The 115,343-nt window shown below is 56.9% G+C and carries 113 protein-coding genes and 1 riboswitch (2 of these 114 only partly in view); of the genes, 67 read left to right on the forward strand and 46 right to left on the reverse strand.

The genetic code is table 11. The annotated features are described in order from the left end of the window. On the reverse strand, positions 1-85 hold the 5' end (the start) of the coding sequence (locus Q1B46_RS00605; RefSeq protein WP_299943468.1) for a haloacid dehalogenase type II. Its footprint begins 602 nt before the window's first position; only the first 85 of its 687 coding nucleotides appear in the window; its start codon is at positions 83-85; its stop codon lies off the left edge, out of view. Positions 86-209: 124 nt separating this feature from the next. On the opposite strand from Q1B46_RS00605, the gene Q1B46_RS00610 reads away from it, so the two are divergent. Then, the gene (locus Q1B46_RS00610; protein ID WP_299943470.1) at positions 210-638 is read left to right on the forward strand and encodes a peptidylprolyl isomerase; all 429 of its coding nucleotides are present in this window, start codon (positions 210-212) and stop codon (positions 636-638) included. A gap of 259 nt (positions 639-897) precedes the next feature. Here the strand turns inward: Q1B46_RS00610 and Q1B46_RS00615 are convergent, their stop codons facing one another. The 3 genes from Q1B46_RS00615 to fabA are packed head-to-tail and all read right to left on the reverse strand — an operon-like array spanning position 898 to position 3,464. Further along, complete coding sequence (locus Q1B46_RS00615) at positions 898-1,689, reverse strand: enoyl-ACP reductase (RefSeq protein WP_299943473.1); 792 nt, start codon at positions 1,687-1,689, stop codon at positions 898-900. Positions 1,690-1,694: 5 nt separating this feature from the next. Then, a complete protein-coding gene (gene fabB, locus Q1B46_RS00620) occupies positions 1,695-2,924 on the reverse strand; it encodes a beta-ketoacyl-ACP synthase I (protein ID WP_299667230.1) in 1,230 nt (409 codons plus the stop codon). 30 nt (positions 2,925-2,954) lie between these two features. Then, positions 2,955-3,464: a bifunctional 3-hydroxydecanoyl-ACP dehydratase/trans-2-decenoyl-ACP isomerase gene (gene fabA / locus Q1B46_RS00625; protein WP_299667233.1), complete on the reverse strand. Its 510-nt coding sequence runs from the start codon at positions 3,462-3,464 to the stop codon at positions 2,955-2,957. A gap of 187 nt (positions 3,465-3,651) precedes the next feature. On the opposite strand from fabA, the gene irrA reads away from it, so the two are divergent. Beyond that, on the forward strand, positions 3,652-4,068 hold the full coding sequence (gene irrA, locus Q1B46_RS00630) for an iron response transcriptional regulator IrrA (RefSeq protein WP_299667235.1): 417 nt from the start codon (positions 3,652-3,654) through the stop codon (positions 4,066-4,068). A 3-nt stretch (positions 4,069-4,071) separates the two neighbouring features. On the opposite strand, the gene Q1B46_RS00635 is transcribed toward irrA, so the two are convergent. Beyond that, on the reverse strand, positions 4,072-4,968 hold the full coding sequence (locus Q1B46_RS00635) for a LysR family transcriptional regulator (RefSeq protein ID WP_299943478.1): 897 nt from the start codon (positions 4,966-4,968) through the stop codon (positions 4,072-4,074). An 85-nt stretch (positions 4,969-5,053) separates the two neighbouring features. On the opposite strand from Q1B46_RS00635, the gene Q1B46_RS00640 reads away from it, so the two are divergent. Next, on the forward strand, positions 5,054-5,851 hold the full coding sequence (locus Q1B46_RS00640; RefSeq protein WP_299943481.1) for a phytanoyl-CoA dioxygenase family protein: 798 nt from the start codon (positions 5,054-5,056) through the stop codon (positions 5,849-5,851). Positions 5,852-5,854: 3 nt separating this feature from the next. Here the strand turns inward: Q1B46_RS00640 and Q1B46_RS00645 are convergent, their stop codons facing one another. Beyond that, positions 5,855-6,718, reverse strand: a complete 864-nt coding sequence (locus Q1B46_RS00645) for a hypothetical protein (RefSeq protein ID WP_299943483.1) — start codon at positions 6,716-6,718, stop codon at positions 5,855-5,857. Positions 6,719-6,838: 120 nt separating this feature from the next. Here Q1B46_RS00645 and miaB point away from each other — a divergent pair, with 120 nt between their 5' ends. The 10 genes from miaB (at position 6,839) to Q1B46_RS00695 (ending at position 17,379) form a co-directional block, all read left to right on the forward strand. Continuing rightward, positions 6,839-8,158: a tRNA (N6-isopentenyl adenosine(37)-C2)-methylthiotransferase MiaB gene (miaB, locus tag Q1B46_RS00650; RefSeq protein ID WP_299943486.1), complete on the forward strand. Its 1,320-nt coding sequence runs from the start codon at positions 6,839-6,841 to the stop codon at positions 8,156-8,158. 163 nt (positions 8,159-8,321) lie between these two features. Further along, positions 8,322-9,086 (forward strand): outer membrane beta-barrel protein, encoded by a 765-nt coding sequence (locus Q1B46_RS00655; protein WP_299943489.1) that lies wholly within the window; start codon positions 8,322-8,324, stop codon positions 9,084-9,086. Between the two features lie 147 nt (positions 9,087-9,233). Then, positions 9,234-10,256 (forward strand): PhoH family protein, encoded by a 1,023-nt coding sequence (locus Q1B46_RS00660; protein WP_299943492.1) that lies wholly within the window; start codon positions 9,234-9,236, stop codon positions 10,254-10,256. 43 nt (positions 10,257-10,299) lie between these two features. Further along, a complete protein-coding gene (gene ybeY / locus Q1B46_RS00665) occupies positions 10,300-10,794 on the forward strand; it encodes an rRNA maturation RNase YbeY (protein ID WP_299943495.1) in 495 nt (164 codons plus the stop codon). 36 nt (positions 10,795-10,830) lie between these two features. Continuing rightward, positions 10,831-11,715 carry a hemolysin family protein gene (locus Q1B46_RS00670; protein ID WP_299667257.1) on the forward strand — a complete coding sequence of 295 codons (885 nt, stop codon included), beginning with the start codon at positions 10,831-10,833 and terminating at the stop codon, positions 11,713-11,715. Then, a complete protein-coding gene (gene lnt, locus Q1B46_RS00675; RefSeq protein ID WP_299943497.1) occupies positions 11,712-13,217 on the forward strand; it encodes an apolipoprotein N-acyltransferase in 1,506 nt (501 codons plus the stop codon). Before Q1B46_RS00670 ends, lnt begins: the two co-directional genes overlap by 4 nt. 42 nt (positions 13,218-13,259) lie before the next feature. Next, positions 13,260-13,308: riboswitch (SAM-SAH riboswitch) on the forward strand. A 5-nt stretch (positions 13,309-13,313) separates the two neighbouring features. Further along, entirely contained in the window at positions 13,314-14,495 is a 1,182-nt protein-coding gene (gene metK / locus Q1B46_RS00680; RefSeq protein WP_299943500.1) for a methionine adenosyltransferase, read from the forward strand. A 123-nt stretch (positions 14,496-14,618) separates the two neighbouring features. After that, positions 14,619-15,329 carry a tRNA (guanosine(46)-N7)-methyltransferase TrmB gene (trmB, locus tag Q1B46_RS00685; RefSeq protein WP_299943503.1) on the forward strand — a complete coding sequence of 237 codons (711 nt, stop codon included), beginning with the start codon at positions 14,619-14,621 and terminating at the stop codon, positions 15,327-15,329. 68 nt (positions 15,330-15,397) lie between these two features. Continuing rightward, positions 15,398-16,756, forward strand: a complete 1,359-nt coding sequence (aroA, locus tag Q1B46_RS00690) for a 3-phosphoshikimate 1-carboxyvinyltransferase (RefSeq protein ID WP_299943506.1) — start codon at positions 15,398-15,400, stop codon at positions 16,754-16,756. Further along, positions 16,756-17,379 (forward strand): d(CMP) kinase, encoded by a 624-nt coding sequence (locus Q1B46_RS00695; RefSeq protein ID WP_299943509.1) that lies wholly within the window; start codon positions 16,756-16,758, stop codon positions 17,377-17,379. The genes aroA and Q1B46_RS00695 overlap by 1 nt, the downstream gene beginning before the upstream one ends. Positions 17,380-17,406: 27 nt before the next feature. Here the strand turns inward: Q1B46_RS00695 and Q1B46_RS00700 are convergent, their stop codons facing one another. After that, positions 17,407-17,883, reverse strand: a complete 477-nt coding sequence (locus Q1B46_RS00700; protein WP_299943512.1) for a YHS domain-containing (seleno)protein — start codon at positions 17,881-17,883, stop codon at positions 17,407-17,409. A 218-nt stretch (positions 17,884-18,101) separates the two neighbouring features. On the opposite strand from Q1B46_RS00700, the gene Q1B46_RS00705 reads away from it, so the two are divergent. The 8 genes from Q1B46_RS00705 (at position 18,102) to Q1B46_RS00740 (ending at position 24,591) form a co-directional block, all read left to right on the forward strand. Continuing rightward, positions 18,102-18,638, forward strand: a complete 537-nt coding sequence (locus Q1B46_RS00705; RefSeq protein ID WP_299943514.1) for a hypothetical protein — start codon at positions 18,102-18,104, stop codon at positions 18,636-18,638. Positions 18,639-18,781: 143 nt separating this feature from the next. Beyond that, positions 18,782-19,078: a DUF6525 family protein gene (locus tag Q1B46_RS00710; RefSeq protein ID WP_366871385.1), complete on the forward strand. Its 297-nt coding sequence runs from the start codon at positions 18,782-18,784 to the stop codon at positions 19,076-19,078. Between the two features lie 236 nt (positions 19,079-19,314). Next, positions 19,315-20,991, forward strand: coding sequence for a 30S ribosomal protein S1 (rpsA, locus tag Q1B46_RS00715; protein WP_299943516.1), 1,677 nt, complete (start codon positions 19,315-19,317; stop codon positions 20,989-20,991). Positions 20,992-21,261: 270 nt separating this feature from the next. After that, the gene (gene ihfB / locus Q1B46_RS00720) at positions 21,262-21,546 is read left to right on the forward strand and encodes an integration host factor subunit beta (RefSeq protein ID WP_050603110.1); all 285 of its coding nucleotides are present in this window, start codon (positions 21,262-21,264) and stop codon (positions 21,544-21,546) included. A gap of 6 nt (positions 21,547-21,552) precedes the next feature. Further along, complete coding sequence (locus Q1B46_RS00725; RefSeq protein WP_299667464.1) at positions 21,553-21,903, forward strand: LapA family protein; 351 nt, start codon at positions 21,553-21,555, stop codon at positions 21,901-21,903. Between the two features lie 9 nt (positions 21,904-21,912). Beyond that, positions 21,913-22,557 (forward strand): phosphoribosylanthranilate isomerase, encoded by a 645-nt coding sequence (locus tag Q1B46_RS00730; protein ID WP_299943520.1) that lies wholly within the window; start codon positions 21,913-21,915, stop codon positions 22,555-22,557. A 102-nt stretch (positions 22,558-22,659) separates the two neighbouring features. After that, the gene (trpB, locus tag Q1B46_RS00735) at positions 22,660-23,907 is read left to right on the forward strand and encodes a tryptophan synthase subunit beta (RefSeq protein WP_299943523.1); all 1,248 of its coding nucleotides are present in this window, start codon (positions 22,660-22,662) and stop codon (positions 23,905-23,907) included. A 132-nt stretch (positions 23,908-24,039) separates the two neighbouring features. Further along, positions 24,040-24,591, forward strand: a complete 552-nt coding sequence (locus tag Q1B46_RS00740) for a class I SAM-dependent methyltransferase (protein ID WP_299943526.1) — start codon at positions 24,040-24,042, stop codon at positions 24,589-24,591. Between the two features lie 8 nt (positions 24,592-24,599). On the opposite strand, the gene Q1B46_RS00745 is transcribed toward Q1B46_RS00740, so the two are convergent. From Q1B46_RS00745 to Q1B46_RS00775, 7 genes are all read right to left on the reverse strand, one after another. Beyond that, on the reverse strand, positions 24,600-24,968 hold the full coding sequence (locus Q1B46_RS00745; protein ID WP_299943529.1) for a DUF2237 domain-containing protein: 369 nt from the start codon (positions 24,966-24,968) through the stop codon (positions 24,600-24,602). Positions 24,969-24,977: 9 nt separating this feature from the next. Next, entirely contained in the window at positions 24,978-26,141 is a 1,164-nt protein-coding gene (locus Q1B46_RS00750; RefSeq protein WP_299943532.1) for a serine hydrolase, read from the reverse strand. A gap of 72 nt (positions 26,142-26,213) precedes the next feature. Then, entirely contained in the window at positions 26,214-26,897 is a 684-nt protein-coding gene (pth, locus tag Q1B46_RS00755) for an aminoacyl-tRNA hydrolase (RefSeq protein WP_299943535.1), read from the reverse strand. Between the two features lie 130 nt (positions 26,898-27,027). Continuing rightward, the gene (locus Q1B46_RS00760; protein ID WP_299943538.1) at positions 27,028-27,687 is read right to left on the reverse strand and encodes a 50S ribosomal protein L25/general stress protein Ctc; all 660 of its coding nucleotides are present in this window, start codon (positions 27,685-27,687) and stop codon (positions 27,028-27,030) included. A gap of 254 nt (positions 27,688-27,941) precedes the next feature. After that, positions 27,942-29,108: an alpha-hydroxy acid oxidase gene (locus tag Q1B46_RS00765; RefSeq protein ID WP_299943541.1), complete on the reverse strand. Its 1,167-nt coding sequence runs from the start codon at positions 29,106-29,108 to the stop codon at positions 27,942-27,944. A gap of 161 nt (positions 29,109-29,269) precedes the next feature. Beyond that, entirely contained in the window at positions 29,270-30,061 is a 792-nt protein-coding gene (gene trpA / locus Q1B46_RS00770; RefSeq protein WP_299943544.1) for a tryptophan synthase subunit alpha, read from the reverse strand. Between the two features lie 79 nt (positions 30,062-30,140). Next, positions 30,141-30,626: an acyloxyacyl hydrolase gene (locus Q1B46_RS00775; protein WP_299943547.1), complete on the reverse strand. Its 486-nt coding sequence runs from the start codon at positions 30,624-30,626 to the stop codon at positions 30,141-30,143. A 203-nt stretch (positions 30,627-30,829) separates the two neighbouring features. Between Q1B46_RS00775 and ychF the strand changes: the two genes are divergently transcribed. The 5 genes from ychF to fdhF all read left to right on the forward strand — a co-directional run bounded on the left by ychF (position 30,830) and on the right by fdhF (position 38,165). Then, positions 30,830-31,927: a redox-regulated ATPase YchF gene (gene ychF / locus Q1B46_RS00780; RefSeq protein ID WP_299943550.1), complete on the forward strand. Its 1,098-nt coding sequence runs from the start codon at positions 30,830-30,832 to the stop codon at positions 31,925-31,927. 190 nt (positions 31,928-32,117) lie between these two features. Continuing rightward, complete coding sequence (locus tag Q1B46_RS00785; protein WP_299943553.1) at positions 32,118-32,651, forward strand: hypothetical protein; 534 nt, start codon at positions 32,118-32,120, stop codon at positions 32,649-32,651. A gap of 46 nt (positions 32,652-32,697) precedes the next feature. Continuing rightward, the gene (locus Q1B46_RS00790; RefSeq protein ID WP_299943556.1) at positions 32,698-33,579 is read left to right on the forward strand and encodes a LysR family transcriptional regulator; all 882 of its coding nucleotides are present in this window, start codon (positions 32,698-32,700) and stop codon (positions 33,577-33,579) included. 85 nt (positions 33,580-33,664) lie between these two features. Next, positions 33,665-35,368 (forward strand): NAD(P)H-dependent oxidoreductase subunit E, encoded by a 1,704-nt coding sequence (locus Q1B46_RS00795; RefSeq protein ID WP_299943559.1) that lies wholly within the window; start codon positions 33,665-33,667, stop codon positions 35,366-35,368. A 13-nt stretch (positions 35,369-35,381) separates the two neighbouring features. Further along, positions 35,382-38,165, forward strand: a complete 2,784-nt coding sequence (gene fdhF, locus Q1B46_RS00800) for a formate dehydrogenase subunit alpha (RefSeq protein WP_299943562.1) — start codon at positions 35,382-35,384, stop codon at positions 38,163-38,165. 51 nt (positions 38,166-38,216) lie between these two features. Here fdhF and Q1B46_RS00805 read toward each other — a convergent pair whose 3' ends face one another. From Q1B46_RS00805 to Q1B46_RS00815, 3 genes are all read right to left on the reverse strand, one after another. Next, a complete protein-coding gene (locus tag Q1B46_RS00805) occupies positions 38,217-42,299 on the reverse strand; it encodes a translocation/assembly module TamB domain-containing protein (RefSeq protein ID WP_299943565.1) in 4,083 nt (1,360 codons plus the stop codon). Beyond that, a complete protein-coding gene (locus tag Q1B46_RS00810; RefSeq protein WP_299943567.1) occupies positions 42,299-44,104 on the reverse strand; it encodes a BamA/TamA family outer membrane protein in 1,806 nt (601 codons plus the stop codon). Before Q1B46_RS00810 ends, Q1B46_RS00805 begins: the two co-directional genes overlap by 1 nt. Positions 44,105-44,257: 153 nt before the next feature. After that, complete coding sequence (locus Q1B46_RS00815; RefSeq protein ID WP_299943570.1) at positions 44,258-45,481, reverse strand: urate hydroxylase PuuD; 1,224 nt, start codon at positions 45,479-45,481, stop codon at positions 44,258-44,260. Between the two features lie 97 nt (positions 45,482-45,578). On the opposite strand from Q1B46_RS00815, the gene Q1B46_RS00820 reads away from it, so the two are divergent. Further along, positions 45,579-46,493: a LysR family transcriptional regulator gene (locus Q1B46_RS00820; protein WP_299943572.1), complete on the forward strand. Its 915-nt coding sequence runs from the start codon at positions 45,579-45,581 to the stop codon at positions 46,491-46,493. 2 nt (positions 46,494-46,495) lie between these two features. Here Q1B46_RS00820 and uraH read toward each other — a convergent pair whose 3' ends face one another. Next, a complete protein-coding gene (gene uraH, locus Q1B46_RS00825; protein WP_299943575.1) occupies positions 46,496-46,852 on the reverse strand; it encodes a hydroxyisourate hydrolase in 357 nt (118 codons plus the stop codon). A gap of 163 nt (positions 46,853-47,015) precedes the next feature. On the opposite strand from uraH, the gene puuE reads away from it, so the two are divergent. The 3 genes from puuE (at position 47,016) to Q1B46_RS00840 (ending at position 50,411) form a co-directional block, all read left to right on the forward strand. After that, entirely contained in the window at positions 47,016-48,434 is a 1,419-nt protein-coding gene (gene puuE / locus Q1B46_RS00830) for an allantoinase PuuE (protein ID WP_299943578.1), read from the forward strand. Beyond that, positions 48,431-48,916, forward strand: a complete 486-nt coding sequence (locus Q1B46_RS00835; protein WP_299943581.1) for an ureidoglycolate lyase — start codon at positions 48,431-48,433, stop codon at positions 48,914-48,916. The genes puuE and Q1B46_RS00835 overlap by 4 nt, the downstream gene beginning before the upstream one ends. Positions 48,917-48,983: 67 nt before the next feature. After that, on the forward strand, positions 48,984-50,411 hold the full coding sequence (locus Q1B46_RS00840; protein WP_299943584.1) for a nucleobase:cation symporter-2 family protein: 1,428 nt from the start codon (positions 48,984-48,986) through the stop codon (positions 50,409-50,411). Between the two features lie 40 nt (positions 50,412-50,451). Here Q1B46_RS00840 and Q1B46_RS00845 read toward each other — a convergent pair whose 3' ends face one another. The 3 genes from Q1B46_RS00845 to Q1B46_RS00855 all read right to left on the reverse strand — a co-directional run bounded on the left by Q1B46_RS00845 (position 50,452) and on the right by Q1B46_RS00855 (position 52,755). Continuing rightward, positions 50,452-51,441, reverse strand: a complete 990-nt coding sequence (locus Q1B46_RS00845) for a glyceraldehyde 3-phosphate dehydrogenase NAD-binding domain-containing protein (protein ID WP_299943587.1) — start codon at positions 51,439-51,441, stop codon at positions 50,452-50,454. Between the two features lie 54 nt (positions 51,442-51,495). Further along, a complete protein-coding gene (locus Q1B46_RS00850) occupies positions 51,496-51,819 on the reverse strand; it encodes a hypothetical protein (protein ID WP_170589103.1) in 324 nt (107 codons plus the stop codon). Between the two features lie 102 nt (positions 51,820-51,921). Continuing rightward, positions 51,922-52,755 carry a bifunctional allantoicase/(S)-ureidoglycine aminohydrolase gene (locus tag Q1B46_RS00855; protein ID WP_299943597.1) on the reverse strand — a complete coding sequence of 278 codons (834 nt, stop codon included), beginning with the start codon at positions 52,753-52,755 and terminating at the stop codon, positions 51,922-51,924. A gap of 176 nt (positions 52,756-52,931) precedes the next feature. Here Q1B46_RS00855 and Q1B46_RS00860 point away from each other — a divergent pair, with 176 nt between their 5' ends. From Q1B46_RS00860 to Q1B46_RS00880, 5 genes are all read left to right on the forward strand, one after another. After that, on the forward strand, positions 52,932-53,288 hold the full coding sequence (locus Q1B46_RS00860; protein ID WP_299943600.1) for a hypothetical protein: 357 nt from the start codon (positions 52,932-52,934) through the stop codon (positions 53,286-53,288). A 214-nt stretch (positions 53,289-53,502) separates the two neighbouring features. Beyond that, entirely contained in the window at positions 53,503-54,738 is a 1,236-nt protein-coding gene (locus tag Q1B46_RS00865) for an acyl-CoA dehydrogenase family protein (protein ID WP_299943603.1), read from the forward strand. A 15-nt stretch (positions 54,739-54,753) separates the two neighbouring features. Continuing rightward, positions 54,754-55,554: a thioesterase family protein gene (locus tag Q1B46_RS00870; RefSeq protein WP_299943606.1), complete on the forward strand. Its 801-nt coding sequence runs from the start codon at positions 54,754-54,756 to the stop codon at positions 55,552-55,554. A gap of 22 nt (positions 55,555-55,576) precedes the next feature. After that, complete coding sequence (locus Q1B46_RS00875; RefSeq protein WP_299943609.1) at positions 55,577-56,272, forward strand: DUF1007 family protein; 696 nt, start codon at positions 55,577-55,579, stop codon at positions 56,270-56,272. Continuing rightward, entirely contained in the window at positions 56,257-57,189 is a 933-nt protein-coding gene (locus tag Q1B46_RS00880; protein WP_299943612.1) for a hypothetical protein, read from the forward strand. The genes Q1B46_RS00875 and Q1B46_RS00880 overlap by 16 nt, the downstream gene beginning before the upstream one ends. Before the next feature lie 2 nt (positions 57,190-57,191). Here the strand turns inward: Q1B46_RS00880 and truA are convergent, their stop codons facing one another. Then, on the reverse strand, positions 57,192-57,959 hold the full coding sequence (gene truA, locus Q1B46_RS00885; RefSeq protein WP_299943615.1) for a tRNA pseudouridine(38-40) synthase TruA: 768 nt from the start codon (positions 57,957-57,959) through the stop codon (positions 57,192-57,194). 108 nt (positions 57,960-58,067) lie between these two features. Between truA and Q1B46_RS00890 the strand changes: the two genes are divergently transcribed. From Q1B46_RS00890 to Q1B46_RS00930, 9 genes are all read left to right on the forward strand, one after another. Beyond that, on the forward strand, positions 58,068-59,483 hold the full coding sequence (locus tag Q1B46_RS00890) for a YcjX family protein (RefSeq protein ID WP_299943618.1): 1,416 nt from the start codon (positions 58,068-58,070) through the stop codon (positions 59,481-59,483). Continuing rightward, a complete protein-coding gene (locus Q1B46_RS00895; protein WP_299943621.1) occupies positions 59,480-59,935 on the forward strand; it encodes a GNAT family N-acetyltransferase in 456 nt (151 codons plus the stop codon). Before Q1B46_RS00890 ends, Q1B46_RS00895 begins: the two co-directional genes overlap by 4 nt. Further along, on the forward strand, positions 59,928-60,917 hold the full coding sequence (locus tag Q1B46_RS00900) for a YcjF family protein (protein WP_299943624.1): 990 nt from the start codon (positions 59,928-59,930) through the stop codon (positions 60,915-60,917). The genes Q1B46_RS00895 and Q1B46_RS00900 overlap by 8 nt, the downstream gene beginning before the upstream one ends. A gap of 54 nt (positions 60,918-60,971) precedes the next feature. Next, complete coding sequence (locus Q1B46_RS00905; RefSeq protein WP_299943627.1) at positions 60,972-61,682, forward strand: VIT1/CCC1 transporter family protein; 711 nt, start codon at positions 60,972-60,974, stop codon at positions 61,680-61,682. Next, a complete protein-coding gene (locus Q1B46_RS00910; protein WP_299943631.1) occupies positions 61,679-61,840 on the forward strand; it encodes a DoxX-like family protein in 162 nt (53 codons plus the stop codon). The genes Q1B46_RS00905 and Q1B46_RS00910 overlap by 4 nt, the downstream gene beginning before the upstream one ends. Before the next feature lie 132 nt (positions 61,841-61,972). After that, entirely contained in the window at positions 61,973-64,681 is a 2,709-nt protein-coding gene (locus tag Q1B46_RS00915) for a DUF2339 domain-containing protein (protein WP_299943634.1), read from the forward strand. 164 nt (positions 64,682-64,845) lie between these two features. Further along, complete coding sequence (gene ileS, locus Q1B46_RS00920) at positions 64,846-67,764, forward strand: isoleucine--tRNA ligase (RefSeq protein ID WP_299943638.1); 2,919 nt, start codon at positions 64,846-64,848, stop codon at positions 67,762-67,764. A gap of 138 nt (positions 67,765-67,902) precedes the next feature. Further along, positions 67,903-68,361 carry a methylated-DNA--[protein]-cysteine S-methyltransferase gene (locus tag Q1B46_RS00925; protein ID WP_299943641.1) on the forward strand — a complete coding sequence of 153 codons (459 nt, stop codon included), beginning with the start codon at positions 67,903-67,905 and terminating at the stop codon, positions 68,359-68,361. A 76-nt stretch (positions 68,362-68,437) separates the two neighbouring features. Beyond that, a complete protein-coding gene (locus tag Q1B46_RS00930; RefSeq protein ID WP_299667389.1) occupies positions 68,438-68,905 on the forward strand; it encodes a hypothetical protein in 468 nt (155 codons plus the stop codon). On the opposite strand, the gene Q1B46_RS00935 is transcribed toward Q1B46_RS00930, so the two are convergent. From Q1B46_RS00935 to fsa, 4 genes are all read right to left on the reverse strand, one after another. Further along, positions 68,890-69,603 (reverse strand): CDP-alcohol phosphatidyltransferase family protein, encoded by a 714-nt coding sequence (locus Q1B46_RS00935; protein WP_299667392.1) that lies wholly within the window; start codon positions 69,601-69,603, stop codon positions 68,890-68,892. The two genes, Q1B46_RS00930 and Q1B46_RS00935, sit on opposite strands and share 16 nt — an antisense overlap. Before the next feature lie 64 nt (positions 69,604-69,667). Continuing rightward, positions 69,668-70,588, reverse strand: coding sequence for a tyrosine recombinase XerC (locus Q1B46_RS00940; protein WP_299943645.1), 921 nt, complete (start codon positions 70,586-70,588; stop codon positions 69,668-69,670). Then, positions 70,585-71,292, reverse strand: a complete 708-nt coding sequence (locus Q1B46_RS00945) for a DUF484 family protein (RefSeq protein ID WP_299943648.1) — start codon at positions 71,290-71,292, stop codon at positions 70,585-70,587. Before Q1B46_RS00945 ends, Q1B46_RS00940 begins: the two co-directional genes overlap by 4 nt. A gap of 196 nt (positions 71,293-71,488) precedes the next feature. Next, the gene (gene fsa / locus Q1B46_RS00950; RefSeq protein WP_299943651.1) at positions 71,489-72,142 is read right to left on the reverse strand and encodes a fructose-6-phosphate aldolase; all 654 of its coding nucleotides are present in this window, start codon (positions 72,140-72,142) and stop codon (positions 71,489-71,491) included. Between the two features lie 90 nt (positions 72,143-72,232). Between fsa and Q1B46_RS00955 the strand changes: the two genes are divergently transcribed. The 4 genes from Q1B46_RS00955 to Q1B46_RS00970 all read left to right on the forward strand — a co-directional run bounded on the left by Q1B46_RS00955 (position 72,233) and on the right by Q1B46_RS00970 (position 77,127). Then, positions 72,233-74,428: a primosomal protein N' gene (locus Q1B46_RS00955; RefSeq protein ID WP_299943654.1), complete on the forward strand. Its 2,196-nt coding sequence runs from the start codon at positions 72,233-72,235 to the stop codon at positions 74,426-74,428. 79 nt (positions 74,429-74,507) lie between these two features. Further along, on the forward strand, positions 74,508-75,740 hold the full coding sequence (locus tag Q1B46_RS00960; RefSeq protein WP_299667406.1) for an MFS transporter: 1,233 nt from the start codon (positions 74,508-74,510) through the stop codon (positions 75,738-75,740). A 65-nt stretch (positions 75,741-75,805) separates the two neighbouring features. Beyond that, positions 75,806-76,684 (forward strand): 50S ribosomal protein L11 methyltransferase, encoded by an 879-nt coding sequence (locus Q1B46_RS00965; RefSeq protein ID WP_299943658.1) that lies wholly within the window; start codon positions 75,806-75,808, stop codon positions 76,682-76,684. Positions 76,685-76,782: 98 nt separating this feature from the next. Then, positions 76,783-77,127 (forward strand): hypothetical protein, encoded by a 345-nt coding sequence (locus tag Q1B46_RS00970; RefSeq protein WP_299667412.1) that lies wholly within the window; start codon positions 76,783-76,785, stop codon positions 77,125-77,127. Positions 77,128-77,248: 121 nt separating this feature from the next. Here the strand turns inward: Q1B46_RS00970 and Q1B46_RS00975 are convergent, their stop codons facing one another. Beyond that, a complete protein-coding gene (locus Q1B46_RS00975; RefSeq protein WP_299943662.1) occupies positions 77,249-77,461 on the reverse strand; it encodes a DUF1127 domain-containing protein in 213 nt (70 codons plus the stop codon). 333 nt (positions 77,462-77,794) lie between these two features. On the opposite strand from Q1B46_RS00975, the gene ruvC reads away from it, so the two are divergent. From ruvC to Q1B46_RS01065, 18 genes are all read left to right on the forward strand, one after another. After that, on the forward strand, positions 77,795-78,292 hold the full coding sequence (gene ruvC, locus Q1B46_RS00980; protein ID WP_299667418.1) for a crossover junction endodeoxyribonuclease RuvC: 498 nt from the start codon (positions 77,795-77,797) through the stop codon (positions 78,290-78,292). Further along, positions 78,289-78,966, forward strand: a complete 678-nt coding sequence (ruvA, locus tag Q1B46_RS00985) for a Holliday junction branch migration protein RuvA (RefSeq protein WP_299943665.1) — start codon at positions 78,289-78,291, stop codon at positions 78,964-78,966. Before ruvC ends, ruvA begins: the two co-directional genes overlap by 4 nt. A gap of 16 nt (positions 78,967-78,982) precedes the next feature. Beyond that, positions 78,983-80,002, forward strand: a complete 1,020-nt coding sequence (ruvB, locus tag Q1B46_RS00990; protein WP_299943668.1) for a Holliday junction branch migration DNA helicase RuvB — start codon at positions 78,983-78,985, stop codon at positions 80,000-80,002. 64 nt (positions 80,003-80,066) lie between these two features. Beyond that, complete coding sequence (locus Q1B46_RS00995) at positions 80,067-80,690, forward strand: hypothetical protein (RefSeq protein WP_299943671.1); 624 nt, start codon at positions 80,067-80,069, stop codon at positions 80,688-80,690. Beyond that, positions 80,687-81,070 carry a tol-pal system-associated acyl-CoA thioesterase gene (ybgC, locus tag Q1B46_RS01000; RefSeq protein WP_299943674.1) on the forward strand — a complete coding sequence of 128 codons (384 nt, stop codon included), beginning with the start codon at positions 80,687-80,689 and terminating at the stop codon, positions 81,068-81,070. The genes Q1B46_RS00995 and ybgC overlap by 4 nt, the downstream gene beginning before the upstream one ends. 104 nt (positions 81,071-81,174) lie before the next feature. Continuing rightward, on the forward strand, positions 81,175-81,870 hold the full coding sequence (gene tolQ / locus Q1B46_RS01005; RefSeq protein ID WP_299943678.1) for a protein TolQ: 696 nt from the start codon (positions 81,175-81,177) through the stop codon (positions 81,868-81,870). A 2-nt stretch (positions 81,871-81,872) separates the two neighbouring features. Further along, entirely contained in the window at positions 81,873-82,343 is a 471-nt protein-coding gene (tolR, locus tag Q1B46_RS01010; RefSeq protein ID WP_299943681.1) for a protein TolR, read from the forward strand. Between the two features lie 15 nt (positions 82,344-82,358). Beyond that, complete coding sequence (locus Q1B46_RS01015; protein ID WP_299943683.1) at positions 82,359-83,462, forward strand: energy transducer TonB; 1,104 nt, start codon at positions 82,359-82,361, stop codon at positions 83,460-83,462. Continuing rightward, positions 83,459-84,778, forward strand: coding sequence for a Tol-Pal system beta propeller repeat protein TolB (gene tolB / locus Q1B46_RS01020; RefSeq protein WP_299943686.1), 1,320 nt, complete (start codon positions 83,459-83,461; stop codon positions 84,776-84,778). Before Q1B46_RS01015 ends, tolB begins: the two co-directional genes overlap by 4 nt. An 86-nt stretch (positions 84,779-84,864) precedes the next feature. Then, positions 84,865-85,368: a peptidoglycan-associated lipoprotein Pal gene (gene pal / locus Q1B46_RS01025; protein ID WP_299667447.1), complete on the forward strand. Its 504-nt coding sequence runs from the start codon at positions 84,865-84,867 to the stop codon at positions 85,366-85,368. Between the two features lie 4 nt (positions 85,369-85,372). Further along, positions 85,373-86,203, forward strand: a complete 831-nt coding sequence (gene ybgF / locus Q1B46_RS01030) for a tol-pal system protein YbgF (RefSeq protein WP_299943689.1) — start codon at positions 85,373-85,375, stop codon at positions 86,201-86,203. After that, positions 86,200-87,453, forward strand: coding sequence for a tRNA lysidine(34) synthetase TilS (gene tilS, locus Q1B46_RS01035; RefSeq protein WP_299943692.1), 1,254 nt, complete (start codon positions 86,200-86,202; stop codon positions 87,451-87,453). The genes ybgF and tilS overlap by 4 nt, the downstream gene beginning before the upstream one ends. Positions 87,454-87,530: 77 nt before the next feature. Next, positions 87,531-89,447, forward strand: coding sequence for an ATP-dependent zinc metalloprotease FtsH (gene ftsH / locus Q1B46_RS01040; RefSeq protein WP_299943695.1), 1,917 nt, complete (start codon positions 87,531-87,533; stop codon positions 89,445-89,447). 97 nt (positions 89,448-89,544) lie between these two features. Beyond that, positions 89,545-90,120, forward strand: coding sequence for a sulfurase (locus tag Q1B46_RS01045; RefSeq protein WP_299943698.1), 576 nt, complete (start codon positions 89,545-89,547; stop codon positions 90,118-90,120). Positions 90,121-90,285: 165 nt separating this feature from the next. After that, on the forward strand, positions 90,286-91,962 hold the full coding sequence (locus Q1B46_RS01050; protein WP_299943701.1) for a formate--tetrahydrofolate ligase: 1,677 nt from the start codon (positions 90,286-90,288) through the stop codon (positions 91,960-91,962). A gap of 58 nt (positions 91,963-92,020) precedes the next feature. Next, entirely contained in the window at positions 92,021-92,326 is a 306-nt protein-coding gene (locus tag Q1B46_RS01055) for a chorismate mutase (protein WP_299943704.1), read from the forward strand. A gap of 51 nt (positions 92,327-92,377) precedes the next feature. Beyond that, complete coding sequence (gene folD, locus Q1B46_RS01060; protein WP_299943707.1) at positions 92,378-93,268, forward strand: bifunctional methylenetetrahydrofolate dehydrogenase/methenyltetrahydrofolate cyclohydrolase FolD; 891 nt, start codon at positions 92,378-92,380, stop codon at positions 93,266-93,268. A 222-nt stretch (positions 93,269-93,490) separates the two neighbouring features. Next, the gene (locus Q1B46_RS01065) at positions 93,491-94,228 is read left to right on the forward strand and encodes a LytTR family DNA-binding domain-containing protein (RefSeq protein WP_299943710.1); all 738 of its coding nucleotides are present in this window, start codon (positions 93,491-93,493) and stop codon (positions 94,226-94,228) included. Between the two features lie 3 nt (positions 94,229-94,231). On the opposite strand, the gene pdeM is transcribed toward Q1B46_RS01065, so the two are convergent. The 15 genes from pdeM to Q1B46_RS01140 form a co-directional block, all read right to left on the reverse strand. Further along, positions 94,232-94,894: a ligase-associated DNA damage response endonuclease PdeM gene (pdeM, locus tag Q1B46_RS01070; protein ID WP_299943713.1), complete on the reverse strand. Its 663-nt coding sequence runs from the start codon at positions 94,892-94,894 to the stop codon at positions 94,232-94,234. 42 nt (positions 94,895-94,936) lie between these two features. Then, complete coding sequence (locus Q1B46_RS01075) at positions 94,937-97,348, reverse strand: ligase-associated DNA damage response DEXH box helicase (RefSeq protein ID WP_299943716.1); 2,412 nt, start codon at positions 97,346-97,348, stop codon at positions 94,937-94,939. 40 nt (positions 97,349-97,388) lie between these two features. Beyond that, the gene (locus Q1B46_RS01080) at positions 97,389-98,696 is read right to left on the reverse strand and encodes an ATPase (RefSeq protein WP_299943718.1); all 1,308 of its coding nucleotides are present in this window, start codon (positions 98,694-98,696) and stop codon (positions 97,389-97,391) included. Between the two features lie 116 nt (positions 98,697-98,812). Continuing rightward, entirely contained in the window at positions 98,813-99,358 is a 546-nt protein-coding gene (locus Q1B46_RS01085; protein WP_299943721.1) for a prepilin peptidase, read from the reverse strand. Positions 99,359-99,361: 3 nt separating this feature from the next. Beyond that, entirely contained in the window at positions 99,362-100,213 is an 852-nt protein-coding gene (locus tag Q1B46_RS01090) for a tetratricopeptide repeat protein (protein WP_299943724.1), read from the reverse strand. An 11-nt stretch (positions 100,214-100,224) separates the two neighbouring features. Continuing rightward, the gene (locus tag Q1B46_RS01095; RefSeq protein ID WP_299943726.1) at positions 100,225-100,767 is read right to left on the reverse strand and encodes a tetratricopeptide repeat protein; all 543 of its coding nucleotides are present in this window, start codon (positions 100,765-100,767) and stop codon (positions 100,225-100,227) included. Positions 100,768-100,837: 70 nt separating this feature from the next. Further along, positions 100,838-101,815 carry a type II secretion system F family protein gene (locus Q1B46_RS01100; protein WP_299943729.1) on the reverse strand — a complete coding sequence of 326 codons (978 nt, stop codon included), beginning with the start codon at positions 101,813-101,815 and terminating at the stop codon, positions 100,838-100,840. Positions 101,816-101,825: 10 nt separating this feature from the next. Beyond that, complete coding sequence (locus Q1B46_RS01105; protein WP_299943732.1) at positions 101,826-102,794, reverse strand: type II secretion system F family protein; 969 nt, start codon at positions 102,792-102,794, stop codon at positions 101,826-101,828. Between the two features lie 12 nt (positions 102,795-102,806). Next, the gene (locus tag Q1B46_RS01110) at positions 102,807-104,246 is read right to left on the reverse strand and encodes a CpaF family protein (protein ID WP_299658918.1); all 1,440 of its coding nucleotides are present in this window, start codon (positions 104,244-104,246) and stop codon (positions 102,807-102,809) included. A gap of 18 nt (positions 104,247-104,264) precedes the next feature. Further along, complete coding sequence (locus Q1B46_RS01115; protein ID WP_299943736.1) at positions 104,265-105,500, reverse strand: AAA family ATPase; 1,236 nt, start codon at positions 105,498-105,500, stop codon at positions 104,265-104,267. A gap of 204 nt (positions 105,501-105,704) precedes the next feature. Beyond that, positions 105,705-106,325 carry an OmpA family protein gene (locus Q1B46_RS01120; RefSeq protein WP_299943739.1) on the reverse strand — a complete coding sequence of 207 codons (621 nt, stop codon included), beginning with the start codon at positions 106,323-106,325 and terminating at the stop codon, positions 105,705-105,707. Positions 106,326-106,341: 16 nt separating this feature from the next. Next, on the reverse strand, positions 106,342-107,748 hold the full coding sequence (locus tag Q1B46_RS01125; RefSeq protein ID WP_299943742.1) for a type II and III secretion system protein family protein: 1,407 nt from the start codon (positions 107,746-107,748) through the stop codon (positions 106,342-106,344). 195 nt (positions 107,749-107,943) lie between these two features. Further along, positions 107,944-108,825, reverse strand: coding sequence for a Flp pilus assembly protein CpaB (gene cpaB / locus Q1B46_RS01130; protein WP_299943745.1), 882 nt, complete (start codon positions 108,823-108,825; stop codon positions 107,944-107,946). Between the two features lie 171 nt (positions 108,826-108,996). Continuing rightward, the gene (locus Q1B46_RS01135; RefSeq protein WP_299943748.1) at positions 108,997-109,191 is read right to left on the reverse strand and encodes a hypothetical protein; all 195 of its coding nucleotides are present in this window, start codon (positions 109,189-109,191) and stop codon (positions 108,997-108,999) included. Positions 109,192-109,283: 92 nt separating this feature from the next. Beyond that, positions 109,284-109,478, reverse strand: coding sequence for a hypothetical protein (locus tag Q1B46_RS01140; RefSeq protein ID WP_299943751.1), 195 nt, complete (start codon positions 109,476-109,478; stop codon positions 109,284-109,286). A gap of 400 nt (positions 109,479-109,878) precedes the next feature. On the opposite strand from Q1B46_RS01140, the gene Q1B46_RS01145 reads away from it, so the two are divergent. Then, positions 109,879-110,697 (forward strand): lytic transglycosylase domain-containing protein, encoded by an 819-nt coding sequence (locus Q1B46_RS01145; protein ID WP_299943754.1) that lies wholly within the window; start codon positions 109,879-109,881, stop codon positions 110,695-110,697. A gap of 44 nt (positions 110,698-110,741) precedes the next feature. On the opposite strand, the gene Q1B46_RS01150 is transcribed toward Q1B46_RS01145, so the two are convergent. The 4 genes from Q1B46_RS01150 to dprA all read right to left on the reverse strand — a co-directional run. Further along, a complete protein-coding gene (locus tag Q1B46_RS01150) occupies positions 110,742-111,368 on the reverse strand; it encodes a 3-oxoacid CoA-transferase subunit B (protein ID WP_299943757.1) in 627 nt (208 codons plus the stop codon). Continuing rightward, positions 111,368-112,072, reverse strand: a complete 705-nt coding sequence (locus tag Q1B46_RS01155; RefSeq protein WP_299943760.1) for a CoA transferase subunit A — start codon at positions 112,070-112,072, stop codon at positions 111,368-111,370. Before Q1B46_RS01155 ends, Q1B46_RS01150 begins: the two co-directional genes overlap by 1 nt. A 113-nt stretch (positions 112,073-112,185) precedes the next feature. Beyond that, complete coding sequence (gene topA, locus Q1B46_RS01160; RefSeq protein ID WP_299943763.1) at positions 112,186-114,786, reverse strand: type I DNA topoisomerase; 2,601 nt, start codon at positions 114,784-114,786, stop codon at positions 112,186-112,188. Positions 114,787-114,967: 181 nt separating this feature from the next. Then, positions 114,968-115,343 carry the end of a DNA-processing protein DprA gene (gene dprA, locus Q1B46_RS01165; protein ID WP_299943766.1) on the reverse strand. 761 nt of this gene lie beyond the right edge of the window, so the window shows 376 of its 1,137 coding nt (coding positions 762-1,137); the start codon falls outside the window, past its right edge; its stop codon occupies positions 114,968-114,970.

Genomic DNA, 115,343 nt, shown 5'->3' on the forward strand with positions numbered 1-115,343 from the left:
CCGGCTCTGCTGCGGCCTGCCGCGCGGCAGCGGCCACGTCAAAGAGCGTGCCGTAAGCGTCGAATACACAAGTGGTGATTGCCATCTGATCCTCCCATGATCGCGCGCAGGTAAGCACAACGATCCCGGGGGTTAAAGAGGGCAGGGTTTACAATGCCGTGTCAGCCTCTAATCTGCGCCGTTTATTTCTTTTCAGGCCGGAGGCCACAATGACCGCGATCAAACAGGGCGACACCGTTCGCATCCACTACACTGGAACCCTGCTGGACGGCAAAGTCTTTGACAGTTCCGAGGGGCGCGATCCGCTTGAGTTTGCGGTTGGCTCAGGTCAGATCATTGCCGGTTTGGATGCAGCACTGCCAGGAATGGAGACTGGAGAGAAAAAGCGCGTCGAGATTGCTTGTGTCGACGCCTATGGACCGGTCAACCCCGGGATGCGGCAGCAAATCCCGCGTGAAGGCATTCCGGATGATATCCCACTAGAGCCGGGTACGCAGTTGCAGATGCAAACTCCTGACGGCCAGGCAATACCAGTGACGGTGGTTGAGGTCGATGAGGCGACGGTGACGATGGACGCAAATCATCCGCTGGCGGGACAGGATCTGATTTTCGATATCGAGATCGTTTCGATCAACTGACCCCGTTTGAATCACTGGCCCGATAGCTGCGTTAATAACGGCTCAACTGCGTTTCGCACAGGTGGTTGAGTCTGAAACACAAAGGCAATCAGCAACAATGTGAGGACCAGCAACAATAGAGTTGCGCGCCTGCTTCCTGACTTGCGTTTGAAAGCTGGTGAGCGTGTGTTGCTCGCGAGGATCTGTTCAAGCTTACTCATATCGCAATCCCTGCAGGGCAAAGATGGTCAAATCTTGGCGTCCGCAGGGAAAGATATGGTCACATCGCCTCGGGTTGGGGCATGCCCAGAATATGATATCCGCCATCGACGCGGATGATCTCGCCCGAGGTGTAGCTGCCAGCGTCGGACGCCAGATAAACAGCCGTGCCGCCAACGGCCTCCAGGGTAGCATTCGAACGCATGGGCGCGTTCTGGTCGCAGAACTTGTAAGTCTTGCGCGCGCCGCCGATTGCGGCCCCGGCCAGTGTTTTCATCGGGCCGGGCGAGATGGCGTTCACGCGAATGCCTTCCGGGCCCAGATCATTGGCCAGATAGCGTGTCGCAGATTCCAGCGCTGCCTTGGCGACACCCATGACATTGTAGTTGGGCACAACCTTGTTCGATCCCTGATAGGTCAGGGTCAACAGCGTTCCGCCATTGTCTTTCATCATCGGATAGGCGCGCCGCGCAACCTCGATGAACGAATAGGCCGACACGTCCAGTGAATGTTTGAAGTTTGCGCGCGTGGTGTTCAGGAACCGGCCTGTCAGTTCGGACTTGTCCGAATAGGCGATGGCATGAACGACAAAATCAATCGTCGGCCAGCGTGCCGCCAACTCGTCAAAAGCACGATCCAGCGAGGCGTCGTCGGTGACATCTGCATCGACCATGAAATCGCTGCCAAGGCTTTGCGCCAGTGGTTCAAGCCGTTTGCCAAATGCCTCGCCCTGATAGGTGAATGCCAGTTCCGCGCCCGCCTCGTGCATGGCCTTGGCGATGCCCCATGCGATCGAACGGTCATTTGCCACGCCCATGATCAGGCCGCGTTTACCCTTGAGATTATCCGACATCTTATTCACCCGTTATACTTCGACAGGATCATGGACCCATTCGTGCCGCCAAAGCCGAAGCTATTGGTCATCACGCTGTCCAAGCCTGCGTTTTCAACTACTTGAGTTGCAATTTCACCGGGCAGGATGCCTTCGGCAAGTGTGTCGACATTGATCGACGGAGTAATGAAATCATGTTCCAGCATCAGCAGGCAGAAGATCGCCTCGAGCGCGCCTGCCGCACCTTGTGCATGGCCGGTCATCGACTTGGTCGATGAAATCGGTGGGACCTGACCTTCACCGAAGATACGGCGCACTGCTTCGACTTCACCGACATCGCCAACCGGGGTCGAGGTGCCATGGGCGTTGATATAGCCGACGTTGCGATCTTCGGGCAGGGTGGACAGCGCCAGACGCATCGCGCGTTCGCCGCCTTCGCCTGACGGCGCCACCATGTCATGCCCGTCCGATGTCGCGGCATAGCCGGTAACCTCGGCATAGATTTTGGCGCCACGCGCAAGTGCATGTTCCAGATCTTCGAGAACCACGATGCCACCGCCGCCAGAAATCACGAACCCATCGCGGTTCTGATCGAATGCGCGCGAGGCTTTGTCGGGCGTGTCATTGTACTTGGACGACATCGCGCCCATTGCGTCAAACAGGCAAGACAGCGTCCAGTCCAGCTCTTCCCCGCCGCCTGCGAACATCACGTCCTGTTTGCCCAGCATGATCTGTTCGGCTGCGTTGCCGATGCAGTGCAGCGAGGTCGAGCAGGCAGAGGTGATCGAATAGTTGATGCCCTTGATCTTGAACGCAGTCGCCAAGTTCGCTGAGATCGTCGAACACATGCATTTTGGCACCGCAAACGGGCCGATCCGCTTGGTTGCGCCAGTTTTCAGCACGGTCTGGTGTGCGGTTAACATGGCGCTGGTCGAAGGTCCGCCCGATCCGGCCACCAGACCGGTGCGAGGGTTGACCACTTGGTCTTCAGACAGTCCGGAATCCGCGATGGCCTGGTTCATCGCGATATGCGCATAGGCAGCACCCGGCCCCATGAAGCGCAGCGAACGCTTGTCTACATGTTCGGCCACATCGATTTTCAGCGATCCGGCGATCTGGCTGCGAAAGCCGTGTTCGACCATCTGGTCATTGGCCACAATGCCGGATTTGCCTGTTTTGAGAGAGGCAAGCACCTCTTCGGCGTTGTTCCCGATCGAGGACACAACCCCCAGACCGGTGACGACTACTCGACGCATGTGCGTTCTCCTTTTTGCGGCCGGTCAGGCTCAGGCGTCTGACAGAACGACCTTCATGTCCTTGACGTCGTATATCAACTCGCCATCGGCTTCGACGATGCCATCTGCCACACCCATGGTCAGGCGACGTGTCTGGATCGCTTTTTTGAAATCGATCTTATAAGTCAGCACTTTCCGGTCTGGGCGCACCATTCCGGTCAGCTTGACCTCTCCGACGCCGACGGCCATGCCGCGCCCTTGCCAGCCGCGCCAGCCGAGGTTGAAGCCGGTCAGTTGCCACAAACCATCCAGGCCAAGGCAGCCGGGCATTATGGGATTGCCGGGGAAATGGCAGTCAAAGAACCAAAGATCGGGCGTGATATCAAATTCAGCCAGCACATGACCCTTGCCATGTTCACCGCCATCGCCCGAGATGTCGGTGATCCGGTCCATCATCAGCATCGGCGGAGCGGGCAACTGCGCATTTCCGGGGCCGAATAGCTCGCCACGGGCGCATTTCAGCAGATCGTCTTTGTCAAAACTGCTCGGGAATTGGGCCATTCTGCCGCCTCTCCTGCCTGGGTCCGTTTATTGCATCTGGCCTCGTCTAGCACCCGTTTGCAAGGTCCTGCAAGACCGGCAGGCCATATCATGTTGTTACAGCGATACTTCTTGCAAATGAAATTCATTTGAAATTGCAGGGCGGGCACACTTATATTAAGGGCAGCTAAACGCAGGTATCGGATTCATGACACCCCAGAGCCGGGACATCGCTACAAATTGGTTGGTTAACGCAGACTTGCGACCAACGCGTCAAAGGGTTGCTTTGGCCGAGCTGCTTGTCGGCGACGGTTTGCATCGCCATGTGACGGCGGAAAGCTTGTTTGAATCTGCCAAAGCCAACGGTGATGCAGTGTCTCTGGCCACCGTTTACAACACCTTGCGCGCGTTCTGTGATGCCGGGGTGTTGCAAGAAATCACGGTCGACGGCTCCAAAAGCTATTTCGACACCAATACGCATGATCACCCGCATTTCTACTGGGAAGATGAAAGCCGCCTGAGCGATGCGCCATCCGATCAATTGGTGATCCAACAATTGCCCGAAGCGCCCGAAGGTGTCGAGATTGCCTCGGTCGATGTGGTGATCCGCCTGCGCAAGAAGTAGTCGCTAGTCTCTTTGTAGTAGCTCAACCAACGCACGTTCGGCTGTCGTTATCATTGGGTCGGTCGGTCCGGTGCCATGACGCGCCAGCACGACGGCTTCGGTCGCTTCCGGGTCGGAAACCGGCAGGCTGACAAGATGTTTCCGATCGTAGCTGTAGCCACTTTCCGGGCTTGCATAGCTAATCCCAACACCTTCACCATGAGCGGCCAGACTGCGCTGAATCTCCAGCGACTCCGCCCGGTGTGAGATCGTGGGATTCAGCGCTTTGCGCCTGAACAGCCCAAGCACATGCTGTGCGGACAGACCCTCTTTGGATAGAATAAGGGGGTATTTCGCAAGCTCTGCCAGGCTCAACTGATCAGCCCTTGCCAGGGGGTGATCAGCAGACAGCAGCGCACGCGGGGTGCTGTCGAACAGCTTTCTACATGAAAAACCGGCGTCCATGCCCAAGTCGTATGTCAGCGCAAAGTCATATTTGCCGTCGATCAGACCGGAAATCAGGCCTTCAAAGGTCTCAACCCCGTGCGTCAGAACAATATCGGGCAGGGCTTCTCGCAAATGATGCAGAGATTGCGCCAGAAGAAATGGTGCCAGATCGATAAAGCATCCAAGCCGTAACCGGCTTTCTCCGGCAACCGGCTGTTTTGAGTCTTCAAGCAGGGCCGCTCGGTTCAACAAAGCTTCGGCCTCTTCGATGAATTTGCGACCTTGAGGGGTCAGCGCCATCGGTGCACCCCGCCTTCGGGAAAAAAGCGGATACCCCAGATGTGATTCGACCCGGGTCAACGCGTTGGACAAAGCCGGTTGCGAGACATTGAGGCGCAGCGCTGCCGCAGACAGGCTGCCATGCCGACCAATGGCACACACATATTCGTATTGCCGCAGTGTAAGGTATAACATGAAGTTAACACTTAGATCGAAAGATATGATTTGAACAGAGGCTTCATTCATGTGCAGATCGGTTGACCAATTCAAGGAGACCAACATGACCCACCCTCTTGTTACACAGGCAATGATCGATGACTATCAAAGAGACGGCGTTGTTCTGGTCAAAGGTTTGTTCGCTGACCACGTCGAAACCCTACGGGCAGGGGTCGCTGCGAACATGGCAGAGCCGGGGCCTTATGCCTCGGAGAACAAGAAAGAGGGTGAAACTGGTCGGTTCTTTGACGACTATTGCAACTGGTCGCGTATCCCGCAATTTCGTGCAGTTGTTGAGGCGTCTCCTGCTGCCGAGGTTGCTGCGGACCTCATGCAGTCGCAATCCGTGCAGATGTTTCACGATCATGTTCTGGTGAAAGAGCCCGGTACATCGATGGCGACGCCATGGCACCAGGACGGACCTTACTACTTTGTCGAGGGTCAGCAGAATATCAGCTTCTGGTCACCGCTGGATTCCGTGAAACAAGCCACGTTGCGTTGCGTCGCCGGCTCGCATCGCTGGGAAAAAGAGGTGTTGCCAACCCGCTGGGTATCAGAAAAGGGGTTTTTTGCGGATGAGGGCCAGTACATGCCGATCCCCGATCCGGATGCCGAAGGAATGACGGTTGTTGAGTTTGAGATGGAGCCGGGTGATGCGGTGGCCTTTAACTATCGCACGCTGCACGGCGCACGCGGTAATACCTCGGACAGCCGACGCCGGGCCTTTTCGCTACGGCTGGTCGGTGACGATGCGCGCTATGTCGAACGTCCGGGCCGCACTTCACCTCCTTTTCCGGGGCATGACATGAAACCGGGGCAGCGCCTGCGCAAAGATTGGTTCCCCGTTCTGTTGCAGCGGTAGGGCCTAGAACCACTGACCCGGTTCGATCAACCCCAGATCCAGCAGTTGGCGCGAATCCCATTCGAATGGCACTGAACGGCTCCAGCAAAAGTCGGAGATATCGAAGGTTGATCCGGCGTTGGACTTCAACGCCTTGGCTGCCCGGAATGAGCAGATCGCAGCGGTCAGGTTATTGTGCCACGGGCAGGCATGAGTGTTGTATTCCGCCTCGTTGAACGTGTGATCCGGCAATAGCATGAGATCGGGTTTTGCTTTGAACAGCGAAATCCGGTCGATGCGGCGGCGTTCATACGGAATGTGATCCTCAAACCGCCAGCGCAGGCCACCGGACATGTCGAGTTGCCGTTCCAGCGGCTTGCCAGACGCATCATGGCGTGTATGGGCGTAATATCCGGTTCTATCCAGCATCGCGTGATCGGGGGCCACGCCATTCGGAAAGGTGGCCAGATCGTTTGCATACAGATCGATCACATGGGTCAGCATTGCCTGACGCCGCTCTTCTGAATGGAAGGCGAGCAGTTCCCCGACCGAGCGTGTCTCGCAGAACGGATAGAACAAATATTCAGCGTTGTAGCAGTAGTAGATCCAAATGCCCTGAGCGGCCTGCATGATCCGGTTGACGGTGTCAAAAACGACGGTTCTGGGCGCACATGTCAGCGTGACCTGATGAACTCTGGCGCTAAGGGCGTCGTCCAATGTGAATTCGGATGGCAGGAACGCGATAACCGATTTGAAGCCTAGTTTCAGATGGTGGTGCAGCGTACCTTCTAATTCGATGTCATCCTCGGCGAAGATCAGCGCCACGGGACCCTTGCTCAGGATCGCTCCTCCGGTTTTCAAGAAGTGGTCGAGGGTTTCGTATTGCATCGTTGGCTTCGTTTCCGCCTTGCTGGAAATTTCCGTCAAATTCGGGTAATTGCGCCAGCATTGCAAGCAGCGTTCGTTCCGTATAGACGACGCCGACCCAGCGACTGCAAAGGCCAACTCATGTCTGAACCAAAAAAGCTGTTTATCAAGACCTATGGCTGTCAGATGAACGTTTATGACAGTGAACGCATGGCTGAGGCGCTGGGCGGGCAGGGCTATGTCGAAACTAAATCGCCTGATGAAGCGGATATGATCCTGCTCAATACCTGCCATATCCGCGAGAAAGCGGCTGAAAAGGTCTATTCCGAACTGGGTCGCTTCAAGGGTCTGAAAGCAGACAAGCCAGATCTGAAAATTGGTGTAGCGGGTTGTGTGGCTCAGGCCGAGGGCGAAGAGATCATGCGCCGCCAGCCGCTGGTTGATCTGGTGGTCGGTCCACAAAGCTATCATCGGTTGCCCGAGATGGAGGCGAAGACGCGCACGGGTGAAAAAGCGCTGGATACCGATTTCCCCGAAGAAGATAAATTCGAGAAGCTCAAGAACCGCCCAAAGGCAAAGCGTGGGCCGACTGCGTTCCTGACCGTGCAGGAAGGGTGTGACAAATTCTGTGCCTTCTGCGTGGTGCCTTATACCCGTGGGGCCGAGGTGAGCCGCCCGGCGGACCGCATTATTCGCGAGGCGCAGGATCTGGTCGAGCGCGGTGTGCGCGAAATCACGCTGCTGGGGCAGAACGTCAACGCCTATCATGGGGCCGGACCAAATGGGGACATGACCCTTGCCGGTCTGATCTGGGAATTGAACAAGGTCGACGGGCTGGAACGCATCCGCTTTACCACGTCGCATCCCAATGACATGGACGATGCGCTGATCGAAGCACATGGCACTTGTGAAAAGCTGATGCCCTATCTGCATCTGCCGGTGCAGTCAGGATCGGACAAAATCCTGAAGCGGATGAACCGCAGCCATACCGCCGAAAGCTATTTGCGTTTGATCGAGCGTATCCGTGCGGCGCGGCCCGATATTCTGATGTCAGGCGATTTCATCGTGGGCTTCCCGGAAGAGACGGAAGAGGATTTTCAGGCCACATTGGATTTGGTGGAAGAGGTTAAGTACGGCTACGCGTACTCCTTTAAGTACTCGACGCGTCCCGGTACGCCTGCGGCAGAACGGCCACAGGTCGAGGCCGAAGTGGCCGATGAGCGTCTGCAGCGCCTACAAGCCATGATCACACGCCATCAGCGAGTGATCCAGGATGCCATGGTTGGTCAAACTGTGAGTGTTTTGTTTGAAAAACCGGGGCGGCAACCAGGCCAGATGGTCGGAAAATCCGAGTATCTTCACGCGGTTCACGTTACTGACGCAGATGTGGCAAGTGGAGATTTACGTAAGGTAAGGGTCAAATCCTCTGGCGCGAACTCGCTGGGTGGGGAATTGATCTGATCCATCGCGCTTGCGCTGTAAGGGTCTATTGCGACTAAATTTAACCCTTGATTTATGACTTGGAACTATGCTCCGACGGAGGCCAGTTGTCTCGGGGCGGGTCTTTGGTATTGCAAGTTTATCGACCCGGAAAGGCAGGCCACTGTGGTGGAGGGTACGAGTAATGAGCAGGATACATTTGCCAAGATCAATGATTTGTCGCGCTTTGACGGCACTGGCATTGTTGTTGTCCTGCGTTACGCCCACTCTGGCTGGGGATGTGACCGGGGATTTCAGCGACCCAGAAGTGATCTCGGCGGACCGTGATGCCAGTGATGTTCGGGCTTTTTATCTGGGTGTAAGCGCTGGTCATGCCTCGGGCGGTTCTGACGAGTTCGGTCTACGTGTCAATGGCGGTACCTTGTTCGGGGCCGGAGAGGTCAGCACCGATGGAAACTTCGCCGGATTCCGGGGGGGCTGGCGTGGTATACTGCCTGCCCGAGGCGGGCGGGACTATGTTTACGGTCTAGAGGTTGGCTATGACTTTGGTACACTCGACGGCAGCACGTCGTCACAGATCGGTGGAACGCTTGTAAGCGGCAGATCTGCAATTTCCGACGTGTTTTCGATACGTCTTCGAAACGGCCTGACCAACCGTAGTCGCAGCGTTTTATACTTCGTGACTGTGGGATACGTGCGCGGGGATATTACGACCTCGGCGTCCTTGACCGATATTGGTGGGACTTCGCGGTTTGAAGAGGTGGATCGACGGCAGGGCTTCTCGGCCAGCTTGGGTGCAGAGCACAAACTGAACGACAATTGGTCGATCACCGGTGAGATCGAATACCTCCAGTTCGAATCAGAAACTGTAGAATTGGGCCCGACATTCAGCACCAAATCGACGCCAAGTTATCGCGGATTGCGGATCGGGTTGAATTATACCTTCTGAAGAAACGGCATCAGATGCCCCATAAACCACACCGACAAGGCCAATCGGCGCTTTTGTCATCCAGTTTGTAAAAAATGAAACTGCGGCTTGCGTCCACCTCGGGATGTTGTCTACGCTCAGGGTGAAACGCCAAGACAGGAGAACGGATTGGCCATCGGTGCCCTGACCCCACCGCAAGATGACATGCCCCAGCGTGAGGTGCTTGTTGAATTTCCAGACAATAGACTGTTGATCGATTTATGTGGCGAATATGACCGCAACCTGACTGACATCGAACAAAAGCTCTCGGTGCAGATCGTGCGCCGCGGCAATCAGCTGGTCGTGCTGGGTGATGATGAATCGCAAAAGCAGGCGATCGAGGTTCTGCAGGCCCTTTACACAAGGCTCGAAGGCGGGCGCGACGTTGAAGCGGCGGATGTTGATCGTGAGCTTCGCATGGGCAATTCCGAAGCCGGAACCGGTACGCGGGAAGGCGACCAACTTGAGATGTTCAGGGGGGGTACGGTCGAAATCAAGACCCGCAAAAAGCTGGTCGAGCCACGCACGGACGCGCAAAAAGCCTATGTTCAGTCGTTGTTCAACAATGAACTGGCCTTTGGTATCGGCCCGGCGGGTACGGGAAAAACCTATCTGGCCGTCGCTGCGGGCGTTTCGATGTTTATTGGCGGTCATGTGGACCGGATCATTCTTAGTCGACCAGCAGTCGAAGCGGGTGAAAAGCTGGGTTATCTGCCTGGCGACATGAAGGATAAGGTCGATCCTTATATGCAGCCGCTTTATGACGCGCTGAATGATTTCTTGCCGGGCAAGCAGCTGGCCAAGCTGATTGAAGAAAAGCGGATCGAGATCGCACCGCTCGCTTTCATGCGCGGTCGCACGCTGGCAAATGCGTTTGTGGTGCTGGATGAGGCGCAGAACGCCACGACCATGCAGATGAAAATGTTCCTGACGCGTCTGGGTGAGGGCAGCCGGATGGTGATCACCGGCGACCGTTCGCAGGTTGACCTGCCGCGTGGTGTGCAATCTGGCCTCAAAGATGCCGAACGGCTGCTGAAGACGATCCCGAATATCAGCTTCAACTACTTCACTTCAAAAGACGTCGTGCGCCATCCGCTTGTCGCCGCCATCATCGAGGCGTATGAGGCCGATGTGGGCCGCGAAACGGGGTGAACCCCCAGGGCTCCGACGGGTATTGGCGCCTTGGATGACCGGCATGAATCTGGAAATAACAATCGAAGATGAACGCTGGCAGGGGCTTGAACCTCTGGCAGGACGCGCGCTTAGCGAAGTTCTGGCCTTCTGCGGCCTGGAGTCCGATCTCTGCGAAATCAGTATATTGGGGTGCGACGATGAGCGGATCGCGGTTTTGAATGCCGAATTCCGCGAGAAACCTTCCCCTACCAACGTACTAAGCTGGCCTGCCGAAGACCTTGCCCCCAATAATCCCGGAGGTAAACCAACGGTGCCCAAGCCTGATTTTACCGGCGAGATCACATTGGGCGACATTGCAATTTCTTATGATACCTGCGCGCGTGAGGCGACCGAGACGGGTAAATCCATAGAGGATCATGTGACCCATTTGATCGTTCATGGTACGTTGCATTTGCTGGGTTACGATCACATTCGTGACCTCGACGCCACTTTGATGGAGCGGGTCGAGATAGAGATACTTGGCAAACTGGGTATAGATGACCCATATAATGTATGACATGGGCACAATTGCCCGATCATTTGGAACAGGATAATGGGCGAAACAGACGGCAGTTCTAGGGCGGCGCATGGCGCGCATTCTCAGAACAGCAGCAATGGCAGCGACGATAGGGGCGGGCTTTTTTCCCGACTTCTCGACGCATTTTCTTCTCAGAGTGATGAGACCGGTCCGTTGAACGGGGCTGAAGTCATGGACACACAGCCAAGGGGCATGATCAATCTGCGCAGAATGCGGGTTGAAGATGTGGCGATACCGACGGCCGAGATCATCTCGGTCCCTTCGATAACACCTAAGGACGAGTTGGCGCAGATTTTCCGCGAGAGTGGTTTGTCGCGAATCCCTGTTTATGAAGGTACCCTCGATACGCCGCTGGGCTTTGTCCATCTCAAGGATTTCGCACTGACCCATGGGTTCAATGGCAACGCGTCTGAGTTCGATTTGAAATCGATGCTAAGGACATTGCTGTTTGTCCCGCCGTCTATGCCGATTGGTGTGCTGCTAACCAAAATGCAGACCGAGCGTCGCCATATGGCATTGGTCATTGACGAATACGGCGGCGTTGACGGGTTGTTGACCATCGAAGACCTGATCGAACAGGTTGTTGGGGAAATCGCCGACGAACATGATGCCGACGAGGATCAACTGTGGATACAGGAAAAACCCGGCTGCTACGTCGTTCAGGCGCGCGTACCGCTTGAGGATTTCGAAGCTGAGATCGGCCGCTCTCTGACCAGCCACGAGGACGTGGATGAAGAAGAGATCGACACTTTGGGCGGTCTGGTTTTCATGCTGTCTGGACGTGTACCGGCACGCGGCGAAGTGGTGTGCCACCCCGAAGGCCCCGAATTCGAAGTCATTGATGCTGACCCACGCCGTATTAAGCGATTGCGCGTGATGTTGCCGGATATCGCTGCATGAATCTTGCCCGAGGGTGGCCCGGTTGGCTGCGGTTCGTATTGGCGGCATTCTTGGGTGTCGTGGCGGCTTGCGGCCTTGCTCCACTTGGGTATTGGCCGGCGACGTTGGTCGCTCTGGTACTGCTGGCTCCGCTGTATTTGTCCTCGGAAACAAGTCGCCGGGCGGCTTTGCTGGGCTGGATGTTTGCCACGGGATATTTCGCTCATGCGTTGAGCTGGATAATTGAGCCTTTCCAGGTCGACGCAGACCGCCACGCATGGATGGCGCCGTTTGCGTTGATCTTCTTATCAGGCGGTTTGGCATTGTTCTGGGCGCTGGCCTTTGGAGTTGCAAAACGCATCGGTGGTTCACCGGTCGTACAGACCGCCCTACTGGCCGTGACGTTGTCTCTGGCCGAATTTGCGAGAGGGTATGTACTGACGGGATTCCCGTGGGCGGGCATCGCGCAGATTTGGGTGGAGACACCATTTGCTCAACTGCTCGCGCTCCTTGGTCCCTTTGGTTTGGGGGCACTGACTCTGGTTTCTACGTTGCCGCTGGGCGCTGCTTTGTTCGACAACCGGGGGGCTCGTGGGCTGGCGGTACCAGTTGCAGTGACTGTGGGGTGTGCCGCATTCGCGCTGATATTTGCTGTCACCCGCCCACCAGTTGAACATACGGGTCATATAGTTCGTCTGACTCAGCCCAATGCCCCGCAGCATCAGAAATGGGACCCTGACTTTGCACCTCTGTTTTTTGCACGTCAACTTGCGTACACAGCAGCCGAGCCTAAACCGGACCTAATAATATGGCCTGAAACCTCCGTGCCAGCGTGGCTAGACAGCGCACAGCCCTATCTTGCGGCGATCGACGGGGCGGCGCAGGGCACACCGGTGTTTCTCGGCATCCAGCGTGCCGCAGGTCAGCAGATTTATAACTCGATGATCTACCTGAATGAGAAAGGCGAGCAGGAGGGCCTGTATGACAAGCACCACCTGGCCCCGTTTGGAGAATATGTGCCATTGGGCGAAGTGATGGCCCGTTTCGGGATCTACGGGATGGCAGCAACAACTGGGAATGGTTTTAGTGCCGGGCCGGGTGCCGCGTTGATGGACGCAGGGCCGCTTGGCAAGGCATTGCCGTTGATCTGTTACGAGGCAGTATTCACGCAGGATGTTCTGGCTGCGCCAGAACGTGCGGATTTTCTTTTGCAGATTACCAATGATGCCTGGTTCGGAACACGGTCCGGCCCGTATCAGCATCTAGCTCAGGCGCAGATGCGCGCAATCGAACAAGGCCTGCCTATGCTGCGTTCGGCCAATACCGGGGTGTCAGCGATGATCGACCCTGTGGGGCGTATCACCGAGTCTCTGGCTTTGGGGCAGGCCGGGTTTATCGATGCTGAATTGCCACTTCCTCAGGCGCCAACGATTTATTCCCGGATCGGGGACAAGCCGGTGCTTTTCTTTCTTTTGACGCTTTTCGCGCTGCTATGGCGCTACACTTGGCAGAGGCAGGCCTAATTTCTGATTGACCCTGCAAATTTGTGGGCGTATTCGGTCGAACGCCCGTCACAACGGCTTCCTGGCGTGATGGGGAAATCTCAATGGAGCATTTTCATGTCCCGACAGAACTACATTTTTACTTCGGAATCCGTTTCCGAAGGGCACCCGGATAAGGTTTGCGACCGAATTTCAGACGCCGTACTTGACGCTTTACTGCGCGAAGAACCCGAGGCACGCGTAGCGTGTGAAACTTTTGCAACGACGGACCGTGTGGTCATTGGCGGCGAAGTGGGGCTATCGGATCAGGAAAAGCTCCACGATTACATGGCCCATATCGATGATATCGCACGGGCCTGCATCAAGGATATCGGGTACGAGCAGGACAAGTTTCACCACGAAACTGTCGAAGTGACCAACCTGCTGCACGAACAGTCGGCCCATATCGCGCAGGGCGTGGATGCGGCTGGTGATAAGGATGAAGGTGCAGGCGATCAGGGCATCATGTTTGGCTATGCCACAACTGAAACACCAGCGCTTATGCCCGCGCCGATCCAGTACTCCCACGCAATTCTTCGGCGACTGGCCGAGGTTCGCAAAAATGGCACCGAACCCGCTTTGGGCCCGGATGCGAAGTCTCAGCTGTCGGTCGTCTATCGTGATGGCAAGCCCGTCGGCGTCAGCTCGATCGTGCTGTCGACCCAGCATCTGGATGAGACGCTGACGTCGGATGATATCCGCGCCATCGTCGAGCCCTACATCCGCGAAACCCTGCCCGACGGTTGGCTGAATGCCGAGACAGACTGGCATGTGAACCCTACTGGCAAGTTCGTCATTGGCGGGCCGGACGGCGATGCGGGTTTGACCGGGCGCAAGATCATCGTGGATACCTACGGGGGTGCGGCGCCACATGGCGGCGGTGCATTCTCGGGGAAAGATCCGACCAAAGTGGACCGTTCGGCTGCTTATGCCGCGCGTTATCTGGCCAAGAATGTCGTTGCTGCAGGTATGGCAGAGCGGTGCACCATTCAGTTGAGCTATGCAATCGGGGTGTCCAAACCGCTGTCGATCTATGCCGACACACACGGTACTGGCCAGATCGCAGATGCGATAATCGAAAAAGCGGTCGGTCAAGTGATGGACCTGACCCCACGCGGCATTCGAGAGCACCTGCAACTGAACAAGCCCATCTATCAGCGCACAGCAGCTTATGGCCATTTTGGACGTGAACCTGATGCGGATGGCGGTTTCAGCTGGGAACGCACAGACTTGATCGATGCTCTGAAACGGGCGGTCTGAGCGTTATTGAAGCAACCCCCTGATCGGGGGTGCTTCATCTGGCACGAATAACTCTAAGGGTGTGGGGGATGGCCCCCACCTCGACCCTTGCCAGAGGCTGGACGTCACAGTATGGGCACGGGCATGAGTAACCAAACCCCACAACGCCCCCGCAGGAACTTTTATGGCCGCTTCAAGGGCAAGGCCCTGAAGCCCAGCCAAAAAACCTACCTGTCGGAAGATCTTGCTGCTCTTTCTCCCGGCGCGGTGGATTGGGACGTAAATCCCGAGCGTACGGATCTGGATCTTCGTTCCCTGTTTGGTGACAAGCCGGTTTGGCTTGAAGTCGGGTTTGGCGGTGGTGAGCATCTGGTGCATCAGGCGCAGCAGAATCCGGATATCGGCATCATCGGGGCTGAACCTTATATCAATGGCGTTGCCATGCTCTTGGGTAAAATCCGTCGTGCAGGGATCGAGAATCTTGCGGTACATCCCGGCGATGCGCGCGACCTGTTCGATGTCCTGCCCGCGGCCAGCATCTCGCGTGCGTTCCTGTTGTATCCTGACCCATGGCCAAAAACCCGTCATCACCGCCGTCGGTTTGTTACGCCCGAACATCTCGAACCATTGGCGCGCGCTTTGAAACCGGGGTCGATTTTCCGCGTTGCGACGGACATACCCGACTATGTGCGACAAACCCTCGAAGAAGTACCACGCGCCGGTTTTGAGTGGTTGGCCGAGCGGCCCGCCGACTGGCAAGAGCCGTGGGACGACTGGATTTCCACCCGTTACGAACAAAAGGCTCTGCGCGAAGGGCGCACGCCGCATTACCTGACCTTCCGCCGCAAGGGCTGATTGCCGCTGGACCAACCGGCCCCAATTCGCTAATCCGCCTTGAACTGATAGCGAAAACAGGAGCCCCCATGTCCGGACACGGCACGCCCATCCCGATGACGTCGCAACCATGTGGCCCGCTGACCGGCACGGCAGAGGTGCCCGGCGACAAGTCGATCTCGCACCGGTCGCTGATCCTGGGTGCGATGGCTGTAGGCGAAACCAGGATTTCGGGCTTGCTTGAAGGTGAGGATGTTATCGATACAGCCAAGGCAATGCGTGCTTTCGGGGCCGAGGTCACGGATCATGGCGGCGGAGAATGGTCTGTGCATGGTGTCGGCGTCGGAGGTTTTGCTGAGCCCGATCAGGTGATCGACTGCGGCAATTCTGGCACCGGTGTGCGCCTGATCATGGGTGCGATGGCCACCTCGCCGATTACAGCAACATTCACAGGCGATGCCAGTCTGAACAAACGGCCGATGGCGCGGGTTACAGACCCTCTGGCCTTGTTCGGCACGCAATCTGTGGGCCGTGATGGCGGGCGTTTGCCGATGACAATCGTTGGTGCGGCTGATCCGGTGCCTGTGCGCTATGAGGTTCCAGTGCCCTCGGCGCAGGTAAAGTCTGCTGTGCTGTTGGCCGGGCTGAACGCACCTGGCAAGACGGTTGTGATTGAGAAAGAGGCCACCCGAGACCATTCCGAGCGGATGCTGGCCGGTTTTGGTGCGGAGATCACGGTTGAAGATACCGATGAAGGCCGGGTGATCACTCTGACCGGGCGCCCCGAGCTGAAACCACAGATCATTGCCGTGCCGCGCGATCCGTCCAGCGCAGCATTTCCGGTTTGCGCCGCGCTGATTACCCCGGGATCAGACGTTTTGATACCGGGCATCGGATTGAACCCAACTCGTGCCGGCCTGTTCGCGACGCTACGCGAGATGGGCGCAGACCTGACATATGAGAACGAGCGCGAAGAGGGCGGCGAGCCGGTCGCCGATCTGCGCGCTAAGTATTCGCCCAACATGAAGGGGATCAAAGTACCGCCAGAACGTGCAGCCTCGATGATTGATGAATACCCGGTGTTGTCCGTTGTGGCCGCCAATGCCACCGGCACAACCATGATGGGCGGCGTCAAAGAGCTGCGTGTCAAGGAAAGCGACCGGATCGATGCGATGGCCCGTGGCCTGCGCGCTAACGGCGTGACTGTCGATGAGGGCGATGACTGGTGGTCGGTCGAAGGCCTCGGCATTGGTGGCGTGGCAGGCGGTGGCACTTGCGAGAGTTTCCTCGATCACCGTATCGCCATGTCTTTCATGGTTATGGGAATGGGGGCGAAAAAAGCGGTTTCTGTCGATGATGGCGGTCCTATCGCCACATCCTTCCCGATCTTTGAGCCGCTTATGACCAGGTTGGGTGCTAAGCTCCTTCGCAACAACCGGCTAGTCTGATGCTCGAGCAGGGGTATACGATCGCGATCGACGGCCCTGCTGCGGCAGGAAAGGGGACAATCTCGAAGGCGGTCGCCACGCATTTTGGGTTTGCCCATTTGGATACTGGATTGTTGTACCGCGCCGTCGGGCGCCGAGTGCTGCAAGGAGAAGAAGCTGTTTCTGCGGCGCAATCGCTAACCGCAGACGAGTTAGAGCCGGGCGATCTGCGCACGGCAGAGATCGCACAGGCTGCCTCGAAAGTTGCCGTTATCCCGGAAGTTCGCAGCGCGCTGCTTGATTTCCAGCGTGCATTTGCCCGACGTGCTGGAGGCGCTGTTCTGGACGGGCGCGACATCGGGACCGTGATTTGCCCGAATGCTGACGTCAAACTGTTTGTCACCGCCAGCCCCGAAGTTCGGGCGGAACGGCGGTATCTGGAGCTTGCAGCCAAGGGTACAGAAATCTCGCGCGATCAGGTTCTGGCGGATGTCAAAGAACGCGACGCACGCGATGCCGAACGCAGCACCGCGCCAATGAAGCCCGCCGATAATGCCGTTTTGCTAGACACCTCAGACCTGAGCATCGATGCCGCACTGGCGCGCGCGATTGAAATCGTCGAACAGAACCTGCCCGGGGCATAAGCGCCGCGGGCAAGCTGGGACTGCGAGTTACAGCTCGCCGACTGCAACGCTTTTGATGTTGGTCCACTGGTCATCTGCGGTTTTTGCAGTACCGGAGGCATCTTTCAAGAAAGCGGCGCGGGTTTCGGCGTTCAGGAACAAAAACAACCGTCCATCTGCAACCAGATATTGATCCGGATCACCGTCAAACTTTTTGCCGACCGAAACACCGAATGAGCAATATCCGCCGTGTTGAGGCAAGTAGGCCGCTGGGTTGGCCTCGAACGCTTCGAGGTTTGCTGCGCTGGTGAAATAGTAGGACGCGCCGTCATAGGTTGCTGTGTGAGTGGCAAAACCTTCGACGGGATTGCCGTTGTTCACCAATGCCACTAGATCGACACCATGTACCGCCAACGGAGCCCCGGCAGCAGAGATGCCTTTTGAGACATTGATTTCGTCTGCCGCAAACGCAGGGGCTGCAAGGGCCAATGTCATGGCAAGGGCGGTTAGTGTTATAGATTTCATCTGAATTTTCCTTTCGTGTTGGATCATGGCCGCCTTGATCGTCGACCGATATACGGAAGCTAGGGAGAGCTTCCTGAACGTGTAATCGCCGATAGATCGGAAAATATTGCAGATCGTACAAAGCCCTGCATGATGTGCGAATATCGTTCACGAGGCTTTGTTTGGTTCGTCAGCGGGGAACACCTTATGGTCGATGGCATATCTGCAGGAGTGGCCACATGATCCGATTAACCCTGTTTCTGTTCTTCGCGGCCACTAGCCTGGTTGCTCAGGAAGCCGAAACTCCGCAACCGGACGCGGAACCTTCGATGACCTACGAACGTTTGGGCAAAATCCTGTTTGCGCTTGATCCCGAGGCGCAACCGCATGGACCCGGGTTTGAACTGACAATTTCGGACGTGCGTGTATTTGTTGTTACCGACACGAATGCCGACCGGATGCGAGTAATGGTTCCAATACGCAGCGCAGCGGGGCTTACCCCGGACGATTTACAGCGGATGATGCAGGCCAATTTCGACACCGCTTTGGATGCCCGCTATGCAATTGCAAATGGAACGCTTTGGGCTGCATTCCTTCATCCGCTTTCGTTGTTGGAAAGGGATCAATTGATCTCTGGTGTGGCGCAGACGGTGAATATCGCCAAGACCTATGGAACGCTCTATTCCAGTGGTGGTGCTCAGTTTGGTGGGGGTGATAGTGGCGATCTGCAGCAGGAGTTATTCGAGGAACTGTTGAAAAAGGGCGAGGAAATCTGATTTTCTCGCAATCGTGGTCAAAGAACGTCTTGCTATCCACAAAATGTTATATGATATCGTAACGTGAAATGGAGAGTTGGAGATATTGCGTGTCTACAGGTCGTGTTTTGAAAATCGGCGTGGTTCCTGCTTCTACTGGCAAAGTGCGTAATTGCAGGTCAGGCCGGAATTTGCGGACCAACCTTAAGCGACGCAAGCGTCAAGGCTCTCCGATGCGGGATTATGACGCGCTGCCGCAAGGTCTTAGGCGATGGCTGGCGTCGGCCTGTTTGCCGTGGAGCCCGGCCTCGGCGCTCAAAATCTGGGAACAAGCGGGTGGCTCAGTAGACCCAGCGGCGGCTGTCCTCAGACTTGACGAAGTCGAGCGTTCGATGTTGCGGCAAGATGCGGTGATCTGGAAGACACTGGGTGAGCAACCTCGCGCTGATCCAGTCGCATAGGCCAGCGTTTATGGGCTTTTCCCTTGCACAAGGTTTGAAATCCGCATATATGCGCGCTGTCTGAATAAGGGCGGTCAACGTCCGGATGACGTATCTGAGCAGGGCCGGGTTACCTCGGCCCTTTGTGTTTGTGTAGTCAGATGCGCCCCGGGTCACGCCCGAAGACGTCATGAAACAAGACCGGCGGAGACAACCGCTCGGCCAGTAAAAACGTATGTAAAGGAAAACACTGCCAGATGGCTGATACAACCATGGAGGAATTCGAAGCCCTCCTGAACGAAAGCTTCGAAATGGACACGCCCGAAGAGGGTTCTGTTGTCAAAGGCAAGGTTCTCGCAATTGAAGCGGGCCAGGCCATCATCGACGTCGGCTACAAAATGGAAGGCCGCGTTGATCTGAAAGAATTCGCGAATCCCGGCGAAGCTCCTGAAATCGCTGTTGGTGACGAGGTAGAAGTTTACCTGCGCGCCGCAGAGAACGCCCGTGGCGAAGCCGTCATCTCACGCGAGATGGCCCGCCGTGAAGAGGCATGGGACCGTCTGGAAAAAGCATACGCAGACGACCAGCGCGTCGAAGGTGCAATCTTTGGCCGCGTCAAAGGTGGCTTCACCGTCGATCTGGGTGGCGCAGTTGCGTTCCTGCCCGGCTCGCAGGTTGATGTACGCCCCGTGCGCGACGCTGGCCCGCTGATGGGTCTGAAGCAGCCGTTCCAGATTCTGAAAATGGACCGCCGCCGTGGCAACATCGTTGTCTCGCGTCGTGCAATCCTGGAAGAATCACGTGCCGAACAGCGCGCCGAAGTCATCGGCAACCTGACCGAAGGTCAGACCGTCGAAGGCGTGGTCAAGAACATCACCGAATACGGTGCGTTTGTTGACCTGGGCGGTGTTGACGGCCTGCTGCACGTCACCGACATGGCATGGCGCCGTGTGAACCACCCATCCGAGATCCTGACGATCGGTGAGACCATCAACGTTCAGGTCATCAAGATCAACAAGGAAACCCACCGCATCAGCCTGGGCATGAAGCAGTTGCAGGAAGATCCGTGGGATCTGGTTGCTGCGAAATACCCGCTCAGCTCTGTCCATCAGGGTCGCGTCACCAACATCACCGACTACGGCGCGTTCGTCGAGCTGGAAGCCGGTGTCGAAGGTCTGGTGCACGTATCCGAGATGTCCTGGACCAAGAAAAACGTCCACCCCGGCAAAATCGTTTCGACCAGCCAGGAAGTCGACGTCATGGTTCTGGAAATCGACAGCGCCAAGCGTCGCGTGTCTCTGGGCCTGAAGCAGACCATGCGCAACCCATGGGAAGTGTTTGCAGAAACACACCCCGAGGGCACCGAGGTCGAAGGCGAAGTCAAGAACATCACCGAGTTTGGTCTGTTCATTGGCCTCGAAGGCGACATCGACGGCATGGTTCACCTGTCCGACCTGTCTTGGGACGAGCGTGGCGAAGACGCCATCCAGAGCTACCACAAAAACGACGTGGTGCAGGCTGTCGTCTCGGAAGTGGATGTCGAGAAAGAGCGTATCTCGCTGTCGATCAAAGCCTTGGGCGGTGACAAGTTCGCCGAAGCCGTGGGCGGCGTGAAGCGTGGCTCGATCATCACCGTTGAAGTGACTGCGATCGAAGATGGCGGCATCGAAGTGGTGTATGAGGGTATGAAGTCCTTTATCCGCCGCTCCGACCTGTCGCGTGACCGTGCCGAACAGCGCCCTGAGCGTTTCTCGGTCGGCAATAAGGTCGACGTCCGTGTCACCAATGTCGACAGCAAGACCCGCCGTCTGGGCCTGTCGATCAAGGCACGCGAAATCGCCGAAGAGAAAGAGGCCGTGGAACAGTACGGTTCGTCGGACTCGGGTGCATCGCTGGGCGATATCCTGGGTGCAGCGCTGAAGTCGGGCGACTGATCTAAGGCGACAGTCTGAACAAGAATTTCGGCCCCGCGCACCCGCGCGGGGCCGTTTTTGTTGCGAATCAATATCTTCCAAATAGTCGGCTTAATTCGTCTATCGTTCGCGCATGAAGTGTGGAAAACCGGTCTGCAGGCAAAAATTCGCGTGAGATTGCCCTAAAATGCCACCTTTGATCGCAGAGTATGCGTTCCCCCGATCCGGGTTTTTTCCTATACTGTCAGAACAATAGGCTTGTCACATCGTCCGCCTGGGAGGGTATTGCGAATGATCCGTTCAGAACTGATTCAAAAAATTGCCGACGAAAACCCGCATCTCTATCAACGCGACGTCGAGCGGATCGTGAATACCGTCTTCGAAGAAGTCACCGACGCGATGGCACGCGGCGACCGTGTGGAACTGCGCGGGTTTGGCGCGTTTTCCGTGAAGAAGCGCGATGCCCGTGTGGGTCGCAATCCCCGCACTGGCGAGACCGTACAGGTCGAGGAAAAATGTGTTCCGTTTTTTAAGACTGGCAAGTTGCTAAGGGACCGTTTGAACGGTAAAGCGTAACCCATGATGCGCTACATCCGTTATGCCTTTCTCGCAGCCTTGGGGATCATTTTGGTCTCGGTCTCTCTGGCCAATCGTCAGATGGTTGAACTGAAGCTCATGCCGGATGCTCTGGCAGAGTTGCTTGGCTTTAACTTTTCCGCATCACTGCCTTTGTTTTTGGTGGTTCTTGGCGGGGTGGTTGCCGGATTGGTTATCGGCTTCTTGTGGGAGTGGCTGCGCGAGCATAAGCACCGCAAAGATGCGACGGTGAAGCACAGCGAAGTGCGCAAGCTTGAGCGCGAAGTTAAAAAGCTCAAGAAAAATCAGAATGAAGGTCAGGATGATGTGCTCGCTCTGCTCGACGAGGCAAGCTGAGACCCTGTCATGCCCTCTGATATTCGCGTCAAAATCTGCGGCCTGACCGCCCCCGATAATGTGCGCGCGGCGGTCGATGCAGGTGCGCAATATCTTGGCTTCAATTTCTTTGTTAAATCGCCGCGCTATGTATCTGCGGAACAGGCGGCTACGTTGGCGCAACTGGTACCCGCCGGAGTGGCCAAAGTTGCGTTGGTCGTGAATGCGTCGAATGAACTGCTGGACCAGATCACCGAAACAGCACCTTTTGATATGTTGCAATTGCACGGCAGCGAAAGTGTCGATCGGGTGTCGGAAATCAAAACACGCTATGGATTGCCGGTGATGAAGGTTGTTGGTGTGGCAGACGCAGAAGATCTGGCTGCGATCGATCTTTTCAGTGACGTCGCCGATCAGATTTTGATTGATGCCAAGCCTCCCAAGAATGCGATCCTACCTGGTGGCAACGGATTGGCATTCGATTGGCGTCTGTTGGCCGGACGCAAATATTGGCGCAAGCCCTGGATGCTGGCAGGTGGTTTAAAGCCGGAAAATGTTGCCGAAGCGATCCGTACCACCGGGGCACAGCAAGTGGATGTTGCCTCGGGCGTTGAAAGTGCCCCTGGTATCAAGGATGAGGCATTGATCAGGGCCTTTATCGAAGAAACCCGGTGATCGGGCCTTTGCCGTAGGCCGTGGGTTCAAAAGGCGCGTTTTGCCATGGCAAATCCTGCCGTCACCTCCTATGAACAACGGATACGACGAGTGGAGACACCCATGGCCAACGATCTTTTCAATTCCTTCATGTCCGGCCCGGATGAGCAAGGCCGTTTCGGCATCTTCGGCGGGCGGTTCGTCAGCGAGACGCTGATGCCCCTGATCCTGTCGCTGGAAGAGGAATATGATAGGGCCAAGGATGATCCGACCTTCTGGGCGGAGATGGAAGATCTGTGGACGAACTACGTAGGTCGCCCTTCACCGCTGTATTATGCAGAGCGCCTGACCGAGCATCTGGGCGGCGCAAAGATCTACCTCAAGCGGGACGAGTTGAACCATACCGGTGCGCACAAGATCAACAATGTTCTCGGCCAGATCATCCTGGCCCGCCGCATGGGAAAGACCCGCATCATTGCCGAAACCGGGGCAGGGCAGCACGGTGTGGCCACCGCAACTGTCTGTGCCAAATTCGGCCTGAAATGCATCGTCTATATGGGTGCCCATGACGTACAGCGTCAGGCTCCGAACGTGTTCCGCATGCGTTTGCTGGGGGCCGAAGTGATCCCAGTGACGAGCGGTAGAGGCACGCTGAAAGATGCGATGAACGACGCGTTGCGTGACTGGGTGACCAATGTGCGCGATACGTTCTATTGCATTGGTACCGTGGCAGGGCCGCATCCCTATCCGGCAATGGTCCGCGACTTCCAGTCGATCATCGGCAAAGAAGCCAAAGAGCAGATGATGAAGGCCGAGGGTCGTTTGCCTGACACCATCATCGCGGCCATTGGCGGTGGTTCGAACGCAATGGGCCTGTTCTACCCGTTCCTCGACGACAAGTCGGTCAACATCATCGGTGTTGAAGCTGGTGGTAAAGGCGTGAACGAGAAGATGGAGCATTGCGCCTCGTTAACCGGTGGTCGACCGGGCGTACTGCATGGCAATCGCACCTACTTGCTGCAAGATGATGACGGGCAAATTCTGGAAGGGTACTCGATTTCAGCCGGATTGGATTACCCCGGAATCGGGCCTGAACATTCGTGGCTGCACGAAATTGGCCGCGCAAAGTATGTCTCGATCACAGATAAAGAGGCACTAGAAGCCTTCCAGCTGTGCTGTGCCACTGAAGGGATTATCCCTGCGCTGGAGCCCTGCCACGCATTGGCCCATGTGATGAAAATTGCGCCAGACTTGCCCAAAGATCACCTGATCTGCATGAATATGTGTGGGCGCGGGGACAAGGATGTTCAGACTGTCGCAAAGTATCTGAATTTCGATATGTCCGACACCGAAGGTCGCGCCGCAGACTGATCAGACCAAACGGGCTTTGCGCCTTTGTGGAACTATGCCAGTTTGCAAGGCATGTGCAGCGCATCCTCAAAGGCCGCGTCAGAGAGGCTTGACCAGAAATACGATCAGGCCGCCCCGGGCTGGGCGGACAAAATGCGGCTGCTTGGTTATTTTGATGCCTACCTGGGATTTCTGTCATCGGACCTGCAGGTGGGGCTGGGCAAGAATGCGCTGGACATCGGATGCGGGACCGGTGCTTTTGCCGAAGCACGTGCTGTTGTGCAGCCCGACGGGCAGATTACCTTGCTAGAGCCATCAGCCCGGATGCTGCAGTTGGCGCGTTCTGCGTTACAGAGGCGCGGTTCTGATCCTGTGCCGGTGCAATCCCGTTTGGAGGAATTCCAGCCAGACGCTCCATTCGACTGTCTTCTGGCCGCACATGTGCTTGAACATTGCTTGGACCCTGTTGCGGCGTTGCGTCGAATGCGTGAACTGGTTGAGCCGGGCACTTCGCTTTGGCTGGTGGTGAGCAAACCGCATTGGTGCAATGCGATCATATGGTTCCAGTGGCGCCACCGAACCTATCGACCTGAGGTGGTGGCAGATTTTCTGGCACACGCGGGATGGGACCTACAAGCGCAACATAGTTTTCCGACCGGGCCACCTTCACGTACGTCCCGAGGGTATCGGGCCGTTGCAATTTAGCTTCGATTCTAGGCTTGTTGGGCCTTCAGAATTCGCAATGGAACGATATCCAAGGCCACCTGGTGCGTGGCTTCAAGACGAACCATGGGGGCGCAACCCTCATCATAAGCTTGCAGGAAGCGTGATGCGCAAAGACACCAGCTATCCCCGGGTTTGAGGCCGGGGAAATCGAATTCGGGCCTTGGGGTGCTCAGATCATTGCCTACATATTTTGAATAGGCCAGAAACTCGGCCGTCATGACCGCGCAAACCGTATGACTGCCCTGATCTTCAGGGCAGGTATTGCACGCACTATCCCGGAAAAACCCTGTCAGTGGGTTGTGAGAGCAGGAGGCCAGCACGCCGCCCAACACATTGATGCTGTCTTGCTTTTGCATGGCAGTATCCTACAGGCTTTGCGCGATTTTGCGGAACATTTCTACATTCTGTTCGTTGACGCCGGGATCGCGGAATTGTCTGTCGGCACCTGTGGTCACAAGCAGAACGCCGCGTGGCTGATCGAAATATATGTATTGGCCATAGACGCCCCGCGCCAGGAACTCGCCTTCGTGCGCCCCAACCGGAATCCACCATTGATACCCGTAGCCCGTTTTGCCGGGCTCGGTCGGTGCGCTAGGCCAGGTCGACGCGCTGATCCAATCGGCAGGCACCACCTGCTTTCCATCACGCGCACCGTTCTGCAGAATCAATTGACCAAAGCGCGCAAAGTCCCGCGTTGTGAAATTAAGCCCCCCCAACACAAAGGCCACGCCGGCACCGTCCGTGATGTAGTACCCATTCCGCTCCAGCCCCAGAGGTTTGATGATCTTCTGAGTCAGGAGTTCCGCAACGCTTTGTCCTGTCGCACCCCGAATGACCATCCCGATCACATGGGTATCAATTGACACATATTGCCATGCCTCACCCGGTGCGACGAAACTATCCTGCAAAGAGGCGGCAAAGTCATCCAATTCACCCCCCAACGCCACGACCCGCCCCATCCGGTTGATGTCTGAGTTGTAGTCCAGATAATCTTCGTCAAACGTGACGCCGCTGGCCATATTCAGCACATTGCGTATCGTCGCGGCCTCATAGGCGCTGCCCTTCAGTTCTGGAGCGTACTTTATGACCGTATCATCCAATGATGAAATTACGCCTTCGTCCATCAAAACACCGAACAGGGCCGACAAATAGCTTTTGGCAACAGACCACGAGATCCTCCGGTCGTCGGGTCCGGTTCCCAGATAATACTCTTCGAACCGAATTTCTCCGTCTTGCATCACCAGCAAAGAAGTTACAGCGCGATCTTCGATCCACCGGTCAATCCCCGGTGGCAAATCAAACCCGGGACCATAGGGCAGTTCCCATGTCGGGCCGTCACCGCGTGGTAGATTGACGGTCAGAAACGCGTCGTCCATGTGCGAAAAGTTGTGCACGATCTTCTCTTCTGAAAACAAAGAGTTCACGGCCATCAGGCGTTGGATTTCTTCGCGTTTCCAGAAGCCGACGACAAGCGCCGCCAATGCCAGCGTCAACACTATACGCAGCATCCATTTGAGCATAGTTCTCATACGACGCCTCCTTTTGTCGCTGGTATTGGACCTAGGTCCGGCACATTGTGCAATTGCTACGTTGCGGAATGCTTATTTGAATTTATCCAGTAACCTCTGCATGGCCGAGCGCTCATCCGGTGCAGTATTCGTTTCTACAGGGGCTTTGAGATGCGCTTCAGATTTGGGCGGCTGTTTCGACGACCGGGACGGAACTGTGCGCAAAGCAACCGCATTCATGAATTTCCCGCTCTCATCATCAGCAAGATGATGAGCGCCGTCCGAAACTCCGCGCAGAACGTCATCCAGCCAATCAGCATCAGCCTTCGCAAAATCACTTAGAACATAGGGTGAGACCATTTCTTTCCGGCCCGGATGCCCGATCCCCAGGCGCACACGATCATAGGCCGGGCTGATATGTTCGTGGATAGACCGCAGCCCATTGTGGCCTGCGTGGCCACCACCGGCCTTTGCGCGTACTTTTCCTGGGGCCAGATCCAGCTCATCATGGAATACAGTCACATCAGTCGAGTCGAGCTTGTAGAACCTCATCGCCTCACCGACCGACTGTCCTGACCGGTTCATGAAGGTTTGCGGCTTGAGCAGAAGAACTTTCCGGCCACCCAGACGACCTTCGGCAATTTCTGCCTGAAACTTGGATTTCCATGGACCAAACCCGTGATCTTGTGCAATCCGCTCCAGCGCCATGAAGCCGATATTGTGCCGGTTGCGGGCGTATTTTGATCCCGGATTCCCTAACCCGACAAACAGTTTCATCGCTGTGCCCTTCGCTGTTCCGCATGGTGCCCTAGTTGCACAGATTGGCTGAGGTTTGCCAGCCCTGTACAGTCAAAAGAAAAACGGGGCTCCGATGGAACCCCGTTTCAAATCCGGATAGTCCCCAGATTTATTCTTCAGCTTCGTCCTGGCCGATGATTTCAACTTCATCTGCAGCGACTTCACCCTCTTCACCCTCTTCATCATCGCTGGTCGCCAGACCAGTGGGTGCCGAGACGTTGGCGATCACGAAGTCACGGTCGATGGTCGGCTTAGTGCCGCCCGGCAGATCAACCGACGAGATGGTTGCAACGTCGTTGATTTCCATGCCGGTCAGATCAACTGTGATCTTTTCGGGGATTTCACCGGCCGTACACATCAGTTCGACCTCAGGGCGGACAACAGTCAGAACGCCGCCCTTCTTGATGCCTGGTGCCTCTTCCTCGTTGATGAACTCAACAGGGATGTACAGCGCGATCTTGGTGGTCCGACGCAGGCGCATCAGGTCCAGGTGGGTCGGTAGGTCTTTGACAACGTCACGCTGAACGTCGCGGCAGATGACGCGGACGTCTTCGTGGCCTTCGACTTTCAGGTTCCAGAGGGTCGACTTGAACCGGCCTGCTTTCAGACGCTTGAACAGTACGTTGAACGGAATCTGAATCGGCAACGGGTCTTTATCGCCACCAAAAACAATGCCCGGAACCATGCCGTCGCGGCGTGCCTGACGAGCGGCGCCCTTGCCTGTCCCCGTCCGTTCCAGAGCTTCGAGATCAGGAATCTCTCCAGCCATGATAATTCTCCAATGTTAGGGCGGGCATCCTCCAAGGCTGTATGCCCGCGTGAAGCCGCGTCCTTAGCCTGATTCATTGGCGTTGGAAAGGGGTTTTTATAGCGCAGGCTATGTGCGAGGCTCTGCCTCGCGCTCCGAGGTATTTGTAGCCAGATGAAGGGTGGATCCTCTGCTTCATCTGGCTACAAATACCTCGGGGGAGACGCCCCATGGGCGGCGGGGGCAGCGCCCCCTTTTTTGGGGTTATTCGAGGATCAGGTTTGCCAGCGGCCGCCGAAGTCTTTCGGGACCAGAAGATTATGGCGCCCAAGATCGGCTACGTTGCGCTCACCACAGAGTGCCATCGTTGTGTCTAGCTCTTTCTGGATCACGTCCAGTGCTGTTGTCACGCCTTTCTGACCCATGGCCCCAAGCCCGTAAACAAACGCGCGGCCAATAAAGGTGCCCTTGGCACCAAGGGCCAATGCCTTCAAAACGTCCTGACCCGAGCGGATGCCGCTGTCGAGATGAACCTCGATGTCACTTCCGACCGCGTCCATGATCTCGGGCAGGACCCGGATCGAGCTGAGCGCGCCGTCCAACTGTCGGCCACCGTGGTTGGAAACAACGATAGCATCCGCGCCCAGCTTGGCTGCCATCTTTGCGTCTTCAGCGTCCAGAATACCTTTAAGGATAACTTTGCCGCCCCATTGGTCCATCAGCTTTTCGACCTTGCCCCAGTCCAGGCTGGGATCGAATTGTTCGGCCGTCCACGTGCCAAGTGATCTTGTGTCGGTGATACTGTCGACATGGCCAACGATATTTCCGAACTCGCGCCGTTTGGCCCCTAGCATTTCGATGCCCCAGGCCCATTTTGTCATCAGGTTTGCCACGGTTTTCGGTGTCAGTTTGGGCGGGGCAGAGAGGCCGTTTTTCAGGTCCTTGTGCCGCTGACCCAGAATTTGCAGGTCAAGTGTGATGACAAGGGCCGAGCATTTCGCATCCTTTGCGCGCTGGATCAGCCGTCCGACATAGTCCTGATCCTTCATTGTATAAAGTTGGAACCAGAACGGTGCCGAGGTGTTTTCTGCCACGTCCTCGATCGAGTTGATCGACATGGTGGACAGAGTGAAAGGAACACCGAACTCTTCTGCGGCTTTGGCGGCCTTGATCTCTCCATCCGCGTGCTGCATTCCCGTAAGACCCACCGGAGCCAATGCAACCGGCATCGACACGTCTTGCCCGATCATCTGCGAAGCGGTCGATCGCCCGGTCATATTAACGGCAACCCGCTGACGCAGGCGGATCTCTTCAAAATCTGACGTGTTCTCGCGGAAGGTTTGTTCAGTCCAACTGCCGCTTTCCGCATAGTCATAAAACATGCGCGGAACGCGGCGCTCGTAAATCCGTTTAAGGTCTTCGATATTTGTTATGACAGGCATTGATCAGGCTTTCGCAAGATTGGTTAAAATTATTTACCAATTATGACGGCATTCTGCAATGCCCAGCTTTTGCAGTGCAGTCCGGTGTTGCCAACAACAAAAAACCGCAGCAGTCAAAGTGCCTGCCGCGGTGATTTGTGAGCTGAGAGTGCCCCGAGCGTTCAGGCAGAATGAGCGCCATCCGACAGGGTTTTGACAAAGTCCAGCACCTCGGGCACTGACTTTCCAGATGCAATCTGGCTGACAATCGCCGACCCGACAACTGCCCCATCTGATACGCTGGCGATGTTGCGAGACTTTTCTGGCGAGTTGATCCCGAATCCGACGATTACCGGCAGATCGGTTGCGGCTTTGATCCGCGCAACCTCGGGGCCGACATCGGTTGCCTGCGCCTCTGCGGCACCGGTGATGCCGGTAATCGACACGTAATACACAAAGCCGGAGGTGTTTTGCAGTACGCGGGGCAGGCGGTTGTTATCGGTCGTTGGGGTTGCCAGTCGGATAAAGTTCAACCCGGCAGCCTGTGCCGGCAGGCACAGTTCATCATCTTCTTCGGGTGGCAGGTCTACAACAATCAGGCCGTCGATCCCGGCGGCCTTTGCATCAGTCAGAAAGTTTTCGACACCCCGGCTATATATTGGGTTGTAATACCCCATCAGAACGATTGGTGTGGAGTCATCGGTTTCGCGGAAGGCGCGCGCCAGATCCAGCGTGCGCTGCAACGTCATCCCGCCCTCCAATGCCCTTTGGCCCGCGGCCTGAATAGTGGGACCATCCGCCATGGGATCGGTAAAGGGCAGGCCTAATTCGATCACATCCACACCGGCCCCGGGCAGACCTTTTACAACCTCAAGCGACTTATCATAGTCAGGATCACCGGCCATGACATATGCTACAAATGCCTTTTTGCCTTGTTCTTTCAGGGCGGCGAATTTGGCGTCGATACGGGTCATCGGAAGTCCTTGCATTCAGGTTTGGACCTGATGTGCAGAAACTTTCGCTGAAAATCAATCCCGCTTGGCAGATCACTGATCAGAACGCGTAGTGATACCGCAGCAAAAGAGCATTCACGCCTGGGTTATCTTCCTGCGTACTGGCGTTGGATTTATGCGTGATCGCGACCGACAATTTGTTTCCGTTGTCCAAGGCGTATCCAAGACCCAAGAGGCTGCGAATCTGAAAGCTGCCACCTAGATCATATTGTGAACTACCTTCATTATAGTAACCCGGCATGACGCTGCCTTCTATGAACCACCGGTCAGCAAACGAATAAAGACCGATCAGTCCGGCACCGACATGTGTGTTGCCCTCGGTATCAACCGACAAGGCCCCGCCCCATGTGGCGCTGAAGCGGGTTGCTTCGTGAAACGGGCGATGCTGATACTCTAGGGAAAAAATTGCCTGATCTTCACCATCACTGTTGGCGTAGTCCGCATAGCCTGCTCCGAAGATGATGGATTGAGCCTGCGCAGCCGTGGCGGCCGTCAGGGCGAAAGCCAGAATAACAAGAAGTTTCATCGTACCTACTTTGTCCGTCGTTTTTTAAGTCTTATTTTAATACGGAATTCTAAGTGCACGAATTCAATGGGGGCAAGAACACAATAAGATGCCATTTTTGTGATGTGGCAGAATGGACTCGCAAGGGAGGGGGCGGCGCTACGCCTTGCGCATTGCCCCGGACCTGCCTAGAAGCGGCGTTCGAATGGTATCAGGAGGCCGTTATGGGCTTTAAAATGGGAATTGTGGGTTTGCCGAATGTGGGCAAGTCGACCCTCTTCAATGCGCTGACAAAAACTGCAGCCGCGCAGGCCGCGAATTTCCCGTTTTGTACGATCGAACCCAATGTTGGTGATGTCGCCGTTCCTGACGATCGGTTGGACAAGCTGGCAGCGATTGCTTCTTCAAAACAGATTATTCCAACGCGTATGACATTTGTGGACATTGCGGGCCTGGTCAAAGGCGCCTCGAAAGGTGAAGGGCTGGGGAACCAGTTTCTCGCCAATATTCGCGAAACCGACGCGATTGCCCATGTGCTGCGTTGTTTCGAGGATGGTGACGTGACCCACGTGGATGGTCGCGTCGATCCCGTGGCCGATGCCGATACCATCGAAACCGAGCTGATGCTGGCCGATCTTGAAAGTATCGAAAAGCGTCGTGCCAATCTGGTGCGCAAGCTGAAGGGGAACGACAAAGAAGCTCAGCAGCAGGACCGATTGCTGACCGTCGCGCAAGAGATGCTGGAAAGCGGCAAACCCGCACGGCTGGTCGAGGTGTCTGAAGAAGATGCCAAGGCGTGGAAGATGCTGCAATTGCTGACCACCAAGCCGGTGCTCTATGTCTGCAATGTGTCCGAGGAGGAGGCGGCAGAGGGTAACGAATACTCGGCGAAAGTCGCCGAGATGGCTGCAGCACAGGGCAATGCCCACGTCATCATCAGCGCCAAGATCGAAGAAGAGATCAGCCTGTTGGAAGACGACGAGGCGCAGATGTTTCTTGAGGAAATGGGGTTGGAGGAACCCGGTCTCGATCGTCTGATCCGCGCCGGGTATGACCTGCTGAAGCTGGAGACCTACTTCACCGTCGGCCCGAAAGAGGCCCGCGCCTGGACCATCCGCACCGGCACCGCCGCCCCTCAGGCTGCCGGTGTGATCCACGGTGATTTCGAAAAGGGCTTCATCCGCGCCGAGACCATCGCCTATGACGACTACATTTCCGCCGATGGCGAGCAGGGCGCGAAAGAGGCTGGTAAAATGCGAGCTGAAGGAAAGGGCTATATCGTCAAAGACGGCGATGTGATGCATTTTTTGTTTAATACGTGAGCCGACGGGCGAGGCTTTGCGCCAGTTGTTCTGAGATAAGTTTGCGCGTCACCGGTATGTTTCATAGCCACGTCGAGAAAGGCTTCGAATTCTATTGCCGTCGGCTCTTTAGGTTGTTGAGTTGATGCCTGAATTCTGGTGAATTTGTTGACGCATGGTATTTATATAATCAAACAATCAGTAGGTTTTTATGCGTTTCATTTCTCTGATATCGCTGCTGTTCTCAATCGTTATCGGATCGTTGGCATACGCTGAAACAGCAGAAATCGATGATTGGTTGGAAATGTCGGATGCCTGTGAAACAATCGTCTTTGCTCAAGACGCCTCTGTTTTCGACGACCTTGAACCTGCTGATCCACTTGTGAATGTTCGCGGTCTGCACGAAGTGTCCGTCTTCAACCCGAATTCATCTTTGGTCGCGAGTGCGGTATCGTCCCAAGGAACCTGGTTCTTGTGTGGCATTGCGGCAAATCCCCCGTTGCAGACACGCCTTGCCGGTTCACTCATTCAGGCTTGGTCGGAAACACAACGCCAAATAACGCAATCCGTCGAGAGCAAATTGATCGACATTGACGATGGAGTAACTTTCAACCCGGTCAGAATACGCTGCGGAGAAGGGGGGCGTCTGATTGTGGTACGGGCGTTCAAACACGAAAATGGAGAATTTCGCTTGGGGGTCGTGAATAGCCTGCCGTCGTCAATTGAAAACCCCTGTGTGAACTAGAATCGTTCCCGCTGGGGGCGCCATATCAGAGCGAGACAACCCCAAAATGATCGAAATCCGCGACCTTCAACTTCTCAGCGCCCTCGCGCGGCATCGGCATTTTGCTAAGGCGGCTGAAGAGTGTGGAATATCGCAGCCTGCATTCTCGATGCGGATACGCAATCTTGAGGACCGGCTGGGTGTCTCGATCGTCCGTCGTGCCAACCGGTTCCAAGGCCTGACCGAAGAGGGGGAAATGATTGTCCTGCGGGCGCGTCGTATCTTGGATGATACCAAGGCGCTTGAACAACAGGTTCAGGCTGCAAAAGGTGAGATTACAGGGACACTGATCCTTGGGGTGATCCCGACGGCGATTGCCTTCACCGGGCGTTTGATCAAACGCTTACGTGACAGCCATCCACGTATCATCACGCGGATCGAAACCATGTCAGCAACGGCCATCCAACACCGGCTGGACGAGGGCAGTCTGGACGCGGGTATTACCTATGGTGACAGCATCGGCACTGATTTGCGGCAGGTGCAGCCCTTGTATGAGGAAACCTATGTTCTGCTGATCCCATCTCATATGACCGAGGAAACCGATCCGATCCCTTGGGCGCGTGTCGCAGAATTCCCGCTTAGCCTACTGGAGCCGCAGATGCAGAATCGCCGCATACTTGATCGGATATTTTCGGACCTCGGGCTACATCCGGACGTGGTTGCGGAAACCAGTGGGTTTACCGCCTCGATGGTGATGGCGCGCGAGGGGCTTGCGGCGACGGTTGTGCCCCGGGTTCTAATCCACGCGCTAGGGGATCTGAAAGGAACGAAGGTTCTGCCGCTGGTCGATCCTGTTGTCAGCAAGCCAATTTGTCTGGCCTCTTTGACCCGTGATCCGGAATTGCCGACAGTAGAAGCGTTGCGGGGGGTTGTGACGTCTTTCGTGTGATAAGCTACCGTTATCGTGCGATTGGATTTGTCAATTTGACGATATGCTGATCTGATGACACTGGGAACCCCAATCGGAGGGCATCATGGCACCATTAGATACCAAGCAATCGGGCGCACCCAAGGGCGTCTGGAAGTCAGGTAAAGGCAAGGGGCGGCATACGCCCAAGGGCCGTCAGTTCACGGATGAGGCGCAGGCCGAAATTGCGCGCCTGCTGGGTGATCGCCCGCGCCGCCGCGACTTGCTGATCGAATTCCTGCATTTGATTCAAGATGAACAGGGCCATATCAGCGCCGATCACATTGCCGCATTGGCGGTTGAGATGCGGATCGGTCAGGCGGAAATCTATGAGACCGCCACATTCTATGCCCATTTTGATGTGGTCAAAGAGGATGAGACGCCTCCGCCTGCCTTGACCATCCGGGTGTGCGATTCACTGTCCTGCGAGTTGGCTGGTGCCCAACAGTTGCAAAAGGCTCTGGAAGACGGGCTTGATGCATCACAAGTGCGTGTCCTTCGGGCGCCCTGCATGGGCCGCTGTGATACCGCGCCTGTGCTTGAGATCGGTCACAATCATATCGACCATGCGACCCCTGAAAAGGTGCAGGCCGCGATTGCCGCCGATGATACCCACGCGCATTTGCCTGACTATGAAACCTTTGCCGCCTTCTCGGCAAACGGCGGCTACGCCAAGCTGAAAGAGCTGCGAGAAAGCGGCGATTGGGAAAAGGTGCAAGAAGACGTCTTGTCCTCGGGCCTGCGCGGTCTGGGTGGTGCGGGTTTCCCGTCCGGCAAGAAATGGGGCTTTGTTCGCATGAATGAAGGCCCGCGCTATCTGGCCGTGAATGGCGATGAAGGTGAGCCCGGTACGTTCAAAGACCGCTATTATCTTGAGCGCACACCGCATGTATTCCTTGAGGGTATGCTGATCGCTGCCTGGGCGGTCGAGGCCGAGACCTGCTTTATCTATATGCGCGACGAATACCCGGCGGTGCTGGAGATTCTGCGCCGTGAAATCGCAGCGCTGGAAGACGCCGGGATTGTTGAACCGGGATATATCGACCTCCGCCGAGGCGCAGGTGCTTACATCTGTGGTGAAGAATCCGCGATGATTGAATCAATCGAAGGTAAAAAGGGCCTGCCGCGTCACCGTCCTCCGTTCGTGGCTCAGGTTGGGGTCTTTAACCACCCGACCTTGGTGCACAATGTCGAGACACTGTGTTGGGTGTCCAAGATTTGTCGCGAGGGGCCAGAGTGCCTTAACAGCACGGAAAAGAATGGCCGCAAGGGTCTGCGCAGCTATTCAGTCTCGGGTCGGGTCGCGAAGCCAGGCGTTTACCTGTTGCCCGCGGGTTCGACCATTCTGGACGTGATCGATGCCGCTGGAGGCATGGCCGAAGGGCAGACCTTTAAGGCGTATCAGCCGGGTGGTCCGTCTTCGGGTCTGCTGCCTGCGTCGATGGACGATATTCCGCTGGATTTCGACACGCTGCAACCGCATGGCACCTTCATCGGCTCTGCCGCTGTGGTGGTTCTGTCCGATCAGGACACCGCCCGCGATGCAGCGCTGAACATGTTGCGGTTCTTCGAGGATGAAAGCTGCGGTCAGTGCACGCCGTGCCGTGCAGGTTGCGAAAAGGCGGTGAAGCTGATGCAGGCCGACAAGTGGGATCAGGACCTGCTGGAAGATCTGTGTCAGGTCATGGGCGATGCGTCGATCTGCGGTTTGGGGCAGGCCGCCCCGAACCCGATCCGCCTGGTCATGAAACACTTCGCTGACGAAATCTGAGGGAGACAGAGCCATGCTGGATGCAAGCACAACCAAGACCGTCACCTTCAACCTGAATGGCGATGACGTTACCGTGCCCGAGGGCACCACGATCTGGGACGCGGCCAATGGCCAGGGCCTGATCATTCCGCACCTTTGCCACAAACCGGCACCGGGTTATGCCCCGGACGGTAACTGCCGCGCCTGTATGGTCGAGGTGGAAGGCGAGCGCACTTTGGTTGCCTCGTGTATCCGCCCTGCAGCAGAGGGCATGGTCGTGAAAACCGACACCGACCGCGCCGAGAAATCGCGCGCAATGGTGATGGAATTGCTGGTGGCCGATCAGCCCGAGGAGGCGCACGACACATCCAGCCACTTCTGGGACATGGCGAAGCTGAATGATGTCAGCGACAGCCGTTTTCCGGCGAAAGAGGCCGAGAAAATCCCGCTGCTTGATGACAGCCATATTGCGATGCGCGTCAATCTGGATGCCTGTATCAACTGCAACCTCTGCGTTCGTGCCTGCCGCGATGTGCAGGTGAACGATGTGATCGGCATGGCCGGTCGCGGGCATACCGCGCAGGTGGTGTTCGACCAGAATGATCCGATGGGAGCGTCCACTTGTGTGGCCTGTGGTGAATGCGTTCAGGCATGCCCGACTGGCGCGCTGATGCCCGCCACGGTGCTGGATGACCAGCAGAAGGGCGACAGCAAAGACTACGACTCTGAGACCGAAAGCGTCTGCCCGTTCTGCGGTGTGGGCTGCAAGGTCTCGCTGAAGGTCAAGGACGGCAAGGTCAAATATGTCGAGGGTATCAACGGCCCCGCCAACGAAGGCCGTCTTTGTGTCAAAGGCCGCTTCGGGTTCGACTATATCCACCACCCGCATCGTTTGACCAAGCCGTTGATCCGGCGTGAAGACGCTCCGACCAAGGGTTTGAACGTCGATCCGGGCAATCTGGAAACCCATTTCCGCGAAGCGACATGGGAAGAGGCGATGGATTTGGCCGCCACAAAGCTGATGGCCCTGCGTGAGGATGACCCGCGCAATGTGGCGGGCTTTGGTTCGGCCAAATGCACCAACGAAGAAGCATATCTGTTCCAGAAATTCATTCGGCAGGGATTCCGCCACAACAATGTCGATCACTGTACGCGCCTTTGCCATGCATCGTCCGTGGCGGCTTTGATCGAGAACGTCGGTTCAGGTGCAGTGACCGCGACCTTCAATGAGGTCGAAAACTCGGACGTGGTCATCATCATCGGGGCCAACCCGATCGAAAACCATCCCGTTGCTGCGACCTACTTTAAGCAATTTACAAAACGCGGCGGCAAGTTGATCGTGATGGATCCGCGCGGTGTTGGCATGCGCAAGTTTGCCGATGAAATGCTGCAATTCCGTCCGGGTGCTGATGTCTCGATGCTCAACGCGATTATGAACGTGATCGTGGAAGAGGAGCTTTACGACAGCCAGTACATCCACCGTTGGACCGAGAACTGGGAGGCCGAAAAAGAACACCTGCGTGCCTTCACGCCCGAGGCGATGGCGCCAATCTGCGGCATCGAACCGGATCAGCTGCGCCGTGTCGCACGTACCTTTGCCCAGGCCAAGGCCGGTCTGATCTTCTGGGGCATGGGCGTCAGCCAGCATATTCACGGCACCGACAACTCGCGCTGCCTGATCTCGCTGGCCCTGATGACTGGCAATGTCGGTAAACCCGGTGCAGGTTTGCACCCGCTGCGCGGTCAGAACAACGTGCAGGGTGCGTCCGATGCAGGTCTGATCCCGATGTTCTTGCCGGACTACAAGACTGTCACGGATGACAATATACGGGCGCAGTTCACAGATGTCTGGGGGTCCGAGGATTTCTCGAATGAGAAAGGGCTGACCGTTACCGAGATCATCGATCAAGCGTATCAAGGCAATATCAAGGGCATGTATATCCAGGGTGAAAACCCGGCCATGTCCGACCCCGATGTTGGTCACGCGCGTGAGGCGCTTGCCAAGCTTGAGCTGATGATCGTGCAGGATATCTTCCTGACCGAGACGGCGAACTATGCCGATATCATCCTGCCTGCATCGGCGCTCTATGAAAAGAACGGCACCGTGTCGAATACCAACCGTCAGGTGCAGCGCGTGCGCCCTGCTGTTACACCTCCGGGTGAGGCGCGTGAGGATTGGAAGATCACTGTCGAACTGGCGCAGCGTATCGGGTTGAATTGGGATTACACGGATGTATCTCAGGTGTTCAACGAGATGAAGCTGACGATGGAGTCACTTGACAACATCACGTGGGAGCGTCTTGAAACCGAGACGATCACATACCCGTCTTTATCCGAAACGGATCCGGGCCAGTCTATCGTGTTCGGAGATGGTTTCCCGCGTACGGATGGCAGGGCGAAATTCACCCCGGCCAGTGTCATCCCGCCGGATGAGGCGCCGGATGACGAATATCCGATGATCGCCACCACGGGTCGTCAGTTAGAGCATTGGCACACAGGTTCGATGACCCGCCGTGCGACTGTTCTGGATGCTGTTGAGCCTGAGGCGAACTGTTCCATGAATCCCCGAACGCTCAAGCTGATGGGGATCGAGCCGGGTGAGATGATCCGGCTGACCACACGCCGCGGTTCGATCAAAATCATGGTGCGAGCCGACCGGGCGATTGCCGAAGATATGGTGTTCATCCCGTTCGCCTATGTCGAGGCGGCGGCGAACATCCTGACCAACTCGGCCATCGATCCTTATGGCAAAATTCCCGAATTCAAGTTTTCGGCCATTCGGGTCGACAAGATCGACGACGCCATCGCGGCGGAATAAGCCGATTACATCGGAAACAGGGCGGTTCTTTGGAACCGCCCTTTTTTCTGATCAATAATCCCGTTCGAAGAAGATACCCAGGCCCGTTTCACCCCGGCCATCGACGGTGCCGCGAACCGTGAAACTGTCCGTTACGTCGAGGTTCAGATTCACTTCGGTGTCACCTTCGGTGTTAACGGTGAAATCGGTGTAGAGATTGTCACTTAAGTAAGCCCCCGCGCCAAGGCTGCCCCCGCCGCCTTCAGTTGCGCCCAGATCGACGGTATCAAGACCCGTGGCCTCGCGTACGCCCTTGGTTGCGTCCCCGCCCGCGCCGCTAAGCTGGGCAAGAGAGGCCGCCATTTGGGCGATAACGAAAGGCGATAACTCGGAGAAACGGTTGCCAAATAAAAGCATGGCCAGCGCTTCTTCGGTTGGGCGTTCCGGGTCAGAGAACACGTTGACCTCGGGCGAATCCAATGGTCCTGCAATCTCGATTGTTGCAGTACCGTCCGAGGTGCTGGAGGAAGATTCGAATTCGATATAGGGGGTCAGGTCGCCTTGAAGGGTAACCAGACCTTTGGTCAGGGCAAGGCGTCGACCCAGAATATCGATGTTGCCTCGGATAAGTTCGATCTGGCCCGATGGAACGACGGATGTCGTAGAGCCGCCGATCTGTATGCGACCGCCCAATTCGGCATTCACACCGCGCCCGCGCACAAAGACAGCCTTGGGCGCAAGCAGGCCGATATCCAATGACATGCGGGAGTTGCTTTTGGCTTTGTCTTCGGTTTCGACCAGATTGGCCCGTTCCCGCGTAACGAAACCGGCACGGCTTTCATTGAGATGGTCGATCGTGGGGATCGGGGCCGCACCGACCGCACCTGCAGCGGCGGCGAGGTTGATATTGGTTTCGCCAAAATTGATCTGCCCGGCCAACGCGCTGTTTCCAGCCAAAGCTCCGGTCAGGGCGATCTGACCATTCAATGTGGTTTCGTACAGCAGCTTATCGGTCAGCACGAGATTGTTGAGCGCCGTGGTGATCTGCGTATTGAAAGGCGGGGTCAGATCGATCGGGCCGTTGACGGTGAAGCCTCCACCAGCACGCAAACCGCCCTGCAATGCAATCGTGGCGCGGCTTTGAGCGATGTTAACCGAGCCTCCGATGTCGGTGATGGTCTGTCCCACCTCTGGCAGCGCCATCGATGCGCCTGATGTCGATATCGATCCGCTGAGCGCGTTCAACGCGGGTGCCCCTTTTAGGGCAAGATCAAAGCGGGCCGTGCCCGCCAGATTGTTGGGTGAGATAAAGGTGTTGGCGATGCCGATATTGACGCCACCTTGCATCTTCAGGTCCGCCTGGCCGCTGCTTTCGTCAAAAGTACCAGCGACAGTTGTATTGATCTGGGCGGGGCCGTCTGCTTTGGCATCAATTGTCCACGTACCAGCGTCGCGTCGCGCGGTTCCGCTGGCCGAGACGGTCCCTGGGAAATCCGGAACCAAGCGTTCAAGTTTGTTCAGGCGGGCCTCAAATTCGAGATCGGCGATACCACTGGTCTCAACGGATCCGCTAAGATTTGCGTAGGAGCTGTCAGGGCCCTGCAAGCGGGCATTGCCTTCCAATCCAGATGCGGTTGGGGCGACATTTCCATCCAGTTTGAGGGGTCCGGAAAGTGTAGAGGAAAGACGCCCGATGTCGTCCAGCATGGCCGAGAAATCAAGGCCGCCAGCATCGCGGTCCAGTCGCCCCGATGCATCTGCCGTCAGTGCGGTTCCCTGCAAACGGAATGTGCGGATATTCAGCCCCTGATCATCATTGGCCGCATCCACATCAAACGTGGTTCTTCCCTGCACCAGTGCATCGACAGCCTGGATGCCTGTTCCAAGGTCATCTGCGCTCAGCTTGCCAATGATATCGAATGTCTTGCTTGCTTGTGCCGCGCGGCCGGTAATATCTGCATTGATCGATCCGGCCAGATCGCGCCCTGCGAGGCCTGAGAATAAAGACAGGTCGGGCGCGTTCACCTTGGCGCTTCCATCCACGGCGATGTTGCCGGTCGGGTCATCAATGGTTGCGCCGATCTCGGCAGTCAGGGCTGCGTTTTTGATTGTCGCACTTCGGATGGTAATCTGATCACCCGAATGCGCGCCGTCCAGATTGATCGATGTCCGGCCTTTCAGCAACGGATCAAATTCGCTCATGCCAGTCTGGATATTTGTACCGATCACACTGGCTTGACCGTCGAACTCGAGCGTTTGCACAGTGCCTTTGCCATCCAGCCGGGCCTGCAAAGTTCCGGCCAGATCCCGTTTGGCGATACCGGAAAAAACTGCCAGATCGGGGGCGTTGACGCTGGCCTGACCGTCAATTGTCAGATTGCCATTGGGGGTTGTGACTGTGCCGCTGGCTTGCGCGCTCAGCGCGTCGCCGTCGATGGTGAACGCGCGAATGGACAGACCATCGGTGCCGCGTTCGGCGTCCAGCACGATCTCGGTCTCGCCAGTAATCAACGGATCGATGTCATCGCGCCCGGTTACCAGATCGCGCCCGTTCACTGTGACCTTGCCGTCAAAGCTGCGCTCCAGCGGTGAGCCCTTGCCCTTGATCTGGATCGAGGCTGCGCCGCCAAGTTGAAGCTGGGCCAGATCAGAAAACCGCGACAGGTCCGTTGCCTGCAGTAGGGCCGAGCCATCAACCTGCAAACCGCTTGCAAGCCCACTGATAAGCGCATCGGCATCAAGGGTGTAATCGCTGCCAACCACTTCGAAGTCGTTCAGTTGCAATGACTGGTCGCTGCCATAGTCGAACTTTCCATCCAGCGTGATCTGATCACCGACGGCTGCGTTCAATGCCGTGTCCGTCAGATCGATACCATCCAGTACGGCCTGCAGATCACCACCGATCGACAATCCATCAGTCTGATCCAGCGTGCCTTGCCCGCTGATCCGGGCATGATCAAGATTCAGGTTGGGGGTCTCAACTTTGTTGGTTGTCAGGTTCAGGTCCCAGAGATTGCCATTCGCGGTATTGTACAAGGCCGAAATCTGCGCCGCACCGATGGCCGTATCGCCACCGCTGACGGGAAGAACAACTTTGTCACCATCCGGTGGCGTGATGCGGCCTTGCAGGGCGACCAGTTCCAACACACCGCCCGAGGCAAGGCTCACCTCGCTCTTAAGCTCCAGCGCTTCTGAGGTCAGTTCGATATCCGAAATATCCAGCGCACCGTCAGGATAGGTTCGCCCGTCGACGTAAATCCGTGTGTCAGTGCCAAAGAACGTGTCCATCTCTTTGGCTAGAAACGGCGTCAGATCACCTCCGACATCTGCGGTAAAGGCGATGCCGTCTGATGCGGTGCCGTTTTCCTCGGCGGTGCGCAGCCGGACCTGGCCGGACACCCGAATCTGCTGATCACTGCTCAGCCCGATATCCGCATTGAAATCCGTTACCGGGCCTGAGCCTTTGGCCGTCAGCTCAAGTGGTGGGGCATCGGGAATGGACAAGGCCGTTGCGATCAACCCACCCGAGGCTTCGGCGACAGTCAGGTCCAGATCAATCTGACGACTGTTGTTTTGAAATCCTGCTTTGAGGTCAATCGTGTCCCCCGCGCGATCCAACCGGTCGATATCCAACAAAGTATCCAGCGTGCCGTCTGCCAAAGACAGGTTCCCATTCACGGCAAGGTTGGCAGCGACGCCGATCAGGGGCTCACCCAGCGACAGGTCATCGATCCGAAGCTCTCCGATTTCGATGGAAACCGGAAGCTCAGGAAGCTGAAAGGGTTGGGTTTCGGCTGAGGGGGGCGGCGTATCCTTGGTTGTCGTGCCCGGCGCGCGGGCGATGTCGATTTCCTGCGCGGACAGCGTGTTGACCGAGAACCGACCACGCAGCAGCGCCAGCCTGTTCCAATCCAGCTCGGCATTCTTGACAGTAAGCCAGACGCCTTCGTCATCGGCGACGGTGATTTCCTGAATTGTAGCGCGCGAACTCAGGGCACCTTCCAGACCGATCACCCGGACATTCTGATCATCGCCCGACAAGGTATCTTGCAGGAACTGTTCGATCATGCTGCCGCCCTCGTCCTGAGCGGTTGCTGCGACGGGCACAGTGATCGCCGCTGAACTCAGCAATAGGGGATATATAATGCGACGCATCAAAAGGCCTGCCCGATCCCAAGGTAGAATTGCAGCCCGTCCCCTGTATCGCCCTGAACCGGTACAGCCAAGTCAAAGCGCAAGGGGCCGAAGCCACCCAGATCATACCGAATGCCAAGCCCCGCGCCAGAATGCTCTTCCGCGCCACTGCCTATGAATGAAGACGTGTCGACCACACCATAATCGTAGAATCCAACCAATGAGATTGTGTCGGTGACCTTTCCGCGTACTTCAGCCGACAATCCCAGGAAGGACTTGCCACCTGCGACACCATCTCCGACGGGAATGCCGAGACTTTCAAAAGGCTGTCCGCGTACGGTTCCCGCGCCACCCGAGAAGAACAGAAAGTCAGGGGTAACGCCGTCTGGTGGTGGCCCAAGGACAGATCCCAGCTGAACACGTCCGGCCAGCACCAGCCGGCCACCTGTGCCCAGATCGTTATAGGCGCGCCCGTCGAAGAACATCCTCAGCCCGGTATCCGTGCCGGAAAGCCCGACAAAAGGCATCACCTGCGAATCTAGATAATATCCCCGGGTAGCGCTAACCTTGCTGTCCCGCTCATCCCATTCTGATCGGAAGGGCAGGATAAAGTATCGAAACTTGCGCCCATCACCATATGCATCATCTGCGTCCGACCATTGGAAACCGGCTGAGGCTTCGGCATAAAGCCGGTCCGAGAAGGTGCGGCGCGCACCATAGGCTAGCGAGGCGACCGAGACGTTATAGTTCTCGGTGTTGCGCCGTTCGAGAAGGGCGCTCCAGAAGGTATTGTCATCGGGGCCAAGCCGGTCAGGTTGATCCAGACGCAGGCCAATGCGGCCGTCGATATCCTCGGCCCCGCCTATGTTGCGGATGGCGGCTTCGAACCGTAGCCGCTCGGCCCGACGGAACACGTTCCGATGGGTCCATGTGGCGGTCACGTCTACCCCATCGCGCGAAGCGATCTCGGCGCCGAAGGTCAGTCGGCGCGGTGGCAGGTCTTCGAAAGTCGCGTCAAAATCCAGCGTGCCATCGGGGTTTGGCTCATCATGTTCCTTGAGCGAGACCGTGCTGAACGTGCCCGTGCGCCGCAGCCGGGTTCCAACCTTTTGCACCTGTTCCGGAGAGTAAACTTCACCCGAGGGGAACCCCGCTATTTTTTCGATCGACCTATGACGGACATTCGTATCGCCTTGGATGATCATCTTTCCGAACTGCAACCTTGGCCCTGGGGCCAGATCAATCGTGGCGTCCAACCGCGCCTGCGCGTGACGCGCGATCACTTTTTGATCTTCCACCTCTGCTTTGGCGTGGCCGGTGTTGCGCCAGCCCTGTACACCAGCAGAGGCTGCCTGTTGTATTGCCCCTGTCGTGGCAGTTTTGCCCGTGGCAAACTCTTCGGGCAATTCGGTGTCCGGCGCCAGCGGTTGTACGACTGCCGTCCCAAACTTGAACTTCCGTCCTGGTGTCACCAGAATCGTTGCCCGCTTGAACTGGGCAGGAACATTCAACGAGTTGATTTTCGCGGCTTCCTGCCCGTCCAGTTTGATGCTGACAACGGGGCTGAAATAGCCTTCGTCATACATGATCTGAACGATAGTGCGGTAATCGGAAAGAGCCGCGGATAGGATTTCCAGTGATGTATCCAACCCGCGCGATTCTGAGGTAAAGACTGATGAGGTCTCCTCCAGCCTATCCACCAGGTCTTCGGATGCACCAGGGGCGGACAGTGTGGTTTCCAGCGCAATTGCGAGATTGGGAGCAAGGGCAATCAGCGCGCCAAAAAGCCAGCATCTCAGAACGCCGCGCGGTCTGCTCCCTGTCATTGTCTGGCTCCAACTGCCCCAAGTCGAAATCGCTATGGCCGCGATACAAAAAGAATGCGGCTTGTTGAATTCATTTAGAGCATTTGGCAGCGCGAAGGGAAAGAACTAAACCAAGTTCAGACGCTTTTATTAACTAACCCACAGCCCAAATCACTACAGATCGGCATTCCGGAACCAACGGATGATCGCGACCCGATCTTCGGGTTCCATATAGGTGACGTTCGCGGGCGGCATGGCGTGGGTAACACCGGACTGCAGGTAGATCTGCTGTGCATTGCGCGCGATGTCGGCTTCGGTTTCTAGTAACACGCCTTTGGGTGCCCATCGGATGCCTTCCCAAACAGGCTCGCGTGCGTGGCACATGGAACAGCGGCCCAGCACGATGTCATGCGCTTCTTCAAACCCGTCAGCCGCCGCGAATTTTTGTTCATAGGGTGTCAATTGCTGTGCTTCGGCCTCTTCCAGCGGGTCGTGCAGCGAGGCGGTCGACAGCCACATGATGGTGATGAACAGCAACGCCGTCACCAGCCAGGTCCAGGTTGGATTACCTGCACGGGCGTGCAGCGTGTTGAAATAATGCCGGATTGTGACACCCATCAGAAAGACCAGCGCGGCAATGATCCAGTTGTATTCGGTGGCAAATGCCAGCGGGTAGTGGTTCGACAACATCAAGAACAAAACTGGCAAGGTCAGATAGTTGTTATGAGTCGAACGCAGCTTGGCGATTTTGCCGTATTTCGGATCAGGGGTGCGCCCATTCTTCAGGTCATCCACGACGATGCGCTGGTTTGGCATGATGATGAAGAACACATTTGCCGTCATGATCGTGGCGGTAAATGCGCCCAGATGCAGCATCATCGCGCGGCCAGTGAAGATTTGATTGTAGCCCCAGCCCATTACGACGAGCAGCACGAATAGCAGGACCATCAGCAGCGTCGGGCGTTCACCAAGGCCCGATTTGCACAGGTAGTCATAAATGAGCCAGCCAATGGTCAGCGAGGCCGCCGAGATCAGAATGCCCTGCCACAGCGCCAGATCAGCTTTCTGTGCATCAATCAGATAAAGTTCGCCCCCGACCCAGTAGACGATCATCAATAGTGCCGCGCCGCTCAGCCATGTTGCGTAGCTCTCCCATTTAAACCAGGTCAGATGGTCCGGCATCCGTTCTGGTGCGACCAGATATTTTTGGATGTGATAAAAGCCCCCGCCGTGGACCTGCCATTCTTCGCCGTCTGCAGGTCCGGGAATGTCGCGGTTCAATCCAAGGTCTAACGCTATGAAATAAAAGGATGATCCGATCCAGGCGATGGCCGTGATGACATGCAGCCAACGCACGGCAAATGCGATCCAGTCCCAGAACACGGCGAAGTCGTACATCGATTAGGTCTCCGATTGCTTGCTTGCCACACTAGGCAAACGGGCTTTTCTTCGGTATTCCCGTATATTGTCAAACTGTATCAAAAAAAACGATAAGATGTCCTATCTCGACAACATTCGCACCTTCGTCCGGGTTTATGATCTCGGCAGTATGTCTGCCGCAGGCCGTGATATGCGGATTTCGCCTGCGGTGACGTCGGCACGGATTTCGCAGCTAGAAGATCATCTGGGGGTGCGCCTGTTTCAGCGAACGACGCGCAACCTGACCCCAACCGAGCAGGGACGGGCGTTCTACCCCGGTGCGGTTGCGGTTCTGGATGCGGTTGATGAAGCCGAAGCACAGGTGACGCATTTGACAGAAGCGCCCCGCGGATCGCTGTTTGTAGCGGCACCATTGGGGGTTGGGCGCCGTTTGCTGGCGCCCCATGTGCCTGATTTTCTGTCAGAATATCCAGAAATCGATGTACGACTTAGGTTGACGGACCGATCCGTGGATCTGACCACCGAAGGGCTGGATCTGGCGTTCTTCATCGGTCAACCAGAGGATAGTACACTGCGCATCCGCAAGATCGCAGATTGCCAACGAGTGTTATGCGCTGCCCCCGACTATGTGAAACGTCAGGGGATGCCGGAAACCGGTTCTGATCTGATTTCAGGCAAGCATGAGTGCTTGAACCTGCGCTTTCCCGGAGCGACGGAGTTTCAGTGGATGCTGGAAACATCCGACGGGCCGAAACGGTTTGCAGTCTCGGGTCGCTATGAATGTGACGACGGCGACGTGCTGACCGATTGGGCGTTGTCCGGACAGGGTATCGCCATGAAGCCGGTCTTTGAGGTGTCGGATCACCTGAAAGCAGGGCGACTGATCCCGGTGGTGACACAAACGCCCCCGGTTCCGGTGCAAATGGCGTGTCTATATACCCATCGTCGCCATCAGGACCCCAAGGCCCGGTTGTTCATGGATTTCATGATCGACCGGATCGGTAAAGTCGTCCGAAGCACCGAAACCTGAATCTAACTGCCCCTGTAGGTCGAATAGCCGTAAGCGGACAAAAGCAAGGGTACATGGTAGTGCGCGTCTGCATCGGACATGCCAAAGCGGATTGGAACCTGATCCAGAAACAGGGGGTCATCCCCGTCCTGACCGGTTGCGCGCAGGTAATCTCCGGCGAAGAAGATCAGCTCATATGTGCCGGTCTTAAAGTCTTCCTGCGGTAGGATCGGGCTGTTGGTGCGACCGTCCGCGTTTGTTTCCATCTCAACCATTTTCCGGTGAGAATTTCCCGACACTTTATAAAGCGCAATTTTCAGCCCCTCGGCTGGGCAGCCGCGCGCGGTGTCCAGAACGTGAGTTGTCAGATAACCTGCCAAGGGTCTCTCCTTTGTGTTTCTTTTGATGTGCCACAGACTGTGCCAAACCGCAAAACGGTTGAAATCCCGAAAGAACCGGAAACAGTGTTCGGATTGATTTGATAATCAATGACACGTTTCTAAGGTAAAGCTGTCAAAACACCTAATTGGAATGGAATACATCATGCAGCCGCCTCGCTACCCCCGCGATATGATCGGATACGGAGCTAACCCGCCTGATGCCGCATGGCCGGGCGGCGCGAAAGTGGCGGTGCAGATCGTGTTGAACTACGAAGAGGGCGGCGAAAACTGCGTTCTGCACGGGGATGCCGCGTCCGAGGCGTTTTTGTCCGAGATTGTGGGGGCCGCACAATGGCCGGGTCAACGCCATTGGAACATGGAATCAATCTATGAATACGGTTCGCGTGCCGGGTTCTGGCGTCTTCACCGGCTTATGAAGGACCTGCCGATCACTGTGTATGGTGTGGCAACCGCGTTGGCGCGCTCGCCGGATCAGGTGGCGGCGATGAAATCCGCAGGGTGGGAGATTGCAAGCCACGGCCTGAAATGGGTTGAACACAAGGATATGCCTGCGGAAGAAGAACGCGCCCAGATCGCTGAGGCGATCCGCCTGCATTCCGAAGTGGTCGGGGATCGCCCGCGCGGCTGGTACACCGGGCGCTGCTCGGACAACACCGTGCGTCTGGTCGCCGAAGAAGGCGGCTTTGACTATGTCGCCGATACTTATGCAGATGATCTGCCCTATTGGATGCGAACCAATGGACGAGATCAGTTGATCGTACCGTATACGCTTGATTGTAACGACATGCGTTTTGCCACACCGCAGGGGTTCAACGCCGGGGATCAGTTCTATTCTTACCTGAAAGACAGTTTCGATGCGCTTTATGCAGAAGGCGAATGTGGTGCGCCCAAGATGCTTTCGATTGGTCTGCATTGCCGCCTGATCGGACGTCCAGGGCGCGTCATGGCACTGAAGAGATTTCTGGATTACGCGCGCGGGTTTTCTGATGTGTGGTTTGCGACGCGGCTGCAGATTGCACAACACTGGGCGCAAACGCATCCATCTGTTGCGCGCCCGCTGCCGTCGCAGATGGAACGTGACGAATTCGTTTCCACTTATGGCGGCATTTTCGAGCATTCGGAGTGGATCGCCGAACGTGCCTATGAACTTGAATTAGGCGCGGCGCATGACACAGCCGGCGGGCTGCACAACGCGCTTACGCGTATGTTCCGATCCGCCTCGGCCGAGGAACGGCTGGGCGTTCTGACAGCACACCCCGATCTTGCAGGCAAACTGGCGCAGGCCAAGCGATTGACACAAGAAAGCACAACTGAGCAGGCCTCGGCAGGGCTGGACGCGTTGACGGATGAGGAACGTGAAGCATTCACCGATCTGAATCAGCGCTACACAGATACATTCGGGTTCCCGTTCATCATCGCTGTGCGGGACTATGACAAGGCCTCGATCCTGCGTGCGTTTGAGCGGCGTATCGAACAGGATCGCGACACCGAATTCACCGAGGCCTGCCGACAGGTTGAAAGGATCGCCGAATTCCGACTGCGCGATGTGCTGCCATCATGACGCGGATCGTCGCAGAAACGATCTCGGCCGAAGCTTTTGCGCCTTTTGGCGATCTGATCGATATCACGGGCGCGCCCGATAAGATCATCAATCAGGGCCAATGCGGGCGTTATCATGACCGGGCGAAGCTGGATTTCGGAGATGCGCGCGCAGGTATCAGCCTGTTCAATGCCAACCCACGAGAATTGCCTTATCTGCTCGACATGGTCGAGCGTCATCCAGATGGCAGTCAGGCATTCATTCCAATGACCCATCAACCGTTTTTGGTGGTCGTAGCCCCCGATGAAAGGGGGCAACCGGGCCAACCACGCGCCTTCATCACGAATCCCGGGCAGGCTGTGAATTATCATCGAGGCACCTGGCACGGGGTGCTGACCCCTATGCATGGGCCCGGCCTGTTCGCGGTCGTTGATCGGATCGGAGACGGACCGAACTTGGAAGAATACTGGTTCAGCACACCGTTCGAGGTTGTCGACCGCTGAAACCATAAGTGAAGCCGCCAGAGAAACGGCAAGAACCCCATTGGATCTTAGGGAGGACAATGAGATCATGGCCGAAACTTCGATAGGAACCCCAGAACAGCTGCGGGATCCGAACTACACACCTGCCTTATACAAGGCGATACCGCTGGGCATTCAGCATGTGCTGGCGATGTTCGTCTCAAACGTAACCCCGGCTATTATCGTGGCCGGAGCAGCCGGATTTGGATTTGGGTCAAATTCACCCGATTTTCCAGAACTGCTCTATCTGATCCAGATGTCGATGCTGTTCGCGGGGCTGGCGACTTTGCTGCAGACCGTAACGCTAGGTCCGGTCGGTGCTGCGCTGCCGATCGTTCAGGGAACAAGCTTTGCATTTCTGCCTATCATGATCCCACTGGTTGCCGGAAAAGGAGTGGATGCGCTTGCGGCACTGTTTGGCGGCGTGTTGATCGGCGGTCTCTTCCACGCGTTTCTTGGCCTGTTCATCGGGAAAATACGGTTTGCACTTCCGCCTCTGGTGACCGGGCTGGTTGTCACAATGATTGGTTTGGCGCTGGTCAAAGTGGGGATTCAATATGCGGCCGGGGGCGTACCCGCGATTGGTACCCCGGAATATGGATCGCTGCTCAACTGGTCGGCGGCGCTGGTTGTGGTCATCGTGACACTGGGGCTCAAGTTCTTTGCACGCGGCATGCTGTCGGTATCCGCTGTTCTGATCGGTTTGGCTGTTGGATATGTTTATGCCTTGATGGTCGGCATGGTGACGTTTGAAGCGATTGGTACAAGCTGGTCGCGCGCTTCGGTCTTTGCGCTGCCGGTCCCTTTTAAATATGGCTTTGAATTCTCATTGGCCGCTGTGATCGGGTTTTGCCTGATGTCTTTCGTCTCGGCCATAGAGACGGTTGGCGATGTGTCGGGTATCACCAAAGGTGGTGCGGGTCGCGAGGCAACAGACAAGGAAATCGAAGGCGCAACATTTGCCGATGGTTTCGGAACCGCGATCGCAGGTCTGTTCGGCGGATTCCCCAACACGTCGTTCAGCCAGAATGTCGGGTTGATTGCGATGACTGGTGTCATGAGCCGCCATGTGGTGACCTGTGGAGCCTTGTTCCTGATCCTATGTGGTCTGGTGCCAAAGGTCGGTGCGATCATTCGCACAGTGCCCATCGAAGTGCTGGGCGGTGGTGTAATCGTCATGTTCGGTATGGTGGTCGCAGCGGGTATCTCGATGTTGTCGGATGTGGATTGGAACCGTCGCAACATGGTGATCTTTGCAATATCGCTGTCGATTGGTCTTGGACTGCAACTGGAGCCGGGCGCAGTTCAGCACTTGCCGGATACACTGCGCATCCTGATGACCAGCGGTCTGTTGCCAGCAGCCCTGATTGCCATCGTGCTGAATCTGATTCTGCCGGAAGAACTGGCCGAAGAATCAACCGAAGAGGTTTCAGGCGGAATGGCTGGTCATGGTGCCGGTAAGTTGCCCCACGATTGAGGATCGCAAGCATCCCCGCAGCGCGACTGTGCGCTGCGGGCTACTCCGCTTCGGCCATAAGACGGGCGACATCAAGCATGCGGGCCGAAAACCCCCATTCATTGTCGTACCAACCAAAAACCCTGACCTGATGTTCTTGAACCATGCGTGTTTCGGGCCCGGCAAGCACCAGTGATTCCGGGCGGGTTCGCAGGTCGGACGAAACCAAGGGCAGATCGGTCCAGCCCAACACGGCTGAGCCGGCAATCGCTTCGCCAAGCGCGGGCTTGAACTGCTCTGCATTCATGCCGCGTTTAAGAGTGGCAGTAAGATCAACGGCAGATACGCTTGCGGTTGGAACACGCACCGCAGCCCCTGAAATGCGACCGGCCAGGTCTGGCAACACGACATCAATCAATTGCGTCGCGCTTGAGGTCGTGGGCACCATCGACAACGCCCCCGCGCGTGAACGCGCCAGATCACCGCGCGGTGCATCAACCATCGGCTGGCTGTTGGTATAGCAGTGTATCGTGGTCATATGCCCGGACATCAGACCGCCGATTTCGTCGATCACCTTGACCAGTGGAGCCAGCCCGTTGGTTGTGCAGGATGCGTTTGAGACGATGCGCGCGTTACCCAGCTGATCTTCATTTGCACCCAGAACAACCGTGACCTCAGCAGCGGGTGACGGACCTGAAATCAGCACTTTGCGCGCTCCGGCGCTCAATCCCCGGCTGGCCACGTCTGATGTGCGTGCGATCCCGGTGCAATCGAGAATGACATCAACGCCCGACAGATCGACCTGTGCCAGATCTGCACTGTGTGACATTGGAATGATCCGGCCATCGATGTTCAGCGCTGCGCCTTCTGGCGTTACCGGACCCGGATATGGCCCGAACGTGCTGTCGTATTTGAACAGATAAGCACAGGTTTCAAGCGGTGCGATGTCGTTGATCAGCACCAGTTTGATATCCGAATGCTGCGGCAGGCTTAGGACCTGACGCAGGATGGTGCGGCCGATACGGCCGAATCCGTTGATCGCAAGTTTCATGCGCAAGCTATGGCAGGCAGATCAGGCGATCTCAATGAAAGTATTGTACCAATTTCAGTTGCAGCTAACCTGCGAGAAAAACTGGCCGGAGATGTTCTGGTACATGCTGGAGTAGATCGCCTTGCAACCGGTTGCCTGCTGTATAGCGGCCATTGCTTGGATGGTGCGCAGACGCGGCGGAGGCCCAAAAGGGTTCAGATTGTTGTTGTCCCGCGTGGCCCGATAGACCACAGGCGCGTCCGAGACCTGTGTCACCGCCCAGGTGCGGCTCATGACGAAAACGGATTTGGTTTCTTCCTTGGCTGCGACCGGGGCAGCATTGAACGCCGAAAGGCCAAGGGTGGCAACCAGTGCAATCATCGTACCGCGCAGTAACATCGAACAATCTCCAGTGCTGAAAACTCATGTGATTTCATCAGATTCCAGCGATTCTGAAAACCCCCATACCGGACATCTTACGGATAACGCAGCGTTCGTCAGCTATCGCGCGGATAGGGACAGAGGCATGTGCCGGTTCACATCCTTGTAGAGCAGATAGCGAAACCGCCCTGGTCCGCCGGCATAACAGGCCTGTGGGCAGAAGGCGCGCAGCCACATATAATCACCCGCCTCGACCTCGACCCAATCCTGATTGAGGCGATAGACCGCTTTGCCCTCAAGCACATAAAGGCCGTGCTCCATCACGTGGGTTTCTGCAAAGGGGATCACACCGCCGGGTTCGAAATTGACGATGTTGACGTGCATGTCGTGGCGAAGATCGTGAGGATCGGTAAAGCGCGTGGTGGACCAGCGGCCTTGGGTGCCGGGCATCTCATTGGGTGTCACATCGCGTTCATTTGTGATGATCGGGTCCGGGGCGGGCAGGCCGGGCACGGCCTGATAGGCTTTGCGTACCCAATGGAATCGAGCGATGGTATCGGCGCGGTTGTGCAGCACCCAGGTGCTGCCCGGCGGGATATAGGCGTATCCGCCGGTTTCCAGGACGTGATCCGCGTCATTCAGGGTCAGTGTGACAGTGCCTTCGACCACAAAGATCACGCCTTGCGCGTTTGGGTCGGTTTCAGGGGTATCGCTGCCACCGCCGGGCTGCACCTCCATGATATACTGCGAGAATGTCTCGGCAAATCCGCTTAGAGGCCGGGACAGGACCCACAGGCGCGTCCCTTCCCAAAAAGGCAAAAAACTGGTCACGATGTCGCGCATCGTGCCTTTCGGGATCACCGCATAAGCGTCGGTGAACATGGCGCGGTCGGTCAATAGCTGGTCCTGCCCCGGGTGCCCGCCTGTCGGCGCGTAGTATTTAGAATGTATCATCAAAGGCCTCTGGTTCATTTGGGCACAATATGAGGTGATCTTGCAGACAGACCTAGCACCAGCCTTGCAAAAGGTTTGTTCGGGATAATTTGAAGGTGGCCAAGTTGGACTTGGCCGCACACGCATAGAGGTATATCTATGGGCATGAAATTTATTCAGATCGGCGAGGCCCTGCCATGAAAGCCTTTGTTTGCACAGCGTTGGTTGCTGCCCTGTTCGTTGGAACGGGCGGAATCGCACAGGCCAAGTCGCTTTCCCGAATCATTGCGGAAATGGGGTTGAGCCCTGCTGATTTTGAGGTGCTGAGTGCCACGTCAAACGCGTTGTTGTCATCAGGCTCACCTTCTGTCGGGCAAGAAAGGGCGTGGCTTAATCAGGAAACTGGCTCAAAAGGGACGATCCGGGTGCAGAGTGTTCAGGACAATTGTGTGATTCTCCAGCATGTTGTGCAGCCCGAAGGTGCTGAACAGGCCCGCGATATCAGAACCCGACGATGCATGACTGCTGACGGTAAGTGGATACTGACGCCCTAAGGGGTCACCACGGCGGGTGGGTGACCTCACGCCGTTTTGCCGTTCTGTCTTGGTCGTCGAGCTTTGCCTGCCACCTGAGAGGCATCGCAACAATGCCTGACCGGTGCATTTCACCCGAATGACGTTCCGTCACCCAACTGGACAGCATCATGGCAGCTAAGCCATCCTTGGACGCAAGCAAAGGGTGCGCGCGAGGACGCAGAGAGGGATCAACATGACCATGACATTCGGATTACGCGAGGAGAACCGCGCCCTGTTGCGACGAGTTGTCGACATGATCCGGGACGAAGTTGTTCCGCTTGAACAAGCGTATCACGCCGAGATCAACACAGGCGATCGCTGGCAATACACCGAGCGTCAGGTCGATATTCTCGAAGGCCTCAAGGCCAAGGCCAAGGCCGCGGGTTTGTGGAACTTCTGGCTGACCGACAGCGACAAGGGCTTTGGTCTCAGCACTGTTGAATACGCATATTTCGCTGAAGAGATGGGCAAAACCCCCTTGGGGGCCGAGGTGTTCAATTGTTCCGCCCCCGATACCGGGAACATGGAAGTATTTGAACGCTACGGGTCTGATGCGATGAAAGAGCAATGGCTGAAACCGTTGCTTGAGGGAAAAATACGGTCAGCCTATCTGATGACTGAACCCGATGTTGCCTCATCCGATGCCACCAATATCTCGATGTCTTGTGTGCGGGACGGCGACGACTACGTTCTCAACGGCGAGAAATGGTGGGCTTCGGGGGCAGGCGATCCACGCTGCAAGGTTTATATCGTGATGGTCAAAACCGGTGGTGAGGATCTGCCCAAACACCAGCGTCAGTCGATGATCGTGGTGCCAGCGGACACGAATGGTATTGAAGTGCTGCGCCCGATGGAGGTCTATGGCCACGACGATGCGCCCCATGGGCATATGCACATCCGCTTCACGAATGTCCGGGTTCCAGCCGAGAACATTCTGCTGGGCGAGGGGCGTGGATTCGAGATCGCGCAGGGCCGGTTGGGGCCAGGGCGGATTCACCATTGCATGCGCGCCATTGGTCAGGCCGAGGCCGCGCTTGAGCAGATGTGCAAGCGATCGCTGCAGCGCCAGGCGTTCGGCAAGAAACTAGCTCAGTTAGGTGCAAACTACGACATCATCGCCGAATGCCGGATGGAAATCGAAATGGCTCGCCTGCTGTGTCTTAAGGCGGCGTGGTTCATGGATCAGGGTGATGCGCGGGCAGCGGCGCCGTGGATCAGCCAGATCAAGGTCGTGGCGCCCAAGGTCGCGCTGAAGGTGATTGATCAGGCTGTTCAGATGTTTGGTGCGCAGGGCATTAGTCAGGATACTCCGCTGGCCAATGCCTGGACCCATGTACGTACTCTGCGTTTGGCGGATGGGCCGGATGCGGTGCACCGCCGACAGGTCGCGCGGGCCGAATTGAAGAAATACACGCAGGAAAAAGTCTGAGGCGACCGGAATAAGATGACAGTGGATAGGCCGGGGCAGGCGTATTTTCACCAAAATGCGCAGGGTGTGTTTGTGGGCAATGATCCGGCGCGCGGGCCGTGGTCTGCGGATCACTGCCATGCCGGGCCGGTCAGTGGCCTGATCGTGCGCGCGGCAGAGACCGAGGTTGGCCCCGAGAAGATGCTGACCCGGCTGACGGTCGATCTGTTGCGCCCGCTGCCTTTGGCTGGACTGCGGGTCGCAGCCGAGACCACGCGCCATACCAGAACGCTGGCGACCACGCGGGTCACGGTGCATGATCTGGACGATACACTCTGCGCCACGGCCACCACGATGCATTTGGTGCGCAGACATCTCGGGGATGTGCCTAATGTCGATCTGCCCACACCTCGTGTCGATGATATGGTCGATGGTCCCTTTCCAATCGGTGAGATGCGGCATGATCTGCCTGGCTTCGCCCATCATTCTCAGATCGGCTATCCCGAAGGCGGCAATCAAGGGGCAGGTCCCAAAACAGTGTGGATGCGCACGCCGCCGTTGCTGGAAGGCGAAGACCCGTCGCCCATTCAGGCTTTGTGCCCTCTCGCCGATTGCGGCAACGGCATATCGTGGAATGCGCCTACAACCGAGATGGGCTTCATGAACACTGACCTGACGGTTCAGATCCACCGAGAACCTGTTTCGGACTGGCTGGCCTCGGATTCGATTTCGCATTGGCAGCCTTCGGGGGTCGGAATGTCGCAGTCGGTGTTGTTTGACACGCAAGGTCCTGTCGGAACGGCACTGCAAACGCTGGTCCTGTTTCCGCCTGAATAAGGCGGCAGGTTTCTGCACGATCATGTGTATTCGGATTGCCGACACCTGCCGCGCGTCCTATCTTCGACCCATGCGTTGGCTTGTCTTCTCACTTTCCTGCTTGCTGCCGGTATCGGCTCAGTCTCACCCGCATGTCTTCATAGACACCGGGCTGGAATTCATCGTCGACGATGTAGGCAATCTGACCCATGTGCGGGTGACCTGGGCCTATGATGAATTCTACTCATTACTGGTTCTGGAAGACATGCGACTGGATCAGGACGGCGATGGCGTGCTTGCAGAGTCGGAAGAGCAATTCCTGAGCGGCTTCGATGCACAATGGGTTGAGGGCTATAACGGCGATCTAGTCATTCGCATGGGTGATACAGTGATCCCGTTATCCGGCCCTTTAGAGCCGCATGCCACGACAGAGGATGCGCGCATTGTCACCACTCATCTACGCGCTGTTGAAGGCGGGCCTGTTACGGCCAACGCCTTGTCGATCAAGGCCTTCGACGAAAGCTTTTATACGGCCTACGAAGTGACCCGACCCGTGACCGTCTCGGGGTCTGTTGATTGCCAGATAGAACGCAGCGATCCCGATATCGACGCAGAGCTGGCCCAGATGCAGGCATTCTTGCGGACGCTGGACGCCGATTATGACCTTGAGGAAAACGATATCCCGATGGTCGGAGAGAAATTCGCAACCGAGATCAGGCTTTCATGTCCCGCTACCTGATTGTTCCCGTCGCCATCGCTTGCGGGTTGCTCCTGTGGTTCTGGGGCAGCGGTGGCTTTGACCATCTAGCTGCCTGGGCCGCCGGAGAGCAGCGGGATTTCCAGAACCAGATTGCCCGCGCTTTGCGCGCTGCACGCGCCGAACAGCCTGAAGCCATCGCTACGCTACTGACCGTCTGTTTTGCCTATGGGTTTTTTCATGCCATCGGACCGGGCCATGGCAAGGTTCTGATCGGAGGTTATGGGCTGGGCCGTCAGGTCGCGTTCTGGCGCCTGTCCGCTATCAGCGTCCTGTCGAGCCTAGGTCAAGCCGTCACAGCTGTTGTGCTGGTTTATGCGGGCGTGTTGGTGTTCCAAATGTCGCGCGAGTCGTTGGTGGGTACCACCGAACAGGTCATGGCACCGATCAGCTATGGCGCGATTGCTGCGATTGGCTTGTGGCTGATTTTTCGTGCGCTCCGTAGCTTTGTTCGACGCCACAAAGGACAGCCTGCGCACAGCCACGACCACCATCACCAAGCGCATCATGACCATGATCACGAACATGGGGTCTGCTCGGATTGCGGCCACCGCCATGGCCCAACTGCTGAAGAGGTCGCGCAGGTTGGTAACCTGCGCGAGGCATTGGTTTTGATAGCAGGCATCGCTGCACGCCCCTGTACCGGGGCGTTATTTGTGCTGATCCTAACTTGGCAGATGGGTATCGCGATGGTTGGTATCGCCGGAGCGTTCGCCATGGCGCTGGGCACCGCAATGGTCACCACGCTGGTCGGTTGGACGTCGTTCGGATTGCGCGGTGGGTTGCTGGCCTCGGCCTCGGCCACACGATTTGCGTCGGTCCTGGCCCCGACCATCGAACTGGTGGCAGGCCTCATCATTGCTGTGATTGCAAGCGGGTTGCTGCTGCGCGCTCTGTAACTTTAGTCGAATACCGGGTCAGGATACCCGACCCGCGCCAGATAGAGCCCCTGTGGCGGACAAACTGGCCCGCAGGCGGCGCGGTCAACTGCCTCAAGCGCTGTGCGTACGTCGTCGGGTAACCAAGACCCGGCTCCAACACGTTCCAACGTGCCAACGAAGCTGCGCACCTGATTGTGCAGGAACGATCGGGCGCGAACGTGGAAATGGATTTCGGGACCCGAGAAACCTTGCACCTGCTCGACACGCAACTCATCCAGCGTTTTGACCGGACTGGCCGCCTGACAGATGGTGGATCGGAAGGTGGTGAAATCATGCCGCCCAATCAGCATATCGGCACCGGCCTGCATCGCCGCGACATCCAGCTGATGACCAATCTGCCAGACCTGCCCCCGCTCATGCGTTGCAGGCGCTCGGCGCATCAAGATGCGGAACAGATACTGCCGTTCCAGCGCTGAAAAGCGCGCGTGCCAGTCGTCATCAACCCGCGCGGCTCTGACGATGGCGACCGGCTGCGGTTTGAGGTGATAGTTTAACGCCTCGGACAGGCGGAACGGATCCCACTCCTTGACCAGATCGCAATGCGCCACTTGCCCCAACGCGTGAACCCCCGCATCCGTACGCCCAGCGGCAGCGATGGAATGTTCACCGGGTTCGATCCGCGACAGAGCCTGCTCAATCGCGCCCTGAACCGAGGGCAACTCTTTCTGCCGCTGCCATCCGGCGAACGGTTCCCCTTGGTATTCGACTTTCAGCGCGTATCTGGGCATAGGGCGCTGGTAGCGCGCCGCGCGCGAACGAGCAAGAGGGGCAATACCTCTGGCATGTGCTGCGACCGCTACCTATCTTGGGACAAACGATAATTGCGGGGCGACAGTTTGGTCATCTCATCATTGGCAGACAGTCTGGTGCGCGGAGTCGAATCTGTGGGCGATCGCGTGTCCGAGGCATTTTTTGAACCGGTCATCCGGATTGGCGTCACCGGATTGGCGCGGTCTGGCAAGACCGTGTTCATCACGTCGCTGGTGGCCAACCTACTGGACCGGGGTCGTATGACAGGCCTTGTGGCGCAGCAAGAAGGACGGATCACCGCCAGCTACCTGCAGCCGCAGCCCGACGACACCGTGCCCCGATTCGATTTCGAATCCCACCTGTCAGCGCTGACCGGCACCTCGCCGCACTGGCCCGATAGTACACGCGCCGTGTCAGAGCTGCGCCTGTCGTTCAAGGTACAGCCTGCCGGTTTGCTATCGGGGCTGCAGGGGCCACGCACGTTGCACCTGGACATCGTGGATTATCCCGGTGAGTGGCTGCTGGATCTGGCCTTGCTGGATAAATCCTACGAGGCATGGTCGCGGGATACACTGGAACATATCGCAAACCGCCCGCAAGCCGAGGCATTTCTGGCAACCGCTCAGGCGGTCGATCCAACCGCCCCACATGATGAGCCACAGGCCCAGGACCTCGCCCGCAGGTTCACCGACTACCTGAACGCCGCACGAGAGGCCGGGTTCTATGACTGCACTCCCGGTCGGTTCCTTCTGCCGGGGGATCTCGCCGGTTCCCCTGTGCTGACCTTCGCGCCCTTGCCGGTGTTCGAGGCGTCCCGCCGCCGCTCGCTTCACCGCGAGATGGAGCGGCGGTATGAAGCCTATAAGGCACGTGTGGTCAAACCGTTCTTTCGCGATCACTTTGCACGGATCGACCGCCAGATCGTTCTGGTTGATGCACTTGGTGCAATTCACAAGGGGCCGCAAGCGGTTGAGGATATGCGCCGTGCGATGGCTGATATCCTGTCGGCCTTTCGCCCCGGTCGAAATGCATGGTTGAACAAGCTGCTGCTGGGCAAACGGGTCGAGCGTATCCTGTTCGCCGCCACAAAGGCCGATCACCTGCATCACCTGCAGCATCCACGTCTGACCGCGATTATCGAGGCCTTGACCCGTGAGGCGCGCGACCGCGCCAGCTTTGCCGGGGCCGAGACAGCGGCCCTGTCGCTGGCCTCACTCCGTGCCACAACCGAAGAGACGCGCAGCCACAACGGTGACGCGTTGCCTTGTGTGCGCGGCACCCTGTTGGATAGTGGTAAGCAGGCGGCCTTTTACCCCGGCGATCTGCCAGAAGACCCGGCCCATTTGTTGGGCCCTGCACGGAGTGGGGCCGAGGGTTGGTTGGGCGAGGATTACGGTTATATGGCCTTCGCGCCCGCACATCTGACCCTGAACCCCGGCGATGGCCCTCCGCATATTCGGCTGGACCGGGCCGCACAGTTCCTGATCGGAGACCGGCTGTGACCGTCGCTCTTCGCCCCGCGCGCAGTACCGATGCCGGTACAATGGGTGCTATTCTTCACAGGTTCGCGCGCGAAAACGAGTGGATGCCGGAACTGCACAGCCAGGCCGAGACTATCGCGTTTTGTGGCCGGATGATTGATCTGGGATGGGTCACAGTGGCTGAGATGCAAGGGCAGGTGGCCGGATTTCTGGCGCTGAACCGGGATGAGGTGCACTCGCTCTATCTGGTGGATCATGCGCGCGGGCAGGGGATCGGGCAGCAATTGCTGGATCACACGAAGGCTCAGCGACCCGAACTTAGTCTGTTTGCGTTCGAAGCAAATCACCGGGCTTGCCGGTTCTATGAACGCAACGGGTTTGTCGAGGTTGCGCGCAGCGACGGCTCGGAAAATGACGAAAATCTGCCGGACATCAAATATGTCTGGACACGCAAGGAGGCGGTCGATGGCTAAAGGCCCGGTTCTGATTGATCTGGAAGATGACACGCCAGCAACTGATGTCTCAACCGCGCCGCCGGTGCCTGATATTGCGCCGCGGCAAGGGCAGGCGATGCAGACAGCAGTTCAGTTCGCGGCCCGGAAACCTTCGGTTTTGGCGCGATGGTTCTGGGGGCTGGCCCTTGCCGTCGTGGGCGCGGTTGTCTCGGTTGCCGCGTGGGATTTTGCCGTCTCGTTGCTGGAACGCGCACCAGTTCTGGGATCGATTGTTACCGGTCTGATCGGGGCGTTGCTGCTGGTTGTGCTGTTCATCGCGCTGCGCGAATTGGCGGCGATCAGTCGCCTGTCTCGCGTGGACGGGTTGCGACGTGCCGCCGACACTGCGCTGGTAGATGAGGACCTTTCACAAGCGCGTGCCGTCACCAATCGCCTGATCACGTTCTACAAAGGACGCGAAGAAACCCGCTGGGGCCGCGACCGTTTGAACGAGCGGATGAGCGAACAATTCGATGCCGCAACCCTTTTGACATTGGCCGAAGATGAACTTCTGGCCCCGCTGGACGCAGCCGCCAGCCGCGAGGTCGAGGCCGCAGCCCGGCAGGTCGCGACCGTGACCGCTCTGGTCCCGCTGGCGCTGGCTGATGTTGCGACCGCGCTGGCAAGCTCTCTGCGCATGATACGACGCATTGCCGAGATTTATGGCGGGCGGGCGGGCTTTTTGGGCAGTTGGCGCCTGACCCGTGCTGTGTTTGTACATCTGGTCGCAACCGGCGCTGTGGCAGTCGGGGATGATTTGCTGGAGCCGATTCTTGGCGGATCAGTCCTTAGCAAACTATCGCGCCGGTTCGGCGAGGGTCTGGTCAATGGTGCGTTGACTGCCCGCGTGGGTGTGGCCGCAATGGAGGTCTGCCGGCCTCTGCCATTCTCAAAACGCCACAAACCCTCGACACGGGGCATGATCAAACGCGCACTCAGCGGGTTGTTTTCCAAGACTTGATCTGACGCAAGGCCGTGGCTGGTGCGATCCTGCATAAACAGGGGGGAGCCAGCCATGACCGAACACGGCCACAGCCAGCAAGAGATTTCCGACCGGATTAACACCCCTCCGGGTCGTGGGGTGCTACGCGATGTGGTCTATGGCGGTATTGACGGCTCGGTCACGACCTTTGCCATTGTTGCAGGGGTGGCCGGAGCGGGCCTGTCGCCGTTTGTTATCGTGGCACTTGGGCTGGCCAATGTGCTGGCGGATGGGTTCTCTATGGCTGCGGGGAATTACTCGGGGACCAAGGCCGAGCTGGATAACATCCATCGCATCCGAGACATCGAAGAACGGCATATCCGGCTTTATCCGGACGGAGAGCGCAAGGAGGTGCGCGAAATTCTTGCGCAAAAGGGCCTGTCGGGCGGTGTGCTGGATGAGGCGACCGGCGAGATTACATCCAACCACGACAACTGGATCAACCTGATGATCGAGGGCGAATATGGACTAGGCAGCGTCGAGCCGCACCCGATCAAGGCTGCGATAGCGACATTCTTTGCCTTTTTGGTCGCGGGGATGATCCCGTTGCTGCCATTCCTTTTTTCGATCGAGGGCGCGTTCACCGTTTCAGCCTGGATGACGGCGGGTGTGTTCTTTGCGATCGGCGCAATGAAAAGCCGTTGGTCTCTTGCACCTTGGTGGCGATCAGGGGGCGAAACACTCCTGATCGGTGGTTTGGCCGCTGGGATCGCCTTCTGGGTCGGCTCTTGGTTCCATCCGTGAAAGGTGCAGTTGTCGCAGGCTGCAGTTGCTGTTTTTACCTGGTTGCGGCTACATTGACGATGCCAGAGCTTTGGCAAGACCCGCTGGGGCCGCTGGTCAAGATTTTGCCAGCTTTGATGCTGTCACTGATCGCTCAACCCATGTTGCGGAGCAGTTAGTGGGCCCAGACCCCTTCCTGCGCTGGTTTAAGCAAACCTTCAGGGCAACATACGGTAATCATGTGGGATTCCGGACTATTCACCCACTGGCCACCACGATAGGTTTGATGCATCACACCCCGGAGGTTTCAGTTGGAATCCTTGCTTGTCCTCATTGGTCTGGTCGTTCTGGCCATTCCTGTATCGATCGTCGCGTTGCTGATTGGACAATCGCGGCTGCGCAAACGCGTGGAACAGCTTGAGCGTCAACTTGCCGGGGAATTGCCGGAGAGTGATCTGGAAACACCCGGCCCGTCAAAGCCAGAGCTGCCGGTATCCAAACCCAAACCCGCGCCGTGGGCCGCCGCAAAAACCTTACCTGCTGCGGATGAGGGCCAACCAGAAGAGCAAGAAAAATCGGAACCCGACGAGCCCCCGGCCACCATCGTGTTTCGCGAGGAAAGACTTGCTGCGCTGGGGGCATGGCTGCGCGAGAATTGGTTTTACGCAGTGTCTGCATTGTCATTGGCGCTGGCGGGGATTTTTCTGGTTCAATACGGTGCCGAGAACGGGTTGCTGCCACCCACTGCACGGGTCATCGCAGCACTGGTTTTCGGTGCGCTGCTGATTGGGGCAGGCGAAGTGATCCGCCGCCGGTTCGGCGATGATGAGGGATCCACTACTGCTTATCTTCCATCGGTCTTCTCGGGAGCGGGTCTTGTCACCCTGTTCGGAGGAGTTCTAGCCGCGCGCCAGCTTTATGATCTGATCGGCCCCGAGGCTGGGCTAGCCGGTCTGGTTGTCATTGCGCTGTTTGGACTCGTGCTGGGGTGGTTCCATGGGCCGCTTCTGGCAGCTGTCGGTTTGGTCGGCGCTTTTGCTGCACCCTTCGTTGTGGGTGGATCGTCGGACGATCCCAGCTGGCTTTATGGGTATTTCTTCATCATTGCCGTGGTTGGCCTGGGTATTGATACGGTCAGGCGTTGGGCGTGGATTTCAGTTTTGACGCTTGTGGGCGTATACGGGGCGGCCTTTTTGTTGGTGTTGTCTTCACCTTCGACCGAGGCCGGATATTTGATCTGTGTCACCGCACTGGCGTTTATTGCAACGGCTATCCCCGTGCGGCGTATCTGGCCAAATCATTCCGGTCCGATGATCGCCGAGATGATCCGGCGGCGAAAAGGGGATACATGGCCAGAATTTCCGACCCGACTGGCCTTTGGCGCGGTTCTCGTCTCTTCGGTGATTTTGACGCTGCACTGGCCGGATTCGAGTGGCGAGTTCTGGCTGGGCATAACGTTGTTCACCGGTTTGATATTGGCGCTGATCTTTTGGTCCAGAGACGCGCGCGCCCTGCAGGATGCGACGGCGCTGCCTGCCCTGGGCCTGATCTGGTTTGTTCTGGTACATGGGTTGGACAGCGGTGCAGTGTGGCACCGATTTGCCGAAACATACACGGAAACGGCCGAGGCTGATTATCCGTGGAGCGTCACCCTTCTGGCTGCTCTGGGGGCTTTGATCACATTGCTTGCCGCTTGGCGATCCTTTCAGGGCGGGCGCTACGCTGTGGTCTGGGCCGCCGCCGCCGCCATGTTCGCCCCGGTCCTGGCGATTGCGCTTGAGGTCGGATGGCAGCCAGCAGAAGTGATCGGGGCCTATGCGTGGGCACTACACGCCGTCGCGTTGGGCGCGATGATGGTTGTTCTGGCCGAACGGTTCGCCCGGGTTGACGGTGACGACCGAATGCGCCCCGCCTTGGCAACTTTGTCTGCGCTGTCCTGTCTCAGCTTCGCTTGTATCATCGTGCTCAGCTCGGCGGCTCTGACCATCGCACTCGTCGCCATGATTGTCGTGGCTACGGCACTGGACCGTCGGTTTGAGTTACCCCCGATGAGCTGGTTCATCTGGGCGGGTGTGTTTACCGTGACCGTAAGGCTGGTGCTGGACCCGGGGCTCAACTGGGCCGAAAATGCGCCGCTGATTGACATGACGCTGGTCTATGCAGCGTCGGTTGTTGGATTCGTCATAGGGTGGGCGTTGTTAAAACCCTTGGACCGCCCGATGGCCTCACTCCTGCTGGAAAGCGCAGCCTGGGCAACGGCGGGGATACTGCTTTCCCTCTTGTTGCTGCGCTGGCTTGAAAGCTTCGGAGAAGGTGGTGCAACGGACAGCCACTGGGGGCTGGGACTGCTTGCGGTGATCTGGCTACTGCTGGCTTTTGCTCAGGTGCAACGATTCAAGCTTGGTGGCAAGCTGAACTACGTACGCTATGTGTTGGCTGCATTCTTTGCAGCGCATGGTGTGGTTCGTTTGGCACAGGCGTTGTCAGATGCCAATCCGCTGCTCAACCCGTTTGCTGATCCCGTATTGGGCCCGCAGGTCCTGAACACGCTGGCGGTGGCTTATCTGTTGCCCGCAGTTGCGATTGGTTTTTCAACCTGGCGCATCGTTTCGTCGCCCGTTCTGCTGAAGCAAATCAGCTATGGGGTGGCCACAATTCTGGCGGCTGTCTGGTTGGGATTGGTGATCCGTCATGTCTGGCAGGGCGCTGGTGGAATGTACGAGGGCAACGGCGTCACGCAGCCCGAGCTTTATACCTATACCATCACCTTGCTGGTGGTCGGAGCAGCACTGTTCTATCAGTCGCTCGCCCGTCGATCGGATCTGATGCGCAAGGCAGGGCTTGCCGTCATCGGGTTGGCGGTGGCCAAGGTGTTTCTGATCGATATAGCCGGTCTGGGTGGGCTGATCCGGGTCTTTTCGCTGCTGGCGCTGGGCCTCGCTCTGGCAGGTCTTGCGTGGCTCAATCGCTGGGCCCAGCTGCGCCACGCGCCGCAAGGCTCGGAACCTCTGGACCATTAGGCGTGGGCGTCCTATAAGCGCGGCCATGTTTGACCGTTTGGCCATCATTATTCGAATTATATCCCCGGCGCTCTGATATCGCGAGACGCCGGGCAAAGGTGCTTGAGATATCGCACTGACCGCTTCGATCCATACAAGACCAGAACATCCTGAGGACGCCCCAAATGTGCGCCGACACGACCCAAACACCTGACTACAAAGACACGCTGAACCTGCCCAAAACCGAATTTCCCATGCGCGCAGGCCTGCCCAAGCGCGAACCCGCATGGCTGGAGCGCTGGGAGAAGATCGGTGTCTATGATCGCCTGCGGGAAAAAGAAGGCCGCACGCCCTTTACCCTGCATGATGGACCGCCTTACGCCAACGGTCACCTGCATATCGGCCACGCGCTGAACAAGACCATCAAGGACATGATCGTGCGCAGTCATCAGATGATGGGCCATGACGCGCGCTATGTGCCGGGCTGGGACTGCCATGGTCTGCCGATCGAATGGAAGATCGAGGAACAATACCGCAAGAAGGGCAAGAACAAAGACGAGGTCAACATCGTCGACTTTCGTCAGGAATGCCGCAAGTTCGCCGAAGGCTGGATCGACATCCAGCGCGACGAGTTCAAGCGTCTGGGGATCACCGGTAACTGGCCCGATCCATACATCACTATGGATTATCACGCCGAGGCTGTAATTGCCGATGAGTTCATGAAGTTCCTCATGAACGGCACGCTGTATCAGGGATCAAAGCCTGTAATGTGGTCGCCGGTTGAAAAAACCGCACTGGCCGAGGCCGAAGTTGAGTATCACGACAAGGAAAGCTTCACCATCTGGGTGAAGTTCAAAGTCGTGAACACGGGCGACGTGACGTTGGACAACGCCAATGTAGTGATCTGGACGACAACTCCGTGGACCATGCCATCGAACAAGGCGGTGGTGTATGGCGAGGATATTTCCTATGGCCTCTACGAAGTCACCGGACGCCCCGAGGAATGCTGGGCGCGGATTGGTGAACGCTATCTGCTGGCTGATGATCGTGCAGCAGATGTGTTTGCACGGGCGCGTCTGGACGATTCAATGTATCGCCGTCTTTGTGATGTCACGCAACAGGATCTGGCCAAGATCCAACTGACCCACCCGCTCGCCGGGGCTGAGGGTGGAAATGGCGAATGGGACGACATCCGCGACTTCCGCGCGGCTGACTTTGTGACCGATACTGAAGGTACAGGGTTCGTTCATTGTGCGCCGTCGCACGGGATGGAGGAATTCGAGCTGTATCGCGATCTAGGGATGCTCGAGCAAGTCATCACCTACAACGTAATGGACGATGGCTCATTCCGCACCGATCTGCCGTTTTTTGGCGGCAAGTACATCCTGTCGCGCAAGGGCGGTGAAGGTGACGCCAATAAAGCCGTCATCGACAAGCTGGCCGAGGTTGGCGGACTGCTGGCGCGTGGCAAGATCAAGCACAGCTATCCACATTCGTGGCGCTCGAAAGCACCGATCATCTACCGCAACACGCCGCAGTGGTTTGCATCCGTCGACCGCAAGCTGGACGATGGTATGGGCGAGATGGGTGACAGCATCCGCGAACGTGCCCTGCGGTCCATTGACGAACTGGTGAAATGGACGCCGCAGACCGGCCGCAACCGTCTGTATTCGATGATCGAAACGCGTCCGGATTGGGTTCTATCACGCCAGCGCGCCTGGGGCGTGCCGCTGACCTGTTTCACCAAAAAGGGCGCTCTGCCCACCGATGCGGACTACCTGCTGCGCAACGCAGAGCTGAATGCCCGCATCAAAGCTGCGTTCGAGAAGGACGGCGCGGATATCTGGTACACTGACGGCTTCAAAGAGACCATCCTCGATGGCATCGCGAACCCTGAAGATTATGATCAGGTGTTCGACGTTCTGGACGTCTGGTTCGACTCAGGCTCGACCCACGCTTTTGTCCTGCGCGACCGCGAGGACGGGACCGAGGACGGTATCGCCGATGTTTACATGGAAGGCACCGACCAGCACCGCGGTTGGTTTCATTCCTCAATGCTGCAGGCCTGCGGCACCAAGGGGCGTGCGCCGTATCGCAACGTGGTGACTCACGGCTTCACGTTGGATGCCAAGGGCAACAAAATGTCCAAATCGTTGGGCAATACCATCGTGCCAGAAGAGGTCATCAAGCAGTACGGCGCGGATATTCTGCGTCTGTGGGTGGCCCAGACCGATTACACTGCAGACCAGCGGATCGGGCCTGAAATCCTGAAAGGCACCGCCGACAGCTATCGCCGCCTACGTAACACCATGCGGTTCATGCTGGGCTCGCTGGCGGATTTCACGGAAGCCGACCGCGTGGACCCTGCGGATATGCCGCGTCTGGAACGCTGGGTGCTCAGCCGTTTGGCTGAGTTGGATAGCCAAGTGCGCCAGGGCTATGCCGCATTTGATTTCCAGGGTGTGTTCAGCGCTGTGTTTAATTTTGCCACGGTCGATCTGTCCTCATTCTACTTCGACGTCCGCAAGGACGCGCTGTACTGTGACGGAGATAGCCTGCGCCGCCGTGCCGCGCGGACTGTGCTGGATATGCTGTTCCATCGCCTGACCACGTGGTTGGCCCCGGTTCTGGTGTTCACCATGGAAGAGGTCTGGCTGGAACGGTTCCCGAGCGAGGACAGCTCGGTCCATTTGATGGACTTTCCCGAGACACCTGCGGATTGGCGTCATGAAGAGCTGGAAGCAAGCATGGCTAAAGTCCGCCGCGTTCGCCGTGCCGTGACTGCCGCGCTGGAAATTCAGCGACAGGACAAAGTGATCGGGTCCAGCCTGGAAGCGGCACCGATCGTCCATGTCGAGGATGTAGAAACCCGCGATCTGCTGGCAACCTTCGACGTTGATGACATGTGCATCACGTCGGGCCTGACCGTTTCGGGCGATCCGTCCCCGGCCGAGGCCTTTCGCGTGCCCGAGATTGAGGGCGTTGGTGTTGTCTTTGAAAAGGCCGAGGGCGAAAAATGTCAGCGCTGCTGGAAAATTCTGCCTGATGTGGGTCGTCACACCCACGCGGGTGTTTGCGGACGCTGTGATGAAGCGTTGAGCTGATATTCTGGCCTTGGACTGAGTGGCAGAGCCTTTTTGCGAGGTTCCGCCGCGCGCCTTAAGGTATTTGTGAACAGAAGAAGTGGTGGATCGTCAAGAAACGGGTTGCCGGATTGCCCAATCCTCTGCCAGCATCACTTTATGGAACAGATTGCGATAGAAACCCGTTTTGGACGCTTGGGTGTTGTTGAAGAAGACGAAGCCATCATCCGCCTGACCTGGGATGGCGCTGAGGGAGACCCGGATTCGCCCTTGCAGCGCGAGGCGGCGGCGCAGTTGCGTGCCTACGACCAGGGGCGTTTGCAGCGGTTTGATCTACCCTACCGGATCAAGGGATCGGAGTTTCAGCGAAGGGTTTGCGATGCCATGTTTGCAATCCCTTTTGGCGATACACGGACCTATGGCGAATTGGCAAAAGAGCTTGGGTATTCGGCGCAGGCGGTTGGCAAAGGATGTGGGGGCAACCCCATACCGATCATCATCCCGTGTCACCGGGTTTTGGGTTCAGGTGGCAAGATGGTTGGGTTCTCAGGCCATGGTGGTGTTGAGACCAAGGTTTCATTGCTTCGGCACGAAGGGGCGGCGGGGCTATTGATCTGAGCGCAGGATTTGTGTTGCATTCCGCCTTTGGGGGCTACAACCTATATCAGATGCTGAATTTGAAGGACCGTATTTGATGACCGGCTCAACCGATGCTGCTGCGCGTAAGAATTCCATAGTCGAGCGCCTGATGTCGCTGGAGGCGCAAGAATTGGCGACCGCGCAGGCGCATTACGATGCCTTTTTGAAAGATTCTCAGTTGGATGACCGGGAAGGGCATGACAAGGACGATATCGCGACCTCGCGCGAGAATGCAGATTTGGCGGCGGCCTTCGACGCGCCCGTTCACGCCCATCACGCAAAGATTGACGTCATCGAAAACACCGATTTCGGCGTCACTGATACGGTTCAGCCGGGGGCGGTGATCAAGTTTAACAACCGCCGCTTTGTCGTATGCGTTTCAACAACGCGTTTTGAGGTGGACGGTAAGACCTATATGGGTATTTCAACCCAAAGCCCGATCTATCTGGCTATGGTCGGCCTGCGCGAAGGCGATGTGTTCACCCACAACGGGACTGAATTTGAGGTTCAGGAAGTCTTGTAATCCGGTGCCTTGCGCGCCGGAACGATCTGCTGTGCGATCCCGGCCGAGACCAGATACAGGCTGGTGATCACCAAACCCCAATGGGCCCAGCTTTCGGGATGAAAGTCGACCCACGCGGCCCAACCGGCAAAGAATGTCCATGCGAAAGCTATCGGCAATGACAGGCTGCGCCAGCGCTCGGTTCTGACCGGGTGGATGAACTTCAGCGGCAGGAACATCGCCACAGAAAGCAACGTGACCAGCAGCAAGATCACCCAGAAATTGGGCTCTAGCGCGAAGATCACGATGACGAACATGTTCCAGCAGCCCGGAAAGCCCGAGAATGAGTTGTCCTTTGTTTTCATGCGTGTATCAGCGAAATACATCGCACTGGCAAAGGTGATGACGATAATTGCAAACCAACCTGTCCAGCCGTCCATCAGCCCTGATTTGAACAGGGCGTAGGCGGGTATGAACACATAAGTCAGGTAGTCGATGATCAGATCCAGTAACACTCCGTCAAATTCTGGCGCGTTCTTTTTGACGTGATAGTGCCGCGCCAGCGGGCCATCGATGCCGTCCACAATGAACGATACGACAAGCCAGAGATACATCAGGCTCCATTTCTCTTCGACGGCGGCCAACATGGCCAGCATCGCAAAAACAGCACCTGTGGCGGTAAACAGATGAACGGCAAGAGCTTTGTATCTAAGTGTCATGGTGGTGTCATGTACGATGCTTGGCGCAGATGCAAAGCAAAAAGCCCGTTGACAGGGGTTTGGCTTAGGCTTTCGGGTGCGTCCGGTTGTAGACTTCCATCAACCGGGCCGTATCCACAGCAGTATAGGTCTGAGTGGTCGAAAGCGACGCGTGGCCCAAAAGTTCTTGAATGGCGCGCAAGTCACCGCCAGCAGACAGCAAATGGGTGGCAAAGCTGTGACGCATCGCGTGCGGGGTGGCTGTGGCAGGCAAGCCAAGCTGCATCCGCGCCTTGGCAACAACGGCCTGAATGATCCCCGGGTTGAGCGGCCCGCCACGAACGCCCCGGAACAGTGCGGTTTCGGAGGTTTGCGGATGCGGGCACAGCCTTAGATAGCGGTCAACCGCGGCCCGGGCGGCGGGCAGGACAGGCACGATTCGTTCTTTGTCGCCCTTTCCCAATATGCGCAGTGTATCCGGTAGTGGGGCATCAGCTCCAGTCAAAGACAGCGCCTCAGATATCCGCAGCCCACAACCATAGAGGAGTGTCACAACCGCAACATCCCGTGCGGCAACCCAGTCCGATGACGATTGCAGCTCGACCGTGTCGATCATCGCGCGGGCGGCGTCTTCGGCCAGCGGGCGGGGGAGCTTCTTGGTGAATTTGGGCGCGCGGGTGGACAGGACTGCCGTAGGTTCGAACCCCTCACGCTCGGCCAGCCAGCGATAGAAGGTTTTGACTGCCGAAAGTTTACGCGCCAGCGACCGCGCGCCGACATCCGCGTTGCGTTGATCCGCCATCCAGGCCCGCATGTCCGAGACGGTGATGCGTTCCAATGCTGCCAGTCCCTGACGCTCGCTATGATGCAAAGTCATGAAGGACAGGAACTCTGTTAGATCCCCGCGATATGCGTTGAGTGTATTTTCAGACCGCCCCGCCAATGCCCCTAGACTTTCCAGCCAATGCTGCAACGCGTCGCGGCAGGCCGGAGAAATCAGGCTCACGACAGCCAGTGGCGCATCGAGCGTTCGAACACGCCTGCAAAGAAGGCAAGAAGATCTGTGCCGAGTTGGGGAGAGAAATGTCTTGGGTCGTGTGCGCCCATGACAATCATACCGGGCAACCGGCCGATGCCGAGATCCAGTTTCAGGCAAGCTTCGGATCGCAGCTGGTTGGCTTGTTCGCCATAGACCTGCGGGTTGGGGTGATGAATCTCGCGTAGAGTAACCTCGCGCGGCTGGCCATTGCGGTCTGAGGTCAGGTATTTATCGATAAATCCGGGTTCGGTCACGGTCAGAACGCCGCCGAGTTGGTTCACCACCGGGTCGTCCCGCACGACTGTGGTTTCGAGAACCAGAGTGATATGATCGACGCGCAGGATTTCAGCCACGTCATTGCCCAGCGCGCGCAGAAAATCTTCGAACACGGTTGGTTCCAGCAGGCGAAGAATGGCGCGATGGACTTGATTGGTGCCTGCCAGATTCTCATAGGCTGCTGCGATGACCGAGCGATGCGTGTCTTCCAGGCGATCGAGACGCGCCTCAAGCCGCTGCATGGCGATACCGCGCAGATCAACAACATTGTCGCCCCGTGCTTGTTCATTTGCCGCCACCAGGGCCTGCATCAGATCTTTGTCATCCAGCACTGCGTCGGGCTCAGCCAGAATCGCGGCGCGGAGGTTGTCCTTGAGTTTAGGATCGCTGCTCATGTCCCGTCCGGTCGTTTTTTATTTTGGCGGGCTTATAACACGGGTTGCCGGAATTGCCTTAGGAAAAATGCACGCAAGAGGCGAATTTCCTTGGCGATGTGGCGGGGGCTCCCGCCTGCAATGTGCTGATCTAAGATCAGCTTTGGCCGTTGGGCCGGGCGCGGTGCCAAACGGCACCGCGCGGCAGCGCATAGGATCAGAGGATTTTCTGACCGGTTTTGGCCCAGTCAGCCAAGAAGGTTTCAAGACCTTTGTCGGTCAGCGGGTGATCGGCCAGTTTTTTGATCACGCCCGGGGGTGCTGTAATCACGTCGGCGCCAATGCGTGCGCTGTCGGTCACGTGGTTCACGGTACGGATCGAGGCCGCCAGGATTTCGGTTTCATACCCGTAATTGTCATAGACCTGGCGGATGTCTGCGATCAGATCCATGCCGTCGAGGTTGATGTCGTCAAGGCGACCGATGAAGGGAGAGATAAAGGTCGCGCCTGCTTTGGCTGCGAGAATCGCCTGATTGGTTGAGAAGCACAGGGTCACGTTGACCATCTGACCTTCGTCGCTGAGTGTCTTGCAGGTTTTCAGACCAGCCCAGGTCAGCGGCACCTTGACCGCGATGTTCGGTGCGATCTTGGCCAGCTTGCGACCCTCGGCGATCATGTCGTCAGCTTCGGTGGCGACAACTTCGGCGGACACTGGGCCGTCGACCAGATCGCAGATCTCTTTGGTGACTTCTAGAATGTCGCGGCCCGATTTCAGGATCAGCGAGGGGTTGGTGGTCACGCCGTCCACCATGCCCAGATCGTTCAGTTCTGCGATGGCGGCGATCTCGGCTGTGTCTACGAAGAATTTCATGAGGGCAGTCCTTTGATGGGTTGGCCTTGGTCGCGGATGGCTTTACCTCAAAGAGAGACATGCTGAAACCCCCCGGCCCAAGGATATGCGGTGAGCACTCAGGAGTATTTCGATCAGGGTGAGTTGGTGGCGGTGTTGACCACACAGCCGCTGGACCGGACGCTGGATTACAAGGCGCCCGAAGGCGGGTGTTTTCTGGGTGCGTATGTCGAGGTGCCGTTGGGGCCGCGCAAGGTTCTGGGCGTGGTTTGGGGGCCGGGACAGGGTGGCTTTGATCTGGCCAAGGCGCGATCGGTGATCCGCGTGCTAGAGGTCGCGCCGATGCGCGAAGAGATGCGCGTGTTTCTGGGAAAAGTGGCTGATTACACGCTTACGCCGATGCCCGCGATGCTGCGACTGGCGACCCGCGCGCCGGGGTTGGGCGATCCACCATCGATGCGCAAAATTTACCGGATGGGCGGCGCGGAGCCAGATCGGATGACCGATGCCCGGACCCGCGTGTTGGAGGTGTTGCGCGACTATGGTGGTTTGGCTTTTACACTGAAAGAACTGGCTGAGCAGGCTGGTGTGACGCCTTCTGTTGTCAAAGGGCTGGTAAAGCAGAACGCAGTGCGGGAAGAGGACAGCCCGCGCGATTTGCCCTATCCTCATCTGAATCCCGATTTGCCGGGCAAAGCTCTGACCGAAGATCAGGCGTTGGCGGTCGCTCGGTTGCAGGACGGGCAGCGAACGGGTGACTATGGCACGACACTGCTGAAGGGAGTGACTGGTTCGGGCAAGACAGAAGTGTATCTGGAGGCAGTGGCTGAGGCCCTACGCAATGGGCGGCAGGCGCTGGTACTTCTGCCCGAAATCGCGCTGACCGCTGAGTTCCTGACCCGGGTTGAAGCGCGGTTCGGCGCGCGCCCAGCCGAATGGCACTCGGGTGCGACCATGACCGAACGCCGTCGGGTTTGGCGCATGGTTGGGCAAGGGGATGCGCACCTGATTGTGGGCGCGCGATCTGCGCTGTTCCTGCCATTCCGTAATCTTGGGCTTGTCGTGGTCGATGAAGAACACGACACCTCGTACAAACAAGAAGATGGTGTTCACTACAGCGCGCGCGATATGGCGGTTCTGCGGGCGTCGATCTGTGGCGCGCGGGTGATTCTGGCCAGTGCGACACCCTCGCTAGAAAGCTGGGCCAATGCCGAAGCCGGCAAGTATGAACGGCTTGACCTGACCTCGCGCTTTGGTGATGCGGTATTGCCCGAAATGAAACCGATCGACATGCGGGCCGAACAGATGCAGCCGGGGACGTGGATCTCTCCGTCTTTGCGGCAAGCCGTGCAGCAACGGATCGAGAAGAAAGAACAGTCGCTGCTGTTTATCAATCGCCGCGGCTATGCGCCAGTGACGCTGTGCCGGGCCTGTGGTGAACAGATTGCGTGTGATCACTGCGACGCGCGGATGGTTGAGCACCGGTTCCTGAAACGTCTGATGTGCCACCAATGCGGTGAGACCAAACCGATGCCCGAGGTCTGCCCATCCTGTCAGGTCGAGGGCAAGCTGGCCCCAGTTGGGCCGGGGATCGAACGTTTGGCGGAAGAGGCCGAGGCGACCTTTCCCGAAGCGAAAATCGCGATGCTGAGTTCTGACCTGTTCGGTTCGGCGCGGGCATTGAAGGCGAAGATCGAAGAGATTGCCCAAGGCGATGCGGATATCATCATAGGTACGCAACTGGTGGCCAAGGGACATAACTTTCCCAAGCTGACGCTGGTGGGTGTGATTGACGCAGACCTCAGTTTGCATGGCGCTGATTTGCGAGCGGCAGAGCGTACATTCCAACTGATGCGTCAGGTCGCCGGACGCGCGGGGCGTGCGGACAAGCCGGGGCAAGCGCTGTTGCAGACCTTCCAGCCCGAACATCCTGTGATCCGAGCCATTCTGTCCGGCGATGAAGAAGGATTCTGGAAGGCCGAGGCGGCCGGCCGCCAAGCTGCCGCAGTCCCGCCTTACGGGCGTATGGCCGGGATCGTTTTGTCAGGACCAGAGGTGGGCCCTGTATTTGACATTGGAAATACCATGGCGCGTAACGATGCGCCGTTGCGCGACGTGGGGGCACAGGTCTTTGGTCCGGCCCCGGCCCCGATTGCGCGTATTCGCGGACGGCACCGGGTGCGGCTGCTTGTCAAAGCCCCAAAAGGCGCGCCCATTCAGGACGCAATAGCGCGCTGGATAGCACCGCTGTGCCTAAAGGGCGACATCCGCCTGACCGTCGATATCGACCCGCAAAGCTTTTATTGAACCCTGCATCTGTGCATAGTCAGTGTGCGTTAGCTGCTTTCTACTCGCCAATTGGCTCAAATAGGCGTAGAGCAATCTCATGCTGAAACCAATGCCCCTGTCTGAGGCGCAGAGCCTTCCGCTCTGGCGCCGTCCTATGACGCTCTTGTTCGTGATGGCGCTGACCATGCCGATCGCGTTCAACGCGTGGAGCGCGTTGTTGAACAACTTCGTGATCGAGGCCGCGAATTTCGATGGGGCGGATATCGGGTTGCTGCATACGGTGCGTGAGATACCGGGGTTTCTGGCCGTCGGCGTGATTGCGGTGATTATCTTCATCCGCGAGCAGGTTCTGGCCATGATCTCGCTGGTGATGCTTGGCGCCGCGACTGCGGTGACGGCATGGTTTCCAAGCCTTGGTGGTTTGCTGTTTGTCACTTTGATCAGTTCAATCGGGTTCCACTACTACGAAACAGTAAACCAGTCTTTGCAGTTGCAATGGCTACCCAAGGACCGCGCGCCTCAAATTCTGGGCTGGTTGGTGGCGATGGGCTCTGCCGCTACGGCTGTGGTCTATGGGCTGATTGTGCTGACTTGGGATCGGTTCGATCTGTCTTATAACTTCGTGTTTATGGCTGCGGGTGGCGTAACTGTGCTGCTTGCGTTGTTTAGTCTAATCGCCTTTCCGCAGTTTGACTCACCAACACCGCAGACCAAGAAGATCGTACTGCGCAAACGCTATTGGTTATACTACGCCCTGCAATTCATGGCGGGCGCACGGCGACAGATATTCATTGTGTTCGCCGGTTTCATGATGGTCGAGAAATTCGGGTTCGAAGTACATGAACTCACCAGCCTCTATCTGATCAATCTAATGATCAACATGGCTGCCGCCCCGATGCTGGGCAAAGCAGTGGCCGTCTTCGGGGAACGCCGAACTCTGATCTTTGAATATACGGGCCTTGCTATCGTTTTTGCGGCTTATGGCGGCATCTATTGGTTTAGTTGGGGTGTATTGCTGGCAGCAATTCTCTATGTGATTGATCATGTTTTGTTTGCGCTGGCTTTGGCCTTAAAGACCTACTTCCAGAAGATCGCGGATCCGGCGGATATCGCGCCAACGGCGGCAGTGGCCTTTACCATCAATCATATTGCTGCTGTGTTTCTGCCCGCGCTACTGGGGCTGCTTTGGGTGGTTTCACCGGGCGCCGTGTTTGGCCTAGCCACTTTGATGGCGATGGTGTCTTTGGGATTGTCTCTGTTAATCCCAAGGCATCCTGAACCGGGGAACGAAACGATCTTGTCCAAATACACCCCTGCACCTGCCGAGTAATTGCCAGCGCTTGACCTTGTCGTCGCGCGCGCCTACGCGCATGGGCAACAGAGACAGGAGTCCCCATGCCCACATTCACCGCGTTGACGACATTGACCGGCAAATCCGCAGCCGAAGGATTGGGCGAGGCCATGGAGCGTTTGAACCCGGAACCCACGGGCGTCGGTGTGTTCGAGGTCGAAGACGGCTCGGGTCTTTGGGAGGTTGGGGGCTATTTCACCGAAGCCCCGGATGAAACAGCTTTGGCTGTGTTGGCGGCGGCGTTTGAAGCCAAGCCATTCGTGGTTTCGGAACTGCCCGAAACCGACTGGGTCGCACATGTACGACGCGAACTGGCCCCGGTCGAGGCAGGCCGGTTCTTTGTTCATGGCAGTCATGATGCGGATAAGGTGCCCGAAGGGCACATTCCGTTATTGATCGAGGCCGCGATGGCGTTTGGAACAGGTCATCACGGTACGACTTTGGGCTGCATTAAGGCATTGGACTATCTCCTTGACCAAGATTTTGCGGCTACAAAGGTCGCCGATATCGGCTGTGGTACCGCTGTGCTGGCGATGGCTGCAGCGCGGGTCTGGGATGGTGACATCATTGCCAGCGATATCGATGAAGTTGCCGTTGACGTGGCCGAGGCTAACCTGAAGGCCAATGGCATGGCTGGCGCGGTTACCTGCGTTGAAGCTGCTGGTTTCGATCACCCGAAGCTGAAAGAACATGCGCCTTATGATCTGATATTTGCCAATATCCTCAAAGGACCACTTGTGGCTCTTTCACCAGAAATATCAGCGAATCTGCGTGCAGGTGGACAGGCAATCCTGTCCGGAATCCTCAATGAGCAGGCCGATGATGTGCTATCCATTTATCTCCAAAATGGCTTCAATCAGGTGCGCAGAGATGAGATTGGTGAGTGGACGACGCTAATCTTAAGCAAAGAGGGCGAAAGTTAGGCTATTTACAGGAGTATTGTGGATTCCTGCCACGTTTTTGTCGCATTCTACTCTTACCGTCATTGGATGCAATCGGGGGCGGTTTGTTGGAGGCTGCCATGACAGGAAAACAACTCGAATTTGATCAACGCGTCACGCGTTTGAGCAAAAAACACCAGAAACTCAGCCGTGGTTATCGGGCGACGATGCGATCGGATGGTCTGGTGGTGATGAAGCCACAGCGTATGCGTTCGGCTATTCCAGCCAAGGTATTGTTGTTGTGTCTCGTAGGATTCTTTGGATTCAAAGCGTTCTTGCTGTCCCATCTGGGACCGTCTGCATATGATACGCGCGTGGAAAGTCTGAACCAAGGTACAGCGGTTGAACAAGCTGGTGCCTGGATCATGCAGTCTGATCCTGTGACTTCTTTCCTGTCGACCCAGTTGAACAAAGTCATGTTCTAGGCTTGGCCTGAACGTCCTCCTGACTCAAAAACACCGCGTCCCTAGAGGCACGCGGTGTTTTTGTGTTTTTGTTCGTCCCGTGAAGGGAATGACGGGGCGTATTTGGCGTTGCGCCAAATTCTTATCGGTGAGCGTGGACGATTTGGTGGATGTCGCCACGGCACAAGCCGATATCAGCCAGTTCGCGATCGGTCAGATCGTTCAGCACGTTGCGGGTTACGCGGGCGTCATTCCACTCGGCAACGGTGCTCACGACCGATGCGAAAGTCGCGCCGATACGGCCGACGAGGCCGAATGAGCCAGTGGTGGTGCGGGTGGTATCTAGTGCAGCCATATCCTGTTTCCTTCTGGTTTGTGTTAAACTTTGATCTTGCGATCTGAGCGGCATTTAGTGATGTGTTTTGCTGCGTACAAGCGTAGAAATTGCATGTGTCCTATGCAATTTTTGCAAGCCTCGAAATCGCTAAAACCCCCTTAAATCATTGATTAAATTCTCTTCAGAAAGGCGTCGAAAATAGACCAGATGTTGTCGCATTTAGATCGCGATGGGACAGGTGCGACATGATTGTCGGTTTTGATGTTTGCGCTGATTTCCTTGGTAAATGTTCACGCTTCGTGCTAGTTCGTAAGAAAAGAGCACACAAACCCGAGCAGGCCGAGACAAAACATGCGAATTCTGGGCATTGATCCGGGGCTTAGAACCCTGGGATGGGGCGTCATCGAATCGCATGGCAGCCGTCTGAGCCACGTTGCCAACGGATTATGCAAATCCGACGGGGACGATCTGGGTGAGCGGCTGCTGTCGCTACACAACCAGATTGTCGAGGTCATTGCCGAGCACCAGCCTGATCAGGCCGCTATTGAACAGACGTTCGTCAACAAGGATGGGGCGGGCACGTTAAAGCTGGGGCAGGCGCGCGGCGTCGCGCTGTTGACACTTGCACAGGCGGGTTTGCCGGTCGGAGAATACGCTCCGAACCGTGTCAAGAAAACTGTGGTTGGTGTAGGCCACGCCGAGAAGGAGCAGGTTCTGCATATGGTCAAGCTACAACTGCCCGGTTGTTCCCCTAAGGGTGCGGACGCTGCGGATGCTTTGGCAATCGCAATTTGTCATTCCTACTATGGGACATCACCGCAGGCACGGTTGAAAGAGGTGCGCGCATGATCGGCAAACTCACTGGGCGGTTGGATTACCGCGCGGCGGATCACGTGCTGATCGACGTGCGCGGGGTGGGGTATATCGTCTATTGCTCGGACAGGACCATGGCAGCATTGCCTGGCGTAGGTGAGGCGGTGTCGATCTTCACTGACATGGTCGTCCGCGAAGACCTGATGCAATTATACGGGTTCCTGTCGCTGGTGGAAAAAGAATGGCACCGGCTGTTGTGCTCTGTGCAAGGCGTCGGGGCAAAGGTTTCTCTGGCAATTCTCAGCGCGCTGGGACCGGATGGCGTTAGTCGAGCAATTGCCTTGGGTGATTGGGGTGCAGTCAAGGCTGCAAAAGGTGTGGGACCAAAGACCGCACAAAGGATTGTGCTTGATCTGAAAGACAAAGCCCCCGGAGTGATGGCCATGGGGGGCACCGTTACCGAAGCCGTGGACGGCCCGGCGCTTGAGCTAGTCGAAGCTGCCGAGCCCGCTGTTGCCTCGAAACGAGCGGCAATACCTGCATCTGGTTCCGCCGCCGCCTCGGCGGGGGCGTTGTCGGCGCTGGGTAATCTGGGCTATGGGCCGTCGGATGCGGCGTCGGCGGTGGCCGAGGCGGCAGCGACCCTACCGGATGCCGGAGAGGCCGATCTGATCCGCGCCGCGTTGAAACTGCTGGCCCCAAAAAGTTGAGCGAAAGGGTAACTGAATGGTAGATGCCGACCCCGCCCTGCGACCCGAACCGATGCCGGAAGACAATGACCGCGCCTTGCGCCCGCAGGGTCTGGATGAGTTCATCGGACAGGCCGAGGCGCGTGCCAATCTGCGTATCTTTATCCAATCGGCGCGTCAGAGGGGCGAGGCAATGGATCATACCTTGTTTCATGGACCTCCGGGGCTGGGAAAGACCACTCTGGCCCAAATCATAGCGCGTGAATTGGGAGTAAATTTCCGCATGACCTCGGGGCCGGTGCTGGCAAAGGCGGGGGATCTGGCTGCGATTCTGACCAACCTTGAGGCGCGGGATGTGCTGTTTATTGATGAGATTCACCGGCTGAACCCGGCGGTTGAAGAGGTTCTTTATCCTGCGATGGAGGATTTTGAGCTGGACCTGGTGATCGGTGAAGGCCCGGCGGCGCGGACGGTGCGGATCGAACTGCAGCCGTTTACGCTGGTCGGGGCCACCACGCGGATGGGGTTGTTGACGACCCCGTTGCGCGACCGGTTTGGCATTCCGACGCGGCTGCAGTTCTATACTGTCGAAGAATTGCACGAGATTGTCACCCGTAATGCCCGTAAGCTGGGCGCTCCTGCTGAGGATGAGGGCGCCCGTGAGATCGCGCGGCGGTCTCGCGGCACGCCGCGAATCGCAGGGCGGCTGCTGCGGCGGGTGGTGGATTTTGCCGTTGTCGAAGGTGATGGGCGGATCACCCGGGAATTGGCGGATGGCGCGTTGACCCGTTTGGGCGTGGACAAGCTGGGCCTGGACGGGGCCGACCGTCGGTATCTGAAGCTGATCGCCGAGAACTACGCCGGTGGTCCGGTAGGCATTGAGACGCTTTCGGCGGCTTTGTCCGAGAGTCGAGATTCGCTAGAAGAAGTGATCGAACCCTACCTGTTGCAGCAAGGTCTGATCCAGCGCACGCCGCGTGGACGGATGTTGGCGCAGAAAGCGTGGACGCATCTGGGGATGGCCGCCCCCAAGGGCCAGAACGATCTGTTTGGTTGAAGTTTCACGCTTTGGATTTTATGCCTCCGGCGGCCGTATTTAGAACGAGAAGAAGGGGCGGGACGTGACACCGGACGAGATCGAGGCGCTGTTCACCCGTGAAAGCGGAGAATTCCTGTTTGCGCGCTGGGGGCGACCGATTGTACCGATCGTGTTCGGGGTCGAGGACGAGACGCTGGCTACGGTCAATGGTGCGTTTGAGGCGGTTGTCGCGCTGGCCGGTCACAAAATGGCCGAGACCGACCCGGAACTGGGTGTCAATTGCATGGTCTTCTTCTTTCGCGACTGGCAGGAGCTTTTGGAGGTTCCCGATCTGGATCGCCTGATCCCGGAGCTGGCGCCGTTGGTTGAGCGGCTGGTTGCTGTTGACGCCAACCAGTACCGCATTTTCCGGTTTGAGGAAGATGGTGCCATACGTGCGGCTTTCGTGTTTCTGCGTATGGACAAGGAGATGTCCGAATTACCGGCGGAAACTTTGGTGCTCAGTCAGGTGGCGCAAACCATCCTGCTGTGGTCCGATGCCGCCTTTCGCAACGCCTCGCCGTTGGCCATCGCAGGTGAGACGACGGTCCTGCGGCCCGATATCGCCGCCTTGATCCGGGCCGCATATGATCCGGTTCTGCCGGGTGCCGCACAGGATGCATCCCATGCGCTCCGTCTGTTTGCCAGGTTGGAGCTGCCGCAATGAAACACCTCTTTCCGGTTCGTGTTTATTATGAGGACACTGACATGGGGGGTGTCGTCTATCATGCGAATTACTTGAAGTTCATTGAACGCGCGCGGTCTGACTGGGTGCGCAAACTAGGCAATGATCAGAACGTAATGAGAGAAGCAGGCATCGTCTGGGTGGTGCGGCGGATTGAGGCAGATTATCTCGCCGCTGCAAGGTTTGAGGATGAGCTGGTGGTGGAAACCGAAATGACCTCAATCTCGGGCGCACGACTGACCATGTCTCAGCTGGTCAAACGTGGAGAGGCAGAGGTTTTTCGGGCAGAGGTGACCGCTGTCTGCATGAATAAACAGGGCAGGCCCGTGCGTCTTCCGGCAGAGATTCGCGCATTGATGTAACATTTTTACCCTCTGGGGTGGTTCTGTTGGCTTTTCACATCCATCTGCGTTAGCGTTTAGAAAATAAGGCCAAATGGTCATCAGGCAAAACAAAGAGCAGGTTCATGGAAGCTGAAACGCTGGCGCTGGCGCAGGAGATCGATTTCTCCATGTGGGGGCTGTTTGCCCGCGCGACATTTATCGTCAAACTGGTGATGCTGATGCTGATCGCCGCATCGATCTGGTCGTGGGCGATCATTATTCAGAAGTTGATCAACTATCGGGCGGCGCGCGGCGAAGCGCAGGTGTTCGATGAAAGCTTCTGGTCGGGCAATCCTTTGGATGAATTGTTCGAACAGATTGGCACCCAACCGGATGGCAGTTCGGGAAAGATATTTGCGGCGGGCATGATCGAATGGCGACGCTCGCACCGTAATGATGGCGGGCTGATCGCGGGGGCGACCTCGCGGATCGATCGATCGATGGATGTGGCAATCGCGAAAGAGGCTGAGGGGCTGCAAAAAGGGTTGCCCATTCTGGCCACGGTTGGCTCAACAGCGCCCTTCATCGGCCTGTTCGGGACGGTCTGGGGCATCATGAACGCCTTCATCGAGATTGCCGAGCAGCAAAACACCAACCTTGCCGTTGTGGCCCCGGGTATTGCAGAGGCGCTGTTGGCTACTGGTCTGGGCCTGCTGGCCGCGATCCCGGCGGTAATTTTCTATAACAAGCTCAGCGCTGACAGCGACCGGATCGTTGGCGGGTATGAGGCCTTTGCCGATGAATTTGCCACGATCTTGTCGCGGCAGTTGGATAGCTGAGGATGGGTGCGGCGGTTCAGCAGAGCTCGGGCGGGAACGGACGCAGGCGTGGACGGCGGCGTGGGCGTGCGCAGCCGATGGCTGAGATCAACGTAACGCCCTTTGTTGATGTCATGCTGGTGTTGCTGATCATATTCATGGTGGCCGCCCCGTTGCTGACCGTTGGCGTGCCCGTTGACCTGCCAAAGACGGCCGCCAGCGCATTGCCCGGTGACAGCGAAGAACCTTTGACCGTAACGCTGACCGAAGATGGCCGGGTACAAATCCAGACAACCGATGTGCAGCGCGACGAGCTTATCGGCAAGCTGCGTGCGATTGCGGCTGAGCGCAGCAGCGACCGGGTATTTTTGCGCGCTGATGGGGCCATTCCCTATGCGCAGGTAATGCAGGTCATGGGCGCTTTGAATGCGGGTGGTTTTTCCAATGTGGGCCTTGTGACCGACACCGGCGGGCCGACGTTGGACGACGGGTGAGAGTGAGGCTGCGCGGTGGATACCGGCACCAAGATTTCGGCAATTGCGCATGTCAGCCTGATCGGCTGGGCATTGTTTGGTGGCACCTTCCGGTCCGAGCCATTGCCGATGGCTGTGCAGGATGTCACGGTGATTTCGGCTGAGCAGTTTGCGGCAATGACCGCCCAGAGTGAGGCGCCCGAGGTGCCGACTGACCCGGCTGAATTGCAACAGCCCGCCGAGCCGGACGAAGTTGAAGCGCCAGACCCTGCACCAGAAGAAACACCCGAGCCTGAGCCTGTTGCCCAACCGGAACCCGAACCTGAGCCCGAGCAGGAACCCGAGACCGTGGAAATACAGCCCGAGCCTGAATTGATTGAACAACCCCCAACGCTTGAAGAGCCCGAGCCAGAGATAGCGGCGCTCCCCGTGCCTCCGGGCCCGGAGGCAGAACCGAGCCCTGCGGATAAGATCGCGCCCGAACAGATCGCGCCGCCACCTCCCGAGGCTAAGCCGGATGATATCGAAACACCTCCGGTCTCACTTGATGAGGGGGCGGAAACCCAGCAGGAACAGCAGGATCAGACAGCACCTGAGGAAGCCGCGCCCGAAATCGTGACCGAGGCGGAAGAGGTCGTTGATCCGGCACCCCGAACCTCTCCACGCCCGCGCGTGCGGCCGAACCGCCCGACACCGCCGCCCGAGCCCGAGGTTGCCGAAACACCCGAACCTGCCCCGACAGAGCCCGCGCAGGACGATCAGGCGATCAACGACGCGCTTGCTGAGGCGCTGGGGAACGGGACCGAGCCCTCTGGTCCACCGCTGACGAGCGGAGAAAAGGATGCGATGCGTGTGGCTGTATCGCGCTGTTGGAACGTGGGTTCGCTGTCGACGGATGCGCTGGAAACTGTTGTTATCGTTGGGTTCTCGCTAACCAGGGATGGCAAAGTGGTTGGTGGCAGTCTGCAGCTGTTGGACAGCACAGGAGGCTCAGCCGCCTCGGCAAAACAGGCCTACGAGACCGCCAGACGCGCAGTTTTACGCTGTGGCGCAAAAGGATATGACCTGCCAGCTGACAAATACGATCAATGGCAGGATATTGAGATTACATTCAATCCCGAGAGGATGCGGATCAAATGATGAAACTTCTGACCAGCCTCTTAGTTGGCCTTACCTTTCTGTCAGCCCCAGTCTACGCCCAAAGCGGTCCGCTGCGGCTTGAGATAGATGAAGGCATCATCGAACCAATGCCGTTTGCGGTGCCGAGTTTTGTGCCGGACAATCCGGAGGCAGCGCAGTATGCGCAGGATATCTCGCGCGTGATCGTGTCGGACCTGACAGGGACGGGTTTGTTTCGCGAAATCTCGTCGGATGCGTTCATCAGCCGGGTAAGCAGTTTTGATGCGCCGGTACAGTTCGCCGACTGGAAAGCGATTAATGCACAAGCTCTGGTGACCGGGGCGGTCAATGTGTCGGGCAAGCGCCTGACAGTTCGGTTCCGGGTTTGGGATGTATTCTCGGGGCAGGAACTGGGGAACGGTTTGCAGTTTGCAGGCACGACCGATGGTTGGCGACGCATGGCGCACAAAGTATCAGATCAGGTTTACAGCCGGATCACGGGTGAAGGTGCCTACTTTGATAGTCGCGTGGCGTTCGTGTCGGAAAGCGGCCCCAAGGATCAGCGGCGCAAACGACTGGCGATCATGGATTATGATGGTGCGAATGTACAATACCTGACCGACAGCGCGGCGATTGTGTTGGCCCCTCGGTTTTCGCCTACCGGTGACCAGTTGCTTTATACCAGCTACGAGACCGGCCAGCCGCGTATCTATGTTCTGGATGTCGGCCGCGTGAAGCGGCAAGAGCTAAAAACGCAAGAAGGCACGATGAGCTTCTCACCGCGCTTCTCGCCGGATGGCCGCTCGATCGTGTATTCTCTGACCCAAGGTGGAAACACCGATCTGTGGAAGATGGATCTGGCATCCGGGCAAAGCGTGCGGCTGACCAACACGCCCGCGATTGAAACCGCGCCAAGTTATTCTCCGGATGGCAGCCGGATCGTGTTTGAAAGCGACAGATCGGGCACCCCGCAGCTGTATATCATGCCCGCCAATGGGGGCGAGGCGACACGGATCAGTTTCGGACAGGGGCGCTATGGCACACCGGTCTGGTCGCCGCGTGGCGATCTGATTGCGTATACAAAGCAAAACAAAGGCCGGTTCCATATCGGCGTCATGCGCACAGATGGGAGCGAGGAACGCCTTCTGACCGCTTCGTTCCTGGACGAAGGCCCCACTTGGTCGCCAAACGGACGCGTCATCATGTTCACCCGCGAAACCCAAGGGGCGAGCGGGAGATCGACGCTCTATTCGGTGGATATTTCGGGCCGGAACCTGCGCCCGGTGCGTACGCCAGATGGCGGCAGTGACCCATCCTGGGGGCCACTTCAGAATTGATCTGACCAACCAGCGGGCGACGTTCACAACAAACCCGCAATGTGATAGAAACGCGGCAATAAACAACAAAGCACGAGGCACTTGAGATGAACCTTTTGAGCAAAGTCGCAGCTATTGGGGCGCTGACCCTGATTGCCGCCTGTTCCAACAACGATCCGTCGGCACTGGGCGGAGGCGCTGGTGGCAGCGGCACGCTGGTCCCGGGCTCGCCCAGTGATCCGCGATCACCGGCCTATTTCCAGCAGACAGTCGGCGACCGGGTTCTGTTCTTGGTCGATCAATCTACATTGTCACCACAGGCTCAGACGATCTTGCAGGGACAAGCGGATTGGCTGCTGGCCAACCCGGATTTTGTTGCCAAGATCGAAGGCCACGCGGATGAGCAGGGCACACGCGAATACAACCTTGCCCTTGGGGCCCGCCGGGCAAACGCGGCGCGGGAATACCTGATTTCGCGGGGGGTTGCGGGCAACCGACTAACCACTGTCAGCTATGGCAAGGAACGCCCGATCGAAATTTGTAGCACCGAGGAATGCTATTCCAAAAACCGCCGCGCGGTGACGGTGCTGACCGGTTCAACCTTGGGGTAAGATGATGCGATTAGCAGGTTTGGTTCTGGCGGCGGTTGTGGCTGTCGCCGGTGTGGCTCAGGCGCAGGATCAGCAGACGCTGGCGGATATCCGTCAGGAGCTGACGGTGCTGCATGTGGAAATCCAGCGCCTCAAGCGCGAGTTTTCGACCACCGGCTCGCCCGCGCCGAACCTGTCGGGCAGTTCTGTGCTGGAACGTGTCGACGCCATCGAAGCCGAATTGCAACGCCTGACGCGTCAGACTGAACAGTTGAATCAGCGGGTGCAGAATATCGTCACCGATGGCACCAACCGGATCGGCGATCTGGAGTTTCGTCTGGTTGAGCTTGAGGGCGGTGACCTGAGCACGCTGGGCGAAACATCGACTCTGGGTGGGGAGACGCAGACAGATGTAGCCGCAGCGCCGTCGCCCACGCCGACACAACCCTCGGTCACGGATCTGGGTGAGCTTGCGGTGGGCGAACAGGAAGATTTCGATACTGCATCACAGGCATTGGCCGATGGAGATTTCGAAACTGCAGCCAACTTGTTTGCGCAGTTCGATCAATCCTATCCCGGCAGTCCCCTGGCATCACAAGCCAATCTACGGCGTGGGCAGGCGCTGAAAGGGGTGGGCGATACGCGGGAAGCGGCGCGTGCCTTTTTGGCCAGTTTCACAGGTGATTCCGAAGGGCCACTGGCCCCTGAAGCGTTGTTTGAGCTGGGTGCGGCGCTTGGACAATTGGGGCAAACCGATCAGGCCTGTATAACACTCGGCGAGGTTGGCGTGCGGTTCCCGACCTCAGCGCCAGCGGCTTCCGCTACACAGGAAATGGCAACGCTGGGCTGTTCTTGACCTCTGACGCCGATACGCTTCGGGCTGAACTTCGGGCGCGTTTGCCCGACCCGCTGCCGAATCGGCTGGGCGTGGCGGTTTCGGGGGGCAGTGATTCGACGGCCCTGATGCGTTTGCTGGCTGATATCGCGCAGCAAGAGCAGATTGAACTGTTTGCGGCGACCGTCGATCACGGCCTTCGATCTGAATCAGCCTCAGAAGCTTTGACCGTTGCGGCGTTGGCACAGCACTGGGGTATCCCCCACGAAACACTGAAATGGCAAGGGTGGGACCGAAAGGGCAACCTGCAGGATCAAGCGCGGCGCGCGCGATACCGGTTGCTGGCAGAATGGGCGGAAACGAATGCACTGCAGGCCATTGCGCTGGGTCATACGGCCGATGACCAGGCCGAAACCGTTTTGATGCGGTTGGGCCGCGCAGCCGGTGTATCCGGGCTTTCGGCCATGTCGGGAATACGTGCAGAGGGCGGGATCACATTACTGCGCCCATTGCTGGCTGTAACTCGGTCCCGTCTGCGGGATTATCTGACTGCACAAAGTGTTTCCTGGATCGATGACCCCTCGAATCAGGATCAGCGATTTGACCGGATCAAAGCGCGTCAGGCGCTTTCCGGATTGGATCAGATTGGTATCACGCCACAGACTTTGGCGCGGGTCGCTGAGAATATGGGACAAGCACGTGAAGCATTAGCACAATTCACGCAGGAATCCGCTCTCCGACATTTGAAGGCAATAGATGGGGACCTATGCGTCGACCGCGAAGGGTTTGGAACGCTGCCTGAAGAAATTCGCCGCCGTCTTGTGGTGGCCTCTGTTTCATGGATCGCAGGTGGAGAGTATCCGCCAAGACACAAAGCGGTGGATCAGGTTCTGGACGCGTTGTCATCAGCTCAGACAGCCACGCTGGGCGGGTGCATTTTCATACCTGATGGCAAAAACACCCGGATTTGCAGAGAGCTAAACGCTGTCAGCGATGAGATCGCACAACCCGGCATGCCCTGGGATCGGCGCTGGATTGTCACCGGGCCGAAAACTGAAGACGCAGAAATCCGGGCGCTGGGTGAAGATGGCATTTTGCAGCTTGAAAACTGGCGATCTGCTGGCAAACCCCGCGCTGCGTTGTTGTCGACACCTGCAGTGTGGACAGGAGACTTGGTAGTGGCCGCTCCTGTCGCCGGTTTTGCCAACCAATGGCGTGCTGAGATGCTCTTGGAACGGTCCGACTTTGCGGCTGTGATTTTATCGCATTGAACCTGCCGCAATCCTCTCTATTTTAAGGAACAACTCCGGCAAGTCCCCACCTGCCGAAACCTTTCAGGAGATTTTCCTTGGGCAACGCTCGTAACATCGCCTTCTGGGTCGTTCTATTTTTACTGATCCTTGCACTTTTCAACCTGTTCAGCGGACCCAGCGGGTCGCTTCAGGGCAATGAAAAAACCTATTCTGATTTTGTGTCCGCCGTCGAAAGTGGTGAGGTCAACAAAGTCACGCTGGACGGTGAGCAGATTCGCTACACAACTCAGAACGGCGCCAGTTACACTACGATCAAACCCACCGACGCCGAGGTTACCAAGCTGCTAATCGACAAAAACATCCCTGTTGAGGCTGTGAAACAACAGCAGTCCGGGTTTCAGTCGTTCCTGATCACGCTGCTGCCCTTCCTGCTGCTGATCGGGGTCTGGGTCTATTTCATGAACCGGATGCAGGGCGGTGGCAAAGGCGGCGCGATGGGCTTTGGTAAGTCCAAGGCCAAAATGCTGACTGAAAAGCATGGCCGAGTGACCTTTGATGACGTCGCAGGCATTGATGAGGCCAAGGAAGAGCTGGAAGAGATTGTTGAATTTCTGCGTAACCCGCAGAAGTTCTCGCGCCTTGGTGGCAAAATCCCCAAGGGTGCGTTGCTGGTGGGACCTCCGGGAACCGGTAAAACCCTGCTGGCCCGCGCAATTGCGGGTGAGGCGGGTGTGCCGTTCTTCACCATTTCAGGTTCGGACTTCGTTGAGATGTTCGTGGGTGTCGGTGCTTCGCGTGTACGCGACATGTTCGAACAGGCGAAAAAGAATGCTCCCTGTATCGTCTTCATCGACGAAATTGATGCTGTTGGTCGCCACCGCGGTGCCGGTTATGGTGGCGGCAACGACGAACGCGAACAGACGCTCAACCAGTTGCTGGTTGAGATGGACGGCTTCGAGGCCAATGAAGGCGTCATCATCCTGGCGGCCACCAACCGTAAGGACGTGCTGGACCCTGCATTGCTGCGTCCGGGCCGATTTGACCGCAACGTGACCGTTGGCAACCCCGACATCAAAGGGCGCGAGAAGATCTTGGGCGTGCATGCGCGCAAGACGCCTCTGGGCCCTGATGTTGATCTGCGCATCATTGCGCGTGGTACTCCGGGCTTTTCGGGTGCCGATCTGGCCAACCTTGTAAACGAGGCTGCGTTGATGGCCGCCCGTGTCGGTCGCCGCTTTGTCACAATGGAAGACTTTGAGAACGCCAAGGACAAGGTGATGATGGGGGCCGAGCGCCGTTCGATGGTGCTGACCCAGGATCAGAAAGAAAAAACCGCCTATCATGAGGCTGGCCATGCTGTCGTCGGCCTGTCCCTGCCGCTATGTGATCCGGTCTACAAGGCGACAATCATTCCACGCGGTGGTGCGCTGGGGATGGTGGTTTCGCTGCCTGAAATGGATCGCCTGAACTATCACCGCGATGAGTGCGAACAGAAGCTGGCCATGACCATGGCGGGCAAAGCCGCAGAGGTCATCAAGTACGGTGAAGACCACGTGTCGAACGGCCCTGCGGGTGACATCATGCAGGCCAGCCAGTTGGCCCGCGCCATGGTGATGCGCTGGGGCATGTCAGACAAGGTTGGCAACATTGACTATGCCGAAGCGCATGATGGGTACTCTGGCAACACCGCTGGTTTCTCGGTTTCAGCCCACACAAAAGAGCTGATTGAGGAAGAGGTTAAACGCCTGATCCAGCAGGGGTATGAACGTGCGCACGAAATCCTGACTGAGAAAAACGAAAACTGGGAACGACTGGCGCAAGGGTTGCTTGAATACGAGACGCTGACCGGGGACGAGATCAAACGGGTCATGAATGGCGAACCGCCCAGTGAAAGCGATGACGAAGGTGATAAGCCAGATGAAGGCAACGCCCCAAGCGTCACGGCGATCCCCAAAACCAAGGCTAAGAAATCACCGCCCGAAGGTGACATGGAACCTGAACCCTCAACCTAACCAGACCGACCCGGGCATTGCCCGGGTCTTTTCTATCTTTTCATCGTGATCTGCATGTTCTCTACTGTCTGCGAAACTTGAGGGTGTTGGACATAATATGCCGGTATTGCGCAAGACCGACTATGTTGCCGAGGTCGTCTGGCTGGGGCACGTCGCGATTGGTGGCTCTTTGACAGCGCAGGTGGTTGACGCGCTTGATCTTGGCTTCGAGGGCGATCGGGGTGCGCGCCATGAGGGGCTTAATCGAGCCTCCTGCGGGCGGGTCGGAAACCTCTATCCTCAAGGCACTGAGATACGAAATGTGCGTCAATTGTCGGTTTTGTCTTCTGATGAACTGGATTTGATCGCGCGTGATATGGGGTTGGATGCGCTTGATCCTTCGTTGTTGGGTGCAAGCATCGTCCTGAGGGGCATCCCCGACTTTACCCATATTCCGCCATGCTCTCGCTTGCAGACCGCTGCCGGTCTGACACTTACGGTCGATATGGAAAACCGCCCCTGCGTTTTGCCCGGGCGTGAAATAGAAGCGGTTTTCCCCGGTTACGGCGCCGCATTCAAAGCCGCTGCGCAGGACCGCAGGGGTGTGACGGCTTGGGTCGAACGGCCGGGCAGGTTGAGCCGAGGTGACCACATGGCATTGTTTGTACCGGATCAGCGTCAGTGGGAACCCTGAGTTTCTGAGACTGCCTCAGAAGACACCAGAAACGGTTCAAAGCCGTTTCACGACTTGATTATGTCGGAAACTAAGTTCACTAAGACGGCGCATAATCGTATGGAATGCACAGCGCCGACTCCCGCGTGTCGGCCATGCACAGAATTCAGTTAGGGACCCAACCCAATGAGCTACAAATCCGATATTGAGATTGCCCGCGAGGCGAACAAGAAGCCGATCCAGGAGATTGGCGCGAAGATTGGCATCTCCAGCGATGATCTGCTGCCCTATGGTCACGACAAAGCCAAAGTCAGTCAAGATTTCATCAACTCGGTTCAGGATCGTGAAGACGGCAAGCTGGTCCTTGTAACCGCGATCAACCCGACCCCTGCGGGCGAGGGTAAGACCACCACCACCGTTGGTCTGGGTGACGGCCTGAACCGCATCGGCAAGAACGCGATGATCTGTATCCGTGAGGCCTCGCTTGGCCCGAACTTCGGTATGAAGGGCGGCGCTGCGGGTGGCGGTTACGCGCAGGTAGTTCCGATGGAAGAAATGAACCTACACTTCACCGGTGACTTTCATGCAATCACTTCGGCACACTCACTGCTGTCGGCAATGATCGATAACCACATCTACTGGGGCAATGAATGTGAGATCGACACTCGTCGCGTTGCATGGCGCCGCGTGGTCGACATGAACGACCGGGCCCTGCGTCAGATTACGGCGTCTTTGGGCGGTGTATCGAATGGCTTCCCGCGCGAAACCGGCTTTGACATTACCGTCGCGTCCGAGGTTATGGCGATCCTGTGCTTGGCCAACGACCTGAAAGACCTGGAAAAGCGCCTGGGTGATATCATCGTGGCCTATCGCCGTGACAAGACCGCAGTCTACTGCCGCGACATCAAGGCCGAAGGTGCAATGACTGTTCTGCTGAAGGACGCGATGCAGCCGAACCTGGTGCAGACGCTGGAAAACAACCCGGCCTTTGTCCACGGCGGTCCCTTCGCGAACATCGCGCACGGCTGTAACTCTGTCATCGCGACCAAGACAGCTCTGAAAGTGGCCGATTATGTCGTGACCGAAGCTGGTTTCGGTGCCGATCTGGGTGCCGAGAAATTCATGAACATCAAGTGTCGCAAGGCTGGCATCGCCCCGTCGGCGGTTGTGCTGGTGGCCACCATCCGTGCAATGAAAATGAATGGCGGTGTAGCTAAGGCTGATCTGGGTGCCGAGAACGTCGACGCCGTGAAATCCGGCTGTGCCAACCTGGGCCGTCACATTGAGAACGTCAAATCCTTTGGCGTGCCGGTTGTTGTCGCTATCAACCACTTTGTCACCGATACCGATGCCGAAGTGCAGGCGGTCAGCGACTATTGTGCGGGTCACGGTGTCGAGGCGGTTCTGTCGCGTCACTGGGAACTGGGCTCGGAAGGCTCGGCTCCGCTGGCTGAGAAGGTTGTTGAAATCGTCGAAGGTGGCTCTGCAAACTTTGCGCCGATCTACCCCGACAGCATGCCGCTGTTCGAGAAAGTCGAAACCATCGCCAAGCGTATCTACCGTGCTGACGAGGTGCTGGCTGACGGCAAGATCCGCAAGCAGCTGCGCGAGTGGGAAGAAGCGGGTTATGGCAACCTGCCGGTCTGTATGGCAAAAACCCAGTATTCGTTCTCGACCGATCCGACCCTGCGCGGCGCGCCCACCGGCCATTCGGTCCCTGTGCGTGAGGTTCGCCTGTCTGCAGGTGCCGGTTTCATCGTGGTTGTATGCGGTGAGATCATGACCATGCCTGGTCTGCCGCGCAAACCGGCTGCCGAGGCGATCTGTCTTAACGACGCAGGTGAGATCGAGGGCTTGTTCTAGGCCGCCGAATAAGACATCTCGTGGTCCGGGGAATCCCCCGGGCCATGAGGAGACGAACATGCCCACTCTGACACCTCCACAAGACTGCAATTCGATGCAGGAATTGCGGGTTCAGATCGACAAGTTGGATCGCCAACTGGTCGAGATGCTGGTGACGCGCGTAGGCTATATCGATCGCGCATCCGAGCTGAAACCGGGCGAGGGTCTTCCCGCCCGCATCCCCGGCAGGGTTGAAGAGGTGGTGCAAAAGGTACGCGCCGGTTCACACGAAGCGGGAATGGACCCGGAACTGGCCGAAAGGCTGTGGCGTATTCTGATTGACTGGTCGATCGCGCGTGAAGAACGTGTGCTCGGCCCAGAATAAAGACCGGGCGCGCTTTGCGCCCGTTTGGCTTTTGAAAGAAGGGATCAAAAGATGGTAGCGCAGGTTATCGACGGAAAGGCCTTTGCCGCCAAAGTGCGCGCACAGGTAGCCGACCAGGTTGCAAAGCTGAAAGAAGAAAACGGCATTACCCCTGGTCTGGCGGTGGTTCTGGTGGGCGAAGACCCAGCCAGCCAGGTCTACGTCCGCTCAAAGGGCAAAATGACCGTAGAGGTCGGCATGAACTCGTACGAGCATAAGCTGGATGTGGACACCTCCGAAGAGGACCTGCTGGCGTTGATCGACAAGCTGAACAACGACCCCGCAGTGCACGGCATACTGGTGCAACTGCCGCTGCCCAAGCATCTGAACGAAGATCTGGTGATCAACTCGATCGATCCGGCAAAGGATGTGGACGGGTTCCACATCTCAAATGTTGGCCTGCTGGGAACCGGTCAGAAATCGATGGTGCCCTGTACGCCGTTGGGCTGCCTGATGATGTTGCGCGACCATCATGGGTCGTTGTCGGGCATGGATGCGGTTGTGATCGGTCGATCGAACATCGTCGGCAAACCGATGGCCCAGTTGCTGCTGGGTGACAGCTGCACCGTCACCATTGCACATAGCCGTACCAAGGATCTGCCTGATGTGGTTCGCCGAGCTGATATCGTGGTTGCCGCCGTTGGCCGCCCCGAGATGGTGCCGGGAGACTGGATCAAGGAAGGCGCCACGGTGATCGACGTGGGTATCAACCGTATCGAACGCGACGGCAAGAACAAGCTGGTTGGGGATGTTGACTATGCCTCTGCTGCCGAACGCGCTGGCGCAATTACCCCGGTTCCAGGCGGTGTCGGTCCCATGACCATTGCCTGCCTCCTCGCGAATACGCTCACCGCTGCGTGCCGCTCGAATGGTTTGCCAGAGCCCGAGGGGCTGACGGCATAAAAACGGCCCAAAAAAGCTTAATTGGGCGAGACCAATATACTCCGGAGAGCGTGCATGCTCTCCGGTATGTTGTTTTAAATGAATTTCCAAACCGTATATGAGCTTACTGAGTTGACCTTGCGTTAATCGGTGATAAGCCTTCTATTCCAATTGTTTGTGGGGTTAAATACCCTCCGTTCTAGTGTTGCCCGGATTTTACTTTGGGGAGGTGTGTTACCCGACATGAAGTCCAGACTTAGCCCGATCTTTTCGTTTTGTAGTCTCCAACGGGTACTAGCAGGTCTCGTTTTCATTCCGTTGCTGGCCTATTCGTTTGCACCCTTTCGGGACATGTCACTGTCATTTTCACAGCGGTTGTTGTTCTGGACAGGTGTGATGGTGTTGGCGCTTGTGGCAACTTGGACAGCAGGAAAACTGGTTCACACACGGCTAAAGTTATCGGGATTGTTGGCCCGGGATCTTGCCTTTGCTCTACTAATTCTGGCTTTGTTTGCCCCTTCATTGTGGTTGCTGACGTGGATTTTGTTCTCGCTGTCCGGCGTGGTGCCCCCTGGTATGCTGATGGTCGTCCCCTATGGGCTGCTGTTTACAACGGGCTTGTTGCTTGTACGGCAGCGCGAAGACGTAGCTGAGCCGCAGCAACCGCCAAGGCCGCGCCTCTACAATCGGCTGCCAACTGGTTTCCAGGGGCAGGTCTATCGGTTGACCGTGCGGGATCACAGCGTTGATGTTGTGACCGGTGAAGGCATCTTCACCATCCGCTCGCGGTTTACCGATGCGATTGCCGAGATGGAGCCGGTGCAGGGTCATTGTACGCATCGGTCACATTGGGTGGTGGATTCGACAATTGTCAGGGCCGAAAAAGAGGCGGGCAAAACCTATCTGCGTCTCAGTAATGGCGAGCAGGTTCCGGTCAGTCGAAAATACAGGCAGAGCCTCGTGGATGACGGGCTGCTTTAGCATTCATCTCGGCATCGGAATTTGCTGCGGATGTTCACCCGTCAGTATCGCCCGCGCATCCGCCGCCATGATTTCAGTGAGTGCCTGATCTGTGCTGCGTAACCCACCGGTATAGGTTCCAAAGGCTGGCAGGATCATACGTGCACGATCCAGTAGGAACGCAGGGCGCGAGATTGATCGCCCACGAATGGTCAACCTTACCTTGGGATGATAGTGGCCTGAAATCTCGCCTTGCGCATTTGGCTGGGCAATGTGGCGAAAGGTAAGGCCGCTGCAATTCCATTCGGAAAGATGCGTGCCTCCTATCTCAACCGGGCCGGGATCGTGATTGCCTTCGATCCAGATCCAGCTCCGGCCAGCCTGTAACGTAACAATCCGGAGCCTGTCTTCTGTCGCCATCGCGAATGAGGCGTCCAGATCGTCAAAGCTATCCCCCAGACAAACGACCGAAGTGGCTTTTGTATTGGACAAGTCATTTTCCAATCGCGTCAATGTCTCGCGATTTTCATAAGGGGGCAGCGCAGAACCGCCCCTGCGTACAATGCGTTCCGATTTTCCCAGATGCAGATCAGAGACGCACAGCAAACCCTGATCGGGCCACCAGAGTGCCCCGGAACCAAGTGCGCACAGTCGCTGCCCCGCAAAGGAAAACTCACATCTGTTCATGATCCGTTCGTTGCAATGTTTCTATGGGCGGTGCAAGAGGTTTCATGCGGGTTGTATTCCAGCGGCCTGCAGCAAGCGGTTGCTTTCTTCGGCCAGAAGACGCTCCTCGGCCTGACCTTTGACCGGTACTTTGCCCATTTCAAGAAAGAGTGGCGCCGCCAATGGTGAAACGCGGTCTAACCGCAATAGATCGATACGATCACCAATCCGGGCGATCATTTCTTCGATCCGGCCGAAATCAACCAGTCCACGCATGGCTTCTTCGCGGGTAATCTGCATCAACAGATGATTGGGGTCGTATTTCAGCAACGTATCGTACAGAATATCTGACGAAAACGTCGCCTGCCGCCCGCTTTTGCGCTGCCCGCCGGTGTTGCGTTCAATCAAACCCGCAATGGTGGCAGAGGCGCGAAAGGTCCGCTTCATCACGGCATTGCCTGCCAGCCAGGTTTCCAGCCCTTCGCGTAACGCATCTGGCCGAAACAGGGGGCGCGGGTCGGTCACTGCGTCCAACCCCCAGACCAATGTGGCATAGTCTGTGGCGACAAATCCCAGCGGGGCGAGCCCGGTTTCCTCCATCCGTTTTGTTAACAACAGGCCAAGCGTCTGCTGTGCGTTGCGACCGGCGAAGCCATAGACGCACAGATGTTCGCGCCCGTTATCGGGAAAGCTTTCGATTAACAGCCGGTCGCGTCGGGGAAGGCGCGATATATCGCGCTGCAATGCCAGCCAGTCGGCGGTGTGCGTAGGCAACTGAGGCCAGTCAGGTTGCGCGAACATATTCAGAATGCGATCGCTCAGCTGCGTGGAAGTGGCGAATTTCGTGCCAGAGAAAGTTGCGATTTTGGGTTTCCTGTCGGCGCGGCGGCTGACCTCGACAACCATATCGCGCAGACCTTCGTATCGAACGATCTGGCCACCGATCAAAAAGGTATCACCCGAGGTCAAAGTGGCGGCAAAGCTCTCTTCGACCTCACCCAGAGGCTTCCCGCCGCGATTGCGTTTCAGCCGCACCTTTAGCGTATCGGTGTCCTGAATCGTGCCGAGATTCATGCGGATACGCTGCGCTGCCCGGGGATCGCGCAATTGCCATCGCCCGTCGGGCCGCTGCTGTAACCGTTGCCAACGGTCATAGGCGCGCAAGGCGTAACCACCGGTGGCGCAGAACTCCAGACAGGCATCGAACTCGGTACGGCTAAGCGTGGCGTAAGGCCCTGCTGCAATCATCTCAGCGAAGAGCACACTCGCGTCGAATGGCCCTGATGCTGCGGCGATCAGAATGTGCTGGCAGAGCACATCCCGCGGTCCCGATCTGCGGGGATCGCCATCCAGATCATGTTCCTGCACCGCTTGTAGCGCGGCGACGCATTCAACAACTTCGAACCGGTTCGCGGGTACCAGCAACGCCTTCGAGGGGGCGTTGTACCGATGGTTCGCCCGCCCGATCCGCTGCACCAAACGTTTGACATTCTTCGGCGCGCCGATCTGGATCACCAGATCCACATCGCCCCAATCAATCCCCAGATCGAGGCTGCCTGTGCAGACGATGGCGCGCAGATCGCCGCGCACCATTGCGGCCTCGACACGCTCACGCTGTTGCCGGTCCAGGCTGCCGTGATGGATGCCGATGGGCAGGCCGTCATCATTTGCCAGCCAGAGGTTGTGAAAGAAAATCTCGGCCTGCGCACGTGTGTTGTGGAAGATCAGTGTGGTTTTATGTTGCTTGATTTGCGCCAGAACTGCTGGGATGGAATAGGCAGCACCCCCACCGGACCAAGGGGGTATCTCGTCGGTCTCCAACATCGCGATATCGGGGTCAGGGCCAGGATCGGCCTGTATGATCCTGCAAGGATCTGGATGACGGGCCAGAAAGCGCGCCATGCCTCCGGGGTCCTCGACGGTGGCCGATAAACCCACGCGGCGCAGATCGGGGCAGAGTGCCTGCAGTCGCGCAAGCGCGAGCATCAGCTGATCGCCACGTTTGCTTTCGGCCAGTGCATGAATTTCATCGACGATGATGCGTTGCACTGCGGCGAACATACGCGGCGCGTCCTCGTATGATGTTAGCAGCGCCAGACTCTCAGGCGTGGTCAATAGAATATGCGGTGGGTCGACACGCTGTCGTTTCTTTTGCGTGGCCGAGGTATCGCCGGTGCGATCCTCGATCCGGATGGGCAGACCGATCTCATCGACTGGCGTGCGCAGATTGCGACGGATATCAGCGGCCAAAGCCTTGAGCGGGGAGACATAGATTGTGTGCAAGCCGCTATGCGCGCCATCGGACAGCTCGGACAAGGAAGGCAGAAACCCAGCCATCGTTTTGCCGCCGCCAGTCGGTGCGATCAACAGCGTTGCCGGATCTTGCGCCCGGTTGAACATCTCTTGCTGATGCGGGTGGATTGACCAACCTTTGGCGGCAAACCAATTGCTAATCCGGGCGGGAATCTGCGTCATCAGTGCAGATTACCCGCATAGGATCAGAATGGCAGGGGGGTCAGTGAATGATCTTTTCTTCCTTGACGAACATATTCGCCCAAGCGCGATCGATCAGGTCAGGGCTCATCTGATAGGGGATGCCTTCAAACTCGCAGATCGAAATCATCTGGTCGATCAGGAAGATCGGCTGATAGTTCGCGTAGATATTGTTGATGGTTGGGTATTTGACCTTCAGTAGATGCACCAGCGCGGCTTCGTCCAGCGGCATGCCGCGTTTGCGGGCCACCATGGCGAAAATTTTCAGGTAGTTCTCTTGGTTTGGACCGTCAATCTTGATTTTGAAGAAGATCCGGCGCAGGGCCGCTTGGTCGAAAATCTCATTCGGGTGGAAGTTGGTTGAGAAGATAACCAACGTATCAAAGGGTACTTCGAACTTTTCACCCGATTGCAGGCCGAGAATATCCTTACTTTCCTCCAAAGGAACAATCCAACGGTTGATCAGGGCCTGCGGGGGTTCGGCCTGACGTCCAAGGTCGTCCACGATGAAGATGCCACCGGTCGATTTCAGCTGCAAAGGGGCCTGATAGGTCCGCGCGGTGGGGTTGTAGACTAGGTCCAGCATGCTGAGCGACAGTTCACCACCGGTTACAACGGTGGGGCGTTCGCACTGTACATAGCGCGTGTCGAACCGTTTGCGGCGACGCAGGCTGTTGGGGTCGTCTTCTTCCTGTTCGATTGCGGTGTGCACAATCGGGTCATAAACAGTGATCACCTGACCGGAATACTCGATGGCGCGCGGAACATAGACATTGTCGCCCAAGGCGTCCCGGATTCCGTTCGAGATTGAGGATTTACCGTTACCCGGCGGGCCATACATAAGGATCGATCGACCGGCGCTGACCGCCGGGCCTAGATGATCCAACAGGCTGTCGGGCAGAACCAGATGCCCCATGGCTCCGGTCAGTTGGTCTCGTGTGACCTGAATGTTGCGGATAGACTGGCGCTTGACCTGTTCGCGGTACACATCCAACGGCACTGGCATCGCGCCGAAGTATTCCGACTGGCTGAGCGCGTCCAACGCGCGGGCCTTCCCCGCATCGGTCAGCTGGTACCCCATCTCGTTGCCCGAGTTCGCGCTTAGGGTTCCTGTCGCCTCAAGCAGTTTCTGTTCCCGTGCAATGTCGATCAGTTCCTGCGTCACGGAGCCGGGCAGGCATACTGCTGCGGCAACCTCGCTTACCGTATCCACATTCTTGCGAAAGATTGTTTTCAGCAAGATGTCACGCATCATCACTACCGGAAGCTGCATTTCAGCCAACCCCTTGGGGGTGGGGGGGGCCATAACGGAGGACGTCTGCATGTTCATGAGCGGGACTCGTCTGTCAATTATCACACCAATGGCCCCATGCAGGGCCGTTTGAGGAAAATTTGACGCGGCTTTGTGGCAGGACCAAGGCGCAGGCAAGGCGCGGTCATGATTGTTTACGATCCGCGAATAATGCCCAGAATCAGATAGATGACGAGGCTACCCGCAAGCGTCAGGCCCATTGGAAACAGCTTGCCACGATCCCAGCTATCCCAATGCGGGGCAAACTGGCGCAGCCGGGTGTGTTTCGCGAGCCGATGCGCAGAAAATGCCCCAAGCAGAGTTGCCGACAGGATGATCATGACCAGCATGAAATCACCGACCCAAACAAAAGCTGCTGCTGCTGCGCAGAATTTGGCGTCTCCGGCGCCCATTACGCCGGCTGCATTCAACAAGATACCGACAATCAGTACGACGACGATGTGAAGCAGCTGCCACAGGTAAACGGGCAAGGAGAGATTTACAGGGCCAAGGTTGCCGGAAATCCAGTCCCCGGCCCATGGTGGCAAAACAAAAAGACCGACGACGAGGTAAACAACCGCCAGGGCCATGACCGCATGGTTCTTGATCCGCATCTCACGCATGTCCGTGAAGGCGACGTAGAAACAGATCGGCAGGACAAATGGTAAGAACCACGCTGCCGCTGCCGATGGTATGAACATGATTTAGGCGTCCTCGAGCGCCCGAAGCGAGCGAACGGCTTCGTCATAGTGCTGCGGATGCGTAGCGATCGCCTCGCGGTACAGGTTCTTCGCAAGGTTCACATCGCCTTGTTTCACCGCTGAAATGGCCATCGTGTTCAGCAAGTTGGCGCGTTCAACCTGTGTCATGGGGACGACCGGAACGCTGTAGTTACCCTGCGCGCTGCGTGCCAGAACCAGGTTGTTCTTGGCGGTGAACAGCGAGTTATCCTGCTGAATCGCCTCAGTAAACAGGCGCTCGGCTTCCGCATATTGCCCGCGTGCCATCTTGGAGTAACCCCAGTTGTTCATGACACCCGCCGGGCGCGTCGTAAGACCGACTGCAGTTTCGTAATAATGGTCCGAGCGATTCCAATCTTTTCTGGAATCTGCCACCAGCGCTTCAAGCCGGTAGCGCTTGAACGTCTCATAGGTGGGCGGGATCTTGTCGAGCGTCGCCTTTGCGCCGCTCCAATTTCCGCTGCGGACCTGTGCATCCGCATATTCAACGCGGTCTGTGTTGTTGGCGCCTTTCATGCTTAACACACGTTTCCAGGCGGCGGATGCTTCGGTGCTGCGTTTGGCCCGTGTCAGGGTGATTGCAAGGCCGCGCTGAAGATCGATCCGATCCGGGTTCTTCGCGGCTGCGCTCTGAAAATAAGTGACGGCCTCGTTCGGGTCGGCTGCATTCAGCATCACGTCATTCAGGTTGGTCTCGTCAATGACGTTCACTTCCTGAAATGTACGCTCGACCTTTTCATCTTCGGTTTCTTTCGCGCAAGCGGTCAATACCAGCCCGCACGCAAGCATCGTCGGAATCAAGAAGGGATGGCGCATTTTTGCGTCCTTTACTGCTCTGCCTCTGTTGCCGGGTTTTTGCGCAGAACGAATTGCCCGTTGCCGCGCTGCTCCAGCTTAAATTCTTGTTCTTTTGGGGTATTATTAACAGGATTTTCCATTTTTGCGAGTGCTAACCGCAAATTGTCACGGATTGCGTCACTTTCGCCATTATCCAGCGCAAAGGCCCTACGGAAAACCTGAGATGCTTCGGCGTATTCGCCTGTCTCCATCAGGAATACGCCAAGGTTATTCCAAGCAACGGGCCAATCGGGATCATCCTCGACTGCGCGGCGCAGCAGGGGTTCAGCCTGTCCGATCCGGCGCAGGCCCAGATTTGCTGTACCGAGTGAGGTCAGGATCTGTGGTGTCATGCCCTCTGTCAGGGCAGCCCGGGTGAACGATTCCATTGCAAGCTCGTATTCACCGGCTGCCATAAGACGATTGCCGACAGCGATTTCATCAATGACTGGGCCATCGGGGTCAACCCCGGGCGCAAACGGATCATCCGGCGCGCGCGTATCAGTACAAGAGGCCACCATGGCGATAACCATGGCGGCCTGTATGAGATGACGCCGGTGCAAACCTAAAGGCCTGAGAACCTTATCACGCAGAAGGTGAGCGTTACTGGTTTCCAAACTCCATGATACCTTTTGCCGAAGGACCAACTAGAATGACCAGAAGCGGGGGGACGGTCAACATCATTGTGGCGAGTGTCATTTTCGTTGGCAACTTGTTAGCGGCTTCTTCAGCGCGCATAACGCGTTTGTCACGCATTTCGTCGGCATAAACCCGCAGAGCCTCTGCAATCGATGTACCAAAGGTGGCCGATTGGATCATGACGGTCACAAAGGCGCTGACGTCTTGAACGCCGCAACGGGTTGCAAAATCTCGCAGGACCGTATCCTTATCCTTACCGGCCTTCATTTCATAGGCAATAACTTCGAACTCCAGTGCGATATCTGGATAAGATGCCTTCATTTCGCCTGCGACCCGGACGATGGCCTGATCAAGCGATTGTCCAGCTTCGACGCAGACCAGCATCAGATCAAGTGTGTCCGGAAAACCGTTGACGATCGCTTCCTGACGCTCGGCGACACGTCGAGTAATCCAGTATTTGGGCACAAAATAGCCGACGAGCCCCGGGCCCAAAACGCGAATGAGAATCTGAGTCGAGTCAAACTCCTGATCGCCCGCAAATACAGTGACCAGCGAGATGCCAATCAAGATTCCAACAATTCCCAATGCAAACTGTGAAAAATGATAAAAACGGACCGCATCTTTTGATTGGTAGCCCGCCTGTCGCAGCTTGAGCTTAACGGCTGAGTATTCCTCTTCGTCTTTAGGTTCGAGGAAGTTGGCAAATTTCTCAAGCTGCTCGTTGCGGCTTGCATTCCTAAGGCGTTCTTTCTTTTCTTTTTTGTTCTTTTTAGGGGCTGAATTCGAACGCTGCAGCTTTTTCAGAGGATCTTCCGGCTGATTCAGCATCAGTGGGATCGTAACGAGGATCATGAACAACCCCAGAACGCCCACGACAATCAGAGGGCCGAACTCACCCAGGTGCGTCTTTAGCAACTCATTGATTTGGCTTAGAACTTCCATGGTGACCCCCCTAAACCTTAATGTCTGTCAGGATTTTCATTACGATCAAGTTCAAAGTCAGCATGATGCCAACAAAGAAACAGGCGGGGATGAAAAACGGATGGTCCATGACTGAATCATAGTAGTTCGGATCCTTGATCAGAATGAACAAGAGACATGCAAGTGGAAAGCCCGATAGAAACTTCCCTGACCATTTTGCCTCTGCGGTGATGGCATTGACCCGACGGAACAGGCGGAATCTGGCCCGGATCACTTTCGCCAAACCGGCCAAGATATCGGCAAGGTTGCCCCCTGATTGTTGTTGAATGGAAACCGCGACAGCTAGAAAGCGCAAATCTTGCATGTCCAGTCGTTCCGCCATGTCCTTGAGCGCTTCGCCGACATCCCGACCATAGGCCGCTTCATCCGAGATGATGCCGAACTCGGTTGCGAGGGGGTCCTCGACCTCGTTTGCGACGATCTGGATCGAGGAAACAAACGGGTTACCGACGCGCAACGACCGCACCATGAGTTCGACCGCATCCGGCAGCTGTTCTTCGATCAAAGCCATGCGTTTCTTGGCTTTGTTGCTGACCCAAGTATAGACCGCGCCAATACCAATACCTCCGGACAGCGCGATGCGAAGCGTCAATTCGGTGCCTGTGGCGATGCTAAGGGCCATGAAGACCAGGCCCGACACCAGGGCCATAATCAAGATCAACTGCCTGGGTGAGAAGGCAATCGCGGCTTTTTGGGCTTTGTCAGCCAAAAGCGAATAGAGCGGGATGCTCTGCGACTTCATATGCTGCTGCATTTCCTTGCGCAGCTGTTCCAGAACCTGTTCGCGGCCGACACCTTTGTCGATCATATCCAGCCTGCGATTGACGCGGCTGTTCAGGCTGATCGATTTCCCAAAGGCGACAAGATAAATACCTTCGACCAGGGCAAAAACCCCGACGAAAATCACGACATAGATGAGCGCCTCGACCGGCAGTTGCATAACTCTTTTCCCCTACATCGTGGTTGGATCGTAGATTGAGGCGGGTAGGTCGAAGCCCCACAGACGGAACCGCTCTGAGAAGTGACTACGCACGCCCGTCGCAGTGAAATGACCGATAATCTTATTATCTGGCGTCAGTCCAACGCGTTGAAATTTAAACAATTCCTGCATTGAGATCACATCACCTTCCATCCCGGTAATTTCGGTGATCGAAGTCATGCGGCGCGAACCGTCTTGCAGACGGCTGGCCTGCACGATCAGGTTCACAGCGCTTGAGATCTGACTGCGAACGGCTTTGATCGGCATCTCGATTCCGGCCATGGCGATCATGTTTTCCAAACGCGAGATACCATCGCGGGCCGAGTTGGCGTGGATCGTGGTCATCGAACCGTCGTGACCTGTGTTCATAGCCTGCAACATGTCGATCACTTCGGCGCCACGCGTCTCACCCACGATAATGCGGTCGGGACGCATACGCAGGGCGTTTTTCAGACAGTCGCGCGGGCTAACCTCACCCTTGCCTTCCACGTTGGGTGGGCGGCTTTCCATGCGCCCCACGTGGGTCTGCTGAAGCTGAAGTTCCGCTGTATCCTCGATGGTCAGAATACGCTCGGCATCATCGATAAAGCCGGACAGGGCGTTGAGAGTTGTGGTCTTACCAGAACCGGTACCACCCGAAACGATGATATTAAGACGAGTTGATACTGCTGCTTGCAAAAAGGCGGCCATTTCTTCGGTAAAGGCCCCGAAGTTTACCAGATCGTCGATGCCCAGCTTGTCCTTTTTGAACTTACGAATGGATACAAGCGAACCATCCACCGCAATCGGTGGAACCATCGCGTTGAAACGCGAACCATCGGCCAGGCGGGCGTCAACGTAGGGGTTGGATTCATCAACACGACGACCCACAGCGGACACGATCTTGTCGATGATCCGCATCAGGTGCTTTTCGTCTTTGAACGTGATGTCGCTGATTTCCAGCTTACCCGCACGTTCCACAAAGATCTGCTGTGGCCCGTTCACCAGAATATCGTTGACCGTGTCGTCCTGAAGCAAGGTTTCCAGTGGCCCAAGGCCAGTGACCTCATCGTAGAGTTCTTTGTTGAGCTGTGTGCGGTCTTCGCGGTTCAATACGATGTTGCGCGATTCCAGAACTTCGCTGGAAATTGCACTGATTTCCGAACGCAGCTCGGATTCTGCAGCTTTCTCAAGCGCCGCCAGGTTCAGGTTTTCAAGCAGTTCGCGGTGCAGCTCCAGCTTGATTTCACCCAAACGCTCTTTGCGTTTACGTTCTTTGTCGTTGGTGGAAAATTCCGCGACCTTCTTCTGGACCGGTTTGCGCACGACATTGGTTGAGGCGGACGCCGCGGCGGGCGCGGCGGCCTCGGCCTTTTCTGGCGCCGGGGTTTGAACCGGCTGCGCTGTAGGCTGTTTCTTGTATCTTGAAAACACGGCAGCTCCCCTTTTGTGTTATGCTGCTTCAGCGTCGCTGCTGCCCAGGCTGTGAAGCGATTGGGCAAGTTTAGCGATTTCACGACGTAGCGGATTCTTGGCGGCTGAGTTGGCCAACGGCAGACCATGATCGCCGCTTTGCATGACCGCCTTGCCGCCGTCGGGCAGAAGCAGGTCAATCGAAATACCCAGGCTCTCGCCCATGCGTTTTACCCGACCTTTTCCGTTAAGGTCGGTGAATTTCGGAGCCCTGTTCATGGCGAACCGCAACTTGTTAAAAGGCAATTCTTCTGCTTGCAGAGCCCGCTTCAGACGCAAAGCGTTCTGGGCAGAACGCATATCCAGTTCGATAAGCGCAAAATAAACATGAGAGGCCTGTAGAACAGTTTCGGACCAGTGGACCAGCGTTTTTGGCATGTCGACAACGACATAGTCGAAGTGGCTGCGTGCTGTGTCGATCACGCGCTGGATATCCTCAGGGTTGATAATGTCCAGCGGCACCATGTCAGAAGGGGCCGTCAGAACCTGCAGTTTGTCTTCGAATGTTTGCAGCGCCTGTCCAAAGGACTCCTCGTCCATGGAATCCGTGTCCGAAAGCATTTCGAACACTGCTTCGTGACGCGGCAAGTCCAAAAAGGTTGAGATGCTGCCATATTGAAGGTCCAGATCGATCAAGCATACTTTAGGGGCTTCCTTGGCCGAGACCGTTGCCAGTTCCCACGCCAGATTCACAGCCATCGTTGTTGAACCGACACCGCCAGCAAGACCTTGGACCACAAACAAGGCACCTTCTTTTGATGTGCCATTGGCCAGCGGAGAAGCGGCGGGCTGCGGTGCGGCAACCGGATCAGGCTTATTCATCCGCTCAATCGCTTCCTGAAGTTCGTTTTCTGGAAGAGGGTAGGGGACAAACTCATCAGCACCTTTGCGCAAAAGCTGGTGCAGCGAGGCCGGAGTGACATCTTCGGCGATCAGAACAACCTTAATGCTCTTTTCCTTGGCCCGCATGATGATTTCACCCATCATGGTCAGGTTGTCTTCGTCATCACCATCCAGCGCCAAGGCAACAAATTGTAGCGATTCCGCTTCGGGCTGGCTAAAGAAGGCAAGCGCTTCGGCAAATCCCAGATCACCCCAGCGTTCACCCAGCGCAGCTTCCATGTCTTCGATCAACAGATCGAAATTCTGGACATCACGGCTGATGGTGCATGCCAGAATGGCGTCATTTTCATCTTGCAGCGTCGCGCTCGTCATAAACACAATCCTCGTCGAGAGGGCTGAGCAAACCGGTTGAACGCGTAAGAAGTTTGTCCTGGTCTACTGTCGCCCGATGCGGTCAATTTTGGCCGCAGGTCACCCATTTGTTCACAATGTTGCTTGGAAGTGGGGCGAGAATTGGGCGCAAAAGAACCAATTGTAGGGAAATGGGCGACAATGCCGCCCATTTCTTAGGTATTATTATTCAGCTGAATCGCTTTCACCGATTTGGATGAAGCTGATGGGTGCCGCGCTGGAGATGTATTCGCGGTAAATCACGTCAGCGTATTTTCCATCCAGAAGGTTCGGGTGGCGATCAACAAAACCTGAAACTTCTGTAACCGTGCGACGGTTGCGTCGATCCCGGTCAGAAGTTGCCACAAGAGGCCTGGATTTTCCAAAAGAAACAACAGCTTCCAGCCGCGAACGAGAGATTCCCTGCCGCGTCAGGAATGCAACAGCAGCGTTGGCGCGGCGTTGACCCAGACGATTGTTATAGGCAGTTGAACCCACAGCATCGGTATGGCCGTAAACGCGGAATCGCGCCTCGGGGAACTGTTTGATCCACGCGGCCTGCTGCAGCAAGATACGTTGCGCTGATGCGTCCAGCTGGGCGCTATCAAACGCAAAGTTGATCTGCGTCGGAACCTCGGCAGCGAATCGCTGAGCCAAGATCTGGCCATACGTCAGCTCGCCATTCATGACCTGAATGTTGTTCAGCGTCGCGTTTCCGAAAGTGCCCTGATCGATCTCATACCCAGCTTCACGAGTACAGCCGGCGACAGCAACCGAAAGGCCCAGTGTAATGATCCACTTTTCCATTGGTCCTATCCTCCTATCAATCCAGAACATAGCCATAGGATGCGCCAAAGTCCTGTTTGGCCACTTCCGAGGCGGCGCCGCTTCCAGCGCGTTGAGTTCGGGCGACTTTACCATTCACGAAAAGATCGAACTCGCTAGGCGGTTTGACCCGATCTGTCGGCAGTGCAAGCGCTTCACCACGTGTGGGCGAAACTAGGTGTGCAGTGACGATGATGATCAGTTCGCTTTGCTGGCGCCGGTATTCAGCGCTGCGGAAAAGGGCACCAAGAACCGGTACATCACCCAGCCACGGAACCTGACTGTTCAGATCGGTAAAGTCATCTTGGATCAAGCCAGCAATCGCAAAACTCTCACCGTCGTTTAACTCGATCGTCGTCCGCGTAGTTCGCGAAATAAAGCTTGGAACATTGTCACCGTTGATCGAGAAATCGGAGTTCGGATCGATGGTCGACACCGATGCCCCCATTTCCAGATTGATGAGATCGCCGTCGACGACGCGCGGTACAAACAAGAGCTGTACGCCGAAGGCCCGATATTCGATGGCAACCACGCCATCGCCCTGTGGAACAGGGATCGGCACTTCGCCGCCTGCCAGAAACTCGGCTTCCTGACCAGATAAGGCCGAAAGATTCGGTTCCGCCAAACTACGGACCAGACCTTTGGTTTCAAGTGCTTCGAGCAACAGGCGAACCTGCGTCGAGCCCGCGCCGAAACCAAACAGGATGGCACCCGTGTTGGTCTGAACAAGCGGGATGTTGTTTGCCAATGCGTTGTTCAGGGTCCCTTGGGTATTTAGTCCATTAAAGCCAGCGGTTACGTCTCCGCCGCCAAATCCCAATGATGCTGACAGGTTCTTGGCAACCGAACGGTTCATCTCGGCGAAGCGGACTTTCAGCATGACCTGCTGCACGCCGCCGACACTCATCAGGTTCGATACACGCTCTGGCGCGTAGCGTTCGGCCAACTCAAGCGCGCGCGCAAGTTTGGCGCTGCTGGAGACTGTGCCAGACAGGACGATGCCATCGTTAGCGGTACGTACCTCGATGCGCTCATTCGGCAAAATCTGACGCAGCCGCTCTTTGAACTCCGAGACGTCTGGGGAAACGCGAACACGCACGTTTGTGATCAGATTTCCCGCGCCATCAAACATCGTTAGTGTGGTTATGCCAGGTGCGCGACCAAGCACATAAATTGTCCGATCGGACAAAGTTGAGATATCAGCAATGCCTGCGTTGGCAATGCTGATGTCGGCAAAGGGTTGTTCACTCTCTACCACAATTGCGCGGTTAACCGAGACGTCCAGCGATTCTGCTGTGCCCTTTTTAACCACGCGAAGATTTTGAGCCCATGCGGCATCGCCGATTGGACTCACAACAAGCGACAACCCCAGCAGGGTTGCGCTGATCCAGGAACGTATTGTCATGTGACCTGCCTCTCCGATCACCACTCGATTTTTATTGGGTCTTATGCCCTATGTTTTGAACCCTGCGTCAATTCCGGATTTATTGCAATAATCAATGGTTTCCGGAATTTTCCTTATGTGGATTATTCGCAACAACAAAGTGAAAAGGCCGCGCAAATTGCGCGACCTTTGGATCGTTAACGGTTTGAATTGACGTTAATTTGTGCAGGGAATTGGGGTTTCGACAGTCTCACCTCCCCGGCGCGTCCGGATAGTGCAAACCTTCTTCGCGGGCACAACCGGTGCTGGTGCGCGTTCTTGGATCCCCAAAAGCGACTGCTGGTCTACTTCGACAACTTCGGCAACTTCATCATCCTGAACTCCGACAAGCGCCAATGACATACTACCGGTGTTCTGGGCCTGAGCCAAAGCCGCAATTTGCTGTGAGGTGGCTGCTACTGTTACTGTTCGGGCAATTGTTGTCCCCGTAACATCCGATCCTGCGATCTGGTCGACCGCTACCAATTCAATGTTCGTCAGAACCAAACGAGTGATTTCGCCGCGTCCTGCATCCGAAGTGCCGCGCAGCGACCCCGTCCAATATACATCAACCGTATCACCTGGGCGTAGGAAACCCGAAACGCCAGAAGCCACGTCGACTCTAAGCGCGAAGGCACGCATGCCTTTGGGTAACTGCGACCTGAGACCAGCCGTTTCGCCCGGATTGGTGATCTTTACTTCCATGATGGCTTCGTCTTTTTCCATCGCACGGAGTACGAATCGCTCGTTGTTCTTGGTGTCAGGGAACAAGACTGCCACATCAACGAAGGTGCCTTCGGGGATGGCGTCTTCTGGCCATTGAACAGTGCGAACGTCTTCTTCGTTCAGACGTTCACCATATTTGAGAGAGCGGGTGGATACCAAGACATCGACCGTCGGTACAACACCCGCTTTTGCATTTGCCAGCGCCTCTTCACGCAGTTTCCGTTCTTTCGCAAGTTTAACCTGGTTTTCGGTTATATACTCGCGTGCCATATAGACAGCACCACCAGCCAGAGCGACCCCGATGATAAGAACAAGTCCAAAAACAGCTCGCATTTGACCCTCGCCGTGTTTTTTCAATCAAGTGTAGCGGTGTTAGACCGCGACGGTTCAACGGCTACCTTATGAGTTAATTGTGTCCAAAAATGGGACAATCCCAACTATTTCCGTAATTTCCAAGAGAGCTTGCATCACAGCGGAGTGTGACACCAAGTTCACATATCGACTTTAGTCGAAACTAATCTGTTGAACTTCCATTGAGGAAAGCGCTTGGCCAGTTTGTTCGTCGACACTTCGGACGCCTTCATTCAATAGCGTATACATCATTCCGCCGATTGCCACGATCGCAGCAGTCAATACAACCCAATCCACGGTTACTGCGCCGCTTTCGTCGAGTGCAAATTTTTTGAATGTGCTGAACATCATATCACACCGCGCTAAGAAACCTTTGAAAAAGGGGCCATGTCTTCAGAAAAGACATGGCCCCCACATTAGATACCAGAGTCTGGCAGAAATTAGTTGGTGTTCGGTGTGGTAACAGTGATGCCCGACAGCGAGCTGCTGATGTTGCCAGCCAGAGCACTTGCACCGGTCTGAACCTGATTATATGCGATGGCTGCCAGTGCAACAACGGCTGCGGTCAGAACGACCCAGTCTACAGTTACGGCGCCGTCTTCGTCTTTGCGGAAGTTCTTGATGAACTTGATCATGTTACGTCCCTCCTAAAGGATCAAAAAGTAATTAACCTCGGCGTCTTTCAGAGCTTTCTCTCTCAGTCCGCTCCCGATCGTCTCGGCATGGATACATATTTGACCTTTGTGCGTGGCAGGAATTGGGCCAAACCAATATTTTTTTGCTCAAAGCTTAAGATTTTATTCGTTTTTCTTGTAGTCCATTGTATTAAAACAAAAATTATCCAACCTTTTTTCTTACGCTGACCGATGGGCGATGCAAAATAGCGGCAAATGAGGCGAAATTGCCCCATTTCACGTTGTTTTTCTGGTGTGACAGGCCGCTATAAGGTTCAAAATGCTTTAAAAGATAAGAAATCGAGGCAGGCAAATGTATTTCCGGGACGCAATCTTTTGCGCAGGTACGGTGGTGTTTCTAATGTCAGGGGCAATAACCGTTTCTGCGACCGAGATAGAACCACGCGGTGTCTATAAGCGTATCAAGGCCCCCGAACCGGGCTCACGGCCGCGCGTGACAATTCAGATCACACCCGAACAACATGCGACATCACCGTCGGCTCCCAGTACCGGAGTTGAGCTGGAGGAGCCAGAAGTTACAACCCCCGCGACAGTACCGCCATCAATCCCACCGAAGATTGCCGGTACAACCAAGCCGGTCGGAAGCTATCAGGCTTTCTGGAGTCGAATCTCACCCGATCTAGCGCAGGCAAATGCAGGGCGGCTTGCAGAAGCTGTTCAGGCATTGACAACGACGGATGTGGCGGCACCACGACTGCAAACGCTTCAGGACATCGCGGACAAGCGCGGAGTGGACATTCTGCGTTCGACCGTCGGCACCAATGTCTCGCCTGCGCTTGTGCTGGCGGTAATTTCGGTGGAATCGGCCGGAAAGACTCAGGCGGTAAGTTCTGCAGGGGCGCAAGGGTTGATGCAGCTGATGCCAGCCACCGCCGAGCGCTTTGGGGTCACAGACAGCTTGAAGCCAGAACAGAACATCGAAGGCGGGGTCAAATACCTGCATTGGCTGATGGAGGAATTCGGGAACGACCCGATTCTCGTGCTTGCAGGTTACAATGCAGGTGAGGGCGCAGTGCATAAGCACAGTGGCGTGCCGCCCTATGCCGAGACCAGAGACTACGTGCCCAAGGTACTTGCCGCGTTTCAGGTCGCAAGTGCACTGTGCACGTCGACGCCACAGTTTGTTTCAGATCCCTGCGTATTTCAGGCCACAAACTAAAAAGACCCGCGTCACAGCGGGCCTTATGTTTCTTTGGTACGAGGTCAATCGACAATCGTCGCCTGAGTCGCGGCCCTCAAATCCGCGTCGCTGACGCCATCGGCTAGTTCAACGATCTTCAGACCACCTTCGACAACATCAAGAACGCCCAGATTGGTGATGATGCGATCCACGACACCCTGGCCGGTCAGTGGCAGGGTGCATTCTTTCAGCACTTTTGAGTCGCCGTGCTTGTTGGTGTGATCCATGACCACGATCACGCGACCTACACCAGCCACCAGATCCATTGCGCCACCCATGCCTTTGACCAGCTTGCCGGGAATCATCCAGTTGGCCAGATCACCCTTCTCGTCCACTTCCATAGCGCCCAAAATCGCAGCAGCGATTTTGCCGCCCCGGATCATGGCGAATGAGGTTGCGCTGTCAAAATAAGATGTACGGGACAGTTCGGTGATCGTCTGCTTGCCTGCGTTGATAAGATCAGCATCTTCTTCGCCCTCGTAAGGGAAGGGGCCCATGCCCAGCATCCCGTTCTCGGACTGCAACGTGATATCCTTGTCACCCACATAGTTCGCCACCAGCGTCGGAATACCAATGCCGAGGTTCACATACATGCCGTCTTCCAGCTCTTGAGCTGCGCGTGCGGCCATCTGATTGCGGTCCCAGGGCATTATGCGTCCTCCTTCTTGCGGGTGGTGCGCTGTTCGATGCGCTTTTCGTGGCTGCCTTGAATGATGCGGTGCACATAGATGCCAGGCAGATGGATGCTGTCCGGGTCCAGTGAGCCGCGCGGGACGATCTCTTCGACCTCGGCCACACAGATTTTTCCGCAGGTCGCCGCGGGCACATTGAAGTTGCGGGCTGTTTTGCGAAACACAAGGTTGCCGGTGTCGTCCGCTTTCCATGCCTTGACGATGGCGAGGTCAGCGAAGATGCCTTCCTCAAGTATATAGGTTTCGCCGTTGAACTCTTTGTGCTCTTTGCCGTCGGCAATAACGGTGCCCACACCGGTTTTGGTATAGAAACCGGGGATGCCTGCGCCGCCGGCCCGCATACGTTCGGCCAGTGTGCCTTGCGGGTTGAATTCCAGCTCAAGCTCGCCGCTTAGGTACTGGCGCATGAATTCGGCATTTTCGCCCACGTATGAGCTGATCATCTTCCTGACCTGCTTGGTCTGCAGCAAGATGCCGATGCCGAAATCATCCACCCCGGCGTTGTTCGACGCAAAGGTCAGATCCTTGGCACCCGAAGTCTTGATCGCCTCAAGCAGCAACTCCGGGATTCCGCACAGGCCAAACCCGCCTGCCGCGATCAACATGCCATCCGAGATCACTCCATCGAGCGCCTCGTTGGCATTGGCATAGATTTTCTTCATGGAAAACTCTCCCAATGACGTGGTGTTGGGCCGAGTTGTGCCGCCACGTCATCGGGAAGTCAACGAATCCAAGGCACGGGTGGTATTTCTACCTAACCCGCCTTTTTGGTGGTCTACTTGGCGACGGCTTTCTTCTTGGGGGGCGCCTTTTTCTTTGTGCCTTTTTTGTTCGCGCGTTCATTGACCAGTTCAATGGCCATTTCTTGCGTCACGTCTTCGGGCTTGATATCTTTTGGGATGGTCGCGTTGACCTTTTCCCATTTCACATATGGCCCATAGCGTCCGTCCAGAACCTGCATTGCTCCACCATCGGGGTGTTCACCCAGTTCTTTCAACGCCTTTGCAGCTGCCCTTCGCCCGCGTCCCGGATTGGCGCGTTTTTCGGCCAGAAGTTCAACGGCGCGGTTCATACCGATCTCAAACACGTCGTTAGGGTCTTTGAGGTTGGCATAGACCGGCTTGGCCTCATCGGCCAGCTGATGCATCAGATAGGGGCCGAAGCGGCCAAAGTTCGAACTGATCATACCGCCCTCGGGATGTTCGCCAATCTGGCGGGGCAGGGATAGCAGCGTCAGCGCCTTCTCCAGACCCATGTCATCCTTGCTCCAGCCACGGGGGAGCGAGGCGCGCGGGGGCTTTTTGTTTTCGGGCGTGGGTTCGCCACGTTGCACATAAGGTCCGAAACGACCGGATTTCAACCAGATCTCATCGCCAGCGTCTTCACCCAGCAGCCGTTCATCCCCTTCGGCGCCTTCGCCCGCGATGGGACGGGTATAGGTGCACTCGGGATAGTTGCCACAGCCTACAAACCCACCGGTGCGAGAGGTCTTCAGATGTAATTGCCCCATACCACATTTCGGGCAGACACGCGGGTCAGAGCCATCTTCACGCGGCGGATACAACTGAGGCGCCAATGCTTCGTCCAGCTTGTCCAGCACCTCGGAGATACGCAATTCTGACGTCTCGCCAATAGCAGCCGAGAAATCGCGCCAGAACTTGCCCAGCAGGTCCTTATAGTCGCGCTCTCCCGCGCTGACATCGTCAAGCTCTTCCTCCAGATTGGCGGTAAACTCATAGCCAACGTATTGCCGGAAGAAATTCAACAGAAAGATCGTAACGATCCGGCCCTTTTCCTCGGGGATCAGCCGGTTCTTGTCCTTGCGCACATATTCGCGGTCCTGAATCGTCGTCACGACCGAGGCATAGGTTGATGGGCGTCCGATCCCCAGCTCTTCCATCCGCTTGACCAGCGTGGCCTCTGTATAGCGCGGGGGCGGTTGGGTGTGGTGCTGCAGCGCCAGAACGGATTCATTTTCAGACAGGACTGCGGCTTTGTCATCGCCGGTCGCTTTGGAATACTGATCACGCAGCGAAGTTTTGGCAAAGCGTGCAGGGTCTCCCTGCATGATCTGGGGCAGGCGTTTGTCGTCATCATCGACAACATCATCGCGGCCCTCTTCATAGACGCGCATGAAACCGTCGAACAGCATCACCTGACCAGTAGCGCGCAGGCCGACCTGGCCGTCATCACTACTGATTTCGACCGTGGTCCGTTCTAGCCGTGCAGCAGCCATCTGACACGCAATGGTGCGCTTCCAGATCAGATCATACAGCTTGCGCTGGTCTTCATCGGTCACCTTCAGCGCCTTGGCATCGCGCGTCATATCCGTTGGGCGGATACATTCGTGCGCTTCCTGCGCGTTCTTGGCCTTGTTCTTATATATACGCAGGCTGCTGGGCACGTATTCCTTACCGTACCGATCAGCGATGGTATCGCGCGTGGCTGCCACGGCCTCGGGGGCCATGTCGATGCCGTCAGTTCGCATATAGGTAATGTACCCGGCCTCATAGAGCCGTTGCGCCACTTGCATCGCGTGGCGCGCACCCATACCGAACTTGCGGCTGGCCTCCTGTTGCAGGGTCGAGGTCATGAAAGGCGCGCTCGGGTTTCGCGCTGCAGGTTTGGCCTCGACCGAGGTGACGCTTAGTGCACGGCTTGTGATCGCCTGCACGGCCAGCTCGGCCTGCGTGGCGTTGGCCAGATCGTGTTTGTCCAACTTCTTTCCGGCCAAGGTGACCAGACGCGCCTCATAAGTCTGCCCGCGCGGGGTTTCGAATATTGCTTTGACGGACCAGTATTCGACCGGTTTGAACGCCTCGATCTCCATCTCGCGCTCGACGATCAGGCGCAGGCAAACCGATTGCACGCGACCTGCGGATTTCGCACCAGGCAGTTTGCGCCACAGAACAGGCGACAGGTTAAATCCTACCAGATAGTCCAGCGCACGGCGGGCCAGATATGCCTCGACCAACGGCATATCCACCTGGCGCGGGTTCTGCATCGCTTCGGTCACGGCGTCCTTGGTGATCGCATTGAAAGTCACGCGGCTGACCGGTGTGTCCTTCTTGATCGAGCGGCGCTTGGTCAGCGCCTCCTGCAAGTGCCAACTGATCGCCTCGCCCTCGCGATCAGGGTCAGTCGCGAGGATCAGCGCGTTGTCTTCCTTGAGCGCATCGGCAATTGCTTTGACATGCTTGCGACTGTCATTGCCAACCTCCCATTTCATCGAGAATTCATGCTCGGGATCGACCGATCCATCCTTGGGTGGAAGGTCCCGCACATGGCCATAAGAGGCCAGAACCGTGTAGTTGGGTCCCAGATATTTATTGATCGTTTTTGCTTTGGCCGGAGATTCTACAACAACTACAGGCATTTAAAAGGAATCCTCGCTCGACCAATTTTGCGCTTTGTATGACCGTGCAAAATGTGTGGGGCAAGATCGATTTGTCAATGCGTTCCTTTCCATTGCCAAATCGGCTCGAATTGTGGACCTGTTTTGGCCGTTCACGGCGCACCGTCGGTCGACGCTTTCAATGCGCTTTCCGGTCGAAATATCATACACAAAGGGACAACAAGCCACCAGGTTGCCGCTGAATCTTGCCGTCGAGCTCCAGATCAACCAGTACTGGTCCGATATCACCCGCTGTTGCCGCAATATCCCGGATCAATTGGTCTTCGGCTATCGGAGATGGACCAAGACGGGTCAGAATCGCTTCATGCAGGGCCCGAGGTATCGAATCAGGTTCTGTAGTTATCTGCCGGGCGGGTGGTTCTTGTTGAATTGCGTACTCAGGTTGCTGCTTTGGCAACGCGTCAATCACGTCCTCAGCCGAGCGGATCAATGTCGCGCCATCCCGGATCAGCAAGTTGCACCCTGCGGCGCGGGCGTCAAAGGGATGGCCAGGAACCGCCAGAACTTCTCGCCCCTGA

This window comes from uncultured Ruegeria sp. (genome assembly GCF_947500045.1).
Taxonomy (GTDB): domain Bacteria; phylum Pseudomonadota; class Alphaproteobacteria; order Rhodobacterales; family Rhodobacteraceae; genus Ruegeria.

Coding starts and splice junctions, on each gene's coding strand:
- Q1B46_RS00610 (WP_299943470.1), top strand. CDS start 210: ATGACCGCGATCAAACAGGGCGACACCGTTCGCATCCACTACACTGGA.
- Q1B46_RS00615 (WP_299943473.1), bottom strand. CDS start 1,689: ATGTCGGATAATCTCAAGGGTAAACGCGGCCTGATCATGGGCGTGGCA.
- fabB (WP_299667230.1), bottom strand. CDS start 2,924: ATGCGTCGAGTAGTCGTCACCGGTCTGGGGGTTGTGTCCTCGATCGGG.
- fabA (WP_299667233.1), bottom strand. CDS start 3,464: ATGGCCCAATTCCCGAGCAGTTTTGACAAAGACGATCTGCTGAAATGC.
- irrA (WP_299667235.1), top strand. CDS start 3,652: ATGACACCCCAGAGCCGGGACATCGCTACAAATTGGTTGGTTAACGCA.
- Q1B46_RS00635 (WP_299943478.1), bottom strand. CDS start 4,968: ATGTTATACCTTACACTGCGGCAATACGAATATGTGTGTGCCATTGGT.
- Q1B46_RS00640 (WP_299943481.1), top strand. CDS start 5,054: ATGACCCACCCTCTTGTTACACAGGCAATGATCGATGACTATCAAAGA.
- Q1B46_RS00645 (WP_299943483.1), bottom strand. CDS start 6,718: ATGCAATACGAAACCCTCGACCACTTCTTGAAAACCGGAGGAGCGATC.
- miaB (WP_299943486.1), top strand. CDS start 6,839: ATGTCTGAACCAAAAAAGCTGTTTATCAAGACCTATGGCTGTCAGATG.
- Q1B46_RS00655 (WP_299943489.1), top strand. CDS start 8,322: ATGAGCAGGATACATTTGCCAAGATCAATGATTTGTCGCGCTTTGACG.
- ybeY (WP_299943495.1), top strand. CDS start 10,300: ATGAATCTGGAAATAACAATCGAAGATGAACGCTGGCAGGGGCTTGAA.
- Q1B46_RS00670 (WP_299667257.1), top strand. CDS start 10,831: ATGGGCGAAACAGACGGCAGTTCTAGGGCGGCGCATGGCGCGCATTCT.
- lnt (WP_299943497.1), top strand. CDS start 11,712: ATGAATCTTGCCCGAGGGTGGCCCGGTTGGCTGCGGTTCGTATTGGCG.
- metK (WP_299943500.1), top strand. CDS start 13,314: ATGTCCCGACAGAACTACATTTTTACTTCGGAATCCGTTTCCGAAGGG.
- trmB (WP_299943503.1), top strand. CDS start 14,619: ATGAGTAACCAAACCCCACAACGCCCCCGCAGGAACTTTTATGGCCGC.
- aroA (WP_299943506.1), top strand. CDS start 15,398: ATGTCCGGACACGGCACGCCCATCCCGATGACGTCGCAACCATGTGGC.
- Q1B46_RS00695 (WP_299943509.1), top strand. CDS start 16,756: ATGCTCGAGCAGGGGTATACGATCGCGATCGACGGCCCTGCTGCGGCA.
- Q1B46_RS00700 (WP_299943512.1), bottom strand. CDS start 17,883: ATGAAATCTATAACACTAACCGCCCTTGCCATGACATTGGCCCTTGCA.
- Q1B46_RS00705 (WP_299943514.1), top strand. CDS start 18,102: ATGATCCGATTAACCCTGTTTCTGTTCTTCGCGGCCACTAGCCTGGTT.
- rpsA (WP_299943516.1), top strand. CDS start 19,315: ATGGCTGATACAACCATGGAGGAATTCGAAGCCCTCCTGAACGAAAGC.
- ihfB (WP_050603110.1), top strand. CDS start 21,262: ATGATCCGTTCAGAACTGATTCAAAAAATTGCCGACGAAAACCCGCAT.
- Q1B46_RS00725 (WP_299667464.1), top strand. CDS start 21,553: ATGCGCTACATCCGTTATGCCTTTCTCGCAGCCTTGGGGATCATTTTG.
- Q1B46_RS00730 (WP_299943520.1), top strand. CDS start 21,913: ATGCCCTCTGATATTCGCGTCAAAATCTGCGGCCTGACCGCCCCCGAT.
- trpB (WP_299943523.1), top strand. CDS start 22,660: ATGGCCAACGATCTTTTCAATTCCTTCATGTCCGGCCCGGATGAGCAA.
- Q1B46_RS00740 (WP_299943526.1), top strand. CDS start 24,040: ATGCGGCTGCTTGGTTATTTTGATGCCTACCTGGGATTTCTGTCATCG.
- Q1B46_RS00745 (WP_299943529.1), bottom strand. CDS start 24,968: ATGCAAAAGCAAGACAGCATCAATGTGTTGGGCGGCGTGCTGGCCTCC.
- Q1B46_RS00750 (WP_299943532.1), bottom strand. CDS start 26,141: ATGAGAACTATGCTCAAATGGATGCTGCGTATAGTGTTGACGCTGGCA.
- pth (WP_299943535.1), bottom strand. CDS start 26,897: ATGAAACTGTTTGTCGGGTTAGGGAATCCGGGATCAAAATACGCCCGC.
- Q1B46_RS00760 (WP_299943538.1), bottom strand. CDS start 27,687: ATGGCTGGAGAGATTCCTGATCTCGAAGCTCTGGAACGGACGGGGACA.
- Q1B46_RS00765 (WP_299943541.1), bottom strand. CDS start 29,108: ATGCCTGTCATAACAAATATCGAAGACCTTAAACGGATTTACGAGCGC.
- trpA (WP_299943544.1), bottom strand. CDS start 30,061: ATGACCCGTATCGACGCCAAATTCGCCGCCCTGAAAGAACAAGGCAAA.
- Q1B46_RS00775 (WP_299943547.1), bottom strand. CDS start 30,626: ATGAAACTTCTTGTTATTCTGGCTTTCGCCCTGACGGCCGCCACGGCT.
- ychF (WP_299943550.1), top strand. CDS start 30,830: ATGGGCTTTAAAATGGGAATTGTGGGTTTGCCGAATGTGGGCAAGTCG.
- Q1B46_RS00785 (WP_299943553.1), top strand. CDS start 32,118: ATGCGTTTCATTTCTCTGATATCGCTGCTGTTCTCAATCGTTATCGGA.
- Q1B46_RS00790 (WP_299943556.1), top strand. CDS start 32,698: ATGATCGAAATCCGCGACCTTCAACTTCTCAGCGCCCTCGCGCGGCAT.
- Q1B46_RS00795 (WP_299943559.1), top strand. CDS start 33,665: ATGGCACCATTAGATACCAAGCAATCGGGCGCACCCAAGGGCGTCTGG.
- fdhF (WP_299943562.1), top strand. CDS start 35,382: ATGCTGGATGCAAGCACAACCAAGACCGTCACCTTCAACCTGAATGGC.
- Q1B46_RS00805 (WP_299943565.1), bottom strand. CDS start 42,299: ATGCGTCGCATTATATATCCCCTATTGCTGAGTTCAGCGGCGATCACT.
- Q1B46_RS00810 (WP_299943567.1), bottom strand. CDS start 44,104: ATGACAGGGAGCAGACCGCGCGGCGTTCTGAGATGCTGGCTTTTTGGC.
- Q1B46_RS00815 (WP_299943570.1), bottom strand. CDS start 45,481: ATGTACGACTTCGCCGTGTTCTGGGACTGGATCGCATTTGCCGTGCGT.
- Q1B46_RS00820 (WP_299943572.1), top strand. CDS start 45,579: ATGTCCTATCTCGACAACATTCGCACCTTCGTCCGGGTTTATGATCTC.
- puuE (WP_299943578.1), top strand. CDS start 47,016: ATGCAGCCGCCTCGCTACCCCCGCGATATGATCGGATACGGAGCTAAC.
- Q1B46_RS00835 (WP_299943581.1), top strand. CDS start 48,431: ATGACGCGGATCGTCGCAGAAACGATCTCGGCCGAAGCTTTTGCGCCT.
- Q1B46_RS00840 (WP_299943584.1), top strand. CDS start 48,984: ATGGCCGAAACTTCGATAGGAACCCCAGAACAGCTGCGGGATCCGAAC.
- Q1B46_RS00845 (WP_299943587.1), bottom strand. CDS start 51,441: ATGAAACTTGCGATCAACGGATTCGGCCGTATCGGCCGCACCATCCTG.
- Q1B46_RS00850 (WP_170589103.1), bottom strand. CDS start 51,819: ATGTTACTGCGCGGTACGATGATTGCACTGGTTGCCACCCTTGGCCTT.
- Q1B46_RS00855 (WP_299943597.1), bottom strand. CDS start 52,755: ATGATACATTCTAAATACTACGCGCCGACAGGCGGGCACCCGGGGCAG.
- Q1B46_RS00860 (WP_299943600.1), top strand. CDS start 52,932: ATGAAAGCCTTTGTTTGCACAGCGTTGGTTGCTGCCCTGTTCGTTGGA.
- Q1B46_RS00865 (WP_299943603.1), top strand. CDS start 53,503: ATGACCATGACATTCGGATTACGCGAGGAGAACCGCGCCCTGTTGCGA.
- Q1B46_RS00870 (WP_299943606.1), top strand. CDS start 54,754: ATGACAGTGGATAGGCCGGGGCAGGCGTATTTTCACCAAAATGCGCAG.
- Q1B46_RS00875 (WP_299943609.1), top strand. CDS start 55,577: ATGTGTATTCGGATTGCCGACACCTGCCGCGCGTCCTATCTTCGACCC.
- Q1B46_RS00880 (WP_299943612.1), top strand. CDS start 56,257: ATGTCCCGCTACCTGATTGTTCCCGTCGCCATCGCTTGCGGGTTGCTC.
- truA (WP_299943615.1), bottom strand. CDS start 57,959: ATGCCCAGATACGCGCTGAAAGTCGAATACCAAGGGGAACCGTTCGCC.
- Q1B46_RS00900 (WP_299943624.1), top strand. CDS start 59,928: ATGGCTAAAGGCCCGGTTCTGATTGATCTGGAAGATGACACGCCAGCA.
- Q1B46_RS00905 (WP_299943627.1), top strand. CDS start 60,972: ATGACCGAACACGGCCACAGCCAGCAAGAGATTTCCGACCGGATTAAC.
- ileS (WP_299943638.1), top strand. CDS start 64,846: ATGTGCGCCGACACGACCCAAACACCTGACTACAAAGACACGCTGAAC.
- Q1B46_RS00925 (WP_299943641.1), top strand. CDS start 67,903: ATGGAACAGATTGCGATAGAAACCCGTTTTGGACGCTTGGGTGTTGTT.
- Q1B46_RS00930 (WP_299667389.1), top strand. CDS start 68,438: ATGACCGGCTCAACCGATGCTGCTGCGCGTAAGAATTCCATAGTCGAG.
- Q1B46_RS00935 (WP_299667392.1), bottom strand. CDS start 69,603: ATGACACTTAGATACAAAGCTCTTGCCGTTCATCTGTTTACCGCCACA.
- Q1B46_RS00945 (WP_299943648.1), bottom strand. CDS start 71,292: ATGAGCAGCGATCCTAAACTCAAGGACAACCTCCGCGCCGCGATTCTG.
- fsa (WP_299943651.1), bottom strand. CDS start 72,142: ATGAAATTCTTCGTAGACACAGCCGAGATCGCCGCCATCGCAGAACTG.
- Q1B46_RS00960 (WP_299667406.1), top strand. CDS start 74,508: ATGCTGAAACCAATGCCCCTGTCTGAGGCGCAGAGCCTTCCGCTCTGG.
- Q1B46_RS00965 (WP_299943658.1), top strand. CDS start 75,806: ATGCCCACATTCACCGCGTTGACGACATTGACCGGCAAATCCGCAGCC.
- Q1B46_RS00970 (WP_299667412.1), top strand. CDS start 76,783: ATGACAGGAAAACAACTCGAATTTGATCAACGCGTCACGCGTTTGAGC.
- Q1B46_RS00975 (WP_299943662.1), bottom strand. CDS start 77,461: ATGGCTGCACTAGATACCACCCGCACCACCACTGGCTCATTCGGCCTC.
- ruvC (WP_299667418.1), top strand. CDS start 77,795: ATGCGAATTCTGGGCATTGATCCGGGGCTTAGAACCCTGGGATGGGGC.
- ruvA (WP_299943665.1), top strand. CDS start 78,289: ATGATCGGCAAACTCACTGGGCGGTTGGATTACCGCGCGGCGGATCAC.
- ruvB (WP_299943668.1), top strand. CDS start 78,983: ATGGTAGATGCCGACCCCGCCCTGCGACCCGAACCGATGCCGGAAGAC.
- ybgC (WP_299943674.1), top strand. CDS start 80,687: ATGAAACACCTCTTTCCGGTTCGTGTTTATTATGAGGACACTGACATG.
- tolQ (WP_299943678.1), top strand. CDS start 81,175: ATGGAAGCTGAAACGCTGGCGCTGGCGCAGGAGATCGATTTCTCCATG.
- tolR (WP_299943681.1), top strand. CDS start 81,873: ATGGGTGCGGCGGTTCAGCAGAGCTCGGGCGGGAACGGACGCAGGCGT.
- tolB (WP_299943686.1), top strand. CDS start 83,459: ATGATGAAACTTCTGACCAGCCTCTTAGTTGGCCTTACCTTTCTGTCA.
- pal (WP_299667447.1), top strand. CDS start 84,865: ATGAACCTTTTGAGCAAAGTCGCAGCTATTGGGGCGCTGACCCTGATT.
- ybgF (WP_299943689.1), top strand. CDS start 85,373: ATGCGATTAGCAGGTTTGGTTCTGGCGGCGGTTGTGGCTGTCGCCGGT.
- Q1B46_RS01045 (WP_299943698.1), top strand. CDS start 89,545: ATGCCGGTATTGCGCAAGACCGACTATGTTGCCGAGGTCGTCTGGCTG.
- Q1B46_RS01050 (WP_299943701.1), top strand. CDS start 90,286: ATGAGCTACAAATCCGATATTGAGATTGCCCGCGAGGCGAACAAGAAG.
- Q1B46_RS01055 (WP_299943704.1), top strand. CDS start 92,021: ATGCCCACTCTGACACCTCCACAAGACTGCAATTCGATGCAGGAATTG.
- folD (WP_299943707.1), top strand. CDS start 92,378: ATGGTAGCGCAGGTTATCGACGGAAAGGCCTTTGCCGCCAAAGTGCGC.
- Q1B46_RS01065 (WP_299943710.1), top strand. CDS start 93,491: ATGAAGTCCAGACTTAGCCCGATCTTTTCGTTTTGTAGTCTCCAACGG.
- pdeM (WP_299943713.1), bottom strand. CDS start 94,894: ATGAACAGATGTGAGTTTTCCTTTGCGGGGCAGCGACTGTGCGCACTT.
- Q1B46_RS01075 (WP_299943716.1), bottom strand. CDS start 97,348: ATGACGCAGATTCCCGCCCGGATTAGCAATTGGTTTGCCGCCAAAGGT.
- Q1B46_RS01080 (WP_299943718.1), bottom strand. CDS start 98,696: ATGAACATGCAGACGTCCTCCGTTATGGCCCCCCCCACCCCCAAGGGG.
- Q1B46_RS01085 (WP_299943721.1), bottom strand. CDS start 99,358: ATGTTCATACCATCGGCAGCGGCAGCGTGGTTCTTACCATTTGTCCTG.
- Q1B46_RS01090 (WP_299943724.1), bottom strand. CDS start 100,213: ATGCGCCATCCCTTCTTGATTCCGACGATGCTTGCGTGCGGGCTGGTA.
- Q1B46_RS01095 (WP_299943726.1), bottom strand. CDS start 100,767: ATGGTTATCGCCATGGTGGCCTCTTGTACTGATACGCGCGCGCCGGAT.
- Q1B46_RS01100 (WP_299943729.1), bottom strand. CDS start 101,815: ATGGAAGTTCTAAGCCAAATCAATGAGTTGCTAAAGACGCACCTGGGT.
- Q1B46_RS01105 (WP_299943732.1), bottom strand. CDS start 102,794: ATGCAACTGCCGGTCGAGGCGCTCATCTATGTCGTGATTTTCGTCGGG.
- Q1B46_RS01115 (WP_299943736.1), bottom strand. CDS start 105,500: ATGACGAGCGCGACGCTGCAAGATGAAAATGACGCCATTCTGGCATGC.
- Q1B46_RS01120 (WP_299943739.1), bottom strand. CDS start 106,325: ATGGAAAAGTGGATCATTACACTGGGCCTTTCGGTTGCTGTCGCCGGC.
- Q1B46_RS01125 (WP_299943742.1), bottom strand. CDS start 107,748: ATGACAATACGTTCCTGGATCAGCGCAACCCTGCTGGGGTTGTCGCTT.
- cpaB (WP_299943745.1), bottom strand. CDS start 108,825: ATGCGAGCTGTTTTTGGACTTGTTCTTATCATCGGGGTCGCTCTGGCT.
- Q1B46_RS01135 (WP_299943748.1), bottom strand. CDS start 109,191: ATGTTCAGCACATTCAAAAAATTTGCACTCGACGAAAGCGGCGCAGTA.
- Q1B46_RS01140 (WP_299943751.1), bottom strand. CDS start 109,478: ATGATCAAGTTCATCAAGAACTTCCGCAAAGACGAAGACGGCGCCGTA.
- Q1B46_RS01145 (WP_299943754.1), top strand. CDS start 109,879: ATGTCAGGGGCAATAACCGTTTCTGCGACCGAGATAGAACCACGCGGT.
- Q1B46_RS01150 (WP_299943757.1), bottom strand. CDS start 111,368: ATGCCCTGGGACCGCAATCAGATGGCCGCACGCGCAGCTCAAGAGCTG.
- Q1B46_RS01155 (WP_299943760.1), bottom strand. CDS start 112,072: ATGAAGAAAATCTATGCCAATGCCAACGAGGCGCTCGATGGAGTGATC.
- topA (WP_299943763.1), bottom strand. CDS start 114,786: ATGCCTGTAGTTGTTGTAGAATCTCCGGCCAAAGCAAAAACGATCAAT.